The sequence below is a fragment of the Micromonospora sp. NPDC005087 genome, assembly GCF_042872965.1.
Classification (GTDB): Bacteria; Actinomycetota; Actinomycetes; order Mycobacteriales; family Micromonosporaceae; genus Micromonospora.
Window position 1 is genome coordinate 324,399 of record NZ_JBIALB010000003.1, and the last position, 113,622, is coordinate 438,020.

Annotated in this window: 101 protein-coding genes (1 of these 101 cut by a window edge); 46 read left to right on the forward strand and 55 right to left on the reverse strand. The window is 73.3% G+C overall.

The annotated features are described in order from the left end of the window. Positions 1–114: 114 nt before the first annotated feature. Complete coding sequence (gene glnA, locus ACFYPS_RS09730) at positions 115–1,539, reverse strand: type I glutamate--ammonia ligase (RefSeq protein WP_387323813.1); 1,425 nt, start codon at positions 1,537–1,539, stop codon at positions 115–117. A 257-nt stretch (positions 1,540–1,796) separates the two neighbouring features. Between glnA and ACFYPS_RS09735 the strand changes: the two genes are divergently transcribed. Continuing rightward, positions 1,797–2,195 (forward strand): RDD family protein, encoded by a 399-nt coding sequence (locus ACFYPS_RS09735; protein WP_354965113.1) that lies wholly within the window; start codon positions 1,797–1,799, stop codon positions 2,193–2,195. Between the two features lie 66 nt (positions 2,196–2,261). On the opposite strand, the gene ACFYPS_RS09740 is transcribed toward ACFYPS_RS09735, so the two are convergent. Then, positions 2,262–2,948 (reverse strand): DUF4191 domain-containing protein, encoded by a 687-nt coding sequence (locus ACFYPS_RS09740; RefSeq protein WP_089019642.1) that lies wholly within the window; start codon positions 2,946–2,948, stop codon positions 2,262–2,264. 207 nt (positions 2,949–3,155) lie between these two features. Between ACFYPS_RS09740 and ACFYPS_RS09745 the strand changes: the two genes are divergently transcribed. Both ACFYPS_RS09745 and ACFYPS_RS09750 read left to right on the forward strand, forming a co-directional pair. After that, positions 3,156–3,326: a hypothetical protein gene (locus tag ACFYPS_RS09745; RefSeq protein ID WP_354965112.1), complete on the forward strand. Its 171-nt coding sequence runs from the start codon at positions 3,156–3,158 to the stop codon at positions 3,324–3,326. Beyond that, complete coding sequence (locus ACFYPS_RS09750) at positions 3,323–6,331, forward strand: AAA family ATPase (protein ID WP_354965111.1); 3,009 nt, start codon at positions 3,323–3,325, stop codon at positions 6,329–6,331. The genes ACFYPS_RS09745 and ACFYPS_RS09750 overlap by 4 nt, the downstream gene beginning before the upstream one ends. 27 nt (positions 6,332–6,358) lie before the next feature. Here the strand turns inward: ACFYPS_RS09750 and ACFYPS_RS09755 are convergent, their stop codons facing one another. Together ACFYPS_RS09755 and lipA are read right to left on the reverse strand one after the other, a co-directional pair. Beyond that, the gene (locus tag ACFYPS_RS09755) at positions 6,359–7,936 is read right to left on the reverse strand and encodes a hypothetical protein (protein WP_387323818.1); all 1,578 of its coding nucleotides are present in this window, start codon (positions 7,934–7,936) and stop codon (positions 6,359–6,361) included. 165 nt (positions 7,937–8,101) lie between these two features. Then, positions 8,102–9,127 (reverse strand): lipoyl synthase, encoded by a 1,026-nt coding sequence (gene lipA / locus ACFYPS_RS09760; RefSeq protein ID WP_354965109.1) that lies wholly within the window; start codon positions 9,125–9,127, stop codon positions 8,102–8,104. Positions 9,128–9,550: 423 nt separating this feature from the next. Between lipA and aspS the strand changes: the two genes are divergently transcribed. Beyond that, on the forward strand, positions 9,551–10,837 hold the full coding sequence (gene aspS, locus ACFYPS_RS09765) for an aspartate--tRNA(Asn) ligase (protein WP_354965108.1): 1,287 nt from the start codon (positions 9,551–9,553) through the stop codon (positions 10,835–10,837). A gap of 39 nt (positions 10,838–10,876) precedes the next feature. Here aspS and lipB read toward each other — a convergent pair whose 3' ends face one another. Together lipB and ACFYPS_RS09775 are read right to left on the reverse strand one after the other, a co-directional pair. Beyond that, on the reverse strand, positions 10,877–11,518 hold the full coding sequence (gene lipB, locus ACFYPS_RS09770; protein ID WP_354965107.1) for a lipoyl(octanoyl) transferase LipB: 642 nt from the start codon (positions 11,516–11,518) through the stop codon (positions 10,877–10,879). An 85-nt stretch (positions 11,519–11,603) separates the two neighbouring features. After that, positions 11,604–13,430 carry a DUF2079 domain-containing protein gene (locus tag ACFYPS_RS09775; protein ID WP_354965106.1) on the reverse strand — a complete coding sequence of 609 codons (1,827 nt, stop codon included), beginning with the start codon at positions 13,428–13,430 and terminating at the stop codon, positions 11,604–11,606. A 234-nt stretch (positions 13,431–13,664) separates the two neighbouring features. On the opposite strand from ACFYPS_RS09775, the gene ACFYPS_RS09780 reads away from it, so the two are divergent. Continuing rightward, the gene (locus ACFYPS_RS09780; RefSeq protein ID WP_354965105.1) at positions 13,665–14,882 is read left to right on the forward strand and encodes a PHB depolymerase family esterase; all 1,218 of its coding nucleotides are present in this window, start codon (positions 13,665–13,667) and stop codon (positions 14,880–14,882) included. A 97-nt stretch (positions 14,883–14,979) separates the two neighbouring features. On the opposite strand, the gene ACFYPS_RS09785 is transcribed toward ACFYPS_RS09780, so the two are convergent. After that, on the reverse strand, positions 14,980–15,879 hold the full coding sequence (locus ACFYPS_RS09785; protein WP_354965104.1) for a TIGR01777 family oxidoreductase: 900 nt from the start codon (positions 15,877–15,879) through the stop codon (positions 14,980–14,982). A 320-nt stretch (positions 15,880–16,199) separates the two neighbouring features. Between ACFYPS_RS09785 and ACFYPS_RS09790 the strand changes: the two genes are divergently transcribed. Continuing rightward, positions 16,200–17,042 (forward strand): NAD(P)H-binding protein, encoded by an 843-nt coding sequence (locus tag ACFYPS_RS09790; RefSeq protein ID WP_354965103.1) that lies wholly within the window; start codon positions 16,200–16,202, stop codon positions 17,040–17,042. Positions 17,043–17,072: 30 nt separating this feature from the next. Here ACFYPS_RS09790 and ACFYPS_RS09795 read toward each other — a convergent pair whose 3' ends face one another. Beyond that, positions 17,073–18,071 carry an aldo/keto reductase gene (locus tag ACFYPS_RS09795; protein WP_354965102.1) on the reverse strand — a complete coding sequence of 333 codons (999 nt, stop codon included), beginning with the start codon at positions 18,069–18,071 and terminating at the stop codon, positions 17,073–17,075. 55 nt (positions 18,072–18,126) lie between these two features. On the opposite strand from ACFYPS_RS09795, the gene ACFYPS_RS09800 reads away from it, so the two are divergent. Then, on the forward strand, positions 18,127–18,507 hold the full coding sequence (locus ACFYPS_RS09800; protein ID WP_354965101.1) for a MerR family transcriptional regulator: 381 nt from the start codon (positions 18,127–18,129) through the stop codon (positions 18,505–18,507). Positions 18,508–18,534: 27 nt separating this feature from the next. On the opposite strand, the gene ACFYPS_RS09805 is transcribed toward ACFYPS_RS09800, so the two are convergent. The 4 genes from ACFYPS_RS09805 to ACFYPS_RS09820 all read right to left on the reverse strand — a co-directional run bounded on the left by ACFYPS_RS09805 (position 18,535) and on the right by ACFYPS_RS09820 (position 22,081). Next, the gene (locus ACFYPS_RS09805; protein WP_354965100.1) at positions 18,535–19,458 is read right to left on the reverse strand and encodes an LLM class flavin-dependent oxidoreductase; all 924 of its coding nucleotides are present in this window, start codon (positions 19,456–19,458) and stop codon (positions 18,535–18,537) included. Between the two features lie 73 nt (positions 19,459–19,531). Continuing rightward, positions 19,532–20,035, reverse strand: a complete 504-nt coding sequence (locus ACFYPS_RS09810) for a hemerythrin domain-containing protein (protein ID WP_354965099.1) — start codon at positions 20,033–20,035, stop codon at positions 19,532–19,534. Positions 20,036–20,128: 93 nt separating this feature from the next. Next, positions 20,129–21,466: a low temperature requirement protein A gene (locus tag ACFYPS_RS09815; protein WP_354965098.1), complete on the reverse strand. Its 1,338-nt coding sequence runs from the start codon at positions 21,464–21,466 to the stop codon at positions 20,129–20,131. A gap of 45 nt (positions 21,467–21,511) precedes the next feature. Next, entirely contained in the window at positions 21,512–22,081 is a 570-nt protein-coding gene (locus ACFYPS_RS09820) for a TetR/AcrR family transcriptional regulator (protein WP_354965097.1), read from the reverse strand. A gap of 134 nt (positions 22,082–22,215) precedes the next feature. On the opposite strand from ACFYPS_RS09820, the gene ACFYPS_RS09825 reads away from it, so the two are divergent. Then, positions 22,216–23,151: an SDR family NAD(P)-dependent oxidoreductase gene (locus ACFYPS_RS09825; protein WP_354965096.1), complete on the forward strand. Its 936-nt coding sequence runs from the start codon at positions 22,216–22,218 to the stop codon at positions 23,149–23,151. 106 nt (positions 23,152–23,257) lie between these two features. Here ACFYPS_RS09825 and sucB read toward each other — a convergent pair whose 3' ends face one another. Beyond that, on the reverse strand, positions 23,258–25,099 hold the full coding sequence (gene sucB, locus ACFYPS_RS09830; protein ID WP_354965095.1) for a 2-oxoglutarate dehydrogenase, E2 component, dihydrolipoamide succinyltransferase: 1,842 nt from the start codon (positions 25,097–25,099) through the stop codon (positions 23,258–23,260). A gap of 67 nt (positions 25,100–25,166) precedes the next feature. Further along, a complete protein-coding gene (lpdA, locus tag ACFYPS_RS09835) occupies positions 25,167–26,558 on the reverse strand; it encodes a dihydrolipoyl dehydrogenase (protein ID WP_354965094.1) in 1,392 nt (463 codons plus the stop codon). Between the two features lie 179 nt (positions 26,559–26,737). Between lpdA and ACFYPS_RS09840 the strand changes: the two genes are divergently transcribed. Further along, the gene (locus ACFYPS_RS09840; protein ID WP_109819350.1) at positions 26,738–27,067 is read left to right on the forward strand and encodes a hypothetical protein; all 330 of its coding nucleotides are present in this window, start codon (positions 26,738–26,740) and stop codon (positions 27,065–27,067) included. Between the two features lie 61 nt (positions 27,068–27,128). On the opposite strand, the gene ACFYPS_RS09845 is transcribed toward ACFYPS_RS09840, so the two are convergent. After that, positions 27,129–28,703 carry a leucyl aminopeptidase gene (locus tag ACFYPS_RS09845; protein ID WP_354965093.1) on the reverse strand — a complete coding sequence of 525 codons (1,575 nt, stop codon included), beginning with the start codon at positions 28,701–28,703 and terminating at the stop codon, positions 27,129–27,131. A gap of 161 nt (positions 28,704–28,864) precedes the next feature. Between ACFYPS_RS09845 and gcvT the strand changes: the two genes are divergently transcribed. After that, positions 28,865–29,995, forward strand: coding sequence for a glycine cleavage system aminomethyltransferase GcvT (gene gcvT, locus ACFYPS_RS09850; protein ID WP_354965092.1), 1,131 nt, complete (start codon positions 28,865–28,867; stop codon positions 29,993–29,995). A 14-nt stretch (positions 29,996–30,009) separates the two neighbouring features. Here the strand turns inward: gcvT and ACFYPS_RS09855 are convergent, their stop codons facing one another. From ACFYPS_RS09855 to ACFYPS_RS09870, 4 genes are all read right to left on the reverse strand, one after another. Continuing rightward, the gene (locus ACFYPS_RS09855) at positions 30,010–31,308 is read right to left on the reverse strand and encodes a DUF2314 domain-containing protein (RefSeq protein ID WP_354965091.1); all 1,299 of its coding nucleotides are present in this window, start codon (positions 31,306–31,308) and stop codon (positions 30,010–30,012) included. Positions 31,309–31,373: 65 nt separating this feature from the next. Beyond that, positions 31,374–32,147, reverse strand: a complete 774-nt coding sequence (locus tag ACFYPS_RS09860) for an adenosylcobinamide-GDP ribazoletransferase (protein WP_354965090.1) — start codon at positions 32,145–32,147, stop codon at positions 31,374–31,376. Next, positions 32,137–34,062 carry a bifunctional adenosylcobinamide kinase/adenosylcobinamide-phosphate guanylyltransferase gene (locus tag ACFYPS_RS09865; protein WP_354965089.1) on the reverse strand — a complete coding sequence of 642 codons (1,926 nt, stop codon included), beginning with the start codon at positions 34,060–34,062 and terminating at the stop codon, positions 32,137–32,139. The genes ACFYPS_RS09860 and ACFYPS_RS09865 overlap by 11 nt, the downstream gene beginning before the upstream one ends. 60 nt (positions 34,063–34,122) lie before the next feature. Further along, positions 34,123–35,967 carry a protein kinase gene (locus ACFYPS_RS09870; RefSeq protein ID WP_354965088.1) on the reverse strand — a complete coding sequence of 615 codons (1,845 nt, stop codon included), beginning with the start codon at positions 35,965–35,967 and terminating at the stop codon, positions 34,123–34,125. Positions 35,968–36,110: 143 nt separating this feature from the next. Here ACFYPS_RS09870 and ACFYPS_RS09875 point away from each other — a divergent pair, with 143 nt between their 5' ends. Beyond that, positions 36,111–36,311: a hypothetical protein gene (locus ACFYPS_RS09875; protein WP_354965087.1), complete on the forward strand. Its 201-nt coding sequence runs from the start codon at positions 36,111–36,113 to the stop codon at positions 36,309–36,311. After that, positions 36,311–37,108 (forward strand): site-2 protease family protein, encoded by a 798-nt coding sequence (locus ACFYPS_RS09880; protein ID WP_354965086.1) that lies wholly within the window; start codon positions 36,311–36,313, stop codon positions 37,106–37,108. The genes ACFYPS_RS09875 and ACFYPS_RS09880 overlap by 1 nt, the downstream gene beginning before the upstream one ends. A gap of 74 nt (positions 37,109–37,182) precedes the next feature. On the opposite strand, the gene ACFYPS_RS09885 is transcribed toward ACFYPS_RS09880, so the two are convergent. The 6 genes from ACFYPS_RS09885 to nadA all read right to left on the reverse strand — a co-directional run bounded on the left by ACFYPS_RS09885 (position 37,183) and on the right by nadA (position 47,458). Then, entirely contained in the window at positions 37,183–38,181 is a 999-nt protein-coding gene (locus ACFYPS_RS09885; protein ID WP_354965085.1) for an aldo/keto reductase family protein, read from the reverse strand. Between the two features lie 44 nt (positions 38,182–38,225). Beyond that, positions 38,226–42,848 carry a WG repeat-containing protein gene (locus ACFYPS_RS09890; RefSeq protein WP_354965084.1) on the reverse strand — a complete coding sequence of 1,541 codons (4,623 nt, stop codon included), beginning with the start codon at positions 42,846–42,848 and terminating at the stop codon, positions 38,226–38,228. A gap of 382 nt (positions 42,849–43,230) precedes the next feature. Further along, a complete protein-coding gene (locus ACFYPS_RS09895; protein ID WP_354965083.1) occupies positions 43,231–43,791 on the reverse strand; it encodes an XRE family transcriptional regulator in 561 nt (186 codons plus the stop codon). Positions 43,792–43,968: 177 nt separating this feature from the next. After that, positions 43,969–44,562, reverse strand: coding sequence for a DUF3043 domain-containing protein (locus ACFYPS_RS09900; RefSeq protein WP_354965082.1), 594 nt, complete (start codon positions 44,560–44,562; stop codon positions 43,969–43,971). A 128-nt stretch (positions 44,563–44,690) separates the two neighbouring features. Beyond that, positions 44,691–46,046 carry a UDP-N-acetylglucosamine 1-carboxyvinyltransferase gene (gene murA, locus ACFYPS_RS09905; RefSeq protein ID WP_354965081.1) on the reverse strand — a complete coding sequence of 452 codons (1,356 nt, stop codon included), beginning with the start codon at positions 46,044–46,046 and terminating at the stop codon, positions 44,691–44,693. Between the two features lie 212 nt (positions 46,047–46,258). Beyond that, positions 46,259–47,458: a quinolinate synthase NadA gene (nadA, locus tag ACFYPS_RS09910; protein WP_354965080.1), complete on the reverse strand. Its 1,200-nt coding sequence runs from the start codon at positions 47,456–47,458 to the stop codon at positions 46,259–46,261. Positions 47,459–47,526: 68 nt separating this feature from the next. Between nadA and ACFYPS_RS09915 the strand changes: the two genes are divergently transcribed. The 3 genes from ACFYPS_RS09915 (at position 47,527) to ACFYPS_RS09925 (ending at position 50,382) form a co-directional block, all read left to right on the forward strand. Continuing rightward, positions 47,527–48,666, forward strand: coding sequence for a glycerate kinase (locus ACFYPS_RS09915; RefSeq protein WP_354965079.1), 1,140 nt, complete (start codon positions 47,527–47,529; stop codon positions 48,664–48,666). Positions 48,667–48,846: 180 nt separating this feature from the next. Then, the gene (gene erpA, locus ACFYPS_RS09920) at positions 48,847–49,215 is read left to right on the forward strand and encodes an iron-sulfur cluster insertion protein ErpA (RefSeq protein ID WP_074313193.1); all 369 of its coding nucleotides are present in this window, start codon (positions 48,847–48,849) and stop codon (positions 49,213–49,215) included. A 189-nt stretch (positions 49,216–49,404) separates the two neighbouring features. Beyond that, positions 49,405–50,382 carry a carbohydrate kinase family protein gene (locus ACFYPS_RS09925; protein WP_354965078.1) on the forward strand — a complete coding sequence of 326 codons (978 nt, stop codon included), beginning with the start codon at positions 49,405–49,407 and terminating at the stop codon, positions 50,380–50,382. 87 nt (positions 50,383–50,469) lie between these two features. Here the strand turns inward: ACFYPS_RS09925 and ACFYPS_RS09930 are convergent, their stop codons facing one another. Together ACFYPS_RS09930 and ACFYPS_RS09935 are read right to left on the reverse strand one after the other, a co-directional pair. Beyond that, the gene (locus ACFYPS_RS09930; protein ID WP_354965077.1) at positions 50,470–50,703 is read right to left on the reverse strand and encodes a sulfurtransferase TusA family protein; all 234 of its coding nucleotides are present in this window, start codon (positions 50,701–50,703) and stop codon (positions 50,470–50,472) included. Beyond that, the gene (locus ACFYPS_RS09935) at positions 50,700–51,851 is read right to left on the reverse strand and encodes an aminotransferase class V-fold PLP-dependent enzyme (protein ID WP_354965076.1); all 1,152 of its coding nucleotides are present in this window, start codon (positions 51,849–51,851) and stop codon (positions 50,700–50,702) included. The genes ACFYPS_RS09930 and ACFYPS_RS09935 overlap by 4 nt, the downstream gene beginning before the upstream one ends. A gap of 170 nt (positions 51,852–52,021) precedes the next feature. Here ACFYPS_RS09935 and coxB point away from each other — a divergent pair, with 170 nt between their 5' ends. Both coxB and ACFYPS_RS09945 read left to right on the forward strand, forming a co-directional pair. Continuing rightward, the gene (gene coxB / locus ACFYPS_RS09940; protein WP_354965075.1) at positions 52,022–52,993 is read left to right on the forward strand and encodes a cytochrome c oxidase subunit II; all 972 of its coding nucleotides are present in this window, start codon (positions 52,022–52,024) and stop codon (positions 52,991–52,993) included. Positions 52,994–53,002: 9 nt separating this feature from the next. After that, positions 53,003–53,428, forward strand: coding sequence for a cytochrome c oxidase subunit 4 (locus tag ACFYPS_RS09945; protein ID WP_354965074.1), 426 nt, complete (start codon positions 53,003–53,005; stop codon positions 53,426–53,428). Positions 53,429–53,659: 231 nt separating this feature from the next. On the opposite strand, the gene ACFYPS_RS09950 is transcribed toward ACFYPS_RS09945, so the two are convergent. From ACFYPS_RS09950 to ACFYPS_RS09965, 4 genes are all read right to left on the reverse strand, one after another. Then, on the reverse strand, positions 53,660–53,863 hold the full coding sequence (locus ACFYPS_RS09950) for a hypothetical protein (protein WP_354965073.1): 204 nt from the start codon (positions 53,861–53,863) through the stop codon (positions 53,660–53,662). A gap of 148 nt (positions 53,864–54,011) precedes the next feature. After that, the gene (gene trpD, locus ACFYPS_RS09955; protein WP_354965072.1) at positions 54,012–55,058 is read right to left on the reverse strand and encodes an anthranilate phosphoribosyltransferase; all 1,047 of its coding nucleotides are present in this window, start codon (positions 55,056–55,058) and stop codon (positions 54,012–54,014) included. Between the two features lie 88 nt (positions 55,059–55,146). Next, positions 55,147–55,542, reverse strand: a complete 396-nt coding sequence (locus ACFYPS_RS09960; RefSeq protein WP_210911527.1) for a hypothetical protein — start codon at positions 55,540–55,542, stop codon at positions 55,147–55,149. A gap of 106 nt (positions 55,543–55,648) precedes the next feature. Continuing rightward, positions 55,649–56,623: a cytochrome c oxidase assembly protein gene (locus ACFYPS_RS09965; protein ID WP_354965071.1), complete on the reverse strand. Its 975-nt coding sequence runs from the start codon at positions 56,621–56,623 to the stop codon at positions 55,649–55,651. A 108-nt stretch (positions 56,624–56,731) separates the two neighbouring features. Between ACFYPS_RS09965 and ACFYPS_RS09970 the strand changes: the two genes are divergently transcribed. The 5 genes from ACFYPS_RS09970 (at position 56,732) to ACFYPS_RS09990 (ending at position 61,908) form a co-directional block, all read left to right on the forward strand. Beyond that, complete coding sequence (locus tag ACFYPS_RS09970) at positions 56,732–57,331, forward strand: heme-copper oxidase subunit III (RefSeq protein ID WP_354965070.1); 600 nt, start codon at positions 56,732–56,734, stop codon at positions 57,329–57,331. A gap of 70 nt (positions 57,332–57,401) precedes the next feature. Then, positions 57,402–58,238, forward strand: coding sequence for a cytochrome c (locus tag ACFYPS_RS09975; RefSeq protein ID WP_354965069.1), 837 nt, complete (start codon positions 57,402–57,404; stop codon positions 58,236–58,238). Positions 58,239–58,302: 64 nt separating this feature from the next. Beyond that, the gene (locus ACFYPS_RS09980) at positions 58,303–59,397 is read left to right on the forward strand and encodes a Rieske 2Fe-2S domain-containing protein (RefSeq protein ID WP_354965068.1); all 1,095 of its coding nucleotides are present in this window, start codon (positions 58,303–58,305) and stop codon (positions 59,395–59,397) included. Further along, on the forward strand, positions 59,394–61,025 hold the full coding sequence (locus tag ACFYPS_RS09985) for a cytochrome b N-terminal domain-containing protein (RefSeq protein ID WP_354965067.1): 1,632 nt from the start codon (positions 59,394–59,396) through the stop codon (positions 61,023–61,025). The genes ACFYPS_RS09980 and ACFYPS_RS09985 overlap by 4 nt, the downstream gene beginning before the upstream one ends. 193 nt (positions 61,026–61,218) lie before the next feature. Beyond that, positions 61,219–61,908, forward strand: a complete 690-nt coding sequence (locus tag ACFYPS_RS09990) for a DUF4142 domain-containing protein (protein WP_354965066.1) — start codon at positions 61,219–61,221, stop codon at positions 61,906–61,908. 82 nt (positions 61,909–61,990) lie between these two features. Here ACFYPS_RS09990 and ACFYPS_RS09995 read toward each other — a convergent pair whose 3' ends face one another. The 5 genes from ACFYPS_RS09995 to ACFYPS_RS10015 all read right to left on the reverse strand — a co-directional run bounded on the left by ACFYPS_RS09995 (position 61,991) and on the right by ACFYPS_RS10015 (position 67,526). Then, the gene (locus tag ACFYPS_RS09995) at positions 61,991–62,278 is read right to left on the reverse strand and encodes an Lrp/AsnC ligand binding domain-containing protein (RefSeq protein ID WP_354965065.1); all 288 of its coding nucleotides are present in this window, start codon (positions 62,276–62,278) and stop codon (positions 61,991–61,993) included. 78 nt (positions 62,279–62,356) lie between these two features. Continuing rightward, positions 62,357–63,256, reverse strand: a complete 900-nt coding sequence (locus tag ACFYPS_RS10000) for an NDP-sugar synthase (RefSeq protein ID WP_387323845.1) — start codon at positions 63,254–63,256, stop codon at positions 62,357–62,359. Next, positions 63,253–63,795, reverse strand: coding sequence for an NUDIX domain-containing protein (locus tag ACFYPS_RS10005; RefSeq protein WP_354965064.1), 543 nt, complete (start codon positions 63,793–63,795; stop codon positions 63,253–63,255). Before ACFYPS_RS10005 ends, ACFYPS_RS10000 begins: the two co-directional genes overlap by 4 nt. A gap of 53 nt (positions 63,796–63,848) precedes the next feature. Continuing rightward, positions 63,849–65,642 carry a RelA/SpoT family protein gene (locus tag ACFYPS_RS10010; protein ID WP_354965131.1) on the reverse strand — a complete coding sequence of 598 codons (1,794 nt, stop codon included), beginning with the start codon at positions 65,640–65,642 and terminating at the stop codon, positions 63,849–63,851. 129 nt (positions 65,643–65,771) lie between these two features. Beyond that, positions 65,772–67,526, reverse strand: coding sequence for a DEDD exonuclease domain-containing protein (locus ACFYPS_RS10015; RefSeq protein ID WP_354965063.1), 1,755 nt, complete (start codon positions 67,524–67,526; stop codon positions 65,772–65,774). 127 nt (positions 67,527–67,653) lie between these two features. Between ACFYPS_RS10015 and ACFYPS_RS10020 the strand changes: the two genes are divergently transcribed. The 4 genes from ACFYPS_RS10020 (at position 67,654) to ACFYPS_RS10035 (ending at position 72,222) form a co-directional block, all read left to right on the forward strand. Next, positions 67,654–69,108 carry an NYN domain-containing protein gene (locus ACFYPS_RS10020; RefSeq protein ID WP_354965062.1) on the forward strand — a complete coding sequence of 485 codons (1,455 nt, stop codon included), beginning with the start codon at positions 67,654–67,656 and terminating at the stop codon, positions 69,106–69,108. Positions 69,109–69,476: 368 nt separating this feature from the next. Then, positions 69,477–69,686, forward strand: coding sequence for a hypothetical protein (locus tag ACFYPS_RS10025; protein WP_354965130.1), 210 nt, complete (start codon positions 69,477–69,479; stop codon positions 69,684–69,686). A gap of 155 nt (positions 69,687–69,841) precedes the next feature. After that, positions 69,842–71,101, forward strand: a complete 1,260-nt coding sequence (locus ACFYPS_RS10030; RefSeq protein ID WP_354965061.1) for a M48 family metalloprotease — start codon at positions 69,842–69,844, stop codon at positions 71,099–71,101. Beyond that, positions 71,098–72,222: a glycosyltransferase family 4 protein gene (locus ACFYPS_RS10035; RefSeq protein ID WP_354965060.1), complete on the forward strand. Its 1,125-nt coding sequence runs from the start codon at positions 71,098–71,100 to the stop codon at positions 72,220–72,222. Before ACFYPS_RS10030 ends, ACFYPS_RS10035 begins: the two co-directional genes overlap by 4 nt. A 14-nt stretch (positions 72,223–72,236) precedes the next feature. Here ACFYPS_RS10035 and ACFYPS_RS10040 read toward each other — a convergent pair whose 3' ends face one another. The 7 genes from ACFYPS_RS10040 to ACFYPS_RS10070 all read right to left on the reverse strand — a co-directional run bounded on the left by ACFYPS_RS10040 (position 72,237) and on the right by ACFYPS_RS10070 (position 80,570). Further along, the gene (locus ACFYPS_RS10040) at positions 72,237–72,905 is read right to left on the reverse strand and encodes a lysophospholipid acyltransferase family protein (protein ID WP_354965059.1); all 669 of its coding nucleotides are present in this window, start codon (positions 72,903–72,905) and stop codon (positions 72,237–72,239) included. Between the two features lie 28 nt (positions 72,906–72,933). Next, a complete protein-coding gene (locus tag ACFYPS_RS10045; protein WP_354965058.1) occupies positions 72,934–73,515 on the reverse strand; it encodes a TetR/AcrR family transcriptional regulator in 582 nt (193 codons plus the stop codon). A gap of 122 nt (positions 73,516–73,637) precedes the next feature. Then, positions 73,638–75,296: a bifunctional diguanylate cyclase/phosphodiesterase gene (locus tag ACFYPS_RS10050; protein WP_354965129.1), complete on the reverse strand. Its 1,659-nt coding sequence runs from the start codon at positions 75,294–75,296 to the stop codon at positions 73,638–73,640. A gap of 79 nt (positions 75,297–75,375) precedes the next feature. Continuing rightward, entirely contained in the window at positions 75,376–76,185 is an 810-nt protein-coding gene (locus ACFYPS_RS10055; RefSeq protein ID WP_354965057.1) for an SAM-dependent methyltransferase, read from the reverse strand. A gap of 188 nt (positions 76,186–76,373) precedes the next feature. Further along, positions 76,374–77,042 carry a response regulator transcription factor gene (locus ACFYPS_RS10060; RefSeq protein WP_007072219.1) on the reverse strand — a complete coding sequence of 223 codons (669 nt, stop codon included), beginning with the start codon at positions 77,040–77,042 and terminating at the stop codon, positions 76,374–76,376. A 7-nt stretch (positions 77,043–77,049) separates the two neighbouring features. Continuing rightward, positions 77,050–78,741 carry a GAF domain-containing sensor histidine kinase gene (locus tag ACFYPS_RS10065; RefSeq protein WP_354965056.1) on the reverse strand — a complete coding sequence of 564 codons (1,692 nt, stop codon included), beginning with the start codon at positions 78,739–78,741 and terminating at the stop codon, positions 77,050–77,052. A gap of 14 nt (positions 78,742–78,755) precedes the next feature. After that, positions 78,756–80,570 carry an AMP-binding protein gene (locus tag ACFYPS_RS10070; RefSeq protein ID WP_354965055.1) on the reverse strand — a complete coding sequence of 605 codons (1,815 nt, stop codon included), beginning with the start codon at positions 80,568–80,570 and terminating at the stop codon, positions 78,756–78,758. 218 nt (positions 80,571–80,788) lie between these two features. Here ACFYPS_RS10070 and ACFYPS_RS10075 point away from each other — a divergent pair, with 218 nt between their 5' ends. From ACFYPS_RS10075 to ACFYPS_RS10100, 6 genes are all read left to right on the forward strand, one after another. Next, a complete protein-coding gene (locus ACFYPS_RS10075; RefSeq protein ID WP_354965054.1) occupies positions 80,789–81,244 on the forward strand; it encodes an SRPBCC family protein in 456 nt (151 codons plus the stop codon). A 31-nt stretch (positions 81,245–81,275) separates the two neighbouring features. After that, positions 81,276–81,956, forward strand: coding sequence for a hypothetical protein (locus tag ACFYPS_RS10080; protein ID WP_354965053.1), 681 nt, complete (start codon positions 81,276–81,278; stop codon positions 81,954–81,956). 76 nt (positions 81,957–82,032) lie between these two features. Next, positions 82,033–82,980 carry an ROK family glucokinase gene (locus ACFYPS_RS10085; protein WP_354965052.1) on the forward strand — a complete coding sequence of 316 codons (948 nt, stop codon included), beginning with the start codon at positions 82,033–82,035 and terminating at the stop codon, positions 82,978–82,980. Positions 82,981–82,991: 11 nt separating this feature from the next. Next, complete coding sequence (locus ACFYPS_RS10090) at positions 82,992–83,696, forward strand: endonuclease/exonuclease/phosphatase family protein (RefSeq protein WP_354965051.1); 705 nt, start codon at positions 82,992–82,994, stop codon at positions 83,694–83,696. 113 nt (positions 83,697–83,809) lie between these two features. Further along, positions 83,810–85,216, forward strand: coding sequence for an NAD(P)-binding domain-containing protein (locus ACFYPS_RS10095; RefSeq protein WP_354965050.1), 1,407 nt, complete (start codon positions 83,810–83,812; stop codon positions 85,214–85,216). Between the two features lie 79 nt (positions 85,217–85,295). After that, entirely contained in the window at positions 85,296–86,090 is a 795-nt protein-coding gene (locus ACFYPS_RS10100) for an alpha/beta fold hydrolase (protein ID WP_354965128.1), read from the forward strand. Between the two features lie 29 nt (positions 86,091–86,119). Here the strand turns inward: ACFYPS_RS10100 and ACFYPS_RS10105 are convergent, their stop codons facing one another. Both ACFYPS_RS10105 and ACFYPS_RS10110 read right to left on the reverse strand, forming a co-directional pair. After that, positions 86,120–87,613 carry a trehalose-6-phosphate synthase gene (locus tag ACFYPS_RS10105; RefSeq protein ID WP_354965049.1) on the reverse strand — a complete coding sequence of 498 codons (1,494 nt, stop codon included), beginning with the start codon at positions 87,611–87,613 and terminating at the stop codon, positions 86,120–86,122. Between the two features lie 157 nt (positions 87,614–87,770). Beyond that, positions 87,771–88,622: a DUF308 domain-containing protein gene (locus ACFYPS_RS10110; RefSeq protein WP_354965048.1), complete on the reverse strand. Its 852-nt coding sequence runs from the start codon at positions 88,620–88,622 to the stop codon at positions 87,771–87,773. Positions 88,623–88,994: 372 nt separating this feature from the next. Here ACFYPS_RS10110 and ACFYPS_RS10115 point away from each other — a divergent pair, with 372 nt between their 5' ends. After that, positions 88,995–89,693: a lysophospholipid acyltransferase family protein gene (locus tag ACFYPS_RS10115; RefSeq protein WP_354965047.1), complete on the forward strand. Its 699-nt coding sequence runs from the start codon at positions 88,995–88,997 to the stop codon at positions 89,691–89,693. Between the two features lie 7 nt (positions 89,694–89,700). Here the strand turns inward: ACFYPS_RS10115 and ACFYPS_RS10120 are convergent, their stop codons facing one another. Further along, the gene (locus ACFYPS_RS10120) at positions 89,701–93,225 is read right to left on the reverse strand and encodes an adenylate/guanylate cyclase domain-containing protein (RefSeq protein WP_354965046.1); all 3,525 of its coding nucleotides are present in this window, start codon (positions 93,223–93,225) and stop codon (positions 89,701–89,703) included. A gap of 160 nt (positions 93,226–93,385) precedes the next feature. Here ACFYPS_RS10120 and ACFYPS_RS10125 point away from each other — a divergent pair, with 160 nt between their 5' ends. Continuing rightward, positions 93,386–93,583, forward strand: a complete 198-nt coding sequence (locus tag ACFYPS_RS10125) for a hypothetical protein (protein ID WP_354965045.1) — start codon at positions 93,386–93,388, stop codon at positions 93,581–93,583. Positions 93,584–93,669: 86 nt separating this feature from the next. Here the strand turns inward: ACFYPS_RS10125 and ACFYPS_RS10130 are convergent, their stop codons facing one another. After that, the gene (locus tag ACFYPS_RS10130; RefSeq protein WP_030337710.1) at positions 93,670–94,362 is read right to left on the reverse strand and encodes a Crp/Fnr family transcriptional regulator; all 693 of its coding nucleotides are present in this window, start codon (positions 94,360–94,362) and stop codon (positions 93,670–93,672) included. Positions 94,363–94,656: 294 nt separating this feature from the next. Here ACFYPS_RS10130 and ACFYPS_RS10135 point away from each other — a divergent pair, with 294 nt between their 5' ends. The 5 genes from ACFYPS_RS10135 to ACFYPS_RS10155 all read left to right on the forward strand — a co-directional run bounded on the left by ACFYPS_RS10135 (position 94,657) and on the right by ACFYPS_RS10155 (position 98,226). After that, complete coding sequence (locus tag ACFYPS_RS10135; RefSeq protein ID WP_354965127.1) at positions 94,657–95,154, forward strand: polyadenylate-specific 3'-exoribonuclease AS; 498 nt, start codon at positions 94,657–94,659, stop codon at positions 95,152–95,154. A gap of 79 nt (positions 95,155–95,233) precedes the next feature. Next, complete coding sequence (locus ACFYPS_RS10140; protein WP_354965044.1) at positions 95,234–95,737, forward strand: pyridoxamine 5'-phosphate oxidase family protein; 504 nt, start codon at positions 95,234–95,236, stop codon at positions 95,735–95,737. A gap of 175 nt (positions 95,738–95,912) precedes the next feature. Beyond that, a complete protein-coding gene (locus ACFYPS_RS10145) occupies positions 95,913–96,941 on the forward strand; it encodes a 6-phosphofructokinase (RefSeq protein WP_354965126.1) in 1,029 nt (342 codons plus the stop codon). Between the two features lie 71 nt (positions 96,942–97,012). After that, positions 97,013–97,831: a pyrroline-5-carboxylate reductase gene (proC, locus tag ACFYPS_RS10150; RefSeq protein WP_354965043.1), complete on the forward strand. Its 819-nt coding sequence runs from the start codon at positions 97,013–97,015 to the stop codon at positions 97,829–97,831. A 44-nt stretch (positions 97,832–97,875) separates the two neighbouring features. Beyond that, positions 97,876–98,226, forward strand: coding sequence for a DUF2203 domain-containing protein (locus ACFYPS_RS10155; RefSeq protein ID WP_354965042.1), 351 nt, complete (start codon positions 97,876–97,878; stop codon positions 98,224–98,226). 101 nt (positions 98,227–98,327) lie between these two features. Here the strand turns inward: ACFYPS_RS10155 and ACFYPS_RS10160 are convergent, their stop codons facing one another. Then, the gene (locus tag ACFYPS_RS10160; protein ID WP_354965041.1) at positions 98,328–99,032 is read right to left on the reverse strand and encodes a class F sortase; all 705 of its coding nucleotides are present in this window, start codon (positions 99,030–99,032) and stop codon (positions 98,328–98,330) included. Then, a complete protein-coding gene (locus ACFYPS_RS10165; protein ID WP_354965040.1) occupies positions 99,002–99,862 on the reverse strand; it encodes a DUF4397 domain-containing protein in 861 nt (286 codons plus the stop codon). Before ACFYPS_RS10165 ends, ACFYPS_RS10160 begins: the two co-directional genes overlap by 31 nt. A 169-nt stretch (positions 99,863–100,031) precedes the next feature. Here ACFYPS_RS10165 and ACFYPS_RS10170 point away from each other — a divergent pair, with 169 nt between their 5' ends. After that, on the forward strand, positions 100,032–101,636 hold the full coding sequence (locus ACFYPS_RS10170; protein WP_354965039.1) for a glycosyltransferase 87 family protein: 1,605 nt from the start codon (positions 100,032–100,034) through the stop codon (positions 101,634–101,636). Between the two features lie 28 nt (positions 101,637–101,664). On the opposite strand, the gene ACFYPS_RS10175 is transcribed toward ACFYPS_RS10170, so the two are convergent. Next, positions 101,665–102,339, reverse strand: a complete 675-nt coding sequence (locus ACFYPS_RS10175) for an NADPH-dependent F420 reductase (RefSeq protein WP_354965038.1) — start codon at positions 102,337–102,339, stop codon at positions 101,665–101,667. 97 nt (positions 102,340–102,436) lie between these two features. Here ACFYPS_RS10175 and ACFYPS_RS10180 point away from each other — a divergent pair, with 97 nt between their 5' ends. Further along, entirely contained in the window at positions 102,437–103,282 is an 846-nt protein-coding gene (locus tag ACFYPS_RS10180; RefSeq protein ID WP_354965037.1) for a GNAT family N-acetyltransferase, read from the forward strand. Between the two features lie 11 nt (positions 103,283–103,293). Here ACFYPS_RS10180 and ACFYPS_RS10185 read toward each other — a convergent pair whose 3' ends face one another. Next, entirely contained in the window at positions 103,294–103,788 is a 495-nt protein-coding gene (locus ACFYPS_RS10185) for a glutathione peroxidase (RefSeq protein ID WP_354965036.1), read from the reverse strand. A gap of 168 nt (positions 103,789–103,956) precedes the next feature. Between ACFYPS_RS10185 and ACFYPS_RS10190 the strand changes: the two genes are divergently transcribed. The 4 genes from ACFYPS_RS10190 to ACFYPS_RS10205 all read left to right on the forward strand — a co-directional run bounded on the left by ACFYPS_RS10190 (position 103,957) and on the right by ACFYPS_RS10205 (position 108,776). Beyond that, positions 103,957–105,582, forward strand: a complete 1,626-nt coding sequence (locus ACFYPS_RS10190; RefSeq protein WP_354965035.1) for a glycosyl hydrolase family 18 protein — start codon at positions 103,957–103,959, stop codon at positions 105,580–105,582. A gap of 180 nt (positions 105,583–105,762) precedes the next feature. Beyond that, positions 105,763–106,257, forward strand: a complete 495-nt coding sequence (locus tag ACFYPS_RS10195; RefSeq protein WP_354965034.1) for a hypothetical protein — start codon at positions 105,763–105,765, stop codon at positions 106,255–106,257. A gap of 88 nt (positions 106,258–106,345) precedes the next feature. Further along, entirely contained in the window at positions 106,346–107,752 is a 1,407-nt protein-coding gene (locus tag ACFYPS_RS10200; protein WP_354965033.1) for a class II 3-deoxy-7-phosphoheptulonate synthase, read from the forward strand. Next, positions 107,745–108,776: a GntG family PLP-dependent aldolase gene (locus ACFYPS_RS10205; protein ID WP_354965032.1), complete on the forward strand. Its 1,032-nt coding sequence runs from the start codon at positions 107,745–107,747 to the stop codon at positions 108,774–108,776. The genes ACFYPS_RS10200 and ACFYPS_RS10205 overlap by 8 nt, the downstream gene beginning before the upstream one ends. Positions 108,777–108,889: 113 nt before the next feature. Here ACFYPS_RS10205 and ACFYPS_RS10210 read toward each other — a convergent pair whose 3' ends face one another. Beyond that, positions 108,890–109,756, reverse strand: a complete 867-nt coding sequence (locus tag ACFYPS_RS10210) for a deoxyribonuclease IV (protein ID WP_354965031.1) — start codon at positions 109,754–109,756, stop codon at positions 108,890–108,892. Between the two features lies 1 nt (position 109,757). Beyond that, positions 109,758–111,743, reverse strand: a complete 1,986-nt coding sequence (pknB, locus tag ACFYPS_RS10215; RefSeq protein ID WP_354965030.1) for a Stk1 family PASTA domain-containing Ser/Thr kinase — start codon at positions 111,741–111,743, stop codon at positions 109,758–109,760. Between the two features lie 201 nt (positions 111,744–111,944). On the opposite strand from pknB, the gene ACFYPS_RS10220 reads away from it, so the two are divergent. Further along, entirely contained in the window at positions 111,945–112,334 is a 390-nt protein-coding gene (locus tag ACFYPS_RS10220; protein ID WP_354965029.1) for an Rv2175c family DNA-binding protein, read from the forward strand. Between the two features lie 129 nt (positions 112,335–112,463). On the opposite strand, the gene ACFYPS_RS10225 is transcribed toward ACFYPS_RS10220, so the two are convergent. After that, positions 112,464–113,546 (reverse strand): polyprenyl synthetase family protein, encoded by a 1,083-nt coding sequence (locus ACFYPS_RS10225; RefSeq protein ID WP_354965028.1) that lies wholly within the window; start codon positions 113,544–113,546, stop codon positions 112,464–112,466. Positions 113,547–113,555: 9 nt separating this feature from the next. Next, a protein-coding gene (locus tag ACFYPS_RS10230) for a helix-turn-helix transcriptional regulator (protein WP_354965027.1) crosses the window boundary here: on the reverse strand, positions 113,556–113,622 show its 3' end. It continues 332 nt past the right edge of the window; the window shows 67 of its 399 coding nt (coding positions 333–399); the start codon falls outside the window, past its right edge; the stop codon is at positions 113,556–113,558.

The window sequence follows — 113,622 nt, forward strand, 5'->3', positions numbered from 1 at the left end:
TCTCCGCGCCTCGGGGTCGGGGGGGGGGGGGGGGGCGGGGGGGGGGGGGGGCCCCGGCCCCCCCCCCCCCCCCCCAGCCGGTGATCGAGCGAATGCTCAGCAGTCGTACGCAGCTCAGCAGTCGTAGTACATGGCGAACTCGTGCGGGGTCGGGCGCAGGCGCACCGGGTCGACCTCGTTGGCCCGCTTCCACTCCACCCAGGTGGAGATCAGGTCGGGGGTGAAGACGCCGCCGTCGAGCAGGTAGTCGTGGTCGGCCTCCAGGGAGTCGAGCACGGCCGGCAGTGAGCCCGGCACCTGCTTGACGTCGCCCCACTCCTCGGGCGGGAGGTCGTAGAGGTCCTTGTCGATCGGCGTGGGCGGCTCGATTTTGCTCTTGATGCCGTCCAGGCCGGCCATCATCATCGCGGAGAAGGCCAGGTAGACGTTGGCCGACGGGTCCGGGACGCGGAACTCAACGCGCTTGGCCTTCGGGTTGCTGCCGGTCACCGGGATGCGGGTGCAGGCGGAGCGGTTGCGCTGGGAGTAGACCAGGTTGACCGGCGCTTCGAAGCCCGGCACCAGGCGGCGGTACGAGTTGACCGTCGGGTTGGTGAAGGCGAGCAGCGACGGCGCGTGGTGTAGCAGGCCGCCGATGTACCAGCGGGCCATGTCGGACAGGCCGGCGTAGCCGGTCTCGTCGTAGAACAGTGGTTCGCCGTTGAGCCAGAGGCTCTGGTGGGTGTGCATGCCCGAGCCGTTGTCGCCGAACAGGGGCTTGGGCATGAAGGTGGCGGTTTTGCCGTTGGCCCAGGCTTCGTTCTTGACGATGTACTTGAACAGTTGGAGTTGGTCGGCGGCGTGCAGCAGCGTCGAGAACCGGTAGTTGATCTCAGACTGGCCGGCGGTGCCGACTTCGTGGTGCGAACGCTCCACGGTGAAGCCGCCGTCGACGAGGCGGCGCACGATGGAGTCGCGTAGGTCGGCGTAGTGGTCGACCGGGGGGACGGGGAAGTAGCCGCCCTTGTAGGCGGTCTTGTAGCCGCGGTTACCGCCCGGCTCCTCACGCCCGGTGTTCCAGGCGCCTTCGACGGAGTCGATGTAGTAGAACGACTGGTGCGCGGAGGTTTCGTGGCGGATGGAGTCGAAGATGTAGAACTCGGCTTCGGCGCCGAAGTAGGCGGTGTCGGCGATGCCGCTGGCGGCGAGGTACGCCTCGGCTTTCTTGGCGACGTTGCGGGGGTCGCGGCTGTAGGCCTCGCGGGTGAACGGGTCGTGGATGAAGAAGTTCAACGCGAGGGTTTTCTGCGCCCGGAACGGGTCGATGAACGCGGTGGCGACGTCCGGGAGCAGGAGCATGTCCGACTCGTGGATCGCCTGGAAACCGCGGATCGATGAGCCGTCGAACGCGAGGCCGTCGGTGAACAGGTCGTCGTTGACGGACTCCACCGGCAGGTTGAAGTGCTGCATCACACCGGGCAGGTCACAGAAACGAACGTCGACGAACTTCACGTCCTCGTTCTTGAGGTACCGCAGCAGTTCCTCGGAATTGGCGAACACACGTCCTCCTGGCACGTCCACGGGGTGGCTAGGCTCCTTGCGACGCTATGGCCAGGCGGTTGCCCGGCCGTGTCCCCGGTGTTTCTGCCGTGTTACGTCCCTCGCGGAGCGTCAGCGACGCTCCTATATCGCTCCCGGTCGGCCGCGAACGGTGTACCGGCGAGACCATTGTAATGACGTTTGATGTCATTGGCCCGATTTGGCGCGCGCGGTGGCACCCGGAAGCCCCGATCCCGACACGGATACCCTTGACCGCTGTGACCAACCCGCAGGCCCCGGCAGCGCCGGCCACCGACCCCACCTTCACCCCGCCGAGCCTTGGTCGACGGTTCGGGGCGCTGATCATCGACTGGGTGCTGTGCCTGCTGGTGGCCAACATCTTCGCCGACCCGGTGCACGACGGCTGGGCCCCCGTGCTGGTGCTGATCCTGCTGTACGCCTTCTTCCTCGGCCTGTTCGCCCAGACGCCAGGCATGTACATCACGAAGGTCCGCTGCGTGAACTGGCACGACGGCGGCCGGATCGGGCTGCTCCGTGGGCTGGCCCGGGGTCTGCTGCTGGCCCTCGTCGTCCCCGCGCTGATCATGGACGAGCACCGTCGCGGCCTGCACGACCGGCTCACCGACGCGGTCATCGTCGACGCCCCCCGCCGCTGACCGCCCACCCCAACGCGAAAGAGCCGGGCCCGCAGGGGTCCGGCTCTTCGGGGCGTACGCCAGGGGTCAGCGCCGCGACTGGCGGAAGGAGCCGCCCGGCGGTCGCATGTTCTTCGGGATCGCGCCCTTGGGCATCTGCGGCCGGGCCGTCAGCGCCTTGAGCCGCTTGTCCAGCGAGTTGACGTCCTTGCCGCTGAGCGCCCGGGGCAGCCGCAGCAGCGTCGTCCGCAGCTTGCGGATCGGCAGCTCGCCCTCCTCCTGCCCGATCACGTAGTCGTGCAGCGGGGCGGAGCCGATCACCTTGGCCAGCCGCCGCTTCTCCTGCCCGAGCAGGCCGCGCACCCGCTGCGGGTTGCCCTCGGCCAGCAGGATCACGCCGGGCCGGCCGATCACCAGGTGGACCATGTCCATCTGGGTGGTGGAGCTGACGGCCGGGGTCACCCGCCAGTCGCCGCGCATGTTCTCCATGATCTGCGCCGCCGCGCCGGGCTGCCCCTCGGCGGCGTTCATCATCGCCTTGTTGGACCGCAGATTCAGCACGATCAGCACCGCGAGCAGGGCGAACAGGATGCCCAGCGGCAGCCAGATCCAGCTCCAGAGGATGACCGCGACCACGGTGAGGGCGAGCGGGAGGAGCACCGCGGCGGCGACCAGCGGCGCGAACCACCGGTCCTGCTTGGCGGTGAACTGGAACACCATCCCGATCTGCTTCAGCCGCTGGCCGAACGAGACCTTCTCCTGGGGCTTTGCCATGCCGCAGAGTCTAGTGGGCGCCGCCCGCCCCGTTGATCCGCGTCCGGGTGCCGGTCGGCTGAGTACCTTACGTCGCCGTACGCCTCCGCGGCGGGCGCGTAAGGAGGCTGGCCCCGGAGAAGATCCGGCAGTGTGCCCATGCCCGGGTGGGGCCTTCGCGCGAAGAGTCATCAACAGCAAGATGACGACGCCACGAAGGAGCCCGAGATGTTCGGCAACGACGCAGATTTCCTGCTCGCCCTGCACCACAGCCACGCCGCCGAGCTGCGCGCCGAGGCGGCGACGGAACGACTCGCCCGGTCGATGTCCCGCCCCGGCAGGCGCAACTGGCTGGGCCGGCGCCAGCAGATCCGGCGTACCGGCGACGACCGCCGGTGAGCGCCACCGCCTTACCCGCCGCCGCGGCCACCCCGCCGCCGTCCCCGCCGCTCGGTCACCAGCCGGTCGGCGTGGCCGGCGGCGGGGCCCGTCATGGCATGCTCAACCCCGTGACCGTACGTGCCGCCAGCTCCGTCCTCGTCGGCCGCCAGCGCGAGATCGCCGCGCTGCGGGCCGCGCTGGCTCGGGCCCGGGCCGGGGAACCCAGCACCGTCCTGGTCGGTGGCGAGGCGGGCGTCGGCAAGACCCGGCTGCTGGAGGAGTTCGCGGGCTCGGCCACCGACGCCGGCGCGCGGGTGCTCGTCGGCCAGTGCCTGGAGCTGGGCGAGGCCGGCCTGCCGTTCGCACCGTTCGCCGCCGCGCTGCGCGCGGTGCTGCGCGCCGACGGCGCCGAGGTCTTCGCCGGATACGAGGCGGAGTTCGCCCGGCTCCTGCCGGAGCTGGGCCGGGTGTCCGCCGCGCTGGCCGCGCCGGCCGCCGCGCCGCTCACCGACGCGCCGCGCGGCTACCTGTTCGACCTGGTCGCTGAGCTGTTCCAACGACTCGCCGACGTCCGGCCGCTGGTGCTGGTGATCGAGGACCTGCACTGGGCGGACCGTTCCACCCGGGACCTGATCGGTTTTCTGGTCCGGGCCGCCCGGCCGGGCCGACTGCTGCTGGTCAGCACCTACCGCACCGACGAGCTGCAGCGCGGGCATCCGCTGCGCCCGTTCCTGGCCGAGCTGGACCGGGCCCGCGGCGTCGAGCGGGTCGAGCTGGGCCGGCTGGACCGCGACGGCACCGCCGCGATCCTCGCCGACCTCCTCGGCGCCGACCCGCCTCCCCGCGCCATCGACGACGTCCACGAGCGCACGCAGGGCAATCCGTTCTTCATCGAGGAGCTGACCGTCGCGGGCGACCCGATCGGCTGCGCCGCGCTACCCGAGACGCTGCGCGACCTGCTGCTGGCCCGGGTGGACCGACTTCCCGAGCCCGCCCAGCGGGTGCTGCGGATCGCCGCGGCCGGCGGCACCCGCTTCGCCCACCACCTGCTCGCCGAGGTCGCCGGGCTGCCCGAGGCCGAGCTGGAGGACGCGCTGCGCGCAGCTGTCGCCGCCCAGCTGGTGGTGGCTCGTGACGGCGACTACGAGTTCCGGCATGCGCTGGTCCGCGAGGCCGTGCACGACGAACTGCTGCCCGGTGAGCACGCCCGGCTGCACGCCCGGTTCGCCGCCGCGATCGAGGCCCAGCCGCACCTGGTCGCCGAGGGTCGGGCCCCGGCCGAGATCGCCCATCACTGGTACGCCGCGAACGACCACCCCCGGGCCCTGGTCACCGCACGGGCCGCCGCCTGCGCCGCCGCCGACCGGTACGCCTACGCCGAGCAGCGCCGGCTGCTGGAACGGGTGCTGGAGCTGTGGGAACTGGTGCCCGACGCCGCCGACCGGCTCGGCATGGACCACCTGGCACTGCTGGAGCAGACGTTGAACGCCGCGGTCACGGCGGGCGACTTCAGCCGCGCGATCACCCTGACCCGGGCCGGCCTGGACGAGGTGGACGCCGAAGCCGCGCCCCTGCGCGCCGCCCGCCTGCTGGACCAGCGGGGCCGACTGCTGGCCCTGCTCGGCAAGAGCGACGGCAGCAGCGAGCTGGGTGAGGCCTACCGGCTGGCGGCGGGCGGCCCGGCCGGCGTGGAGCGGGTCCAGCTGCTCGCCGACATCGCCGCCCACCTGATCAAGATCGACCCGCAGCAGGCGGCCCGGGTGGCCGCCGAGGCCGTCAGGGACGCCGAGGCCCTCGGCGAGTACGTGGCCCTGCTGCCCACGCGGATCGCCCTGCTCTGCCACGGCGACCGGGACCTGGAGCAGGGGCTTGCGGAGCTGCACGAGGCCGAGTCGGTCGCCCGCGCCGCCGGGGACGCGCCGGCCCTGGTGATCGCCATGGTGTACCGATCGGACGTGCTCTGCGAGCTGGGCCGCTACGCCGAGTCCGCGCAGGCGGCCGAGGCCGGCGTGGCCGAGGCGCGGCGGGTGGGGATCAGCCGTTCCACCGGGGCGTACCTGCTGAGCAACCGGGCCGAGGCGTTGATCGCGCTGGGCCGGTGGGACGAAGCGGAGGCGGTGTGCGCGGAGGCCGCCCGGATCGATCTGTCCGGCGTCACCGGGGTGCACTGGCTCCAACTGGGCGCCGGGCTGCGGCTGGCCCGCGCCCATCCGGGCGCCTACGAACTGGTCGACCGGGCGCTGGCCTTCCTCGGCCGGCCCTACCTGTGGCCGAGCCACCGGCTGCCCCTGCACGAGCTGGGGATCGAGTCGGCGTTGGCCGCCGACGACAAGGTCGAGGCGGTCCGGGCGGCCCGCGTCGCGCTGGCCGACCAGAGCCTGGCGCAGCTGCCCCGCGAGGGCTGGCCGGTGCTCAGCGCCGTCGCGCGTACCGCCGCCCGGGTCGAGGACCGGGAGTTGGCGGCCGCCGTCGCGGCGCTCGCCGCCGACCTGCCCGCTCGGCACCCGGCCGCGCGGGCGCACGCCGCCCAGGTCACCGCCCTGCTCGCGACCGCCGGGCGGGCGCTGCAGGCCTGGCGTACGGCGGTGGACGCGTGGCGGGCCGACGGGCAGCCGTACCCGCTGGGCCGGGCGTTGCTGGCGCTGGCCGAGGCGGCCGCCGCAGCCGGAGAGCGGGACGAGGTGGCGGCGGCGGTCACCGAGGCCACCGAGATCGCCCGGCGGCTGGGCGCGTCGCCGCTGACCGAGGCGGCCGCCACCCTGGCCCGCCGGGTCGGCCTGCGCGGGGCGGGCCAGGCGGGGCCCGGCGTCGACCTGCTGACCTCGCGGGAACGGGAGGTGCTGCGGCTGGTCGCCGAGGGGCACAGCAACAGCCGGATCGCCGAGCGGCTGTTCATCTCGCCGAAGACGGCCAGCGTCCACGTGTCCCGGATCATCGCCAAGCTGGGCGTGACCAACCGGGGGGAGGCCGCCGCTGTGGCCCACCGCCTCGGTCTACTCGCCGAGCCCGCCGCACCCCGCTGACGAGCGAGCCGGCGGTCGGCTCACCCCTCAGGTGCGCGGCAGGTAGACCCGCCAGCCGTCGAGCGTGACCAGGTCCAGGCTGTCCGGGGCGGCGCGCAGCCGGTCGTCGAGCCGGGCCGCCATCGGCGACCCGGTCGGCGCGACCCAGGCCGGCGCCGTCGCGCCCTCCACCTCCCGCCGGTACGCGGGGTAGCGGTCGAGGCCGGGGCGCAGCCTGTCGTCGACGACTGCGCAGACCACCTCCTCCGCGCTGGCGAAGGTGAGCCGGTTGCAGGTCCAGTAGCCGGCCCGCACCTGCCGTACGCCGAGATGGCGCAGGGTGGTCACCAGCTCGGCGTGCCGGGCCTCGGCGGCCCGGGTCGCCGGGGCGGTCTGCACCGACCGCCAGGTGGCGTGGGCGGCGGTGCCTACCGTGGCGGCGAGAACGACCAGCGCGACCGGCCGGGCGGCCGTCCACCGCCCCCCGCTCCGGGCCACGGTCCACACCGGCCAGAGCAGCGCCGGCAGGGAGATGAGCAGGCAGGACAGGTAGCGGGAACTCTCCACCGGGGTGAGCCCGGCTGCGCTGCTCACGGTGTACGCGCCGAGCGTGGCCACCGCGGCCAGCACCAGAGCCAGCCGCATGGCCGCCGCGGCCCGGGGCGACGGACCAGCGGTGGGCGGCCGACGCAGCACCCGCCAGGCGGTACCGGCGGCGACCGCCAGCAGCACCGGCAGGGCGAGCGCCCACCACAGCTGCCAGGTGGCGCACCGCCCCGGCGCGCAGAAGCCCATGCCCAGCGGTGGGCCGAGCAGCAGCCCGCCGTGCAGCCGCTCCACCCAGCCCGTGGTGGCGTCCGCGCTGCTGGCGGCGATCATCGCGCGCAGGGGGATCCGCCCGGTCAGCAGGCTGTGCGCCAGCAGCGGGGCCGCGCCCAGCACGGTGGCGGCCCCGAGCAGCACGCCGGCCGCTCCACGCAGTTCCCGGCGGCAGAACACGACAAGCACCCCGCCGGTGGCGAGGACGTACGCCAGCACCAGCGGGTCGACCCAGAGCATCAGGCCGGCCAGGAACCCCCACGCCGCCCAGCGCCGCAGCCGCCGACCCGGCCGTCCGGTGGCCAGATCCAGGGCGAGCAGGGCGAGCGCCACCCCGGCCGCGTTCATCTCGGGGTAGCCGCCGCCGGCGATCAACTGGTTCTTGACCACCCGATCGGAGCCGAGGGCGAGCATCGCCACCACCAGCAGCCCGAACCAGCGGTCCCCGGTCAGCCGCAGTGTCAGTCGCCAGGCCAGCAGCAGGAACACCGCGTACAGCGCCAGCGTGGGCAGCCGCAGGGCGAGCAGCGATGGCCCGCCGGTCAGGGCGAACACGGGTGCGGCCAGGTACGCCTCCAGCGTGCCCATGTACTGCTGGCCGTAGAACCAGACCGGGAAGCCCTCACCCCGGGCGATGTGCAGCGCGGCCAACCCCATGGTGGCCTCGTCGCTGTTCGTCGGCGGCGCGGCGTGGCCCAGCAGAGCGAGGCGATATCCGACACCCGCGACGACGGCGGGCACGGTCAGGATTTCAGGCAGCCACGAACGCCGGACGGGCTGCGACACCCGTTGCACAGACACCAACACCTGTACATAACGGGCTAATGTGGCAATTGGCGCGCAACCGCCAGTGTTCGGCGGTAGCCGTCAGCCGATCAGGGCATTCGAGTGCCGGCGCTCTCCGGCACGGCGTGGGCTGGCGGGTCGCCGCAGCTCAGCCCGGCGGCGGCGGCCCCGGGCGTCGGGTGCGGGTCAGCCGGCGGTGCCGACCGGGGCGGCGGCGCGGGCGTCGAGAGCCTGCCGGTAGAGCCGGCCGGCGCGGTACGACGAGCGCACCAGCGGCCCGCTCATTACCCCGGCGAAGCCGATCTCCTCGGCCTCCTCGCGCAGCTCCACGAACTCCTCCGGCTTGACCCAGCGGGTCACCGGGTGGTGCCGGGGCGAGGGGCGCAGGTACTGCGTGATGGTGATCAGCTCGCAGCCGGCCTCGTGCAGGTCGCGCAGCGCCTGCGAGACCTCGGCCCGCTCCTCGCCCATACCCAGGATCAGGTTGCTCTTGGTGACCAGGCCGTCGGCGCGGGCCTGCCGGATCACGTCCAGCGAGCGGTCGTAGCGGAACGCGGGGCGGATCCGCTTGAAGATGCGCGGCACCGTCTCCACGTTGTGCGCCAGCACCTCCGGGCGGGAGCCGAAGACCTCGGCCAGCTGCTCGGGGACGGCGTTGAAGTCCGGGATCAGCAGCTCGACGCCGCAGCCCGGCTGAAGGGCGTGGATCTGCCGGACGGTCTCGGCGTACAGCCAGGCGCCGCCGTCGGGCAGGTCGTCGCGGGCGACGCCGGTGATGGTGGCGTAGCGCAGCCCCATGGACACCACCGACTCGGCGACCCGGCGGGGCTCGTCGGCGTCGAACTCGGCTGGCTTGCCGGTGTCGATCTGGCAGAAGTCGCAGCGCCGGGTGCACTGGTCGCCACCGATCAGGAAGGTGGCCTCGCGGTCTTCCCAACACTCGTAGATGTTGGGGCAGCCGGCCTCCTGGCAGACGGTGTGCAGCCCCTCGCGTGAGACGAGCCCGCGCAGCTGGGTGTACTCCGGCCCCATCTTGGCCTTGACCTTGATCCATGGCGGTTTGCGCTCGATCGGGGTCTCGGCGTTGCGCGCCTCGATCCGCAGCAGACGCCGCCCCTCGGGGGCGGCCGTTGCGGTGCGCGCTGCCTGGCCGGTCGTCGGCGCGGAGTGCTCGATCGTCACGAAAACGAGCCTACGCCCGACGGCCGCCATCTATGTGCGTCGGGCGACCGGCGTCACGCCGTGGATGTTGTGACGCCGGACACCGACGGCTCGAAATCGGCGTCACAGCCGCAGGGATCGGGTGTTACCGTCACCGCCAACAGCGATGACGGAGCCGAGTAGCGCCCGACCCGCCAGTGCAGAGAGCCGCCGGTGCTGAGAGGCGGTCTGGCGCCGGTGCGCGAAGACCCTCCCGAGCTGCGGGAAGAACGGTTGCGGGTCACCCCGTGCCCAGTAGAGCCCGCCCGGCTGGCCCCGGTCATCAGGCGACGAACGAGGCCCCCGCTCCGGCGGGGGCGAAGGTGTGGTGGCACCGCGAGGTTCCCGCTCGCCCACACCTCCCTGGGGCTGATGCGACGCTTTCGCCACCCCAGGGCGGCGACGGCGTGGCGATCGACCGAGGAGCAGCCCGCCATGCAACGAACCCTGTCCCACCAACTGCCCGCCCAGGTCGGCGCGACCGTGCGGATCGCCGGCTGGGTGCACCGCCGCCGAATGCTCAAGTCGGTGGCCTTCCTGATCGTGCGCGACGCCACCGGCCTGGCGCAGGTCGTCGTCACCGACCCGGCCGTCCGCGCCGAGCTGGAGAAACTCACCGAGGAGACGATCGTCGAGGTCACCGCGACGGCCACCGCGAACGACACCGCGCCCGCCGGGGTCGAGCTGACCGACCCGACGGTACGTCCGCTCGGCCCGCCCGCAGTGCCGCCGCCGTTCGACCTGTACCGGCCGGCGCTCACCGCGAGCCTGCCCACCCAGCTCGACAACGCGCCGACCGCGCTGCGCCACCCCACCCGATCCGCGGCACTGCGGATCTCGGCGGCGTCGGTGGCCGGGTTCCGTGCCGCGCTCGACGGCCGGGACTTCGTGGAGGTCCACACGCCGAAGGTGGTCAGCTCCTCCACGGAGAGCGGGGCGAACGTGTTCGCGCTGGACTGGTTCGGCCGGCCCGCGTACCTGGCCCAGTCGCCGCAGTTCTACAAGCAGCTGATGGTCGGCGTCTTCGAACGGGTCTACGAGGTGGGGCCGGTCTTCCGGGCGGAACCGCACGACACCGTCCGGCACCTGGCGCAGTACACGTCGCTCGACGTGGAGCTGGGCTTCGTCGCCGACCACCGTGACGTGATGGTCGTGCTGCGGGACACCCTGGCCGGGATGCTGGGCACGGTGTGCGAGCGGGCCGCAGGCGCACTGGCCACGCTCGGCGTCGAGGTGCCGGCCGTGCCGGCGCAGATCCCGGCGGTGCACTTCACCGAGGCGCTGGCGATCGCCGGCGCGCCCGCCGACGAGCCGGACCTCGCGCCCGCCCACGAGCGGGCGTTGGGGGAGTGGGCCCGCCGCGAGCACGGGTCGGACTTCCTCTTCGTCACCGGCTACCCGATGGCGAAGCGGCCGTTCTACACCCACCCCGACCCCGCGCGGCCGGCGTACTCGAACGGCTTCGACCTGCTCTTCCGGGGCCTGGAGCTGGTCACCGGCGGGCAGCGGCTACACCGGCACGCCGACTACCTGGCGGCGCTGGCGGCGCGGGGGGAGCCGGTCGAGCCGTACGCCGGCTACCTGGACGCGTTCCGGCACGGCATGCCACCACACGGCGGGTTCGCCATCGGCCTGGAGCGCTTCGTGGCCCGCCTGGTCCGCGCGGCGAACATCCGGGAGGTCACCGCGTTCCCACGCGACCTGCACCGCCTGACGCCGTGAGCGCAGCGGCCCCCGGCGCCACCGCCGGGGGCCCGCTGCTCAGACCTCGACCAGGGTGGACAGCCGGCGCTCGACGACCGGGAGCACGTCGGCGACGGTGATCGGGCGGCCCAGCTCGGCGGTGAGCGAGGTGACGCCGGCGTCAGGGATGCCGCACGGCACGATCCGGTCGAAGTACGTCAGGTCGCAGTCGCAGTTGATCGAGAAGCCGTGCAGGGTGACGCCCCGGGCGACCCGGATGCCGATGGCGGCCACCTTGCGGGCCGGCCCCCGGTCGTCCTCGGGCACCCAGACCCCGCTGCGCCCCTCGACCCGACCGGCGGTCAGCCCGAACTCGGCGCACACGTCGATCAGCAGTTCCTCGGTGCGGCGTACGTAGGCGACCACGTCCACCGGGTCGGGCAGCCGGAGAATCGGGTAGCCGACGAGCTGCCCCGGCCCGTGCCAGGTGATCTTGCCGCCGCGATCCACGTCGACGACCGGGGTGCCGTCCACCGGCCGGTCCCACGGCTCGGTGCGCTTGCCCGCGGTGTAGACGCTCGGGTGCTCCAGCAGCAGCACGGTGTCGCCGCGCTCGCCGGCCACCACCGCCTCGTGCAGGCGGCGCTGCTCGTCCCAGGCGGCCTGGTACTCGAGCAGGCCGGCGCGGACGGCCGTCAGGCCGGAGGTCGTCGTCGTCACGCCCCTCAGCCTAGTCCCGTGACCGGCGATGATCGCTGGTGAGCCGCCTCACCAGGACGGCGGCGGCGGAGGAGGGCGACGGCGGTCAGGCCGGTCGGATGCGCCAGACCCAGACGTCGTCGACCCGTTGCGGTTCGCCGAACAGGGCGTTGGCGGTGCGCCGGACCGCCTCCTCGTCGACGTCGAACTTCGCGCCGTGTACCCGGTCGGGAAGGACGACCGTCTCGATCCGCCAGTGCTGCAGGTCGGCGCGGACATCCCGCAGGGTGCCGTCGGTGATGATCGGCACCAGCCCGGTCCGCCCGGCCTGGTCCATCAGGGCGCTCAGGGTGCGGGGCACCGGTCCGATCCGGCCGCGACCGTCCGGGCCACCGGGGCCGAGGAAGAAGCCGCCCGGAATGGCGAACTCACCCTGCCGATGGGACAGCGCGTACGCCTGCCAGCGCTGCCCGTCGGGGTAGATGTCCACGGTCAGTGGCACCGGCGTGAGCACTCCGCCGGGCGAGACGTACTCCCGCCAGGTGCCGGTCGTGATGAACTGCGGGACGGGCTCCCGCTCGTGGGTCAGCAGCGGGGTGGGCAGCAGCGGCAGCAAAGCCGCGGCGAAGCCGATCGACCAGGCCAGCTCCGCGTAGCGGTGCCGGGGCGGATCGTGCCGCAGTTGGTCGATGGCGTACGCCAACAGCACCCCGATCACCGGCGCGACCACCAGGGCCAGCCGGGCGGGCAGTGCGGCGTTCACCACCGGCAGTTGCCCGAACAGGTCGAACGGCATCGGCAGGTCGGTGCGCCGGCCATCGACCTTCGCCACCGGCCCGAAGGAGAGCACGGTGAAGAGCACCGCGGTGGCGCCCAGCGCCCAGAGGGTGGCCCGGCGGGCGGAATCGGCGCGTCGCCAGAGCGCGACGAAGCAGACCACGGTGAGCACCAGCAGGGGGATGCCGAAGAACGAGTTCTCCTCGGTCGGGTTCGGCGCCAGCGCGGTGCCCAGCCCGGCCTCACCGGCCAGCGAGCGGCGCGGGAACGCGGCGAACGCGGCGATGTCCTCGGAGTGGATCAGCGGGTCGAAGCCGGTGCCGTGGAACCGCTGCGGCCCGGCGAAGTGCAGCCACAGCGGGTACGACAGCAGCACGCCCGCCACCACCGCGGTTACCCCGAGCCCGCGCAGGAAGGTGGGCAGCACGGCTCGGGCTTCGGCGCGGTGGGCCGGGTGCAGCGCCCAGACGGCGACGAACACGCCGAGCGCGAGCGCTGCGAAGAACAGCCCCTCGGCGGCGATCGAGAAGGCCACCGCGACCAGGACGCCGAGGATCACCCCGTCCCGGAGCCAGCGCCCCGGGCGGCGCAGCGCGAACAGCCGCCAGACCAGCAGTGGCACCAGCCAGCCGGCGCTCCAGTTCAGGTGGGCGTTGGCGTGCGAGACCATGCCGGGGGAGTAGGCGATGAACAGGGCGCCGACCCCGGCGGCCAGCCGGCTGCGGACCAGGTGCCGGGAGAGCAGCCAGTACCAGGCCAGCGCGGTGGCGAGCAGGTTGAGGGTGAGGATCACCAGGAAGGTCGCCGGCGGCCCGATCAGGTACGTGAGCGGGGCGAAGACGACGGCGTACACCGTGATCGAGGTGTTGACCGCGAGGTTGACCCCGTCCGGGACGTTGATCAGGTACGTGAAGAACGGGTTCTCCCCGTGCGTCACCGCGTGCCCGCCGAAGGCGAGCAGCCACTCGAAGAGCGCCTGGTCGCTGGAGTTGACGGTGATGGTGCGCACGTTCGGGTCCCGCCACAGCCCACTGGTCACCCAGACGGCGAGCGCGAGCGCCACCAGCACGACGATCAGGTCGGCCCGGCGGTCGCGGGCGGCGCGAGGTGGTGACGCGGGTGCGGGCCCGGTGGCCAGCGACGGGGAGGACGGCACGCAGCGGACGTTACCAACCGGACCTGGACGGGCCGGTCATACATGCAAGGAGGGGACCCTTGTTATCGCCTGAGGTAGAGGAGGGGGCCCTTCCTAGCGGCTGGATCGTCCGGCGTACACAGTGGCCCCCGTGAATGTGTGACTGTGGCCCATGTCATAGCGGCGACACGCCGACGTAACGTTCCGGCAATTCGACCGTGACCCAGTTCACAGTCCGCCCGTCAGGAGGCCGCTGTGCGCCGCTCCTCGTCCACCCTCACCCGGCTGATCGGTGCGGTCGCCGGGCTCGTCCTCGCCGTCGCCGGTGCGGTCGCCCTCGCCACGCCCGCCCAGGCGGCCAGCCTGACCCAGGTCACCGGCTTCGGGTCCAACCCCGGCAACCTCGCCATGTACGCCTACCGTCCGGACAACCTGCCGGCCAACTCCCCGGCCGTGGTGCTGCTGCACGGCTGCACCCAGAACGCCTCCGGCTACTTCTCCAACTCCGGCTGGCAGAAGTACGCCGACCAGTGGAAGTTCGCCCTGATCGTTCCCCAGCAACCGTCGGGCAACAACGCCAACAGCTGCTTCAACTGGTTCGAGCCGGGGGACACCGCCCGAGGTCAGGGCGAGGCGCTGTCGATCAAGCAGATGGTCGACCACGCCAAGGCGAACTTCGGGGTGGACGGGGCCCGGGTCTTCGTCAGCGGCCTTTCCGCGGGCGCGGCGATGAGCTCGGTCATGCTCGCCACCTACCCGGACGTCTTCGCCGCCGGGTCAATCATCGCCGGCATCCCGTACCGCTGCGCCACCAGCATGGTCAACGCGTTCAGCTGCATGAACCCGGGCGCGGACAAGACCCCGGCCGCCTGGGGCGACCTCGTCCGCGGCGCGTACCCCGGCTACAGCGGCCGGCGGCCCCGGGTGGCCATCTGGCACGGCACCTCGGACACGACGGTCGCGCCGCTCAACGGCGCGGAGTCCCGTGACCAGTGGACGAACGTGCGGGGGGTTTCGCAGACCCCGAGCAGCACGTCGTCGCTGCCCGGCGGCACCAGCCTGGAGGTGTACGGCAACGACGACGTGCGGCTCTACCGGGTCTCCGGGATGGGCCACGGCACTCCGGTCGACCCGGGCTCCGGCGCCGAGCAGTGCGGCAGCACCGCCGCGTACTTCCTGGACACCATCTGCTCGACGTACCGCGACGCGGTCTTCTTCGGGCTCGGCGGTGGCGGCACCACCCCGACCCCGACCCCGACGGCCACCCCGACGCCGACGCCGACCCCCACCCCGACCACGCCGCCGACCTGCGTGACCGCCAGCAACTACGCGCACGTCAGCGCCGGTCGGGCGTACCAGTCCGGCGGCTACGCCTACGCGAACGGCTCCAACCAGCGGATGGGCCTCTACAACACCTTCTACACCAGCGCCCTCAAGCAGACCGCCCCCAACTACTGGGTGATCGGCTGTTGACCCCGCCCCCCACCCGCTGACCCCGTCGATCATGAAGTTATTGCCACGACACGCCGAGGCGGCTGGCAATAACTTCATGATCGACGCGCGGTGGGGGTTACTCGGTGAGCGCGGCGCGCAGGGCGCTGGGCAGGTCGGGGTGGTGGTAGGTGAAGCCGGCACGGGTCAGCACGGCCGGCAGGACGCGGGTGCTGGTGAGGGCCTCGTGGGCGAAGCCGCCGAGCACCACCTTCAGCGCCAGCGCCGGGATGGGCATGATCGCTGGGCGGTGCAGCTGCCGGGCGAGCTCCCGGGTGAACTCCGCGTTGGTCGCGGGGGCCGGGCCGACCATGTTGACCGGTCCGGCGATGTCATCGGAGTCGAGCAGGAAGAGGGCCGCCCGCAGCCAGTCGGCCATCGAGATCCAGGGCCACCACTGCCGGCCGCCGCCCAGTGGGCCGGAGACACCCAGCCGCATCGGCAGCAGCTGCGGTTTCAGCATCCCGCCGTCGCGGTGCAGCGGCAGGCCGACGCGCAGCCGTACCACGCGTACCCCGGCATCCTCCGCCGGCCGGGTCGCGGCCTCCCAGACCCGGCAGACGTCGGCCAGGAAGCCGTCGCCGGCCGGCGCGTCCTCCTCGACCACGCGGTCGCCGGTGTTGCCGTACCAACCCACGGCCGAGGAGTTGAGCAACACCCGGGGCCGATCGGCGGCGGGCAGGTCGGCGAGGGTGGTCGCCAGCGTGGTGGTGCTGTCCACCCTGCTGGTGCGGATCAACCGCCGGTAGTCGTCGTTCCAACGCTTGTCCCCGACGCCCGCGCCGGCCAGGTTGACCACGGCGTCCGACCCGGCGACCGCGGCCGGGTCGAGCTGCCCGGCGGCGGGGTCCCACCGTCGCTCCTGCGGATCGCGCGGCGGCCGACGGACCAGCCGGGTGACCTGGTGCCCGTCGGCCGCGAGTCGGGCAACCAGCCGGGTGCCGAGGAAGCCGGACGCGCCGGCCAGAAGGATCCGCATGCCCACATCTTCGCCCAGAATGCCGCCGGCGGATGCGTGGGGCGGCCGACGTCACCGGCTGCGGAGCGCCCCCGGCGAAGAAATCTGCGCGGTTCCCGCCGCCGGTAGGGAAAACTCAGGTCAGCGGGCGTTTCAGGCGTCGAAAAAAGCTGCGGCGCACATTCTGCGCCGGACACGTCTCCGCAGGTCAGAGCGAACGTGAATGCGGTGTTCATGATTGCTCTCGGGCGCGTACTCGGTCGACCATGAGTCATCCGAATGCGCCCCCGATAGGGGGTCGTCGCACCATGCCCGCCGTCGGGCGACCGTGAGGAGGAACCATGCCGATCCTGGTGACCGGAGCGACCGGGACCGTCGGAGGCAGCCTGGTCCGGCAACTGGTGGCCGCCGGCCACGACGTACGCGCGCTGACCCGCAACCCGGCGACCGCCGCACTGCCCCCCGGCGTGGAGGTGGTGGCGGGTGACTTCGCGCGGCCGCACACGCTGGCCCCGGCGCTGCGCGGCGTGACGCGCATGCACCTGGTCGCGATGGACGGGTACGGGCCGCTGACCACCGGTGCGGAGATCCTGGAGCTGGCCCGGCAGGCCGGCGTCCGCCGGGTCACCCACCTCGGCCACAACGATCCGAGCCGGGCGGACGACGACCCGATCGAGGCGCCCCACCGTCCCCTGCACCGGGCCATCGAGAACTCGGGCCTGGAGTGGACGCACGTCTTCCCCGGCGAGTTCATGGCGAACACCCGGGACTGGGCAGCCGGCATCCGGGCCGAGGGGGTGGTGCGGGCGCCGTTCGGGGACTGGAACAGCGCGCTGGTCCACGAGGCGGACATCGCCGCGGTCATCCTGGTGGCACTCACCGAGGACGGCCACTCCGGGCGGGTGTACCAGCCGACCGGGCCGGAGCCGGTCCGCCGCCGGGACGCGGTTCGGATGATCAGTGACGCGATCGGCCGTCCGGTGCGGCTCGACGAGCTGACCCCGGCGCAGGCCCGCGAGCACTGGAAGGACCACTACCCCGCCGAGGTGATCGAGTGGTTCCTGGAGATGGGGCGGTATCCCGACGGCAACGGCTGGGTCGCCCCGGACGTCGAGCAGGTGACCGGACGCCCCGGGCGCACGTTCCGGCAGTGGGCCGCCGAGCACGCGGACGACTTCCGCTGACGGCGCCCGGGGCGGGGACCGACCCGATGGTCAGGCCGCGTGGGCCGGACGCAGGTCTGCCAGCAGCCGCTCCACCTCGGTGTACGCCTCGACGCTCAGCGGGCCGAGCGCCAGGGTGGCCAGGTTCTCCTCGGCCTGCGCCACCGTGCGCAGACCGGGGATGGGCACCGTACGCGGGCTGCGGGCCAGCAGCCAGCCGAGCGCTCCCTGGGCCAGGGTGCGCCCGTCGGCGGTGAGCGCCGCGCGGACCTGGTCGACCCGGGCCGCCCAGCGCGGCGTCGGCCGTCCGTCGGTGAACCACTGCAGCCACTCGGGCGCCCGGCCACGTACGTCGTCCGCGCCGACCGCCCGCGTCGATCCGGTGAGCAGGCCCATCGCCAGCGGGCCGCGGTTGAGGCTGGCCAGGTCGTGGCTGTCGCAGACCGCCAGGACGGCCGCGTTGTCCCGCAGCACCGACTCGTCGTGCTGGATGGCGGCGCAGTGCACGCCCGCCGCCGCGAACGCCTCCGCCGAGGCCGGGTCGTCGGTGCTCCAGCCGTACGCCCGGATCTTGCCCTGGGCGACCAGGTCCTCCAGGGTGTCGATCAGGTCGAGCGCGGCGGGCACCGGCAGCTCGTTGATGTGCAGCTGGTAGAGGTCGACGTGGTCGGTGCCGAGCCGGCGCAGCGAATCCTCCAGGCTGCGCACCGCGAAGGCCGGGCTGGCGTCGGTGCCGAGCGCCCGGCGGGTGGCCTCCTCGCTGACGTTGCCGAACTTCGTGGCGATCACCGCGCCGTCCCGGCGACCGGCCAGGGCCCGGCCGAGGATCCGCTCGCTGTGCCCGGCGCCGTAGTTGCTGGCCGTGTCGAACAGGGTCACCCCGAGGTCGAGCGCGCGGTGGATGGTGCGGATCGACTCGTCGTCGTCCACCTCGCCCCAGCCGAACGGCTGCCCACCGTCGCCCCAGAGCGGGCCGCCGATCGCCCAGCACCCCATCCCGATCGCGCTCACCTCGATGCCGCTGCGTCCGAGCTTCCGTGTCGTCGTCATGCGCCCCAGCCTCCAACCTGGAGTGCGCTCCAGGTCAACCACTACCATCTCGGGCATGACCGGTTACGCCCCCTCGGAGGCCGCCCGGCGCAGCGGCTTCAGCCTGGACACCCTGCGGTACTACGAGAAGATCGGCCTGCTCGCCGACGTGAGTCGGACGTCGGGCGGCCAGCGCGTCTTCACCGACGACGACCTCGGCTGGCTGGTGTTGTTCCGTTGCCTGCGCGACACCGGGATGCCGATCGCCCAGATGTGCCGCTACGCGCAGCTGGCCCGGGAGGGCGAGCACACCGCCGACGACCGGCGGGAGCTGCTGCAACGGCACGCCACGCAGGTCGAGGAGCAGATGCGCCTGCTCCAGCGCCAGTACGACCACCTCCGGGAGAAGATTCGCTTCTACGAGCAACTGCCCGGCTCGGGGTCGGAGGGCGGGTAGGCCACCCCGGCCGGTGCGCGTGGGCGCTCAGGTGATGGCGGCCAGCCGGGGCAGCAGCGGGGCCAGCGGATCGAGCGCGTCGGCCCGGACCACGTAGCGGGTCACGCCCCAGCGCCGCCGGTGCGCGGCCACCGCCGCGACGATCTCGTCGGCGGTGCCGATCAGCACGAACGGGGTGGCGAGAAGCTCGTCGACGGTCAGGCCGGTCTCCCCGGCGGTCTGCGCGGCGGCGGCCGCCGCACCGTCGCCCACCACGACCCGCTGCACCAGCGCCTCCAGCGCGGGCGGGGCGTCCCGCCCGGCCGCGCCGGTAGCGATCGCGGCCAGTTGCGCGTCGATCTCCGCGGCGCGCCAGCGCACGTCGTGGCCGTGGCCGTCGGCGAGAGTACGACCGAAGCCGCTGAGCCCGACCACGTCGGCGTGTGCCCCGGCCCAGCGCAGCAGGTCGGTGTTGGCCGTGCCCACCGTCAACGGGATCCGCGGCTGCACCGGTCGGGGCCGGTCCAGTCGCGCGGCGTGCACCGCCAGGTCGGCGGAGTCGACCGTGACCTCCTCGCCGGCCAGTAGGGCCCGGACCGCCTCGGCCACCGCGATGCAGCGGCGTACCCGGCCGGCGACGTCCGGGCGCTTCCGCCCCACCGCCCGCCACTCGACCGGGGTGTGGCCGGCGCCGATGCCGAGCCGGGCCCGCCCGCCGGAGACCAGGTCGAGGGTCGCCACGTCGGTGGCGAGCAGCGCCGGCTCCCGGACGCCGGCGTTGGTGACGTACGAGCCGAGCCCGAGCGTCGAGGTGACCGACGCGGCGGCGGCCAGCGCGACGAACGGCGCGGCGACCACGCCCGGGTGGTCGCCGACCAGCAGCGCGTCGTAGCCGGCCGACTCGGCCCGGCGGGCCAGCTCGCACCAGCTGGCGGCGTCGGACGGGCTCGCCTGGATCGAGAAGGTGACCATGGCCCCAGCCTGCCGTCCAGCGGGGCCTCGTGGCCAGTGCGGAAGGGCCGGTTCTGCCGAGGGGAGAAAGGCGTCAGCCGACGGGCGGCGCGGTCAGGCCGAGGAGTTCCTCGACCGTCCCCGGCCGGCCGGTGAGCGCGTTCAGCGCGGTGACCAGCCTCTTCTCCTCGTACCGGAAGTGCGACTCCAGCAACGCGGCAAGCCCGTCCAGCTCGGCACGCAGGTGGGCCACCGGGACGGGCGCGGGATCGCCCAGCAGCTCCTCGACCCGGCCCAGGATCCCCGCGACCACCTCGTGGTCGGTGATCAGGTTGGCCAGGACCGGGCGCAGCTCGGGGACCTCGTCGGCCAGCAGCCGGAACGCGCCGGCGTCCTCACCGGTGTGGTGCCGGCCGAGCGCAGCGCAGAAGGTCAGGCAGTGGGCCCGCAGGTCCCGCGAGGGGCAGGCCTCGCCGGGGCCGTCGGCGTCGAGGCTCGCCCGGAGGCGGGCCAGCTCCGCGCCGAGCCAGAGGTGGATTTCGATCATCTGATTGCCGACGGCGGCGAGCCGGTCGGCCGATGAAGTGGTCGGGTGCACGTTCGTCCCATGCTGTCCCCGCGTCTCCATGCCCACGGCGGCCTTCGTGCCGGGTGCACCGCGACGCTGAGCCGTAGCCTATCCCGGGCGGGGTCACGGCGTGGTCGGCTCGTCGGGCTCCTTGAGGTGCCAGCTGGCCCGGAAGTCGGCCTCGTGGGCCTCGTGGACGGTCTTTTCCTCAAAGACGGCGGCCCGCAGCGCGTGCCGCGACTCCGACATCACCAGCACCTCGACGGCCACCAGCGCGACGCAGATCGCGGTGAGGAGGGTGAGCGCGCCCAGCGCCGGAAGGTGCTGCCCGACCGGCAGGGCCGCCGTCAGCACCACCAGCACGCCGATCCGGGTCCAGGTGATGGTGTGCAGGGTGCGCAGCTGGAACAGCAGATTGGCGGCGAAATAGCAGATCACCCCGCCGAAGAGCAACGGCACGGCGGGCCCGTCGATTCGTTGCGCTGGTCCGCCGGCCGGGTCGGTGATCTGGTGCAGGATCTCCTCGCTGCCGATGGAGAAGAGGATCACCGCAGCGATCATCGGCAGGTAGAGGTAGGCGTACGCGTCGCGGGCCATCGCCACCCGGGGGCCGCCCTCGGCCGCGTGCAGGGCGATCCGGGCGGCCGGGCCGATGAAGTCGAAGTGCGCCCACCACAGGGCGGCGGTGAAGAAGATCCCGAGCGAGGCGGCGGCCACCGCCGGCCAGGTGACCGGCTTGCCGACGAGCAGGTTGCCGCCGACGCCCACGGAGATCACCGACTCGCCCAGCGCGATGATCAGGATGAGGTCGTAGCGTTCCGTCCAGTGCTCGGCGCTGGTGACCCCCCAGCCCCAGGTGCCGACGATGAAGCCGGTGGCGTACTGGACCAGCACCACGGTGATCCACAGGGCGTCGCGGACCATCGCGGCCTGAGCGGGATCGGCGATCAGTGGCGGCACCAGCGCGGCGGCCAGCAACAGGACGATGCTCGCCGCCAGCTCCGGGGCGAACCGGCGTAGCTGTCGGCGCTCCTGCGGGCTGTCCCGCACCACATGTTGATACAAGATCATGTGGATGCCCCGGACCACGACGTAGCTGATGGCCACCAGCATCGGGCCGGCGGCCCCGCGTTTCGGGTCGCTGAACGCCTGCGGCAGCGCCAGCGCGAACGCGAACAGGGCGGCCATCGCGATCACCATGAGCACCGGCACGTAGCCCTCGCCGAGCCGGACCCGGGTGGCGACCAGGCTGTGCACCACCCAGATCCACCAGAGCACGGCGAGCACCAGACCGGCGTGCAGGAGCTGCCGGCCGGAGATGTTCGCGGCGGTCGCCCGGGTGATGATGAAGAACGAGAAGACGAAGACCAGATCGAAGAAGACCTCGAACTTGTCCACCCGGGCGCCGGGGGCGATCGGGACGGCGGGCCCCAGTCGCCCACGCCGTCGGTAGCCGCCCACGATCCCACTCTGGCAGCGTCCAGCCCGGCCCGAGGCCGGAACGGGTCAGCCCGGCCGGTGGTGCCGCAGACCGTCCATCAACAGGTCGAGCAGCCGCTCGGCCTGGGCGCGTTCGGCGGCCGCCAGCGAGATCCCGCTGAGGCTGGCCAGCACGTCTGGGGTGTCGACATCGGCCCGTACGGTGCCGGCCGCGGCGCCCGCGCTCAGCAGTCGGTCGAGCGCCTCCAGCAGCCGGTCCCGGCTCTGCGCGTACGGGTTGGCGCCGGCGGCGATCACCAGGCGCAGGGCGTCGGCCATTCCGCGCTTGGTGGCGAGGTAGTCGATGAACCGGGACATCCAACCCCGTAGCGCCCGGTCCGGCGGTAGGTGGTCGAGCAGGTCCGGCGCGGCGTCGCAGAGTTTGCCCAGTTCGTTGCGGTACGCCGCCTCGATCAGCGCCTCGCGGGTGGGGAAGTGGCGATAGAGGGTGCCGATGCCCACCCCGGCCTCCCGGGCGATGCCGTCGAGCGTTACCTCCGGCCCGGGGCGGGAAAACGCCTGGATCGCGGCGTCCAGCAGTCGCTCGCGGTTGCGCAGGGCATCCGCCCGCAGCGGGCGGGGGCTGGTCTCCGGCACACGTCCTCCCTCGCTGGTACGGGCCAGTGGTATCCGGAGGAAGCTCCGGTTAGTCTCGGACGTAGCGGAGGATCCTCCGCTTCCATCGTAGCGGCGGGCCGGGTCGGCCCGCCCTACCCGAACAAGGATGGATCATGACGACGAGCACCCCGATCACCACCGCGTTCACCCATGACTCCACCGCCATGGACGTGATCCAGGGCGTGGACCTCGGCGGCCGGCGGGCGATCGTCACCGGCGGGTCGTCCGGCATCGGCACCGAGACCGCCCGCGCCCTGGCCAGCGCCGGCGCGCAGGTCACCCTGGCCGTACGCAACACCGACGCCGGGCAGCGCGCCGCCGACGACATCACCGCCAGCACCGGCAACGACCAGATCCTGGTCGCCCCGCTCGACCTCGCCGACCAGGGCTCGGTCGCCGACTTCGTGGCCAACTGGGACGGCCCGCTGCACATGCTGGTGAACAACGCCGGCATCATGGCCGCGCCCGAGATGCGGACCCCGCGGGGCTGGGAGATGCAGTTCGCCACCAACCACCTGGGGCACTTCGCGCTCGCCACCGGGCTGCGCCCCGCGCTGTCCGCCGCCGACGGCGCCCGCATCGCGTCGGTCAGCTCCGCCGCCCACCTGCGCTCGCCGGTGGTCTTCGAGGACATCCAGTACGAGCGCCGGCCGTACGAGCCGTGGCAGGCGTACGGACAGTCGAAGACGGCGAACGTGCTCTTCGCCGTGGAGGCGACCCGGCTCTGGGCCGACGACGGCATCGTCGCCAACTCGCTGATGCCCGGCGCGATCCAGACCAACCTCCAGCGCTACGTCAGCGAGGACGAACTGAACCGGATTCGCTCGGGCAACGCGGCGGCCTGGAAGACCGTCGAGCAGGGCGCCGCCACCTCGGTGCTGGTCGCCGCCTCACCGCTGATCGACGGGGCCGGCGGGCGGTACTTCGAGGACTGCCAGGAGGCTGGCCCGGTGGTGCCCGGAGAGCGGCGCGGCGTCGCCCCGTACGCGCTGGACCCGGAGGCCGCTGAACGGCTCTGGCAGGTCTCGACCGCGCTGCTCAAGGGCTGAGCGCGCAGCGTCGGCCGGGGTCCGCCCCGACCGGCGCTCCGCCCTCGAACGACGAAAAGGGCGCCCCGGTCGATGACCGGGGCGCCCTTTCCGACTGGCTCGGTGATCAGGCCAGGCCCAGCTCCGACTCGAAGTTGCCGGCCTCCAGCCGCTCCTTGACCGCGGCCAGGAAGCGGGCGGCGTCGGCGCCGTCGATCAGCCGGTGGTCGTAGGACAGGGCCAGGTAGACCATCGACCGGACCGCGACGACCTCGCCGAGCTCCGGGTCGTTGACCACGACCGGCCGCTTGACCACGGCACCCGTGCCGAGCATCGCCGACTGCGGCGACGGCACGATCGGGGTGTCGAAGAGCGCGCCCCGGCTGCCCGTGTTGGTCAGCGTGAAGGTCGCCCCGGCGATCTCATCCGGGCTGATCTTGTTGGTCCGGGTCCGCTCGGCGAGGTCCGCGACCCGCTTGGCGATGCCGCCCAGGTTGAGGTCGCCGGCGTTGTGGATGACCGGCACCAGCAGACCGCGCTCGGTGTCCACGGCGATGCCCAGGTGCTCCGCGTCCGGGTACGTGATCGTCCCGCCGTCCAGGTCCATCCGGGCGTTGACGATCGGGTACGTCTGCAGAGCCTCGACGGCCGCGAGGGCGAAGAACGGCAGGAAGGACAGCTTCACACCGTGTCGCTGCTGGAAGGAGTCCTTCGCCTGCGTCCGCAGCTTCGCGATCCTGGTGACGTCCACCTCGATCACCGTGGTGAGCTGCGCCATCTCGTGCAGCGACTCCTGCATCCGCGTGGCGATGGCCTTGCGGATCCGGGTGAGCTTCTCGGTGGTCCCCCGCTTGCCGCTCGGCTGCGGCTTCGCGGCCGGCTTCGCCGGGGCCGCCGACGGGGCGGCGGCCGGCTGCGCCGTCGGAGCCGGGGCGGCCTTCGCCGCTTTGGCCTTCTCGGCGGCCTCCAGCACGTCCTGCTTGCGGATCCGGCCACCCACGCCGGTGCCGTTGAGCGAGGACAGCTCGACGCCGTGCTCGCTGGCCAGCTTGCGCACCAGCGGCGTGACGTACCCGGCGGCCTCCTCGCCGCCACCCGGGGCGGGGGCGGACGGGCGCTGCGGCGTCGGGGTCGGCGCGGCCGGCTGTGCGGCCTGCTCGGCCTTCACCGGCTGCGCCGAGGTCTCGGCCTCCGCGGACGGCTCGTTGTACGACACGCCCGGGGTGGGCTCCTCGACCTTCGGCTCCGGCTTCGGCTCGGCCTTGGGCGCCGGCTTGGCCTCCGCCTTCGGTTCGGGCTTCGGCTCGGGCTTCGGCTCGGGCTTCGCCTGCGCCGGGGCGGCACCGGCAACGCCGATGATCGCCAGGTCGGCGCCGACCGCGGCGGTCTCGTCCTCGGCGACCTTGATCTCCAGCACCGTGCCGGCGACCGGCGACGGGATCTCGGTGTCCACCTTGTCGGTGGAGACCTCCAGCAGCGGCTCGTCGACCTCGATGGTCTCGCCGACCTGCTTGAGCCAGCGGGTGACCGTACCCTCGGTGACGCTCTCGCCCAGGGCCGGCATCTTCACCGCGGTGCCCTCGCCCGCACCGGCGGCGGCCGGGGCCGGCGCCTCGTCCTGGGCCACCTGGTCGGCGGTGCCCTCAGCGGCGGCCGTCGGCTCGGTGGCCGACTCGGCCGGAGCCTGCTGCTGCTCCTGCGGGGCGGCCTCGCCGCCACCGGCCGACTCGCCCTCACCCGCGATGACGGCCAGCTCGCTGCCGACCTCCGCGGTCTCGTCCTCGCCGACCACGATCCGGCTCAGCACGCCCGCCGCGGGCGACGGGATCTCGGTGTCGACCTTGTCGGTCGAGACCTCAAGCAGTGGCTCGTCGACCTCGACGGTGTCGCCCTCCTGCTTGAGCCAGCGAGTGACGGTGCCCTCGGTGACGCTCTCGCCGAGCCGGGGCATGGTGACCGATACCGGCATGTTCTGAGACTCCTTCATTCCCCTGGTGGGATCTTCGCCCGTCGCCGGACGCCGCGGGTTGTGGTGATCAGGCGTGCGCGTGCAGCGACTTGCCGGCGAGGGCCATGTGCGCCTCGCCCAGGGCCTCGCTCTGGGTCGGGTGGGCGTGCACGAGCTGGGCGACCTCGGCCGGGTAGGCCTCCCAGTTGTAGATGAGCTGCGCCTCACCGACCAGCTCACCCATCCGGGCACCGACCATGTGCACGCCGACCACCGGGCCGTCGGCGACCCGGACCAGCTTCACGAAGCCGGTGGTCTTGAGGATCTGGCTCTTGCCGTTGCCACCCAGGTTGTAGTTGTACGTCTTGACCTTGTCGGCGCCGTACTGCTCCTTGGCCTTCGCCTCGGTCAGACCCACCGACGCCAGCTCCGGGTCGGAGTAGGTGACCCGCGGGATGCCGGCCTCGTCGATCACGGCCGGGTTCTGGCCGGCGATCTCCTCGGCGACGAAGATGCCTTGCTGGAAGCCGCGGTGCGCGAGCTGGAGGCCGGGCACGATGTCGCCGACCGCGTAGACGTTCGGCACGCTGGTGCGCAGCCGCTCGTCGGTCAGCACGTAGCCGCGATCCATCTTCACGCCCTGCTCCTCGTACCCGAGGTTGGCGGTGTTCGGGCCGCGACCCACGGCGACGAGCAGCAGCTCGGCCTCGACGGTCTCGCCGCCCTGGATGGTCAGCTTGACGCCCTTCTCGGTCTTCTCGACCTTCTCGAACGGCTTGCCGACCTTGAAGTTGATCTTCCGCTTGCGGAACGCCCGCTCCAGCGCCTTCGACGACTCCTCGTCCTCGGCGGCCACCAGCCGGGGGAGCGCCTCGACGATCGTCACGTCCCCCCCGAAGGACTTCCACACGCTGGCGAACTCGACGCCGATCACGCCGCCACCCAGCACGATCACCGACGACGGAACCCGGTCCATGGACAGCGCGTGGTCGCTGGTGATGATCCGCTCGCCGTCGACCTCCAGGCCCGGCAGGCTCTTGGCGTACGAGCCGGAGGCCAGCACGAGGTTGCGGCCGGTGTAGCGCTTGCCGTCCACCTCGACCACGTTCTTGCCGACCAGCTTGCCGGCGCCGGCCACGAGGGTGATGTTCTTCGAGCCACCCACCAGGCCCTGCAGGCCCTTGTACAGGCGGGAGACCACGCCGTCCTTGTACGAGTTGACCGCGGCCATGTCGATCCCGACCAGCTCGGCCTTCACACCGAACTGCTCCGACTCGCGGGTCTGGTCGGCGATCTCCGCGGCGTGCAGCAGGGCCTTCGTCGGGATGCAGCCGTTGTGCAGGCAGGTGCCGCCCAGCTTGCCCTTCTCGATCAGCGCGACGGACAGGTCCAGTTGGGCGGCGCGCAGCGCCGCCGCGTAGCCGCCGCTGCCACCTCCGAGGATGACAATGTCGAAGGTTGCGTCGTTCGGCTCGCTCACGTCCAACTCCCAGGTCGCGTCACTGCATCGGGGGTCACGGCGGGGCAACTACAGACACACCCCACCTCGGTCATCTTGTCACCACTGGGCACAGGGTGCGTACTGAGGTGCCCAACGACACGTCGGTGACACGTACCCTTGGCACCGTTGTCGATGACGGAGCGTGGGGGAGAGGTCCGGTGGGGTTGTTCCGGCGCCGCAAACAGGCGCGTGTGCCCAGCCACGACCGCGCGGCGGATCGCGGTGATCTGGATCATCTCGAGAACTTCATCCGGAGCCGTCGCGGCGTCGAGGCGTACATCGAACCGCGGACGACGGTGACGGAGACCACGGTCATCCTGATCGCCGACGACGGGGAGTGGACCCGCCGGCGCATCGACGGCCCGGACGGCGCGCGGCGCTTCGCGTACCGGATGGGCATCCCGGTGTACGACGTCCGGCTGATGGGCTACCCGCAGCGCATGCGCGACTTCAACGAGCGCCGCAAGCGGCGCCCCGAGCGGTACTGAGATGCAAGGAGGGGCCCCTTATTAACGCCAGGCGTTAATAAGGGGCCCCTCCTTGCATCGGTCAGCCGTTGACGGCGACGTCCTCGACCAGCTGCACCAGGGTGCGGACCGGCACACCGGTGCCGCCCTTGGTCAGGTAGCCGGTCGGCTCGCCGGAGTGGTAGCCCGGCCCGGCGATGTCGATGTGCGCCCAGGCCACGTCGTCGGTCACGAACTCGCGCAGGAACACACCGCCCTGCAACATGTGCCCGGCCCGGTCCATCCCGGCGTTGACCTGCGAGATGTCCGCCACGTCGGAGTCCATGCCCTTGCGCACGTCGTCCGGCAGCGGCATCGGCCAGGCCGGCTCGCCGACCGCGTCGCCGACCGTCCGGACCCGCTCGCACAGCTCCGGACTGCCCATGACGCCGGCCATCCGCTTGCCCAGCGCGATCACCTGGCCGCCGGTCAGGGTGGAGGTCTCGAACAGGTAGTCGGTGCCGTCCGCGCAGGCGCGGGCGATCGCGTCGGCCAGGATCATCCGGCCCTCGGCGTCGGTGTTGAGCACCTCCACCTTCTTGCCGCTGTACATGCTGATGACGTCACCCGGCCGGTAGCTGGTGCCCGACGGCATGTTCTCCGCCATCGGCAGGTAGGCGCTGACCGCCACCGCCGGCTTGAGCGCGGCGATCGCCAGCATGGCCGCACCCACCGCGGCGGCACCCGCCATGTCGGACTTCATCTCCCACATGCCCTGTGCCGGCTTGATCGAGATGCCGCCGGTGTCGAAGGTGATTCCCTTGCCGACCAGCGCGACCCGCTTACCGCTGCCGCCGCCCTCCGGGGTGTAGGTGAGCTTCACCAGGCGCGGCGGGGCCTCCGAGCCCTGCCCGACCGCGATGATGCCGCCATACCCACCGGCGGCCAGCGCCGCCTCGTCCAGGACCTCGACGCCGAGGCCCGCCGCCCGGGCGGCGTCGGCCACCGCGTCGGCGAACACCGGCGGCCGCAGCTCGTTCGGCGCCGTGTTCACCCAGTCCCGGCTCAGCCGGACCGCGCCGGCCACCACCTGCGCCCGGCTGATCTCCGCCAGAGCGCCCGCGTCGCCGGCATCCGGCACCGAAACCAGCACCTCGGCCACCGGCTCCCGCCGGGTCGGCTGCGGCCGGGTCTTGTAGCCCGCGAACCGGTACCCGCCGAGCAGCGCGCCCTCCGCGACCGCGCGCAGTGCGGCCGGCGCGTCGGCGTCGTCCGGCAGCGGCATGGCCAGCGCCACCTTCTGCGCGCCCGCCAGGGCCCGGATCGCGGCGCCGGCCGCCCGGCGCAGCGTCTCCGGGGCCGGGGCGGCGCCCGACGGCTCCGGGCCGAGCCCGACCGCGGTGACCAGCGGCGCGGTGACGGTGCCCAGCGTGGCCAGCTTGATCACCTCGCCCGGGCCACCGGTCGCGCCGAGCAGCGCCAGCGTCTCGGTCAGCTTGCCGTCGAACGCGGCGGCAATGCTCTCCGCGCCGCTGGCGAGCAGCAGGGTGCCGGCGAGGCCGCTGGTGGCGCCCTGCTCTCCGGTCTGGCTGTGCACGCCGATCACGATCGCGTCGACGGCGAGCTCCGCCGGGTCGGTGTCGACCAGGCTCAGGGTTGTGGTGCGGGGCGATGTCACTGAAGTTACTCCGGGCGGGCCGGGCCGGCCGCGTCGTCGCGTACCGGCGATGAAGGTCTCCGGCGGAACGTACCCGCCGGACGTCAGGGCTGTCCCGCCGATGATGCCGACGGGTCCCGCCGATGCTAACCAGCGGCGCTGCCCCCGGTAAGTTGCCACCCATGACCGAAGTGACCTCCGACGCCGCCGCGACCCGGCTGCGCCGTTCCCCGCTGCACGAGCGGCACACCGCCGCCGGCGCCAAGTTCGCCCCCTTCGGGGGCTGGGAGATGCCGCTGGAGTACGCCGGCGGCGGGGTGCTCAAGGAGCACACCGCGGTGCGGAGCGCGGTGGGGGTCTTCGACGTGTCGCACCTGGGCAAGGCCCGGGTGAGCGGCCCCGGCGCCGCCGATTTCGTCAACGCCTGCCTCAGCAACGACCTGGGCCGGATCGGGCCGGGCCGGGCGCAGTACACGCTCTGCTGCGACGACGCCACCGGCGGCGTGGTGGACGACATCATCGCCTACCTGTACGCCGACGACCACGTCTTCCTCATCCCGAACGCGGCGAACACCGCCGAGGTGGTCCGCCGGTTGCGGACCGCCGCGCCGGAGCAGGTCACCGTCACCGACGAGCACGAAGCGTACGCCGTGCTGGCCGTGCAGGGCCCGCGCTCGGCCGAGCTGCTGGGCGCCCTCGGCCTGCCCACCGACCACGGCTACATGAGCTTCTCCGCCGCCAGCCTGGCCGGGGTCGAGCTGACGGTCTGCCGCACCGGCTACACCGGCGAGCTGGGCTACGAGCTGGTCGTGCCGTCGGAGCACGCGGTCACGGTCTGGGACGCGCTCTTCGCCGCCGGCGAGAGCTTCGGGCTGCGCGCCTGCGGCCTGGCCGCCCGGGACACGCTGCGCACCGAGATGGGCTACCCGCTGCACGGGCAGGACCTGTCGCTGGACATCACCCCGGTGCAGGCACGGTCCGGCTGGGCGGTGGGCTGGGACAAGCCGGCCTTCTGGGGCCGCGACGCGCTGCGCACCGAGAAGGCCGACGGCCCCCGGCGTACGCTGCGCGGCCTGGTGGCCGTCGACCGGGCCATTCCGCGGCCCGGGATGACCCTGCACGTCGGTGACGTGCAGGTCGGCACGGTCACCAGCGGCACCTTCTCGCCGACCCGCAAGCAGGGCATCGCGCTGGCCCTGCTGGACACCGACGCCAAGCTCGCCGATGGCGACCTCGTCGAGGTCGAGATCCGCGGCCGCCGAGCCCCCATGCAGATAACCCGCCCCCCCTTCGTCAACCCCTCAGTCAAGTAACCCCCCAACCGGAGTCAGGGGATTTTGGGGGTGGGGGGTTCGCCGGAGTCCAGGACTGCCTGGGTCCAGCCGCCCTCGATCACGCCGGTGGCGTCGAGCACCGCCCAGTCGACCACGTCGGTCGACTCCACCACGACCGGGGCGCCGATCCGCACCGAGGAGTCGGTGGCGGCGTCGCTGGCGCTCACCCCGACGATCCGCTCCGGGGCCTCCCACGAGGTGACGCCGGCCCAGACGTACTCCGGGCCGTCGTCGCCGGGCAGGCCGTACTTGACCACCAGCTGCGCCTCGGGCGGCAGTTGGCCGGCGACGAACCGGGTCCGGGCGTCGTCCAGCGCGGCCCGGGCGGTGGCGACCGCCCGGCTCATCGCGTCACCGGAGCGGGCGTAGCGCACGTCCGGCTGGATCCCGGAGAACAGCGTCGCGCAGGCGGCGGCGTAGTAGCGCCCGTCCGGACCGGGATGCCCGGCCGGCGGGCGCAGGCTGAGGAACGAGTCGGCCTCCGGGTCGGTCGCCGGGTCCAGCTCCAGGCGCAGCAGCACCGGGGCCGTCGCACCGTGCTGCTCCGGGTTGCCGTACGCCACCGCGATGTCGTGTCCGGTGACCGTGGCCAGCACCGGCAACTGTACGAACGCCGGCACCTCCTCGCCGGAGAGCCCGTCGGTCCAGTCCCGCAGCAGCCGTCGTGCCGCCCCGGTCATCACCGCACCCCAGGCCCGGGTGAGGTGGTCGGGCACCCCCTGGGTCTGCAACTCCAGCAGCCCGAAGCGGCGCAGCCCCTTGGTGGTGAACCACAACCCCTCCACGTCGGAGGAGTACGGCACCAGCACCCAGTCCACCAGCCGGATCCGGCCCTGCTCGTCCGGGAGTGAGCGCAGCGCGGTCGCCGGGTCGAGGAACTGCAGGCCGAAGACGTCCACCACGTCGCTGTCGACGGACTCCGCCACCGCCGCCGCCACCGCCCGGGCCGCCCACTCGTGCGCCGGCGGCCAGCCGGGCCGGTACTCGGCCTGCACCACCACCAGGTGGGTCGACGCCGCCAGCCGGGCCAACTGCTCCTCGGTGGCGCCGAACGCGGTGAGCAGATCCGGTGGCAGCTCGGGGAACTCGGCGATCGGCCGGGTGTCCACGCTCATCAGTGGGCTGTCCAGCATCTGCCGGGCCAGCCCGTGCACCGGCTCGGCCAGCCGGCCGGTCAGCGCCGCCACCGCGGTCTTCGCGCTGACCTTCGGCAGCCCCGCCATCGGCACCAGGTAGGTCGCGCTAAGCGACTCCGGGACCGGTACGGGCAGGAAGTCGTCCGTGATGAGCATTCTCGTTCCCCCGGTGGCCGTCCGGTGCTGTCGAGCCGAACGCTACCCGGCTCGCCTCGCCGGCTTCAGCCGGACAGCACCAGACCCAGGTAGACCAGCGTGGTGACCACCTCGACGGTCGCGCCGAGCACGTCGCCGGTGATCCCGCCGAGCCGGCGTACCACGTGGGCCAGCAGCGGCACCGCGACGGCGAACGCGGCGGCGACGGCCAGCGGCCCCTGCCACGGGCGGCCCGGCACCGCGGGCACCGCCAGCAGCACGACGGCGACCGCGCCGGCGGCCAGTGCCACCGGGCCCACCGTGCCGGCCACCAACGCGCCCAGCCCGTCCGCGCGGGCCGCCGGCACGCCCCGCCGGCAGGCCACCGTCACACCCAGCCGCCCGGCGGCGGTCGCCGCGACCACCGCCGCGAGGCACGCGGGCCAGGACCGACCGGCAAGTTCGGCGAGCGCCGCCGCCTGCACCAGCAGGACGACCACCAGGGCGACCACCCCGAACGGGCCGACGTCCGGCTTCTTCATGATCTCCAGAGCGGCGGCGCCCCGCCGGTACGAGCCGAGCGCGTCCACGGTGTCGGCCAGCCCGTCCAGGTGCAGCCCCCGGGTGAGCAGGGCGGCGGCACCCACCGTCACGCCGGCGGTCACCAGCGGGGGAGCGAACGCGCCGGCCAGCAGCAGCACGCCGGCCAGCAGCGCGCCGAGCAGGGCGCCGACCGCCGGGGCGAGCGCCATCGCGGTGCCGGCCACCGGGCGGTCGATCCGGCCGGCCCGGACCGGCAACGTGCTGAACGTGGTGACCGCCAGCCGGGCCCCCGCGGCGAGCCGCGACTCAGCCGGCACGCCAGCCCGACGCCGCCTGCTCGTCCGCCCCAGTGGTGGTGGCCGGACCCGGCCCGGCTGGCTCCGGCTCGGCGTAGTCCGGTTCGGCGTCCTCCGGTTCGGCGTCCTCCGGCTCCTCGGTGCCCTGGTCCGGCTCCCCTTCGCCGGCCAGCGACGGGTGGACCGGCAGCGCGGCGGCCAGGGACAGCACCGAGCGCAGCAGCGGGAGCGCGACCAGCGCGTTGGCCCCCTCGCCGAGGTCCAGCCGCAGGTCGAGCAGCGGGGTGAGGCCGAGCACGTCGGCGGCCAGCCGCACCGCCGGGTGACCGCCGTGGTCGGCGAGCAGGCACCAGTGCCGCGCCTGCCCGGCCAGGTCGCGGCTGACCATGCCGGCGGCCAGCCCGACCGGCCCGTCCAACAGCACCGGAATCCGGCGGGCGGTGGCGCCGAGCAGCACGCCGGTGGCCACCGCCACGTCGCCGCCGCCCAGCTCGGCCAGCACGTCCTTGGCACCCCGAGGCGAGCGGCGGGTGCGGTGCAGCGCGTCGCGTACCGCCGCGCAGCGGATCATCCAGGCCGCGTCGTCGATCTCGCCGGAGTTTGTGATCACCCGGCCGAGCACGGCCGGCGGCTCCGCGCCCGCGGTGGCCGCCAGCACCGCCGCGGCGGCGGCCTCGGTGCCGGCGCCGCACGCGGCCAGCACCAGCAGCTGTACGCCGGCGTCGGCGGCCTGCTCGGCCAACCGCCAGCCGTAGCGCAGCGCCGAGTCCACCTGCTCGGGCGTGAGCGCCGGCTCGTCCTCCATCGGCGCGGCGGCCGGAGTGTCCACCACCTGGAGGCTGGCCCCACTCTCGGCGGCCAGCCGGGCCAACGCGCCCTGGCCGGCGCGGGCCTGCCCGGCCCGGCGCGCCGACTCGCCGGCGACCGTGCCGGCCGACGCGCCACCGGCGTGGTCACCGTGCAGCAGCAGCACCCGCACGGAATTCCAGGCGACCGGGGTCGAGGTGCCCTGGGTGGCGGCGGCGAAGCCGACGACGCGGTCCAGCACGCCCAGCCCGGCACCGGGTACGTCCAACGTGGCCAGTCGGTCCACCGCCTGGGGGCCGGTGTACTCGTCGGGCATCGGCAGCTCCATTCCCGGCTGGATGACCAGCCCGGTGGCCACCATGGGCAGCGCCATGGTCGGCGCGGCCCAGGGGTTGCCCGGCTCCTGGTTCGGGGCCGCCGGCGGCGCGTGGGTCAGCACGTCCGGCAGCTGCACCTCGGGGGCGGTCTCGACGTCGGCCGAATCCGCTCCGACCGGCCCGGGCCCGACCGGCGCGGTCCCGGTGGCGGGTGCCGGCGGCACGGCGGCGGTCGCGGGCGGCACGGCGGCGGTCCTGGGCGGCACGGTCGGCTTCAGCCAGGCCGGCTGGCCGGCGACCACCAGCACCACCGCGTCGCAGGCGTCGGCGACGGCCCGGTTGGCCGCGCCGAGCGCGTCGGTGAACGCCCGGCCCAGCGGCGTGGTCGGCACCAGGGACAACCCGACCTCGGGGCTGACCAGCACCACCCGCGCCGAGCAGGCGCGGATCGCCTCGGCCAGCTCAGCGATGGTCGCCACGTCGTCGGCGGGCTGGTGCTCCGGGTCGAGCAGCACCGTCACCCAGCCGCCCAGGTCGTCCACGAGCAGCGTCTCGTTCGGCTGGGCGGACGCGAGCACGTCGGCCAGCCGCCGCGGGTCGGCCGCGGTCTCCTCGGTGCTCCAGCTGCCCGGCCGCCGGGCGCGGTGCGCCGCCAGGCGGGTCGCCCACTCGGTGTCCTCCGGGTCGCCCTCCCCTGCGGTGGCGATGTAGCGGACCACCGGCGCGTCGGCGACCAGGGACTCAGCGAACTCGGACTTGCCGGACCGGATACCGCCGAGAACCAGGACCGTGTTCCACCCGTCAACGGACATGCCCGTACCTTAAGGCCGCCCGGGGTGCCGTTGCCTGCCGGCCCGGTGGTCGCGGTCCGGTCAGTCGCAGTGCTCGAATCCGCTGCCGTAGCTGACCCCGCCGGTGGCGCCACCCCACCTCACGCACGTGCCGGCTGCGCTGGCCCGCACCGGCCCGGCGTAGTAGTCGAACGACCCGCTGTCGGTGCCGCGGGCACGCTCCTGCACCTCCAGGTACGCCGACGCCGCCGATTTGGTGCCGACCGCGGTGTCCTTCAGGGTAACCACGCAGTTGTTGCCGGTGCCCGAGTGGTACAGCAGGTAGACGCGGCCCCGCCGGCGCCCGTCGCCGCCGGTCAGCGTCGCCGAGTCGATCACCTGGTAGCCGCTGCCGCACACCTGGGTCGCGGTGTACGGGTTGGGCCGGCCCGCCGTGCTGCCGCTGGACGGCGGCTTGCCGGTGACGGCCCCGGTCGGCGGGCTTCCCGGTGCCGTGGTGCGTGGGGCCGGGGCGCCGCTGGCCGGCGCGCTGGGCTGATCGGCGACGCCGGTCGACGCGGTGGTCGCGGTGCGGCTGGCACCCGGCGTGCCGCTGGGCCGGGGGCCCGGGGTGGCCGCGTCCCCGCTCGGCAGCGGGACGTTCGCGGCCGACGCCGATTCGCCGGCCAGTGCGGCCGGAAGGTCCGTTCCACGCGGCTCCGGGTCGGGCCGCAGCGCCGCCACGGTCCCGGCGACCAGCGCGACGAGGACGACCGCACCGACCCCGACCAGCAGTGGCCCGCGCCGCCGGCCCGACCCGGTCCGGAACGGGTCCTCCCGGGTCCCCGCCGGTTCGGTTCCGAAGACCGCCGGGGGGCGCAGATCCGTGGGCGGAGCCGGTGGCGTCGGCGCGGTGGTCGCGTGGGCCGGCGGGGTGGGGCTCGGGACGGGCCGCGCGGGTGCCGGCGGGGTGGGGCTCGGGACGGGCGGCGTGACGGACGGCGGGGTGGGGCTCGGGACGGGCGCCGCGACGGACGGCGGGGTCGGACCCGGGCCGGACGGGCCGGGGGCGGCCAGCGCCCAGGGTGGGCGGGCGGCCGGCGGGATGCTGGCCAGGGTCGCGTCGCGGGCGTCAGCGGCGGCGCGGGCCAACTCGGCGGCGCTGGCGAACCGGTCCGCCGGCCGCTTGGCCAACGCCCGCGCGACGACCGCCACCACCGCGGGTGGGGTGTCCGACGGCAGCGGCGCAGGCTCGTCCTGAGCGTGCCGCAACGCCACCGCGAGCGGGTTGTCACCGTCGAACGGCGGCTGCCCGGCAAGGCAGAAGTACGCCACCGCGCCCAGCGCGTACACGTCGGTGGCGGGGGAGACCGGCTGCCCGGTGGCCTGCTCGGGGGACATGTACGAGGCGGTGCCGAGCACCATGTTCGCGGCGGTGAGCCCGGCCATGCTGCGCGACCGGGCGATGCCGAAGTCGACCAGCACCACCCTGCCGTCCGCCTTGACCAGCAGGTTTCCCGGCTTCACGTCCCGGTGCACGATGCCGGCCAGGTGGGCGGTGTGCAGCGCGTCCGCGGCCTGCGCCAGCACCGACATGGTGGTGGCCGGGTCCAGCCGACCCGCCTGGCGCACCCGGGCGGACAACGGCTCACCCTCGACGTACTCCATCACCAGGTAGTCGACCCGGCTGCCGTCGGCGAGCGTGGCCTGCCCGACGTCGTGCACCGCGACCACGCCGGGGTGCCGCAGCGCTGCCAGCATCTGCGCCTCGGCGCGGAACCGGGCGGTGAACTCTGGGTCGGCGACCAGCGACGGCAGCAGAACCTTCACGGCCACCTCGCGTTCCAGCAGCACGTCGGTGCCGCGCCAGACCGCGCCCATCCCGCCCGTCGCCACCCGCTCGCCCAGCCGGTACCGGTCATCGAGCAGCACTCCCCGTGTCAGCACCGGGCCACCGTACCGGCCGCCGCCGATGCGTTGATCAGCCCATGGGTCGCGGCCGGGGCGAGCGAGCGGCCGTTCCGGGTCGGGCCGACTACGCTGGCGAGGGTTCGTCCCACGGGGACTTCAGCGGCGAGGGGAGACGCGGCATGGCGTGGAGCTGGCGGTACGAGGGCACGGACGGCCAGACGGTCGAGGGACCGGCGGAGTCGTTCGGCAGCCAGGCCGACGCCGAATCCTGGATCGGTCAGACCTGGCGGGAGCTCGCGGCGGCCGGCGTCACCTCGGTCGCGCTCGTGGAGGACGACCGCTTGGAGTACCGGATGAGCCTGCTGCCCACGGCCGAGTGATGGGCTACGACCGGCCGGGCGGGGAGCGGCTGGTGCTCGGTGTGCCCAGGGCGGCGTTCCGGCCCAGCCCGGTCTTCCTCGGCCTGGTCGCCCTCTTCGCGGTCAGCGGGGCGCTGGCCTGGAACGGGTACGGCAGCGTCCGGTTCGACGTGTTCCTCTTCGTGGTCTCCGGGTGGCTGGTCTCGCTCTGCCTGCACGAGTACGCGCACGCGGTGGTGGCCTTCCGGGCCGGCGACCGGGACATCGCCCATCGGGGCTACCTGACGCTCAACCCCCTGAAGTACACCCACCCGCTGCTGTCGATCGTGCTGCCGGTGGTGGTGGTGCTGCTCGGCGGCATCGGCCTGCCCGGCGGCGCGGTGTGGGTGGACCGGCACGCCATTCCGGGCCGTTTGCGGCACACCCTGGTCAGCCTCGCCGGGCCGGCGACCAACGTGCTGTTCACGCTGGTGCTGGTGGCGGCGTTGCGGATCGGCATCCAGGCGGGCGGCCCGGTCGAGTTCTGGGCCGGGGTGGCGCTGCTGGCCTTCCTCCAGCTCACCGCGAGCGTGCTGAACCTGCTACCGGTTCCCGGCCTGGACGGCGGCAACATGATCCAGCCGTGGCTCAACCCGCAGTGGCGCCGGATGTACGACCTGTTCGCCCCGTACGGCTTCCTGCTGCTCTTCGCGTTGCTGTGGAATCCGCGTATCGGCGGCTGGTTCTTCGACGTCGTCTTCGCGATCGGGGACCTGCTGGGCCTGCCCTCGTGGCTCTACGCCACCGGCCTCGACCTGATCCGCTTCTGGCAGGGCTGACCGGCCCCGGCTGAGCGTCCGGGCTGACCCGGTCCGGTCGGCGCGAACCCGCGCTGACCGGACCGGGGCTGGCGTCAGGGCCGCTGTGCGGGGGACTCGGTCTTCGCCGGGTCGCGCTCGGTCACCGGCTCGACGATCTCGTCGATCGCCTTGAGCAGCTCGGCGTCGAGCTTCACGCCGGCCGCCTTGACGTTGTCGTGCACCTGCTCGGGGCGGGACGCGCCGATGATCGCCGACGACACGTTCGGGTTCTGCAGCACCCAGGCCACGGCGAGTTGGGCCATGCTCAGCCCGGCCTGCTCAGCGAGGGGCTTGAGCTGCTGAACCCGGGTCAGCACCTCGTCGGTCATGAACCGGGAGATGAAGCCCGCACCGGACTTCTCGTCGGTGGCGCGGGAACCGGCCGGCGGCGGCTGCCCCGGGAGGTACTTGCCGGAGAGCACGCCCTGCGCCATCGGCGACCAGACGATCTGGCCGATGCCCAGCTCCTCGCTGGCCGGGACGACCTCGGTCTCGATGACCCGCCAGAGCATCGAATACTGCGGCTGGTTGGAGACCAGCGGGACATGCAGCTCCCGGGCGAGCGGGTGAGCGGCACGCAGCTGCGCCGCCGACCACTCGGAGACGCCGATGTAGTGCGCCTTGCCGGAGTGCACGACGTCGGCGAACGCCTCCATCGTCTCCTCCAGCGGCGTGCTGTGGTCGTACCGGTGGGCCTGGTAGAGGTCCACGTAGTCGGTGCGCAGCCGGCGCAGCGAGCCGTTGATCGACTCCATGATGTGCTTGCGGGACAGGCCGCGGTCGTTGCGACCGGGACCGGTGGGCCAGTAGACCTTGGTGAAGATCTCCAGGCCCTCGCGGCGCTCGTTCTGCAGCGCCCGGCCGAGCACGTCCTCGGCCCGGGTGCCGGCGTACACGTCGGCGGTGTCGAAGGTGGTGATCCCCGCGTCGAGAGCGGCCCGGACACAGGCGAACGCGGCGTCCTCCTCGACCTGCGAACCGTGGGTGATCCAGTTGCCGTACGAGATCTCGCTGACCATCAGGCCGGAACGGCCCAGGTGTCGGAATTCCATGACCCGACCCTAGCCCCGCCGCTTCAGGGTCGCCGAACCGCCGGTCAGAGCACCGGGTTGGCGTCGGTGAGCAGCCGGTCGATCTCCGCCAGCACGGCGGCACGGTCACGGTGCACAGCGTCGATGAGTGGCTCGCCGCGCCGGTCCAGGGCGCCCCAGCGCCCGGTGCCGTTGCCGACCAGGAACGCCACCGGGTGGATGACCAGAATCGGGTGCGCCGGCGGCACCAGCAGCGTGCCGCCGCGGTCCACCACGCCACGTCGGCCGCCCACGTCGACCACGGCGAGGCCCTCGTCGGTGAACCCGTCGACCTGCTGGCCGTCGGCCAGCTCGGTGGCGAAGCCGTGGTAGCGGGTGGGCACCACGATCCGGCCGGTCCGGTCGACCGCCCCCCAACCCTCGCGCCGGACCGCGGCCACCCCCCGACGGAACGGGCGTACCTCGGCGAAGTTGGGCGGGACCTGCACCTCGCCGGTCGCGTCGATCGCCGTCCAGCCGCCGTCCGCGACCACCCAGGCCAGGCCGTCGCTGAACGGGCGGGCCGCGCGGTAGGACGGCGGGATCACCGTCGTACCGAGCAGGTTGATCAGCGACCACCGGCCGGTGGTCGGTCGGCGGACCCAGGCCAACCCGTCGTGGAACGGCTGCGCCTCGGCGTAGCGGGCGGGGATGACCAGGTCACCGTCCGGGTCGGTGTACCCCCACAGCGGTCCGTCCTGGCCGGGCGTTGGGGGTCGGTCGCGGTCGAGCACCTCGTCCCGGCTCCGGGGGTACGGCCCGAAGCCGTCCGCCGTGGCCCGGGTGGCGACCGCGTCGAGGGCCACCCGGATCCGGTCCAGCAGTTCGGCGTCGCCGGCGCCGCGCAGGTCGAGGGCCTGTTCGAAGTGGTGGCAGGCCTCCATGAGTCGGCCCTGGTCGTAGCAGGCGCGCCCGGCGTGCTCATGCAGGGCGGCCCGCAGCCGGTCGGGCAGTTCGATCGAGTTGGCCTTGGCGAAGAGCTGGTCGGCCTCGGTGAAGTCGCCACGCCAGCGCAGCACATGGGCCAGCCGGGCCTGGGCCAGCGCCGTCCGTCGCAGCTCGCCGGTGGCCTCGGCGTAGGTGAGGGCGAGGCGGCCGTCGGCCAGAGCGTCGTCCAGTTCGCCGAGGATCCGGGAGGTCACCGCCCGCAGGCTGAGCAGCCGGGCCCGGGCCCGGTTGTCGATGGCCGAGCCCAGCTTCTCGGTCAGCCGCCGCCGGATCGCCCGCATGTCGTCCGGCTCCGTCAGGTCCTCGCGCAGGGTGACCGGGTCGAGCCGCCACCGGTACGCCGCAAGGACCTGCTCCGGGTCGCCCTGCTCGGCCAGCGGCCGGCGGGTCACCGGCGGTGTCGTGCCAGGTGGCCCGGACACCGGCACGCTCTCCCCGGCTGACCCGCTCCGCGGGCCGGGAACGGCCGTGGCCGGCGGCGCGGACACGGGCGGTGCGGAGATGGGCGGTGCGGACACGGGCGGTGCGGAGACCGGCGGTGCGGACACGGGTGCCGCGGACATGGGCGCTACGGGCGGGGCCGAGACTGGCGGGCCTGAGACGGGCGGGGCCGAGACGGGCGCGGTCGAGTCCGGCCGTGCGGGCTCGGTGGAGACGGGCTCGTCCGGATCGTGGTCGGACGGCGCGGGCCGGGCCGGGTGCTCTCCGACGGCGGACGGGTCGTCGGTCTGCGAATCGGCCACCGGTGTGGGGACGCTCCGATCGGCCGGCTCGTCCGGCGTCGAGCGCACCTCGTCCACCGGGGCGCGCTCGGCGGGACCACTGTCCCGTGCGGGCGGCGCGGAGACCGGCCGGTCCAGAGACTCCTGGATCGGCTGGTGGGCGTCGATCGATGCCGGCGGTGCGGATGCCGGCCGGTCCAGCGGCTCCGGCTCGGCGAGGCGCTCGGCCGCCCAGCCGTCAGACCCGTCGTAGGACGGAGCGCCCAGGGATCCGGAGACGTCGGGGTGGGTCTCGGCGGCCGCCGGGTCGGTGCGCTGAAGCGGTGTTCCGGCGGTGCTCGGCGGGCCGGAGACCGGCAGGTTGCCCTCCGCCGGTGTCGGCTCGGCTGTGGGCTGTGCCTCGTCGAGCAGATCATCCGCCCAGCTGCGAGGGGCACCGGATACCGGGCGCCCCGGCGGTCCGGACACCGGGTAGGCCGGTGGCGCCGACACCGGGTAGGCCGGTGGCGCCGACACCGACCCGAGGGCGTCAATCGGTGTCGACCCGCCTGCGGGGTCACGATCGGTGACCACGTCGTTGGCCCAGGGGTCGGGGGCGCCGGAGACCGGTTCGGCCGGTGGTGCGGAGATCGGTGGCGCGGGCGGTGCGGACACCGGCCGGGCCTGGGGCGCGGGGGCCGGCGTCCCGGCGGTCGGCTCGACCGCGGAGTCCGGGTGCGGGTCGGGCGCCCGATCATCGACGGCCGGGTCGGCGGCGGGCGTTGACGGGTCGGGCGCCGCTCTCGTGGCCGCGGCGGAGCCGGCCGGGCCATCGGTTGCCGAGAGGTCGTCGGTCGCCTCGGCTGGCCGGCGGTCCGTCTCCGGCTGGTCGGACTCCACCTCCTGAGCGGGGCTGAACCAGGCGGCCGGCCCTCCGGTGACCGGAGCCTCGACCGGATCCGGAGCGGGCGCCGCCGGCGGCTCCGACGGCGCCGGGGGTACGTAGCGGCGCGGCATGCCGGGTGCCACCGGAAGCGCCGGCTCGGCATCCGCCGTGGGTGTTCGAGCCGTGGGGGTCTGAGCCGTGGGGGACGCGACCGGCCGCGCGGACGGGGAATCCGAGGCCTGCCAGGCCGGCGGCGGTGCGACCGGCGGGCGCGCGTCCGCCGCCGGGGCGGACTGCTCCGGCTCGGCCGGCGTCCGGGGCTCGGGGGACATCGCCGGGTCCGGGTGCTCGTCGGACAGCGGCGGGTCCACCGGTGCGGGCAGGAACTCCAGCCGGAGTCGGGCGGCCGGCGGACCCGAGACGGGTACGTCCGCCGCTGGGGAGACCGGGGCCGCCGACACCGGCCGGTCTCGATCCGGGCGGCCGGGTGGGACGTGGTCGGCCGGTCGGCGCTCGTGGCCCGCCGGCGCGGGGGAGGCCGGGGCCGCCGAGATCGGCCGGTCCCAGCCCGGTGCGGCGGGGGAGACGGGTGCCGGCGGGACCGGGGTGGCCCGGCCGGAGGTGGCCGGCGCCCGTGGAGCCGTCGCGGCGGGACGTACCGGGCGCTCGTCGTATCGGGGTTGCGCGGCCGGCGGCCTTTCGGGCCGGGTGGCCGGCCGCGACGGGACACCTGGCTCGGCGGTGCGTTGCCCAGCGCCCTGGTGGCCCGGTTCCCGCGTGCGGTCCGGACGCACTGGACCCGGCGGTGGCCAGGGCAGGCTGCCGTCCGGGCGGTGGCCGGGCTGCGGCCGTGCCTCGCGGTACGTCTCGTCGCGGTACGCCTCCGGCCGGGCGTCCTCGCGGGGGCGCCGGTCCGGGTACGCCTCGGCGCGGGCCGCCGCCTCGCGGGGCTGCTGTCGGTGCGGGTCGGCTGGCCGGCGCCGCTCGTCGTCCCGGCGCGGCTGTCCCGGCATCTCCGGTTCGGGCCGGTGCCGTCGTCCGCCGTCCGGTGTCTGCGGTGCGCCGACCGCCTCGTCCGGGCGGTACCGCCGTTCGCTGGGCGTATCGACGCCAGCGTCCGCACGGGCCCGCGCCGCCGGCCGCGCATCGTCGGCGACCCGCTCCGGGCGGCGGGCGTCGGTCACCCGCTCCGGGCGACGGGTGTCGTCGGAGACGCGCTCCGGACGCCGCGTGTCGGCCACACGGTCGGGGCGGCGGGTGTCGTCGGCGGCCCGATCGGGGTACCGGGAGCGGCCCTCCACGGGTGCCCACTGGCCGGCCCCGCCGGCGGCCCAGCCCTCGGCCGGGCGGTCCTCGTGGCCCCGGGTGGGCCGGGCGGCGTACCCGTCGCCGGGGTGCCGGTCGTATCCGGCGGCCGGGCGCTCCTGCGCGCCGCGCCGGCGCGGCGCCTCGTCCGGCTCCTGCACCCAGCCGGGCTCGGGCCGGGGTGCGGGGGACACCGGTGGCGTGCTCGGGTACCCCCGCTCCCGATCGGCCGGGTCGTGTCGCGGTCGGCGGCTGTCGTACCGCTCGGCGGGCTGGTCCCGGTGCCAGGCTGCCTCGCGGGCTGGTGCCCGCTCGTCGCTCGGGCGCCGGTCGGACCAGGCGGTCCGCCGGTCCGACTCGGGGGAGCGGCGCTCGTCGCGCCGGGGCGGCTCGGGCAGCGGCCGGCGGTACGGCTCATGATCGTAGTGGCGGTTGTCGGCCCCGGTCGGCCGGCCGTGGGCGGACGTCTCGACCGGGTGTTCGTCGCCCCGCGACGTGCCGTGGGCCGGCGTGCCGGCCGGCTCCTCATCGGACCAGGACCGGCCGTAGGGGTCCGCCTCGGCGGGTTCCTCGTCAGCCCAGGACCGGCCGAGGTAGGTGCCGTCCGGACGGGTTGGCGCGAGCGGCGGTACCTCGGTGCGGCCGACGACGGACGCCCGGCCGCGCGGCGGCGGGGGCGGCTGGTGCGACATTCCAATGTCGCCGGCATAGCGCTGGCCGGGGAACTGGGGATGCCACTCGGTGGTCGGTTCGACCACCCAGGACGGCTCGTTCGGGTCCCGCCACCGGTCGGTGTACCGGCCGTTCATCCGCCGAGCCCGTCGCCACACCCGGCCAGGTGGCCGATCAACGTGAGAGGTGGGCGGTCCGCGTTCGCGCCCCGGTGCCCGCCGGGCGTCCGGTCGCCGCCTGCCACGCCCCGGTGGCCGGCTCGCGTCCGCTCGCTCACGGCGTTTGTCACCTCGTTGCAGATTGTCGCGCTGGGCCTCGCGTGCCGGTCAAGTCGCCCGTTTCGGCAGGGCGTGGCTGCGGATGGAGGGTAACGGCGTGGGCTCGCTCACCGCCACTGTGGCGCCGCCCACGGACGCAAACGTTATCCTATGGTTTCGGACATTTGGGTTGATAACCGAATCTGGGTTCCGACGATACCTCACCTGCCGCCGGCTCGGCTCGGACGGGATCCCGCACCGGTCAGGGGTGTTCCATGACGAGCACGGCGAAGGTGCCGGCGACCAGGGCCTCGTAACGGTGCGGAGCGTCACCGGGGAACGTCGCGTAGTCGCCGGGGCCGAGGTCGACCGGGCCGGACTCGGGGCCCACCCGCAGTCGGCCGGCGGCGACCACCACGTGCTCGACGCTGCGAGGGGTGTGCCCGTCCGCGGCCCGGACCGCGCCCGGCTCCAACTCGATCAGGTAGATGTCCCGACGCAGGTGCGCCGCCCCGGCGCTGAGCAGCGTCCCGGTGAAGTCGGCCTGCTCGGAGCGGACCTGGGGGCCGTCACCGGCGCGGATCACCCGTACGCCGTCGTCGGCGGGCTCCACCAGCCGGCTGAACGGCACACCGAGCGCCACGCCGAGCGCCCACAGCGTCTCCACGCTCGGGTTGCCGGTCCCCGACTCCAGTTGGGAGAGGGTGGACTTGGCGACGCCCGCCCGCCGGGCGAGCTCTGTCAGCGAGATGCCGACCCGGTCCCGCTCGCGGCGCAGGGCGGCGGCGATGGTGGCGAGCGGGGCGGCCGGTTCCGGAGGCATGCGTTCGCTCCATTGGATCAACGTTCGGTACGACGAACACCGGTGCTGCGTTCAGCAGGGTGAACCATTCGTACGGTACAACGAACGTCGGATGCCCGGATGCTTTAGCGACTTACCGCCCTCGGTGCGGTCGGCACTACCGGGGTGCCGCGCCTGCTCGGCGTGCCGCGAGTCGGGTCAGACCTTGTCGCCGAGCTTGACCTGGGGAGCCGGGGCGCGCATCCGCCGGAAGGTGATCGACCGCATGACCGCGTACAGGTAGAGCGAGCCCATCCGCTGGCCTGTCTTCGGGAAGCGCTGCCGGACCAGCTTGCCGATCTTGCGGCAGATCAACACCGAGTCGACGACCACACCCAGTGCCAGCGCGCCCCAGAGCACGTTGGAGATCAGCCGGACCACCGGCGGCATCGCCGCGTTCGACCCGATCAGCACGATCAGGGCGCCACCGAAGAACCAGGTGCCGACGGTACGCCGGGAGTCGACCACGTTGCGTGCCAGCAGCCGCTCCGGGCCGCGGTCGCGGGGGCCACCCTCGCGGCGGAACTCCGAGGCGGCCTCGGCGCGTAGCTGGCGGCGGCGCTCCCGCTCCTCCTCCTTGGTGAGGGGGCGGGTGGGGCCAGCCGGGCGGCGGCCGGCGGTCGGCCGCTTGGGCGTCTCCCGACCCTTGGCCGGGGTGTAACCCCGGGGCCGATCGGCGGTCTCCTCGGGAGTCACCGAGGAGACGGCCTCGTCGACGAGGTCGGTGGACTTGCGGCGAAAGAGCGACGGCACGCGGCAAGGGTAGCCAACGGCTCGCGCCCGGTGCGCATCGCGGTGCACCGGGCCGACGGCTCCAGGTCGCAGCGCGGCGTCAGACGCGCCGAACTGGAGTTGTCGCAGCGAACACCAAGTGGTGGAGGTTACGGACGCTCGGCGTGCGCGCCCAGGTCGGCGAGCTTCGCCTCGAAGTCCTCGTAGCCGCGGTTGATCAGGTCGACGCCGTACACCCGGGAGGTGCCCTCGGCCGCGAGCGCCGCGATCAGGTGGCTGAAACCGGCCCGCAGGTCCGGGATGACCAGGTCGGCGGCGTGCAGCTTGCTCGGCCCGGCGATCACCGCGGAGTGCTTGAAGTTGCGCCGGCCGAAGCGGCACGGGGTGCCGCCGAGGCAGTCCCGGTAGACCTGGATGTTGGCGCCCATCGAGTTGAGCGCCTCGGTGTAGCCCAGCCGCTGCTCGTAGACCGTCTCGTGGACGATCGACAGCCCGCGGGCCTGGGTCAGCGCCACGACCAGCGGCTGCTGCCAGTCGGTCATGAAGCCGGGGTGCACGTCGGTCTCCAGCGCCACGGCGTTCAGCTCACCGCCCGGGTGCCAGAACCGGATGCCGCCCTCCTGGCCCGGGTCGCCCAGCTTCGGCGGACGGGCGTCGGTGACCTCGTACTCGCCGCCGACCGAGCGGAAGATGTTCAGGAAGGTCATCATGTCGGCCTGCTGCGCGCCGAGCACCTCGACGTGACCGTGGGTGGCCAGCGCAGCCGCGGCCCAGCTCGCCGCCTCGATCCGGTCCGGGATCGGCCGGTGGGTGTAGCCGTGCAGCTTCGGTACGCCCTGGATCTCGATCACCCGGTCGGTGTGCACCTTGATGATCGCGCCCATCTTCTGCAGGATGCAGATGAGGTCGATGATCTCCGGCTCCACCGCGGCGTTGCGCAGCTCGGTGACGCCCTCGGCCATCACACCGGTCAGCAGCACCTGCTCGGTGGCGCCGACGCTCGGGTACGGCAGGGCGAACTTGGTGCCGTGCAGACCGTTCGGCGCGGACAGGTGCAGACCCTCGGGCCGCTTGTCGACCGTGGCGCCGAACTCCCGCAGCGCCTGAAGGTGGAAGTCGATCGGGCGCGGGCCGATGTGACAGCCGCCCAGGTCCGGGATGAACGCGTGCCCGAGCCGGTGCAGCAGCGGGCCGCAGAAGAGGATCGGGATCCGGCTGGAGCCGGCGTGCACGTTGATCTGGTCGGTGCTGGCGCTCTCCACGTTGGCCGGGTCGAAGACGAGCTCGCCGTCCTCGGTGCCGTCGGTGACCTTGACGCCGTGCAGACCGAGCAGACCCCGGACCACCTCGACGTCGCGGATCTTCGGCACGTCGAACAGCCGGCTAGGGCTGTCGCCGAGCAGCGCGGCGACCATCGCCTTCGAAACCAGGTTCTTCGCGCCGCGCACGCGGATCCGCCCTTCGAGCGGAGTGCCTCCGTGCACGACCAGGACGTCGTCGGTCAACGCAACCTCCAGCGCGTCGGTGCTGCCGTGTTGATGGTGGGGAGCTCCAGCTCTTTCGCTACCCCGGATGCGGCCATATCGAAACGGCCCGCTTGCGTCGTCGCTCCGGCAGCATAGCCCTCGGTGACAAAAAGGGACTCGGTCACATCGGCGTGTGTGGCATTAATCGGTGGTCCGGCACTTTTGCGTACCAAGGGCGCTACGGATCGTGATCAGACCGTGGCCGGCGGCGGGGTGTCCGCGCCGGGCAGGGCGAGCATCTGATCCAGCGCCACCCGGGCGTGGTACGCGGTGTCGGCGTCCACCGTGATCTGGTTGACCACCCGGCCGGCGACCAGCTCCTCCAGTGCCCACACCAGGTGCGGCAGGTCGATCCGGTTCATCGTCGAGCAGTAGCAGACCGCCTTGTCCAGGAACATGATCTGCTTGTCCGGATGCGCCAGCGCCAGCCGGCGGACCAGGTTCAGCTCGGTGCCGAGCGCCCACGCCGACCCGGCCGGGGCCGCCTCGATGGTCTTGATGATGTACTCGGTGGAGCCGACATGGTCGGCGGCCGTGACCACGTCGTGTCGGCACTCCGGGTGGACCAGCACGTTGACCCCGGGCACCCGCTCCCGCACGTCGTTGACGCTCTCCAGGGTGAACCGGCCGTGCACCGAGCAGTGCCCCCGCCAGAGAATCATCTTGGCGTCGCGCAGCTGCTCGGGGGTGAGCCCGCCGCCCGGCTTGTGCGGGTCGTAGAGCACGCAGTCGTCCAGGGACAGGCCCATCTCCAGCACCGCCGTGTTGCGGCCCAGGTGCTGGTCGGGCAGGAAGAGCACCTTCGACCCCTGCTCGAACGCCCAGTCCAGGGCGCGCTTGGCGTTGGAGGAGGTGCAGACCACGCCACCGTTGCGGCCGACGAAGCCCTTGATGTCGGCCGAGGAGTTCATGTACGTCACCGGCACGGTCTCGCCGGCGATGCCCAGCTCGGTCAGCGTGTCCCAGGCGGCCTCGACCTGGCCCAGCACGGCCATGTCCGCCATTGAGCACCCGGCCGCCAGGTCGGGCAGGATCACCCGCTGGGCGTCGGTGGTGAGGATGTCGGCGCTCTCGGCCATGAAGTGCACGCCGCAGAAGAGGATGTACTCCGCGTCCGGGCGGGCCGCGGCCTCCCGGGCGAGCTTGAACGAGTCGCCGGTCACGTCCGCGAACTGGATCACCTCGTCGCGCTGGTAGTGGTGCCCCAGCACGAAGACCTTGCTGCCCAGCTTCGCCTTCGCCGCCGCGGCGCGGGCCACCAGATCCGGATCGCTGGGCGCCGGAAGGTCGCCCGGACACTCGACGCCGCGCTCGGTGTCGGGGTCGCTGCCCCGGCCGAGCAGCAGCAGAGCCGTCGCCGTGTTGGAGGGTTCAACCCAGGTCGAAGTCACGTGACCCATGGTCCCACAGCGCGGGCGCGGCGCGGCTTCCGTCGGTGTGGGCTGCCACACTGCTCGGCATGCGTGTGCTGCTCTGTCCGGACAAGTTCGCCGGCACCCTGCCCGCACCGGAGGTGGCCGCCGCGGTGGCCGCCGGTTGGCGCACCGTCGCCGAGGGTGACGACCTGCTGATCCGGCCACTGGCTGACGGTGGGCCGGGCTTCGTGGAGGTGCTCGCCGAGGCCCTCGGCGGCCGGCGGGTGGCGGTGCGGACGGTCGATCCGCTGGGTCGGCCGGCGGCCGGTGAGATCCTGCTCACCGCCGACGGCGCGACCGCCTACCTGGAGAGCGCCCAGGCGTGCGGGCTGCACCTGCTCGCCACCGCCGAACGTGACCCGAAGACCACCACCTCCTACGGGCTGGGCCTGCTGGTCGCCGCCGCGGTGGAGAGCGGGGCCCGAACGGTGGTGATCGGGCTGGGTGGCTCCGGCACCAATGACGCCGGCGCCGGGATGCTGGCCGCGCTGGGCGTGACCCCGCTCGACGCCGCCGGCGCCGCGCTTCCGTACGGCGGGGCGGCGCTGGCCGGGGCCGTCACGCTGGACGGCGCGCCCCGGCTGCGCGGGGTTCGGCTGGTCGCCGCCACCGACGTGGACAACCCGCTGCTCGGCCTGCACGGCGCGAGCAACGTGTTCGGCCCGCAGAAGGGCGCCGACCGGGCCGACGTGCTGTTGCTCGACGCCGCACTGGAGCACTTCGCGGCGGTGTTGGAGCGGGACCTGCCCGGCTGCCCGGCGGGGCTCGGCACGCTGCCCGGTGGCGGGGCCGCCGGCGGCATCGGCGCGGCAATCCTCGCCCTGGGTGGCGGCTGCGAGTCGGGCATCGGCCTGGTGACCCGGGCCAGCGGGCTGGACGCCGAGCTGGATACCGCCGACCTGGTGATCACTGGTGAGGGGTCCTTCGACCACCAGTCGCTGCGCGGCAAGGTCGTCGCGGGGGTGGCCGGTGCCGCCCGGGACCGGGGGGTGCCGTGCGTGGTGGTGGCCGGCCAGGTCAGCACCGGCCGGCGGGAGGCCGCCGCGGCGGGGGTGACCGACGCGTACAGCCTGGTCGAGCACTTCGGCGGGGAGGAGGGCGGCGGGCTCGCCGCCGCGCTGAGCCGGCCGGCGGACGGGCTGCGCGAGCTGGGCGCCCGACTGGCCCGGCAGTGGAGCCGCTGAGCGCTCCGGCCGGTCGGCGTGCCCGGCCACGACCGGGCCGACCTGCGGCGGGGGTCACGCCACGCGGGTGAGCCCGGCCGAGGCGGCGTACGATCGGAAAAGGACCACACCGGGAATCACTGGACGGCGCGCGGCGTTGGCCAGTGCGTCCGGACCCATACCGCGCAGGGAGACTTCCACGTGACCACGCCAGCGCAGACCGAGTCGACCGAGGCCAAGGCCCCTACTTCCGTCGTCCTCACCGACGTCGCGGCGCAGAAGGTCAAGGCTCTGATCGAGCAGGAGGGCCGCGACGACCTGCGGCTCCGTGTCGCGGTGCAGCCGGGTGGCTGCTCCGGCCTGCGGTACCAGCTCTTCTTCGACGAGCGTTCGCTCGACGGTGACGTCGTCACCGATTTCGGTGGTGTCGAGGTCGTCGTCGACCGGATGAGCGCCCCGTACCTTTCCGGCGCGACGATCGACTTCGCCGACCGGATCGACGCGCAGGGCTTCACCATCGACAACCCCAACGCGGGCAACTCCTGCGCCTGCGGCGACTCGTTCAACTGAGTCGTACGCACCACAAAGCACCACACGCACACCATCACGACGGGGCCGTCCTACGGGGCGGCCCCGTCGTCGTGTGCGGGTGGGAGTGGTCCCCGCGCCGGCCGGTTGCCGTTGAGCGACCGACCGGACACCGCCGGGTGGCCGGGCCGGTAGTCTGACCGCGCCCTGCTCCCGACCCCGAGGGTTGACATGAAGATCGCCGTGACCGGCTCGATCGCCACTGATCACCTGATGAGCTTCCCCGGTCGCTTCGCCGACCAGCTCATCGCCGATCAGCTGCACAAGGTTTCCCTCTCCTTCCTGGTGGACGACCTGGTGCTCCGCCGGGGCGGGGTGGCGGCGAACATTTCGTTCGGCATGGGCCAGCTCGGGCTGCGCCCGGTGCTGCTCGGCGCGGTGGGCGCCGACTTCGCCGACTACCGCTCGTGGCTGGAGCGACACGGGGTGGACTGCGGCTCGGTGCACATCAGCGAGGTGGCGCACACCGCCCGCTTCGTCTGCACCACCGATACCGACATGTGCCAGATCGCGTCGTTCTACGCCGGCGCGATGAGTGAGGCGCGCAACATCGAGCTCGCCCCGGTCGCCGACCGGCTCGGCGGGCTGGACCTGGTGCTGGTCAGCGCCAACGACCCGGAGGCCATGCTGCGCCACTCCGCCGAGTGCCGCACCCGCGGGTACGCGTTCGCCGCCGACCCCTCGCAGCAGCTCGCCCGCATGCCGGGTGAGGACGTGGTGGCGCTGATCGAGGGCGCCGAGTACCTGATGACCAACGACTACGAGAAGTCCCTGCTGCAGAGCAAGGCGGGGCTGAGCGACGACCAGCTGCTGGAGCTGGTCAAGGTGCGGGTCACCACGTTGGGCAAGCACGGCGTGGAGATCGCCGGGCGCGGCATGGACCCGATCCACGTGCCGATCGCGCGGGAAATCCGGGCGGTCGATCCGACCGGTGTGGGCGACGGCTTCCGGGCCGGGTTCTTCACCGCGCTCTCCTGGGGCCTCGGCCTGGAGCGGGCCGCCCAGGTCGGCTCGCTGCTGGCCACGCTGGTCCTGGAGACCGTCGGCACCCAGGAGTACGACGTCCGCCGCGACCTGTTCGTCAAGCGCCTCGCCGAGTCCTACGGCGACACCGCCGCGGACGAGATCCGCCCGCACCTCCTGCCGTAACCAATCGCCGTTCCCTGATCGTTGGCTGCCGAGCAGCGGCCGGGCTGGCGTGTTGTGCCGCTCAGCAGCCAACGATCGAGGGGACCCTCAGTGGGTGCGGCGGATGTCGTAGGCCGGGCCTTCCAGGCCGGTGATGGCGGCGACGAACTCCTGGCCGCGCATCCTGCACCAGGCGGGGAGGTCCACGGCCGCGGCCGGGTCGTCGGCGAGCACCCGCACCACCGTGCCGACCGGCACCTGGGGCATCCGTCGGGCCGCCGCGATCACCGGCAGTGGGCAGCGCTGGCCACGGCAGTCGAGCACCTCGTCCGGCATCGTCACAGCCCCACCACCCCGGCCTCGGCGCGCAGCCCGGCGACGATCCCGGGCAGCTCGGCGAGGAACCGCTCGACGTCCGCCTCGGTCGTCTCCCGGTGCAGGCTGACGCGGACGTTGCCGTGGGAGAGCACCCCCATCGCCTCCAGCACGTGCGACGGGCGCAGCGTGGACGAGGTGCAGGACGAGCCGGACGACACCGCGAAGCCCCGCCGGTCCAGCGCGTGCAGCAGCGCCTCGCCGTCCAGGTACAGGCAGGAGAACGTGACCAGGTGGGGGAGCCGGAGCACCGGATCGCCGACCACCTCCACGTCCGGCACCTCGGCCGGGACCCGCGTCCGGATCCGGTCCACCAGCGGCGCCAGCCGGGTTTCCTCGGCCGCGGCGTCGGCCGCCGCCGCGCGCAGGCTCGCCGCCGCCGCCACCAGCGCGGGCAGGTTCACCGAGCCGGGGGTACGCCCGCCCTCCCGCTCGTCGGCCGGCCAGGGTGACTCCCAGCGGGTGCCCTTGCGGACCGCCAGCAGGCCCACCCCGGGCGGGCCACCCCACTTGTGCGCGCTGGCGGTGAGCACCGACCAGCCCGCCGGCAGGGGCACCCGGCCGACCGACTGGGCGGCGTCGACGTACAGCGGCACCCCGGGGTCGGCGCAGGCGGCGGCCGCCTCCGCGACCGGTTGCACGGTGCCCACCTCATGGCTGGCGGTGATCAGCGCGGCCAGCGCGACCCCGGGAGCCCGGACCGCGTCCGACCAGGCGTCCAGGTCCAGCCGGCCCAGCCGGTCGACCGGAACGGGGTCGGCGACGCCGCCCGCCGCGACGTGCCGCTCCGCGGCGTGCAGCACCGCGGAGTGCTCGATCGCCGAATGCACCAGCGTCGCCCCGACCCGGCGCCGCCCGGCCAGGCCACCGAGCACCGCGCCGTGCGCGGCCGTCGTACCGCTGGAGGTGAAGGACAGCTCGTCGGCGCGGACGCCGAGCGTCTGCGCGGTGGCCTCGCGGGCGGCGTCGAGCAGTTGCCGTGCCCGGCGGGCCTGGGTGTAGAGCTTGCCCGGGTCAGCCCAGCCGTCGTCGAGGGCGGCCAGCAGCGCCTGCCGGGCGACCGGATGCATCGGCGCGGCGGTCGCCGCGTCCAGGTAGACCGGGGATGCGCTCACGGATCCCAACGCTATCGCGGCGTAATGCCCAGGATCCCCCCGATGGGGGCGGACAGTGACCCCACCACGGCCGAGTCCGTCATGGTCGAGTAATCTGCGACCGTCGGTGACGCCTTTGCCGCCGGTGCTGAGGAAAGACGCACCGCGGCGCGCTAGGGAGGCAGGACCAGGTGGTCGCAAGGAGTTCGGAGGTACGGCCGTCGGCCGTACGGCACAGCGCTTCCCGAGGGGTCGGTGGACGCCGGGGGCGCGGTGCTGGTCGGCTGGCCGGGCTCGGTCTCGGTGGCGTGGCGCTGCTGGTCCTGCTCACAGGCTGTGACGTCGGTCAGACGTTCGGCGGCTTCGGCTGGCCGCAGGGCGGCATCTCGGCCGAGTCCCGGCGGATGTACGACCTGTGGATCGCCTCCTGCATCGCCGCCCTCGCGGTCGGCGTCTTCGTGTGGGGTCTGATCTTCTGGTGCGTCGTGCGCTACCGCAAGCGTGGCAACGCGCTGCCGGTGCAGACTCGCTACAACCTGCCGATGGAGTTCCTCTACACCATCGCGCCGATCCTGATCGTCTCCGTGCTCTTCTACTACACGGCGATCGTGCAGACCGGCGTGGACAAGTTGTCGAAGAACCCCGACGTCACCGTCGAGGTCGTCGCCTTCAAGTGGAACTGGCAGTTCAACTACCGCGACGGGCAGGGCCCCGACGCCCGCACCACCGCGTCGACGCTCGGCACCAGCGAGGTCATCCCGGTGTTGGTGCTGCCGACCAACCGGTCCATCCGGTTCGAGGAGACCAGCCGCGACGTCATCCACTCCTTCTGGGTGCCGGAGCTGCTGTTCAAGCGGGACGTCATGCCGGGCAAGATCCGCAACGTGTTCGAGGTCTCCAGCCTGGTGGCCGAGGGCGCCTACGTCGGCCGCTGCGCCGAGCTGTGCGGCAGCTACCACGCGTTCATGAACTTCGAGCTGCGGGTGGTCTCGCCGGAGAAGTACGACCAGTTCCTGGCTGCCAAGCAGAGCGGCAAGTCCACCCAGGACGCGCTGACCGCCATCGGTGAGAAGCCGTACGCGGAGACCACGCAGCCGTTCGATACCAGGCGGACGAAGAGCAACTTCAACCCGGACAGCGCTCCGGCCGGTACGGGAAGCTGAGGCAGCGGGATGAAGACCGAATGGCGCATCTTCCTGATCATCGCCACGTTCCTGTTGGGTGCCACGATCCTCTACGGCGCCTGGACGGCCGGTGAGTCCGGCCGCGTCGAGTGGGTGGGCACGATCGCCCTGCTGCTCTCCTTCCTGCTCTGCACGATGTGCGGCGGCTTCTTCTGGTTCGTCTCGCGCCGTATCGACCTGCGCCCCGAGGACCGGTCGGACGCCGAGATCTCCGACGGCGCCGGTGAGGTCGGCTTCTTCAGCCCCGGCAGCTACTGGCCGTTCGGGCTGGCGCTGGCCGCCGCGACGGCCGGCATGGGCCTGGTGTTCTGGCAGTACTGGCTGATCGGCCTGGGTCTGCTGGCGGTCATCTTCGCCGCCTGCGGGCTGCTGTTCGAGTACTACAGCGGCACCCGGCGCACCGCCGAGCACTGACCCACCCGGTCGCCGTCGCGGCCGGCCCATGGCAACACGAAGGCCCGTTCCCCGGTGGGGGAGCGGGCCTTCGTCGTGCCGGGACCCGTTCGGCCACGACCTGCCCGGGTGATCAGGCCGCGCGGCGCAGGCAGGCCAGGGACCACGGGGGCCGCGCAGACCGGTGATCAGGCCGCGCGGCGCAGGCGGGTGAGGGGTGGTGTCACAGGCCAGGCGGGCTGGGTGGCCGGGTCAGGCGGCGTGGCGGGCGGGTTGACGGCGTGGGCGGTCGGCCAGCCGCGTGGAGCGCAAGGCGAAGTTGGCGATCACCACGGCGGCGCCGCAGCCGGTGCAGATCAGCTCGGGACAGTCGGTGCCGTGGCCGTCGACGCAGGGCGGCACCTCGAACGGCGTCACGCCCTCGCAGACGTCGCAGTAGAGCTCGCGGCCTGACACGAGCGTCTCCTCTCACTCCGGGCGGCCCGCCCCCGAAGCGATACCGACGCACAACGGAAGCGGAGAACTACTCGGCTGTAGTTTCCCACGCGGGTCCGACAGTTCCCGCGCACCGCCGCCGCTCACGGGTACGGGCGCCCGGCGTCGGTCAGGCGGTGGTGGCGGTCTCGATCCAGCGGTCGAGGGTGCCGGCCGCCGCGCCGGAGTCGATCGACTCGGCGGCGCGGTCCAGGCCGGCGCGCAGCGCCTCGGTCAGGTCGCCGTCCAGCGGGCCCTGGGTGGCCAGCGCCGCCGCCGCGTTGACCAGCACCGCGTCCCGGACCGGGCCGGTCTCGCCGGCCAGCAGGCGACGGGCCACGCCGGCGTTGTAGGCGGCGTCACCGCCGCGCAGGTCCGCGAGGGTGGCCCGGGGTACCCCCAGGTCCGTCGCGTCCAGCACGGCCTCGCGTACGGTGCCGTCCTGCGCCACCCAGACCCGGGTCGGCGCGGCGGTGGTGAACTCGTCCAGCCCGTCCTCGCCGCGCATCACGATCGCCGAGTCGCCGCGGGCGGCGAACACGCTGGCCATCACCGGGGCCATCCGGGAGTCGAAACAGCCGACCGCGCCGGCCCGGGGACGGGCCGGGTTGGTCAGCGGGCCGAGGAAGTTGAAGAAGGTGGGCACGCCCACCTCACGGCGGACCGGACCGGCGTGTCGCATCCCGGGGTGGAACCGGGCCGCGAAGCAGAACCCGATGCCGGCCTCCTCGACACAGCGGACGACCTGCTCAGGGCCGAGGTCCAGCGGGATGCCGAGGAACTCCAGCAGGTCGGCGGTGCCGCACAGGGAGGAGGCCGCCCGGTTGCCGTGCTTGACGACGCGCACGCCAGCGCCGGCCACCACCAGCGCCGTCATCGTGGAGATGTTGACCGTGTGGGCGAGGTCACCGCCGGTGCCGACCACGTCGAGCGCGGTGCGGCGCAGATTCTCCGGGAGCACCACCGGGACCGAGCGACCCAGCATGGCCTCCACCAGGCCGGCCAGCTCGGCCGGGGTCTCACCCTTGGCTCGCAGCGCCACGGCGAAGGCGGCGATCTGCGCCGCGCTCGCCGAGCCGGTCATGATCTCGTCCATCGCCCAGGCGGTGTCGGCGGTGGGCAGCTCGTCGCCGCGCAGCAGCGCGTTGAGCAGGTGCGGCCAGGTCCGATCGCCCATGGCGGGCCTCCCGAGCGTGCGAAGTGCGGGTGGGCTGGAACCGGCGCCGACTCATCCGGCGCCGAGGCGGTGCCGGGAAGTGGGGACGTCAGGCGGGTGCGTGCGTCCGCAGCAGCTCGGCCACCGTGCTGCCGGTGGTCACCGGGTCGAGCGGGTGCACCAGCGTCGCGTCGACCTCGGCGTACGCGGCGAGCCATCGGTCGGCGGCGCGAGCGATCACCAGGCAGGTCGGGGGAGCGTCGTCCCGGTCGTCCTTGATCTGCCGGGCGATGCCGATGCCGCCGCCCGGGCTGGCCTCGCCGTCGAGCAGCAGCAGGTCGATCTCGTAGTCGTCGACCAGCCGGATGGTCTCGGCGTAGGTCGACGCGTCGACGAACTCGATCTGCAGCCCTGGCGCGGGCCGGGTGCCGACGGCCAGCCGCATCCGGTCACGGACCTGCGGGTCGTCGCTGTAGAGCAGGACGGTGCACTGACGATCGCTCATGGCTGGACTGGCTCCCACCTCGTAGCTGCCCGCCGATCGTACCGGTCCACGTGACGTAGTCGACATCCCGCCCGTCGTCGGCGGTCCGGCGTACCGTCGGCGCAGCTCAGGCCGGGGTGCCGGCGGCGCGTTCGCGGGCCTCCTGGCGGTCCAGCTCGCGGTCGACCCGGCGGGCCTCCCGCTCGGACTGCTTGATCCACTGCACCACCAGCACCGCGAGCATGGTCACGCTGACGAACTCGCCGCCGGCCCACAGGATGCCGCCGGCGACGACCTGGTCGTCCCAGGGGTCGGACCAGCTCAGGTTGAGCGACGGGTACCAGTCGCCGCCGAAGAGCGTGATGCTCTGCATGATGGTGAGCCCGAGCACGGTGTGGAACGGCACGGAGAGCAGCATCAGCAGCGCCCGCGCCGGGTACGGCCAGCGGCCCGGCAGCGGGTCGAGGCCGAGCAGCGGCCAGAAGAAGACACAGCCGGTCATGATGAAGTGCGCGTGCACCAGCTCGTGCGCCCAGGCGTGTTCCAGGGTGAAGCGGTACAGGTCACTGAAGTACAGCGCGAACGGGTTGACCACGAAGATGGCGAACGCCACCAGCGGGAAGCTGTAGACCCGGGCGACGCGGCTGTGCACGAGCGCCAGCAGGCGCTTGCGCGCCCGGACCGGCAGGGTGCGCAGGGCCAGCGTCATGGGTGCGCCGAGCGCCAGGAAGATCGGCGCCACCATCGACAGCACCATGTGCTGGACCATGTGCACCGACAGCAGCGCGGTGTCGTACGCGTGCAGCCCGCTGACCGTGACCAGCGCGATGCCGCCCAGGCCCGGGCCGAGGAAGAACACGGTACGGGAGATGGGCCAGCGGTCGCCGCGGATGCGCAGCCGGTGCACCCCGTAGAGGTAGAGGCCCGCGGCGAGCACCAGGCCGACGGCCAGCCAGCTGTCCAGCCGGGTCTCGGTCAGCACCGCGCCGACGGTGAACGGGGGCGGGGTCGCCTCGCCCCCGGCGGCCAGCGCTGGTGGGGCCGCGAGCAACGCGGCCGGGACCGCCGAGGTGGCGGCGAAGATCGGATCGACGTGTAGCACGCTTTTCAGGCTAGGCCAGGCGAACCGGACCCGGACGCGCGGGCCACGGAAGGCGCAGGTTTGCCACCCCGCTGATCGCCGGCCCCGGTCAGGGGCAATAATGACGGCGTGACTGCGGCCCCAGCCATTGACAAGAGCCGGATCCACTCTCTGACCCGACCGAACATGGTCAGCGTCGGGACGATCGTGTGGCTCTCCAGCGAACTCATGTTCTTCGCGGCGCTGTTCGCGATGTACTTCTCCATCCGCGCGGCTGCGCCGGAGCAGTGGGAGAAGCACACCGAGCACCTGAACATCCCGTACGCGACCACGTTCACGGTGATCCTGGTGCTCTCCTCCGTGACGTGCCAGCTCGGCGTCTTCGCGGCGGAGAAGGGTGACGTCCACGCGCTACGGCGCTGGTTCACCATCACCTTCGTGATGGGCCTGATCTTCGTGCTCGGCCAGGTGAACGAGTACCGCACGCTGGTGCACGAGGGCGTCAAGATCAACGAAGACGGCTACGGCTCGATGTTCTACCTGACCACCGGTTTCCACGGCCTGCACGTGACCGGCGGCCTGATCGCCTTCATCATCTTCATGATCCGTACCACCATGGGCCGGTTCACCCCGGCGCAGGCGACCTCGGCGATCGTCGTGTCGTACTACTGGCACTTCGTCGACGTTGTGTGGATCGCGCTGTACGCCATGATCTACTGGCTTCAGTGATCTTGCGCGTCACATTCCGCGCTGCTGCTCCGTCCCCTGAGACAGGTCCAACCGGTTAAGGACACCGCTCATGACTTCTGACAACGACCGCCGACGCGGTCTGCTCGCGCGGCTGCGCGAGCGGCCCGCCGCGCGCAGCAGGGGCCGCCGCCGGCTGGGCGCCGCGGTCCGGCTGTTCGCCGCGCTGATGCTCGCCGGCGGCGCATACACCGTCTTCGCCCCCGGTGCGCAGGCGCAGGACAACCCGCCGCTGACCGGCGCCGCCGCTGAGGGCAAGGCGCTGTTCGACGTGAGCTGTGTGACCTGCCACGGACGCAACGCCCAGGGCGTCGAGGGCCGCGGGCCGAGCCTGATCGGCGTCGGAGCGGCCTCGGTCGAGTTCCAGGTCAGCAGCGGCCGCATGCCGCTTGCCCGCCAGGAGGCCCAGGCGCACCGCAAGCCCACGCTCTTCACCGACGAGCAGACCCGCCAGCTGGCCCAGTACATCCAGGAGCTCGGCGGCGGCCCGATCGTGCCGGAGGGCGACGACCTCCGCGAGGACGGCAACGTCGCTGCCGGCGGTGAGCTGTTCCGGATCAACTGCTCGCAGTGCCACGCCTTCGGTGGCGGTGGCGGCGCGCTCTCCTCGGGCAAGTTCGCCCCGAGTCTGCACCCGGCGACCGACCGGCAGATCTACGCGGCGATGTTGAGCGGCCCGCAGAACATGCCGGTGTTCGGTGACAACCAGCTCCGGCCGGAGCAGAAGGCCGACATCATCGCGTACATCCAGGAGACCCTGAAGCACGACCAGGACCCGGGCGGGTTCAACCTCGGCCGGTACGGGCCGTCCACCGAGGGCCTGGCGATCTTCCTGGTTGGCATCGTGGCGCTCGTCTTCGCTAGCCTGTGGATTGCGGGTAAGTCGTGACCGAGCGGATCATCCGATTCAGTGCCGTGGTGCCGCTCGGCGCCACCCGTAGCGAGGTGACGGCATGAGCACGCACACCGAGCACCAGGCCCCGCAGGGCCGGGAGCCGCTCGACGTGAACACCCCGGGGCTGACCCGGTTCGACATCGTTCGTGAAGGCGCGCGCCGGGACGACATCGAGATCGTCCACTACGAGCCGCAGGTGCAGCCCGGCACCAAGGCCGAGCGCCGCCTGACCCGGGTGGTGGCCGGGTTCTTCCTGATCACCGGCCTGGCGGCGACTGCCTTCCTGGCCATCTACATCTGGTGGCCCTGGCAGTACGAGCCGGGCCGGGGCGGCGACAAGTTCTACACCCCGCTGCTCGGCGCCACCCTGGGCGTGGCCTTGCTCGCCGTCGGATTCGGCATCCTGACCTGGGGCAAGAAGCTGCTGCCCAAGGAGGTCTCGATCCAGGACCGGCACGAGGGGGCGGTGGACGCGGACGGCCGCACCATCACCGGTCAGACCATGCTCTACATGGCCGACGAGCTGGGTGTGAAGCGTCGCCCACTGCTCGGCATCTCGCTGCTGGCCGGTCTCGCGCCAGTCGGGGCGGTGGTCGCGGCGCCGCTGGTCGGCGGCCTGATCTCCCAACCGCACAAGAACAACCAGATGTTCACCACCGGGTTCGCTCAGACCGAGGGCGGGCAGAAGATCCGCCTCGTCCGCGAGGACGGCCGACCGGTGCGCCCGGCGGACATCAGCAGCGGTGGTCAGCTGACGGTCTTTCCGGGCATCGAGCACGGCGTGAGCAACCGGCACGCCGACTCGCCGACGCTGCTGATCCACCTGCGCGATGCGGACGCCCAGAAGTCGCGGGAAGCCAACTCGCGGCCCGAGGTCGGCCACGGCGACTACATGTGGGGCAACTTCGCGGCGTTCTCCAAGATCTGCACGCACGCCGGTTGCCCGGCAAGCCTGTTCGAGCAGCAGACCAACCGTCTGCTCTGCCCGTGCCACCAGTCCCAGTTCCTCATCACCAACAACGCGACGCCCGTCTTCGGCCCTGCCAGCCGCCGGCTGCCGCAGCTGCCGATCGAGGTGGACTCTGAGGGCTTCTTCGTGGCGAAGTCCGACTACACCGAGACCATCGGGCCTGATTTCTGGGAGCGGCCATGAAGCGTCGAAAGCTTGACCTTGCGGCGACGCCGGGCAAGGCCGCGGTGGGGGTGGACGACCGCTTCCAGGTGGCCACCCCGCTGCGCAGGCTGCTGAACAAGGTCTTCCCGGACCACTGGTCCTTCCTGCTCGGCGAGATCGCGCTGTTCTCGTTCATCGTGCTGCTGCTGACCGGTGTGTTCCTCACCTTCTTCTTCGAGCCGGCGATGACCGAGGTGGTCTACGACGGCAGCTACGCGCCGTTGCAGGGCACGCCCATGTCCGCCGCGTACGCCTCCAGCCTGGACATCTCGTTCGACGTCCGTGGCGGTCTGGTGATGCGGCAGATGCACCACTGGTCGGCGCTGCTGTTCATGGCCGCGATCGTCGTGCACATGCTGCGGGTCTTCTTCACCGGTGCCTTCCGCAAGCCGCGGGAGACCAACTGGATCATCGGCTCGCTGCTGTTCTGGGTAGGCTTCCTGGCCGGCTTCACCGGCTACTCGCTGCCGGACGACGGCCTGTCCGGCACCGGCCTGCGGATCGCCTCGGCGATCATGCTGTCCATCCCGGTGATCGGCTCCTGGGTAACCTCGTCGATCTTCGGCGGTGAGTTCCCCGGCACGATCATCATCAGCCGGTTCTTCATCGCCCACGTGCTGCTCATCCCGGCTCTGCTGGTCGCGCTGATCAGCGTCCACCTGGGCCTGGTCTTCAAGCAGAAGCACACGCAGTGGCCCGGCCCCGGCCGGACCAACGGCAACGTGGTCGGCGAGCGGATGTTCCCGCGGTACGCGCTCAAGCAGGGCGGCTTCTTCATGGTCGTCTTCGGCGTCATCGCGCTGATGGGCGGTCTGTTCCAGATCAACCCGATCTGGCTGTTCGGCCCGTACGAGGCGTGGGTGGTCTCGGCCGCCAGCCAGCCGGACTGGTACGTCATGTTCCTCGACGGCTCGACCCGCCTCATGCCCGCCTGGGAGATCAACATCCCGCTCGGCGACGGGTACGTGATCCCGCCGCTGTTCTGGCCGACGGTCGTGCTGCCCGGCATCCTGGTGGGCCTGTCGACGATGTACCCGTTCCTGGAGGCCCGGCACCTCAAGGACCGCAAGAGCCACAACCTGCTCCAGCGGCCCCGGGACGTTCCGGCCCGGACCGCGGTCGGCGCCATGGCGGTGTCCTTCTACATCGTGCTGACGCTCTCCGGCGCCAACGACGTGATCGCCGACAAGTTCCAGATCAGCCTGAACGCGATGACCTGGGCCGGCCGAATCGGCCTGCTGGTGATTCCGCCGGTGGCGTACTACATCACCCACCGGCTCTGCCTCGGTCTGCAGCAGCACGACCGCGAGGTGCTCGCGCACGGCGTGGAGACCGGCATCATCCGGCGCCTGCCGGACGGCCGGTTCATCGAGGTGCACCAGCCGCTCAGCGCGGCGAACGGGCACGCGGACGGCCACGGCGAGCTGGAGTACGTCGGCTGGGTGGTGCCCAAGAAGATGAACCGGCTCGGGGCTCTCGGCCCGGCCATCCGGGGCTTCTTCTACCCGATCGAGAAGCCGGCCGAGGCGCCGGTCTCGCCGGGTCACCCGCCGGTCGAGGCCCGGCCCGAGCGCGAGGAGATCAGCAGCGGCGAGAGCCGCCGCTGACCCCCCGACCGCACCGTCACGTGGCGCCCGCCGGAATTCCGGCGGGCGCCACGTCGTATCCGTGTCCACCGCCCATCCGGCCAGGAGTGGGACGGTCACGGCGCGACCGGTAGACCCCGCGCGACGGGCGATCGCAGGAATAACCCCGGTGAGCCGGGTATCCGTGCGGTCCAACGTCTCAAGGGGGGGAAGCATGTTGGGTATCAAACGCCTCGGCCTGTTGGCCGCGCTGGTACTGGTCGGCGTCGCGCCGGCCGCGGCCGCGCAGGCCGCGGCACAGCCGTCAACGCAGGACACCCAGTATCTGCAGGCGGTGCACCAGGTCAACCTGTTCGAAATCACCGCCGGTGACCTGGCCCAGCAGAAGGGCCAGGACCAGGGGGTCAAGGACCTGGGCGCGATGTTGAAGACCGATCACACCCAGCTGGACCAGACGGTGCAGCAGACCGCGTCCCAGCTCGGGGTGGACCTGCCAAACGAGCCCAGCGCCGATCAGCAGGCCGTCATCGACCAGCTGAACAACGCCAGCGGCAAGGAGTTCGACCGGCTGTGGGTGACCAGCGAGCTGGCCGGTCACGTCCAGGCCATCCAGGCCACCCAGACGGAGATCTCACAGGGCTCCGAGCAGTCGGTGGTCCAGTTGGCCCAGACCGCCCTGCCGATTCTGCAGACGCACTACGACGAGCTGGTTCAGCTCGCCAACCAGCTCGGCATTCCGGTCCCGCAGACCAGCGCCAGCGGTACGCCCAGCCCGGGTGGCACTGGCACCGAGTCGCCGGCTCCGGGTGGCACAGGCACCGAGTCCCCGGCTCCGGGCGGCGGCACCGAGTCGCCGGCTCCGGGCGGCGGCACCACCGAGTCGCCGGCTCCCAGCGAGAGCTGACGTAGCGGCAGCAGACGGCCGGCCCACCCACGCGGTGGGCCGGCCGCCGTGCGTCCCGGCACCCGTCGGCGCCGCCGGTGTGTCAGTCCGCGCTCGCCAGGCCGATCGCGAACGCCTCCTCCAGGTCGTGCTGCGAGTACGCCCGGAACGCGATGTGCGACTCGGTGTTCAGCACACCCGGCACCTTGGAGATGCCGCCCGCGATGACCTGGGCGATCTGGTCGAACTCGCGGACCCGGACGATGGCGATGAGGTCGACGTGCCCGGCCACCGAGTAGACCTCGCTGACGCCGGGAAGGTTGGCCAGGTTCTCCGCCACCTCGGGGATCGCATCGGTGGCGCAGTCGATCAGCACGATCGCGGTGATCACGGGACATTTCTCCGTTCGTCGGCGTCGTCGCCCATGCTAGATGTTTCCGTCGGGCCCGGAGGCGGGAGGCGTCGGGGCTCAACCGTGCGCGCTGGCCGGCACGGTGCAGCCGTCCCCGGCGCGGATCGTGTCGCGCAGCCGTTCGCCGTCGCGGACCGTCGCGCCCGGCCAGACCACGGTGCGCCGCACGTCGCCGTACACCCGCGCGCCGGCGCCGACCACCGACTCGACGCAGCGACCGGCCACCGTGGCGGACGGGTCGATCAGGGTGCCGCCGGCGGCGGCGTGCAGGTTGGCTGCCAGGTAGTCGGCCGGGGTGCCGGTGTCGTAGAAGGTGCCCGGGTAGGCGATCACCTCCAGGGCCCCGGCCGCCTCGGCCGGTCGCCAGACCGCGCGCACCAGGTCGGAGAAGACCAACGGCAGGTCGCGGACCAGCCGCCAGGGCAGCAGTGAGAAGCCGGTGAAGCAGTGCCCGGCGAAGGTGCCCGGCGCCGCCGGGTCCGCGGCGGGCTGACCGAGCAGGCGTACGGAGTGCCCGTCCCAGCCGTCCAGCAGCGCGGCCACGTCCGGGCCCGGCGGAGTCGCCGCGTCGGCGAGGTACGCGTCGGCGTTGCCGACCAGCACCGGCCGGCCGTCGATCCAGTCCCGCAGGTTGGCCACGCCGCCCGCGGTGCCGAGCGGGTCGCCCGGCTCCACCGACAGGTGGGCGCGGTCACCGACGTGCGTGACCACCTGGTCGGCGAGGTAGCAGGCGTTCACCGCGACCCGTCCGGGACCGGTCAGGCCGAGCCCGGCCAGCCGGGCCAGCGCCCGGTCGAGCAGCGGCACGTTGCCCACCGGGCAGAGCGCTTTGGGCACCCGTTCGGTGAGCGGACGCAGTCGGGTGCCCTCGCCCGCGGCGAGCACCACCGCACAGACCTCCGCGCGCCGGTCGCCCGCCCGCCCCCCGGTCGCCGGCACACCCGCCGCCCCGGTCACGGCGTGATGTCGGGCACCGGTGGCGGAAACTGCCCGGCCAGCGGCCCAATGCCGTAGTAGGCGAGCAGCCGGGCGGTCGGCCAGGTCAGCTTCGGCAGGTCGTCCAGGGGGTGCCAGGCGGCCTCGAAGACCTCCGCGCCGTCGACCGCCAGTTCGGTGTCGGAGGCCGGCACCTCCGCCTCGAAGACCATGTCCACCCAACCCTTGGCGTGCACGATCGCGTTCGGCACCGCGGGACGCAGCCGGGACGGGGGGAGCCGGATGCCGGACTCCTCGAACAGCTCGCGAGCCGCGCCCACCACCGGGGCCTCGCCCCGATCCAGCAGACCGGCGGGGAGCGACCACCCCTTGCCGGGCGGCTGGCGCAGCAGCAGCAACCGGCCCGCACCCGTCGCCTCGGCGTCGCGGACCAGGGTTACCGCGCCGACGATGTACTTGGGCACGGCCAACCGGACCAGTCGACGGCGCACCGGCAGCGGCAACCGGTAGAAGGCCTGGTAGAAAATGGCCCGACCGGTGGCGCGGGAGCGGGGGATCATGACCCCAGGCTAGTGGTCACGAAAGTCCTTCGGACGTGCTGGGGCCTGGACGGTCACTGTCGATGGTCGACCAGGTCGATCAGCTGGCGTACCACCGTGTCCGGTTCGATCACCCGGTCGAAAACGGCGACCAGCAGGGTCTCCAGGTCGGGATAGCCCAGCTCCTCGGAGAGACGCAGCAGTGGCAGGTCACTGGCGAGGCCGCGGTTGTGCTGGCGCAGGGCGAGCCCGATGGTGGCCCGGCCGAGGCGGACCTTGTCGCTGATCGTGATGCCCGGCTCGGTGTGCCCGGCGAACCACCGGTTGATCTGCATCTGCGCGTGCGGCGACTTGACGAAGTCCAGCCACTCCCGGCGCGGGCCGCGCGGCGCCTCACCGGCCTCGAAGCCGTTGTCCCCGTCGTCTTCGGTGAAGATCTCCACCACGTCGCCCTCGTCCAGCTCCGAGCTCAGCGGCGCCAGCCGGCCGTTGATCCGGGCGGCGAGGCAGTGGTCGCCCCGCTCGCCGCCCAGCTCGTAGGCGAGGTCGACCGGCGTGGCGCCGGCCGGTAGCACGACCTGCCGTCCGTCGGAGAAGACCTGGATCTGCCCCTCGGCGAGGTCGCAGCGCAGCGACTCGAGGAACTGCGCCGGGTCGGCGGCGTCCGGCTCCCAGTCGAGGACCCGGCGCAGCCAGTCCAGTTGCTCGGCGCGCGCCGCCGCGCTGCTGCCTCCCGAACGCGGGAAGCGGAAGTCGGCGGCGATGCCGTACTCGGCCGAGCGGTGCATCTCCTCGGTGCGGATCAGCACCTCGACGGTGCGGTCCTGCGGGCCGCAGACGCTGGTGTGCAGCGAGCGGTAGAGGTTGTTCTTCGGCGATGCGATGAAGTCCTTGAACCGGCCGGGAATTGGGCGCCAGGTGCCGTGGATCGCACCCAGTGCGGCGTAGCAGTCGGTGGCCGGACCATCGACCACCACCGCGATACGCGGCAGGTCGTACGGCGCGGCGTGGTCGCCGGCGGTGGTGTCCTTCCAGATCGAGTAGAGATGCCGCGGGCGGGGGCTCACCTCGGCGTCCACCCGGCTGCGGCGCAGCGCCACCCGGGCCCGGCTGACCACCGCGTCGAGGTACGCGTCCCAGCCCGGCCGGTCGTGCACGTGCCGGGCCAGCCGGGCGTGCTCGTCGGGCTCCAGGTGCAGCAGCACCACGTCGTCCAGCTCGCGCTTGAGGGTCTGGATGCCGAGCCGGTCGCAGAGCGGGACCAGCACCTCCTGGGTCTTGCGGGCGATCCGCTCCCGCGAGGCGGCGGAGCGCACACCGAGGGTGCGCATGTTGTGCAGCCGGTCGGCCAGCTTGATGATCAGGACCCGGACGTCCTTGGCGGCCGCGACGATCATCTTGCGGATCGTCTCCGCCTCGGCGGCCTTGCCGTAGAACGCCTTGTCGAACTTGGTCACCCCGTCAACCAGGTGGGCCACCTCGCCGCCGAAGTCCTCCGAGAGCGCCTGGAGCGTGTATCGGGTGTCCTCCACCGTGTCGTGCAGCAGCGCCGCCACCAGGGTGGTGGTGTCCATCCCGAGCTCGGCGCAGATCTGCGCCACCGCGAGGGGGTGGGTGATGTACGGCTCCCCGCTCTTGCGGAACTGCCCGCGGTGCATGTTCTCCGCGATGGTGTAGGCCCGGCGCAGCACCGCCGGGTCGGTGCCGGCGTGGATGCCCCGGTGGGTCCGGACCAGCTGGGTGACCGGGTCGGAGTCGGCGGTCGGCCAGGTGAGCAACGACCGCAGCCGGCGGGCCAGCGGCAGCTCACCCGACTGGGTCGGCAGGGCGCCCCCCAGGGCGGCGCCGTGCCCGGCGTCGACGTCCACGAGGGACACCTCCTCACCCCGGCCCCGCGACCGCCGAAACCCGGCGACCGGGAGCAGGCCCACGAATCGGGCAGGACTGCACTTCTCTAACAGCCTAAGCGAGTCGACGTAGTCCGATCGGTCACTTGGTCATGAGCGTTCGGTCGAGAGTTGGTGGGACGCCCCGCTCTCGGCCTTCGCCAGCAGGTCCCGGAAACGCCCCGCGCCACCCACCGGGGAGGACCAACCGGAGGACATCTCCACCAGCCGGGTCTCCGGTCGCTCCAACCAGGACAAGATGCGCTCGGACTCCTCCGCCGTGGCCGCCGGCACCGGGCCGTGCCCACCCGACACCGTCTCGGCGGTGGCCCGGATGGCGTTCAGCGTGGGTCGCGGGTGGACGCCGGGCGGGGACACCCCCGCGCCCGCCAGCCGCCCGTGCCGGACCAGGGCCAGCTCCCAGCCGCCCCGGGCGGCCGGCCGGGCCGCGGCCAGCTCGACGATCCCGGTCAGCGCGGCCAGCCGCTGCATCCGCACGGTGGCGCGCAGCACCGCCGCCAGCCGGGACCGCACCACCGCGGCCTCCTCGTAGCGCTGGTCGCGGGAGAGCACGTCGATCCGGGCCAGCAGCGCGTCCACCACCGGCTGTGGGTCGCTCACGGTGGCGGTGCGGAACGGCGCCGCGGCGCGGTGGTCGTACTCCTCGGGGGTGATCTTGTGCTCGCAGGGAGCCGGGCAGCGACCCAGCTCGGCCAGCGCGCAGGCCGGCGTGATGGTCCGCAGCGAGAGCCGGTGCGTGCACTGGCGCAGCGGCACGGCGTCGTGGAAGCCCGCGGCGGCCAGCTCCGCGGACCGCCGGGAGGTGAACGGGCCGAGGTAGGCGGTGTCGGTGGGGGAGAGGTCGCGGACCACCGACAGCCGGGGATACGGCCCGTCGGTCAGCTTGAGCCAGACCATCCGCTCCGGGTATTTCGACCGCCGGTTGTACGGCGGGGCGTGCGCGGCGATCAACCGCAGCTCGCGGACCTCCGCCTCCAGCGAGTGCGCGCACTCCACCGCCTCGACCCGCTCGGCCGCGGCCAGCATCTCGGAGATCCGGGCCCGCTTCTCGCCAGCGGTGAAGTAGCTGCGCACCCGGGTGGCGATGTCGCCGGAGGTGCCGACGTAGAGCGGACGGTCGTCGGCGGCCCGGAAGATGTAGACCCCCGGCACCTTGGGCAGGCCCTCGGCCAGGTGTCGCTTGCGGCGCTGGGTCGGGGTGACCGCCCGGGCGAACTCGATGGCGTCGCCGACCGTGTCGACCCGGTGCCCGCCCAGTCGGGCGATCAGCCCGTGCAGCACGTCGACGGTGGCCTTCGCGTCGTCCAGCGCCCGGTGGGTGGGCTGGGTGGCGGTGCGGAAGTAGGCCGCCAGGGTGCCCAGCTTGCGGTTGGGCACCTCGTCGCGGGTCAGCACCCGGCGGGCCAGCGCCGCCGTGTCCAACACTCGGGGGTTGGGCCAGCGGTAGCCGTGCTTCGCGCAGGCGGCCTTGAGGAAGCCCACGTCGTAGGGCGCGTTGTGGGCGACCAGGACCGCGTCGGCGATGAACTCCAGGAAGCTCGGCAGCACCTGCTCGATCGGCGGCGCCGGCATCAGCATGGCCTGGGTGATCCCGGTCAGCACGGTGATGAACGGCGGGATCGGCTGCCCCGGGTTGACCAGGGTGGCCAGCACGCCCAGCTGCTCACCACCGCGCACCTTGACGGCGCCGATCTCGGTGATGCCGCCGCCGTCCGGCGCGCCGCCGGTGGTCTCCAGGTCGACCACCACGAAGGTGGCCGCGTAGAGCGGCAGCGCCGGGTCCACCCCGCCCACCGCCGGGTCGAGACCGGCCAGCGACTCCTGGACGTACTCCGCCTGTGCCATCGGCGGCACGCTAGCGCGCCGGTCCGACACTCCCGTCACAGCGGCCCCACCGGTGGGCATGGGGCTAGGATGAGAGATCGGCTCACTCACCGGGCGGTGGGCCCGGTCGCGGTGGGAGACTTGCCACATGCCCCTCACCGAGCCGCACGACGACCACCTCCAGCAGGAGGATCCGGTCGCGCGCGACGGTGCCGTGGGCGACCCGGACAGCGGCGACGAGACCGCCGTCGACGAGTCATCCGGCCCGGTGGGCCCGGGCGGCGAGCCGACGATCGAGCCGGAGCCCGTCCTGCCCGAGCCGGTCCGGCAGCGGATCGTGGCGCTGACCGCCGCGGTGCTGCCCACCCTCCCGGCCGACGAGGTCCCGGTGCCGTTGCGCCGGGTGGCCAAGTTCGCCCCGAACCGGCGGGCCCGGCTCGGCGCGCCAGCCATCGCCGCCCAGCTCACCGGCGACCCGCTGTTCCGGCAGCGGGTCACCGCCCGGGTGCTGGCCGACGCCGGTGACCTCGGCGCGGCCGTGGTCGAGGGCACCGCGCCGGCCGCCGCCGACCCGGTCGAGGTGGCCGCGCTGGCCTACCTGGCCCGGCCGCGCGGTTGGCGGGAGCTGATCGACGCCAGCGGCGCGGCGGTCCGCGCCGAGGCGGACAGCGCGGTCGTCGCCGAGCTGGTCCGCGAGGCTGAGCAGCGAGCCACCCGGGCCGAGCACGACCGCGCGGTGGCCCGGGTGGAGGCGGAGAAGCTCCGTGACGAGCTGGCCCGGGTCCGGGAGGAGCTGGGCCAGCTCCGCGAGGAGTCCCGCCAACTGGCCCGCACCCTGCGGGAGACCCAGGCCCGCGAGCGCAAGGCCACCGAACTGCTGGCCACCGAGCGCGGCCGGGCCGCGCGCGCCAGCGCCGACGTGGACGCCGAGCTGCGCCGGGCCCGCGCCCGGCTGGCCGAGGCGGAGGCGGCCGCCGGTGTGGCCCGGGCCAGCGCCAAGGAGGCCCGCTCGGTCGACGACGCCCGGCTCTGGCTGCTGTTGGAGACCATCGGCCAGGCCGCCGTCGGGCTGCGCCGGGAGCTGGCACTCGACCCGGTGGACAAGCTCCCCGCCGACTTCGTCGCCGACGCGTTCGCCGACCAGACGGGCACCGCCCCGGCCGGCCCGTCCGCGCGCGCCCGGGACACCGACGACCCGGCCCGGCTGGACCAGCTGCTCGCGCTGCCCCGGGCGCACCTCGTGGTGGACGGCTACAACGTCACCAAGCGCGGCTTCGGTGAGATGTCGCTGGAGCAGCAGCGCAAGCGCCTGGTCACCGGCCTGGGCGGGATCGCCGCGCAGACCGGCGACGAGGTCACCGTGGTCTTCGACGGCGCCGAGCGGATGCACGGGCTGCCGCCGGCGCCGCGGGGCGTACGGGTGCTCTTCTCCCGCAAGGGCGAGACCGCGGACGAGCTGATCCGGCGGCTGGTCCGGGCCGAGCCGGCGGGCCGTCCGGTGGTGGTGGTCTCCTCCGACCGCGAGGTCGCCGACGGGGTCCGTCGGCACGGCGCCTACCCGCTGGGCGCCGACTCGCTGCTGCGCCGACTCGCCCGCTCCTGACCGTGTCTGGCCGTCCCGCGCCGGGCGCTAAAGCATGATCGACTCCAGATCGCTGACACCGGGCCATCCTCGGCCCCGGGACACCGCGACATCGCCGAAACGGTGTCGATCAGGGGTGGGGCCCGCCGCATTGGATCGTGAAGACGTTCCCCGATCCAGATCAGCTGACTCGGACACTTGAACGGCTCGGCTGGTCGGCGCGGGTGTGGCCCGCTGGGACGCGGTTGATCGCTGGCTCGGCCGCGCCAAAGCGCGGGTCTGGCCGGTAGCCAGGTGAGCAGCGCTCTCCTTCGTGTGATCGACACGAGGTCGGCGATGTCGCTGTGTCCGGCCGGTCGGGATACCCCGATATCGCTGACCTGGAGTCGATCTCGGCCGGTCGGGGCGGTTGTCTGGGTTTCTGTTCCGGCTGCCTGGTGGCCGGCCTGTTCGACGAGGCGTCCCCGGCGGCCGGCCTGGACGCCGCCGAGGTCCAGGCGATCGAGGTGTTCGCCCGGGCCGGTTACGACGTGGAGGTGCTGGCCGCGCCCGCGCGTCCCGGCGCCGCCCGTCGCCACGCCGCACGCCGGGTCGCCTGAGCGCGACACCGCGCCCGAAGCGGGCTTTTCGCGGGCCATAGGATGGGCGGTCACGGCGGGAGGAGCGGCGGGATGAGCGGGGTACGACGCGACGACGGCGGGCCCGCCGTCGGCGGCGGGAAGGCCCGTCGCGTGGCGAGCACGGCGGTGTCCCGGTGACCCCGCGTGCCTGGGCGCTGCTGACCCTGGCCGGGTTGACCGTCGCGCTGCTGGTGATCGCCGCGCTGCTGATCCCGTGGCACCGGCCGCCGGCGCCCCGGGCCGACCAGCTCGCCGCGCTGCGTGACCTGCCCGCCGAGCAGGTGGCCCGGGGGCGGGAGTTCCGCACCGCACTGCGCCCCGGCGGTTACGCCGCGCTCGCCGTCGGGCTGCTGGTCGCCCTCGCGCTGGGGCTGACCCCGCTGGGCAGCCGCCTGATCGAGCTGGTGGGCCGGCCGTTCGGTGGGCACTGGGCCGCACAGGCCGTGCTCGGCGGGCTGGCCGTGGTGCTCGTCGCCGACCTGCTCACCCTCCCGTTCGCCGCCTGGCGGCAGAGCGTGCTCACCCGCTACGGGCTGAGCACCAACGGCTGGAGCGGCTGGACGGCCGACCTGCTCAAGTCGTACGCGGTCAGCGCGGTGATCGGCGCGGTGGCGCTGTTCGGGTTCTACGCGGTCATCCGCCTCGCGCCGCGCTGGTGGTGGGCGTTCGGCGCGGCCGGCGCGGCGGTGCTGGTGGTGCTGCTGTCGTTCGTGTTGCCGGTGCTGGTGGAGCCGGTGTTCAACCGCTTCACGCCGATGGAGCAGGGCCCGCTGCGCACCGAGCTGATGAGCATGGCCGCCCGCGACGGGGTGCCGGTGCGCGACGTGCTGGTCGCCGACGCCTCCCGGCGCACCAGGGCGGTCAACGCGTACGTCTCCGGTCTCGGGCCGACCCGACGGGTGGTGGTCTACGACACGCTGCTGCGCGAGGCCACCCCGGCCGAGGTGACCGCCGTGGTGGCGCACGAGCTGGGGCACGCGAAGGACCGGGACGTCGCGGCCGGCACGCTGACCGGGGCGCTCGGCGCCGCGGCCGCGGTGGTGGCGCTCTACCTGCTTGGCTCGTGGGGGCCGCTGCTGCGGATGGCCGGTGTCGATTCGGTCGCCCACCCACGCGCGTTTCCGTTGCTGGTCGCCCTGGTCACGGTGGCCGGGCTGGTCGCCGCGCCGGTGCAGGCGCTGATGTCCCGGCGGGTGGAGGCACGGGCCGACGCGCACGCGCTCGCGCTCACCCGTGACCCGGTCGCCTTCGAGTCGATGCAGCGCCGACTCGGCACGGTCAACCTCGGCGACCCTGACCCGCCGCGCTGGGAATATCTCTACTCGGCCTCACACCCGTCCACCGTGGAGCGGATGGCCGCCGCCCGCGCGTACGCCCGGGAGGCCGGCCGATGAACCGCACGCTGCTGATCACCAACGACTTCCCGCCCCGCCCGGGCGGGATCCAGTCCTTCGTGCACAACCTTGCGGTGCGTCAGCCGGCCGGCTCGGTGGTGGTGTACGCGTCGAGCTGGCGCGGGGCGGCGAAGTTCGACGCCGACCAGCCGTTCGAGGTGATCCGGGAACGCACCAGGGTGCTGCTGCCCACCCCGCTGATCGCCCGCCGGGCGGCGCGGCTGGCCCGCGCGTACGACTGCGACACGGTGTGGTTCGGCGCGGCGGCCCCGCTCGGGCTGCTCGCCGCCGGCCTGCGGCGGCGGGCCGGGGTGCGCCGGGTGGTGGCGCAGACCCACGGCCACGAGGTCGGTTGGGCGGCGCTGCCCGCCGCCCGGCCGGCGCTGCGCCGGATCGGTCGGGGCGTCGACGTCACCACCTATCTCGGCGAGTACACGCGCAGCCGGCTGGCCCGCGTGCTGGACGGGCTGACCGAGCTGCGCCGGCTGGCGCCCGGGGTCGATGTGGACACCTACCACCCGACCGTGGACGGCGAGCCCGTCCGGGCCCGGTTGGGGCTGACCGACCGTCCGGTGGTGGTCTGTGTGTCCCGCCTGGTGCCGCGCAAGGGGCAGGACATGCTGATCCGGGCGCTGCCGGAGATCCGCCGCCGGGTGCCCGACGCGGCGCTGCTGATCGTCGGCGGCGGGCCGTACCGGGCGACCCTGGAAAAGCTGGCCCGGCAGGCGGGGGTGGAACGGGACGTGGTCTTCACCGGCTCGGTGCCTACGGCCGAGCTGCCGGCGCACTACGCGGCCGGCGACGTCTACGCGATGCCCTGCCGCACCCGCAACCGTGGGCTGGACGTGGAGGGGCTGGGCATCGTCTACCTGGAGGCGTCCGCGACGGGCCTGCCGGTGGTGGCCGGTGACTCCGGCGGCGCGCCGGACGCGGTGCGCGAGGGGGAGACCGGCTACGTGGTCCGCGGCCGGGACGTCGCCCAGCTCGCCGACCGGGTGGCCCGGCTGCTCGCCGATCGGGACCTGGCCCGCCAACTGGGCGCGGCAGGTCGGGCGTGGGTGGAGCGGGAGTGGCGCTGGGAGGCGCAGGCGGAGCGGATGGCCGCCCTGCTCGCCGGCTGACCGCCGCCCGCGCCTCAGGTGGGGGTCGATCGGGGCGGGGCGTAGCGGGGCACGTACTCCTGGCCGGTGAGCCGCTGGATCGCCGCCATCACCTCGTCGGTGACCGTCCGGATGTCGCGTGGCCCGTTGATCCGGCCGGCGACCGGGATCGGCGGGCCGAATCGCAGGCTGACCGGGTGCCGGCGCGGCAGCCGCGCGTCGACGGGCAGCACCTCGGCGGTGCCGAGCACGCCGACCGGGATGATCGGCACCCCGGCGTCGCGGGCCAGCCGGGTCATGCCGACGCGGCCTCGGTAGAGCCGCCCGTCCGGGGAGCGGGTGCCCTCCGGGTAGACGGCGACCAGGCCGCCGGCGCGGAGCACCGGCACGGCGGCGTCGAGGGCGCTGAGGGCGGCTCGGCCGCCGGCCCGCTCGACGCGGATCGCGCCCATGCCGGCGACGATCCGCCGGTTGAGCCAGCCGCCCGGGCCGCGACCACTGAAGTACTCGGACTTGGCCCAGAAGGTGACGTGCCGGGGCGTCACGCTGACGAGGAAGAGTTCGTCAGCGACGGAGAGGTGGTTGCCGGCGAGGATCGCGCCGCCGTGCCGGGGCAGGTGTTCGAGTCCCTCCACGCGTGGCCGCCAGCCCAGCCGCAGCATGGTGCCGACGGTCAGCTTGGTGAGGTCGTACAGCAGGGGCACGTGTCCTCCGGGGTGGGGGTGGATGGGTTCAGGCGAAGGTCGGGCCGAGGTGGGCGTCCAGCACGGCTCGCAGCAGGGCGTCGTCGTCGGTGGCGTCCGTGGCCAGCGGCAGGCTGCCCCACGCCCAGAGCTGGGCTGTGCCGTGCAGGTTGGCCCAGAGCGCGCCGGCCAGCACCGGGGCCGGCGCGTCGGTCGGCCGGCGTACCTGAGCCACCAGGTCGGCCAGGACGGCGAACAGCGGCAGGCTCGTCTCGCGCAGCTGTAGCCGGCCGCTGTCCAGCAGGTCGTGCCGGAACATCAGCTCGAACATCCCGCGGTGCGCCGCCGCGAAGTCCAGGTACATCCGGCCGAGTGCGGTCAGTTGGGCGCGCGGGTCGGGGCCGGCGGCGCGCATCGTCTGCTCGACGCGGGCGGTGAGGTCGGCGAAGCCCTCCCGGGCGATGGCGGAGAGCAGGTCGACGTGGGTGGGGAAGTAGCGGCGCGGTGCGCCGTGCGAGACCCCGGCCCGGCGGGCGATCTCCCGCAGTGACACCGCCGACTGGCCCTCGCGCAGCACCAGGTCCACCCCGGCGGCCACCAGTCGGGCCCGGACACTCGCCTCCGCACTCATAGACACTGTCTACCAGGGCGCGTAGACGCTGTCTACCCCTGCTCTGGCCCCCCGACCGCAGCGACGCGTCGACGCCAGGAGGCAGAGGCAGCGGCACGGAGCGGCCCGGCGGGCGGGGTGGGTCAGCGGATGCGGGCCAGGATCCGGTCGGCGGGGGCCGGCCGGCCGAAGTGCCAGCCCTGCGCGGCGTCGCAGCCGATCGCCCGCAGCCGCTCGGCCTGCCCGGCGGTCTCCACGCCCTCGGCGGTCACCGTCAAATCCAGTGCGTGCGCCAGCGACACCAGCGAGGCGAGGATCCGCTCATCGGTGCGCCCCACCGACGGCGACCGCAGCCCGGCCACGAACTCCCCGGCGACCTTCAGCTCGGTCACCGGCAGGTCCCGCAGGTACGCCAGGTTGCTGTAGCCCGTGCCGAAGTCGTCGATGGCGATCCGCACGCCGAGATCGGCCAGCACCCGCAGGGCGCGTACCGGCTCCTTGGCCGTGCTCATCATCGTGCTCTCGGTGATCTCCAACTGCAGTCGCTCCGGCGGCAGCCCGGTCTGCCGCAGCAGGCCGCGTACCTCCTGCACCAGCCCGGGCCGGTGCACCTGCCGGACCGCCAGGTTGACGCTCACGAACGGTGCGGCCGTGCCGCCGGCCGACCAGGCCTCCGCCTCCCGGCACGCCTCGGCCAGCACCCACCCGCCCAGTTGCACGATCAGCCCGGTCTCCTCGGCCAGGCCGATGAAGCTGTCCGGCCGCAGCACACCCAGCTCCGGGTGGCGCCAGCGGACCAGCGCCTCCACGCCGATCAGCCGGCCGTCGCGAAGCGAGGTCAGCGGCTGGTAGTCGAGGTAGAACTCGCCTCGCTCCAGGGCGGCCGGGATGGCCGCGGAGAGCGCGTACCGGGCCAGCTCCCGTCGGTTGCGCTCGGCGTCGTAGAGCGCCCAGCGCGCCCCGCCGGCCGCCTTCGCCCAGTGCAGGGTGCTGTCGGCGGCCCGCATGAGGTCACCGGGGTTCGCGCCGGCCACCTGGCGCTCGACGATGCCGATGCTCGCCGAGACCTGGAGCTCGTGCCCGTCCACCAGCGCCGGTGTCCGGACGGCGGCCAGCGCCGCCTCGGCCACCGCCACCATGTCCTCGGTGCCGCCGCTGCGCTCCACCAGGATGACGAACTCGTCCCCACCGAGTCGGGCCACCAGGTGCTCGCCCACGGTCTGGCACAGCCGCTCGGCCACTGTGGTCAACAGCCGGTCGCCGACCCGGTGCCCCAGCGTGTCGTTCACGACCTTGAACCGGTCCAGGTCGAGGAAGCACACGCCGACCCGCTGCGCGCCCCGGCCCGGCTCGTTGAGCGCGGCGGTGAGCCGCTCGGTGAACAACGTCCGGTTGGGCAGGCCGGTGAGCGGGTCGTGGGTGGCCTGGTGCCGGAACCGAGCCTCGCTGGCCCGCAGCGCCCGCTCCGCCTGCGTCCGGGCCACCATGGCGGCCCGGCGGATCGACTCCTGCTCGTCGAGCGTCCGGTCCCGCAGCGCGCGGGCGTAGCCGGTCGCAACGGCGGCCAGCAGCCGCGCCATCCGGTCCTCGACGTCCTCCGCCACCAGCCCCAGATCGCGTATCAGCCGGAGCTGGATGACCTCGACGGTACGGCCCAGCCCCTCCGCGGAGGCGATGTGCGCGGCGACCAGTTCGGCGCCCACCCGGTAACCGGCGCGGAGGTCGAACGGCTCGGCGAGCAACGCGCCGGCCAACTGCCCGGTGAGCCGGTGCAGCAGGGTCTCGAGCTGGGCCTGGGTCATCGGCAGATAGCTGGTGCCGGAGACGGCCTTGGCCCAGGCCTTGGCGAACGTGCCCGGGCAGGAGGTCGCCCCGGGCGACTCAGCCACCGAGGCGCCCGACGCCGCCCATGAAGACCGCACGCTCGGCGTCCTCCGCGCTCTCCGGGGTGTCCGGCCGCCACTGCGGCACCCAGACCACGCCCGGGTCGAGAAGCTCGAACCCGTCGAAGAGCGCGGTCAGCTCGGCCCGGTTGCGGACCCAGAGCGGGTTGTCGGTACGCCGGTAGACCCGCTCCGCCTCGGCCCGCTCGTCCTGGCTGCGCCCGTCGTCGCTGGCCTGCGACAGCACCAGGTAGCTGCCCGGGGCCAGCGCGTCGCGCAGGGTCCGCAGCAGATCCGCCGGACGGTCCTCGTCGGACACGAAGTGCAGCACGGCCACGATCATCACGGCCACCGGCTGGTCCAGGTCGAGCAGTTTGCGGATGTCCGGGTGGGTCAGGATCTTCTCCGGGCGCCGCAGGTCCTCCTGCACCACCACCGCCCGGTCGTTGCCGGCCAGGATCTCACGGCTGTGCGCCACGGCCACCGGGTCGACGTCGACATAGACCACCCGTGACTCCGGGTCGAGCCGCTGGGCGATCTCGTGCACGTTGCCGACCGTGGGGATGCCCGAGCCGATGTCCAGGAACTGCCGGATCCCGGACTCGGCGAGGTGGTGCACCGCCCGGCGCAGGAACGCCCGGTTGGCCTGGGCCATCAGCGGCGCCTCCGGCACCGCGGCCACCATCGCCTGCGCCGCCGCCCGGTCGGCAGCGAAGTTGTGCGAGCCGCCGAGGTAGTAGTCGTACATCCGCGCGACGCTCGGGCGCTCGATGTCGATGGTGTCGGGTGCCCAGTCCGGCCGCTGCATGCGCTCACCCCTCGAGTCCGCGACGCGGGCGTCGTCGCCCGCGCGGGTATTGTGCCCCCCCACGTTCCCGCCAGACCATAGCGTGCCGCCAGGTTCCCGCCGACGTCGGTCGATACGCGAAGGTCCACGCCGGCCGGAGCCGGCGCGGACCTTCGGTCGCGGCGTCCCGCTCGACGAGCGGGGTCAGGTCAGAACTTCGGGGCGTCTGGCGCCTCGAGCAGTCCGAGCCGGAGCGCGGTCATCAGCGCCTGCGCCCGGTTGGCCGCACCCAGCTTCTCGTACAGCTTGGAGATGTGCGTCTTGGCCGTGGACTCGCTGACGAACAACTGCTTGGCGATGCCGGCCACGCTCATCCCGTCGGCGAGCAGCCGCAGGACCTGCCCCTCACGGGGGGAGAGCTGCGGACCGGACGGGGCGAGCCGGCGCTTCATCGCCTCGGCCAGGTCGGCCGCCGTGAACGCGCTCGGCGAGGAGGCGGCGTGCCGCGCGGCGGCCACCACCTCGTCGGCCGGGGCGGTCTTCGGCACGAAGGCGCTCGCGCCGGCCTCCAGGGCACCGAAGAGCTGGTCGTCGCCGGCGTACATGGTCAGCACCACGATGCCCATCGAGGCGCTGGACTTGCGCAGCGCCCGGGTGGCCTCGAGGCCGCTGCCGTCGGGCAGCCGGAGATCCATGATCACCACGTCCGGCTGAAGCGCACCGGCCTGGCGTACCCCCTCTGCCGCCGTCGCGGCCTCACCGACGACCTCGAACTGACGGTCGCGCTCAAAGGCGTGCCGCAGGCCCTTGCGAATAAGGTCGTGGTCGTCGACAAGGAGGACCTTGGTGCGGGTGGCCGGTGTCGGACTGGTGGTCATCCTCGGGTTACTCCCCTTCTGCTGCTGCGCTACCGCGCAGGTTACCGCGCCGGGGCGAGGTGCCGAGAACCACCGCCACGGTCGTGCCGCTCGGTTGCCGGGGCCTGATCTCCAGCCGGCCCCGGATACGTTCCGCTCTCTCGGCCATGATCGCAAGACCGTACCGCCCGTCGGGCCGCTGGTCAGCCATCCCCTGACCGTCATCCGACACTTCAATCTGCGCGTACGGGGGGTCGACCTCACAGGTGACCCAGAGATTGGAGGCCCCGGCGTGCTTGCGCGCGTTGGTGACCGCCTCCTGCGCGATGCGCAGCAACTCGGCCTCGGTGGCCGCCGGCAGCCGCGCGGTGGACTCGTCCAGCGACAGGTGCACCCGCAGCCCGCCGGAGGCGCCCACGGTGCGCGCGTACTCGGCGATCGCCGCGGCCAGCCCGCCCTGCCGGTCCACCTCGCTGCGCAGCTCGAACAGGCTCAGCCGCAGCTCGGTGATCACCCGGGTCACCTCGCCGCGCAGCGTACGCAGCGCCTCGGCGGTCTCGTCGGCGTCGTCGAAGACGGTGGCCAGGGCGTTGTCGATGCCGTAGCCGACCATCACCAGCTCCTGCGCCACCCCGTCGTGGATCTCCCGCGCCAGCCGCTGCCGCTCCTCGTTGGTGGCCAGGGAGCGGACCTCGTCGAAGAGCAGCGCCGCCTCCAGCCGCAGCGCGGCCGGCCGGGTCAGCGCGGTCACCCGGGACACCACCGGCGCCGGGTACGCGTGTGCGGCGTCCGCCTCCAGCACCACCAGCCCCACCGTGCGCACCCCGGCGACCAGCGGAACGATCAACGCGGAGACGTCGCCACCGCGGTGCGAGCGGGACTGCGACCGGGCGGCGGTCTGCGCCTGCTGACTGGCCCAGGCGTCGGCGATCGCCGAGTCCGCGTCCAGCGTTGTCTCCCAGTCCACCCGGTCCACCCCGGCCTGGGCGAGCACCACGAGCCGGCCGCCGCCGCTGGCCGACAGCACCGCGCCCCGGTCCGCCCGGGCCACCGTGCGCAGCTCCTCGAGCAGGTGCTCGGAGATGCCGCCCGGGTCCAGGGTCGCCCCGGGCAGCTGCCGGGCCACCGTGCGCAGCTGGGTCAGCAGCCGGGTCGCCTCGGCGTACGGCTGGGGCTTGCCCTCACCGCGCACCGCCATCACCCGGTGCAGCGTGCCGGCGGCGTAGAGCCCCAGCGCGGCGAGGATCAGCCACTGCGCGCAGACCGCGAGATAACCGAGCTGGCCGAGCTGACGCTCCCCACCGACCTCGGTGAGCGCCCCGGTGACCAGCAGGGTCGCGGCGGTGACCGCGAGCAGCGCGGCGCCCTCGGAGAAGCGGCGGCGCAGCGCGGTGACGGTCACCGGCACCGCCAGGTAGGGCAGCACCGCCGAGGCGCCGAGCCCGTCGACCGTGCCGCCGATCGACGCGACCGCGGCAACCTGGCTCGCGGCCAGCCCCAGCACCACCACCTCGGCCACGCGGCTCAGCGGCCCGATCAGCCGGTGCTGAGGGGCCAGCAGCGAGGGCAACCCGGCGAACGCCAGCAGCGCGATCCACCACAGCTGGGTGACGTCGCGGGTGGCGAACAGGGTCAGGATGGCGACCAGCGCCAGCATCACCAGGCGGGCGGCCGCGGCGAGGGGATGCGGGTGTGGTGCGGCGGATGTCGATGCGGGCACGTGACGGATGGTAGTCAGCCGCGATAGATATCGGCGATCTCCGCCGCGTACGTCTTGTGGACAACCTGCCGCTTGACCTTGAGCGACGGGGTCAGCTCGCCGGTCGCCTCGGTGAAGTCGCGGGGCAGGACCCGGAACACCTTGATCGCCTCGGCCTTGGAGACGGCGTGGTTCGCGCTCTTGATCGCGGACTGGATCTCCGAGCGCAGGCCCTCGTGTTCGCGCAGGTCCTCGACCCGGGTGTCGGCGGGTAGCCCGGCCGACTCCAGCCAGGCGGGCAACGCCTCCTCGTCGATGGTGACCAGCGCCGCGATGAACGGCTGCCGGTCGCCGACCACGACGCACTGGCTGATCAGGGGATGGGCCCGGACCTGGTCCTCCAGCACCGCCGGGGCGACGTTCTTGCCGCCGGCGGTCACGATCAGCTCCTTCTTCCGGCCGGTGATGCTGAGGTAGCCGTCGTTGTCGAGCTGGCCCAGGTCGCCGGTGCGGAACCAGCCGTCGGCGGTGAGCGCCTCGGCGGTCGCCGCCTCGTTGTGCCAGTAGCCCTGGAAGATCAGATCGCCGGAGATCAGGATCTCGCCGTCGTCGTCGATCCGGATGGTCACGCCGGGCAGCGGGCGGCCGACGGTGCCGATCCGGGTGCCGGTGGGCAGGTTCGCCGCCGCGGCGGGCGAGGTCTCGGTCAGCCCGTAGCCCTCCAGGACCGTCACGCCGATGCCGCGGAAGAAGTGGCCGAGCCGGGCGCCGAGCGGTGCGCCGCCGGAGATGGCGTCCCGGCACCGGCCGCCGAGCGCGGCACGCAGCTTGCCGTAGACCAGCCGGTCGAAGACCGCGTGCTGGGCGCGCAGGGCCATGCCGGGCCCGCGTGAGGTCTCCAGCGCCTCGCTGTACGCGATGGCGACCTGCTCGGCGCGGGCGAAGATGCCGCCCTTGCCGTCGGCCTCGGCCTTCTGCTTGGCCGCGTTGTAGACCTTCTCGAACACCCGGGGGACGGAGAGCACGAAGGTCGGCCGGAACTCCTGCAGCTCGGCGACCAGGTTCTTGGTGTCGGCGCAGTGCGCCATGGTGGCCCGGGCATGCACCACGCCGATCTGGATCAGCCGCGCGAAGGCGTGTGCCAGGGGCAGGAAGAGCAGGGTGGCCGCACCGGCGTTGAACAGGTTCGGCAGCACCGGCACCGCGTTGGCGATGTCGGCGTACATGTTGCGGTGGGTGAGCACGCAGCCCTTGGGCCGGCCGGTGGTGCCGCTGGTGTAGATGATCGTGGCCAGGTCGTCGGCGCGGACCGCCTTGCGGCGCTGTTCCACCTCGGCCGGCTCGACCGCGCCGCCGGTCGTGACCAGCTCGTCGACCCCGCCCCGGTCGATCTGCCAGACGTGCTTCAGCTCGGGCAGCCGGTCCCGGACGCCGGTGACCAGGCTGGCGTGCGCGTCGGTCTCCACCACGACGGCGACCGCGCCGGAGTCGGCGAGGATCCAGGCGGCCTGCTCGGAACTGGAGGTCTCGTAGATCGGCACGGTGACCGCACCGGCCGTCCAGATGGCGTAGTCCAGCAGCGTCCACTCGTAGCGGGTGCGGCTCATCAGCGCGACCCGGGCGCCCGGCTGGATGCCGGCGGCGATCAGCCCGGCGGCCACCGTCACCACCTCGTCACGGAACTGCCGGCAGGTCACCTCCGCCCAGGCGGTGCCCGTGCCGTCTGCGGCCGGGGTGCGGCGGGCGAACTGCACGGCATCCGGCGCGACCTCGGCGTTGTCCCAGACCGGATCGGTGAGGTTGGCCGCGTCGCCAACGGTGACGATCGGCGGAACGGAGAACTCGCGCACCTGCACTCCTTCGTGCTCGCACTGGCCGGGCCGGCCGCCACCGCGGGCGTCGGCTCTGTCGAAACCTACCCGGCTGTCGGGTCGGGTGGGACAAGCAGGAGGGTCGGTCGGGCCTCGTGGTGGTTGGCCTACCGCGTGCGGCGGGGGTCGAGCCCCGCCGCCGGGCGCGGCGGGGGCGGCGCGGCACGTGGACGGTGCCCGCCGGGTAGCCTCCCCCCATGGCGGACTCCTCCACCCAGTCGATCATCATCGGCGCGTCACCGGATCGGGTGACGGCGGTCATCTGCGACTTCGCGCGCTACCCGGAGTGGACCGAGGCGGTGCGTCGCGCCGAGGTCATCGAGGAGTACGAGGACGGCTACGCCAGCCAGGTGCGCTTCACCATCGACGCCAGGGTGATGGCCGACGAGTACGTGCTCGCCTACGAGTACGCCGAGGACCTGTCGCGGATCGAGTGGCACCTGGTCGCGCCCTCGAAGATGCAGAAGAGCCAGCGCGGTTCGTACGACCTGGTGGGCAACCCGGACGGCGGCACCACGGTGACCTACACGCTGGAGGTCGAGCTTTCCGTGGGAATGCTCGGCATGTTCCGGCGCAAAGCCGAGAAAATGATCATGGATACCGCGTTGAAGCAGCTCAAGCACCGGGTAGAAGCATCCGGTGCGGCGCAGTGACGCGTACGGCGGCACGGTAGAGGAGCCGACCATGGGCGCAACGGATCCGGGCTCGGCCCGGGAAGAGGCGGAGCGGCTGGTCGCCACCCTGCTCGCGGGGGCGCGGCTGGCCTCCGCCGGCTCGGCGGGCGGCGCGTGGGGCCCGCTGGGCGGGATGCTGGCCGGTGTCCTCGGTCACAGTGCCGCCCCCGGTGGTCCTTTCGGCGCCGGTGGCGGTTTCGCCACCGGTTCCGCCGAATGCTGCGTCTGCCCGGTTTGTCGGGGCATCGCCGCGTTGCGCGACCCGAGTCCGGAATTCGCCGAGCGGCTGGCCACCGGCGCCGGTGACCTCGCGGCCGGCGTGGCCAGCCTGCTCCGCGCGTTCGCCCCGGCGGAGCCGCCCGAGGCCAGTCCGTCGGCACCCGCCACCGCGCCCGCCCCGGCCGCCGGCGCCGACGTCCCGGAGCCCACGCCGGCTGAACGGTTCACCGGGGCCGACGAGGATCACGTGTGGCGCGATGCCACCCGTAGCGGGCATGATTCTCAGCCGGCGCAGGAGCGGGACGTCTGGGCGGTCGCCACCCGGACGGCGGACCCACTCGCCCCGGACACCGCACCACCCGTCGACGAGGCCGGGGCGGTGGCCGCACCCGTGCCGACCGACCGACCTGTGGTGCCCGCGTCGCGGGTACCCGACGACACCGGCGCGGCCGCACCGGGCGACGTCGCCTGAGCGCGGGACATCTCGACCCGGACCGGCGTGTCGCCGGCGCACGGGCCGGACAGCACAGCAGAGGGGAGCGGCAGCGGTGACGCTGACCATCGGAGTCGACGTCGGTGGCACGAAGGTGGCCGGCGGTGTCGTGGACGACACCGGCACGGTCCTCGTGCAGACCCGACGGGACACTCCCGCCGATGACGTCGGCAAGACCCGCGACGTCATCATCGACCTGGTCGGCGAGCTGGCTGCCGGACGGACGATCGAGGGCGTCGGCATCGGCGCGGCCGGCTGGATCGACGCCAACCGTTCGACCGTGCTCTTCGCCCCCAACCTGGCCTGGCGGGACGAGCCACTGCGCGAGTACGTCGGCAAGGCGGTCGGCCTGCCGGTGATCGTGGAGAACGACGCCAACGTGGCCGCCTGGGCCGAGTTCCGCTACGGCGCGGCCCGGGACGCCGACGACTCCATGGTCATGTTCACCATCGGCACCGGCGTCGGCGGTGGCATCGTGCTGAGCGGCGAGCTGCTGCGTGGCGCGCACGGCGTCGCCGCGGAACTGGGCCACATGCTGGCCGTGCCGGACGGGCACCAGTGCGGCTGCGGGCGGCTGGGCTGCATCGAGCAGTACGCCAGCGGCAGTGCCCTGGTCCGCTTCGCCCGGGCCGGCGCCCGGCAGGAGCCACAGCGGGCCACCGCGCTGCTGGAGCTGGCCGGCGGGGAGACCGAGGCGATCACCGGCCACATGGTGACCACCGCCGCTCAGGGCGGCGACCCGGTCTCCACCGAGGCGTTCGCGCAGATCGGCCGGTGGCTGGGCACCAGCCTCGCCGACATGGCGCAGATCCTCGACCCGCAGACCCTGGTCGTCGGGGGCGGCGTGGTCGAGGCCGGTGACCTGCTGCTCGGCCCGGCGCGCCGCTCGTACCTCGACGCGCTCGCCCAGCGCGGGCGCCTGCCGGTGGCCGAGGTGCTCCCCGCCGAACTGGGCAACAGCGCCGGGGTGATCGGCGCCGCCGACCTGGCCCGACGGATCTGAGGCGAGCCGGAATGGGCGAGGCCGGCGGCGTACCACTGCGCGTGGTGTCGTACAACATCCACAGCCAGCGCGACGACACCGCCGCGCTGGCGGCGGTGGTCCGCGCCGTGACGCCGGACGTGGTGATCGTGCAGGAGGGGCCGCGCCGGTTCCGGTGGCGGCAGAAGTCCGCCTCGCTGGCCGAGTCGTTCGGCCTGGTGGTGGCCGCCGGCGGGCTGCCCGCGCTGGGCAACCTGTTGCTGACCAGCCTGCGGGTCCAGGTGCGGGACACCCGCTGCCAGCGCTTCCCGCTCACCCCCGGCCGGCACCTGCGCGGCGCCGCGTACGCCGACTGCCGTGTCGGCGACGCCCGGTTCACCCTCGCCGGGTCACACCTGTCCACCGATCCGACCGAGCGTCCCGCGCAGGCCGCCGAGTTCAGGCGCGGCCTGGACGCGGCGGGCAGCCCGGTGGTGGCCGGGGCGGACCTCAACGAGGGCCCGGACGGGCCGGCCTGGGCGACCGTGGCGCGCGGGCTGACCGACGCCGCGGTGGCGGCCGACCGGGCCGACCGGCTCACCTACTCCTGCGCCGACCCCCGCCGGCGTATCGACGCGCTCTTCGTCGACCCGCGGATCACCGTGGTCGACTACGACGTGGTGGACACCCCGCAGACCCGGCGGGCCAGCGACCACTTCCCGGTCCTGGTCGACCTGCTGCTGCCCACCACCGGCTGACCCCCGACCGGCGCGACCGCCGATCCGTCCGCGCCGGGGCTGGACATCCGGCTCCGATGTGGAGAGGATTTCGCGGCGACCGGCACGCGTGCCGCACAAAAGGAGATGTCCCGGTGTCCACCTCCACCGACCACGGCCGGCCCGACCCGGAGGCGACCCCGTCCGCGCTGAGCCGCGACGGCCGCCCGGTCTCCGACCGCGGCGACACGGTCTGCGTCATCGGGGCCGGGGCCAGCGGCCTGACGGCCATCAAGAACCTGCGCGAGCACGGGTTCGGCGTGGACTGCTACGAGCGGGAGACAGGCGTCGGCGGCGCCTGGAACTGGCGGCACGACCGCAGCCCGGTGTACGCCAGCACCCACCTGCTCTCGTCGAAGCCGTTCACCCAGTTCCCCGACTTCCCGATGCCGGACTCCTGGCCGGACTACCCGCACCACAGCCACCTGCTCTCGTACTTCGAGCGGTACGCCGACCACTTCGACCTGCGCTCGCACATCTGGTTCGGCACCGAGGTGATCCGGGTCGAGCCGGCCGCGGGGGAGCGCTGGGACGTGACCACCCGCTCCACCGGCGGGTACGGGCCGGAGCGCACCTCCCAGTACGCCGCCGTGGTGGTCGCCAACGGCCACAACTGGTCGCCCAAGCTTCCCCGCTACGAGGGGCTCGAGGAGTTCCGCGGCGAGATCATGCACGCGTCGTCCTACAAGGACCCGGCGCAGCTGCGGGGCAAGCGGGTGCTGGTGGTGGGCGCCGGCAACACCGGCTGCGACATCGCCGTCGAGGCCGCCCAGCAGGCGTCGCGGTGCTGGCACTCCACCCGACGCGGCTACTGGTACGCGCCGAAGTACGTGCTCGGCCGCCCCGCCGACCAGGTCAACGACTCTCTGCTGGCACTGCGCGTGCCGCTGCGGGTGCGCCAGTGGCTCTACCACTGGACGCTGCGGCTGACCGTCGGCGACCTGACCCGCTTCGGCCTGCCCAAGCCCGACCACCGGGTGTACGAGACGCACCCGATCGCGAACAGCCAGCTCGTCTACTACGTGGGCCACGGCGCGATCGGCCCGGTGCCCGACGTCGCCCGCTTTCACCCGTACGCGGTGGAGCTGACCGACGGCCGCGAGATCGATCCCGAGCTGGTCATCTTCGCCACCGGTTACCTGCCGCGTTTCGAGTTCCTCGACGCCTCGGTGTTCGGCGACAGCGCCGGCGTCGGCCGGCCCACGTTGTGGCTCAACGCCTTCACCCCGGGGCATCCGACGCTGGCGGTCGCGGGCCTGGTGCAGCCGGACTCCGGTCTGTTCACCCTGTCGCACTGGCAGACGGTGCTCTTCGCCCGGCTGCTGCAGGCCCGCCGGGACCGTCCGGAGCGTGCGGCGGCGTTCGCGCAGCGGGTGCGCGACCGGGCCGGGGAGCGCTACTCCGCGCAGGTCAAGGAGAGCAGCCGGCACTGGTTCGAGGTCGGTCACGCCGACTACCTGCGCGCCGTCCAGCGCGCCCTAACCGACCTGGAGGGCAAGTGAGCGCGAGGAGTGAGCTTGCGAGCCCCGCAGTCGCGAACGAAAGGCTGGCACCGTGAGCGCGAGCAGTGAGCTGCGGATCATGCGCGGCCGGGAGTGGTCCCGCCCGGTCCGGCCGGCCCGGCGTGAGGTGCTCAGCGCCAGCCCCGAGCTGGAGGAGGGGCGCCCGCCGCTGCTCTTCGTGCCCGGGTTCGGGCACGGCGCGTGGGCGTTCGCGGAGCACTGGTTGGGGCACGCGGCGTCGCGGGGGTTCCCGTCGTACGCGGTGAGCCTGCGCGGGCACGGCGGCAGCGAGCCGGCGCCGGAGGCGACGCTGCGGGCGTACGCCCACGATGTGGTCCAGGTGGCCGCGGGCCTGCCGCGCCAGGCGGTGCTGGTGGGGCACGGCGCCGGGGCGCTGGTGGTGGCGCACGCGTTGGCCCGCTACCCGGCGCGCAGTGCCGTGCTGGTGGCGCCGGTCTTCGGCGGTTGGGGTGTGCTCGGCGCGGCGTTGCGCCGCAACCCGTCCGGCACGGTGCCGGCGGTGTTCGGTGGGCCGCTGCGGCTCAGCCGCGGCCAGTTGTTCAGCCGCGAGCTGCCTGAGGCGGAGGCCCGGCGTCACGTCGCCCGGCTCGGTCGGGCCAGCCGGCGGGCGCAGTGGGCGCTGCTGGGCGAGCCGGAGGCCGAGCCGGCCGTGGGTGCGCCCCCGGTGCTGGTGCTGGGCAGCCCGGACGACCGGGTGGTGCCGACGTCGACGTTGAACCGGGTGGCCCGCCGGTACGGCTCGGCCCCGCTGCTCTTTCCCGGGATGGGCCACGACCTGATGCTGGACGCGCGGTGGGCGGAGCCGATCGACGCGATCCTGGACTGGTTGGAGAAGGAGCCGGCGGCGCACTGAGCGGTCCGCGTCCGGCCGGCGCGCGCCGGTCAGCCGCCCGCGTGGCGGGTGGCCGCGCTGCCGGCCGGGGCGGCCCGGGGCGCCGGGGCCGGCATCCGGGTGGTGCCGTCGGTGCCGGTCAGGCGGCTGACCAGGGCGCCGCTCTCGTCCAGCGCGCTCAGGTAGGAGCCGGCCCAGGCCCGGATGTCGTGCTGGTGCAGGTAGGCGCGCATGGCCCGCATCCGTTCCGCGACGTCGGCCGGGCTGGCCCGCAGCGCCGCGCGCAGCCCCTGCTTGAGCCCCTCCAGGTCGTGCGGGTTGACCAGGTACGCCTGGGACAGTTCGGCGGCGGTGCCGGCGAACTCGCTGAGCAGCAACGCCCCCGCGTCGTCCACCCGGGCGGCGACGTACTCCTTGGCGACCAGGTTCATCCCGTCCCGCAGCGGGGTCACCGCCATCACGTCGGCGACCCGGTAGAGCGCGGCCAGCTCGGCCCGGTCGAAGGGTTGGGTGAGGTAGTGGATGGCCGGCTCGCCGACCCGGCCGAACTCGCCGTTGATCCGGCCGACCTCGCGCTCGATCCGCTCGCGCAGGATCTGGTACTGGCCGACGCGTTCCCGGCTCGGCATCGCGACCTGCACCAGCACCGTGTCGCGGACCTTGACGTCGCCGCTGGCGAGCAGTTCGCTGTACGCCTTGAGCCGCTGTTCGATGCCCTTGGTGTAGTCCATCCGGTCCACGCTGAGGATGACCCGCCGGGGGTCGCCGAGGTCCTGGCGCAGCCGGCGGGCCCGGGCGGCCACCTCGGGGCGGGCGGCGAGCGCGGCCATCTCGGCGGTGTCGATGGAGACCGGGAACGCGCCGATGCGCACCACCCGGTCGTCGATCCCGATCCGCCGGTCGGTGGCCGGCAGCTCCAGCACCTTGGTCACCAGCTGGGCGAAGTTGTGCGCCGCCTGGGCTCGCTGGAAGCCGACCAGGTCGGCGCCGAGCATGCCGCGTAGCAGCTCGGCCCGACGGGGCAGCTGCATGAACAGCTCCGGCGGCGGGAACGGCACGTGCAGGAAGAACCCGATGCGCAGGTCCGGTCGGAGCGCGCGGAGCAGACCGGGGACCAGGTGCAGGTGGTAGTCCTGCACCCAGACCACCCCGCCCGGCTCGGCCACCTCTGCGGTCGCCTCGGCGAAGCGCTGGTTGACCCGCTGGTACGCCTCCCACCACCGGCGGTGGTGCTGCGGCTGCTCGACGGCGTCGTGGTAGAGCGGCCACAGGGTGGCGTTGGCGAATCCTTCGTAGTGGTCGCGCAGGTCCTCGTGGCTGAGCGGAACGCTGTGCATGCGGACGCCGTCCACGTCCGGCAGTGCGGGGGCGGGCCCGGTGCCGCCCGCCCAGCCGACCCAGGTCGCCGGGGTGTGCCGCAGCAGCGGGTGCAGCGCGCTGACCAGCCCACCAGGGCTGCGCCGCCATTCGCAGGCCCCGTCGGGCACCACACTGTCGTCGATGGGGAGGCGGTTGGCCACCACCACGAGGGAACTCTGTCGCATCTCGGGCATTCCGATCAGCAGAGGACCGACTGCCGCGAGCAAGGGAAAACCGGTCAGTCAGTCGGGGAAGTGACGTACGGCGGTATTCCTACTGACAGTAAGTTACACCACTGTTACGTCACGGGCGGGGCGGTGGCGTCCCGCGATGCGGGCCGGCTCAGACGACGGCGCCGTTGTCCGGGTCGTCCTCGTCCTCGTCGCCGGGGCGCAGCCGCCAGATCAGCGTGACGAAACCGGCCAGGATGCCGGTGAACCCGAACAGGGTGACCGCCGAACGGTCGATCGGGAGCAGCGACGGGAAGAGGAAGAGCACGAACCCGACGACCACGGCGAGCGTGCCGACCACCGCGTACTTGGAGAACCGGGGCAGCGGCGGCGGCGGAGGCGGGTGGTAGCCCTCCTCATCCTCGTCGTCGGGCAGGTCCGCGCCGAAGGTGTCCAGCCCGTCCAGCAGCGACGGCTCATCCGGCCGGACGCCGCGCCCGATCGAGATCCCGGAGATGTCGGTGGCGGACGGTAGCCGGCGGACGTCGGTGGCGGTCGGCCCGGCCTCGTCCGCGCCGGAGCGGGCCAGCGGACCGGCGGCCGGCTCGTCCCGGTCCGCCCGGTCGTCCACGTCCTCCGCGGCCGGCCACGGGTGCTCGCCCGCCGCCGAGGTGGTGTGGAAGCCGGCGACGATCCGTGCCCACTCGGCGTCGATGTCCGGCTCGTCAGGGGCCGGTGGCTGCTCCGGGGCGGTCTCGTCGGCGAGCTGGGTGAGGTAGTCCCGTGCGGTGGTCAGGTGCGAGCGGTCGACGTACAGCCGGTCGACCGGGCGGGCCGGGACGGTGGTGGTGCGGGTGACCGGATTGAGGTCGGCGGAGGGTTGCAGGTAGGCCGCGATCCCTCCGGCGGCCAGCACGTCGAGCAGGTGCTCACCCACGCGCGGATCGACGTCGCCGGCGACGGCGTACTCGTTCGCGTCGAGCCCGTTGTCCCGCCGTCCCCGGCGGGCCCCACCCGCTGACACCCGGACATCCTCCTCAACGCGCCTTCCGGCGCGGCCGCCCAGCCCCCTCGACGCCCGTCCGCACGCCGTGCTCTGAATCGTGACACGTCCGGACCCGGTTCCGGGAGTGCGTTGTGTCGCGTCTTCCAAAGTCAGCGTTCCCGCTGCTGGTGGTGGCCGTGCCCCTTTGTCGGTTCTTGCGAGGGGCGCGGCAGGGGACGGGTCGACCCGAGGTCAGTCGATCTTTAGCCCGGCGCGACCGGAAGCCGCCCAGGCGTCCGTTGTGGTGGGCGGCCCGCGCTTCGTAGGCTCGACGACGACGGCGGCACCGCCCGGCCGAGCGCTGCCCGGGTGCGCGGGCGCCGTCCTGACCACGCCACGGGAAGGACGCCGGTGCTGTACTGGCTGTTGAAGTACGTCATCCTCGGTCCGCTGCTCAAGCTGATCTTCCGCCCGCAGGTGGAGGGCCTGCACAACGTGCCGGCGACCGGCCCGGTGATCCTGGCCAGCAATCACCTCTCCTTCTCCGACTCGATCTTCACACCGCTGATCACCTCGCGAAAGGTCACGTTCGTGGCCAAGGCCGAGTACTTCACCGGCAAGGGGATCAAGGGCTGGCTGACCAGGATGTTCTTCGTCGGCACCGGCACCATCCCGGTCGATCGCTCCGGTGGCCGGGCGGCCCGCGCCGCGCTGGACACCCAGTTGCAGGTGCTGCGTGCCGGGGGAGTGGCCGGCATCTACCCGGAGGGGACCCGCTCCCCGGACGGGCGGCTCTACCGGGGCAAGACCGGGGTGGCTCGACTCGCGCTGGAAAGCGGGGCGTCGGTGGTGCCGGTGGTGATGCTCAACGCCGACGAGATCCAACCCCCGGGCAAGCTCATCCCCAAGATCGCCCGGGTGAAGATCCGCTTCGGTGCCCCGCTGGACTTCTCCCGCTACGCCGGGCTGGCCGGTGACCGGTTCGTGGAGCGCGCGGTCACCGACGAGATCATGTACGAGTTGATGGAGCTCTCCGGTCGCGAGTACGTCGACATCTACGCGCAGAAGCTCAAGGAACCCCAACCCGTCCCCACCCCGATCGCCGTCTGAACCCCGCTCAGCAGGCGACCGCCGGCCCCGCCGGGGCGACCGGGCGGCCGGCCAGCGCGAGCAGCCCGGGGGCGTCGTTGCGCAACGCGAAGGTGCGTACCTCGGCGCGCGGCACCCGGGCGGCCGCCGGGTCACCGGCGCGGGTCAGCTCCGCCGCCGCGAGCGCCAGCGCCAGCAGCCGGTCGCTGACGTCCGGAATCCGGCCGTAGGTCTCGGCGGCGGCCAGGTGCAGCTCGGCCGAGCGCCGGTGGTCGCCGTCGGCCGCGGCCAGGGCCGCCGTCACGGTCCGCAACGCCGCCTCCGACCAGGGCGTCCGGTGGCCGACCCGGTCCAGCATCGCCCGGACCCGCACCGCGGCGTCCCGGCCGGCCAGTGCGGCGGCGTACGCGGCGGCGGCGATCCACTCCCCGCTGGCCAGCGCCGGCACCGCCGACCAGGACCCGCCCAGCTCGTCGATCAACGCCGCCGCCTCGGCGTCGCGGCCCTGCAGCGCCCGGCACAGCGCGGCCATGCTCAGCATCGTCCAGTGCAGCCGGTGGAACCCGCTGCGCCGCGCGGTGTCCAACGCGTCGGCCACGTCGTCCGGGTCCTCGTCGTCGCGCAGCACCAGCAGGCAGCAGCGCAGCCCTCGCACCTGCATGTCCCAACTGCCGGTCGGGGTGTCGACGAACGCCTCCGCCGCGGTGAGCAGCCGGCCGAAGTCGCCGTCGAACCAGGCGCGCATCGCCTCCGCCGAGTAGCCGGTGGTCAACGTCTGGCCGCTGGCGGTGCGGGCCGGCGCCGCCGAGAGCAGGGCGTTGGAACGCAGCCAGTCGCCCTCCTCCCGGATCGCCCACGCGAGGTTCTGGGTGGCCCGGGGCAGCGCGAGCAGCTGACCGGCCCGGCTGAACTCGACGATCGCGTGCAGCTCGTCCAGGCCGACCCGGTCGCCGGACTGGTAGCGGGCGGTGGCCGCGGTGATCCGGGCGTTGGTGCGGGTCTCGGTCAGGCCCAGCCGCTCGGCGATCTCCGCGGCGGTGTCCGCCGCCGCCACCGCCGGATCCCGCTCGTAGTTGAGCATGTGCAACCGACCCAGCTCGGCGTACGCGTCCGCCTTCTGGGCAGTGTCCGGCAGCGGCTCGAACAGCTGCACCGCGCGGTCCAGGCAGGCCAGCGCGTCGCCGCGGTCGGCGCGCAGCCAGGCGGCCTGACCGAGCAGGGTCCACGCCCGGGCCGAGCAGGCGTCGTCGCCGTGGGCCAGCAGCCGGTCGGCGAGGGTGTGCACCTGATCCGGCCCACCGCCGGAGAGGAACGCGTTGCCGTCCCGGTAGAACGAGATCTCGGTGCTCAGCAGCTCCAGCTGGAGCCGGCCCACCGGGTCGCTGTCGTCGGCCAGGCCGAGCGCCCGGCCCGCGTGGCTGGCCGCCGCGTCCAACCCGTGCAGCGCGTACGCCCGGCGGGCCGCGCGGTGCAGCGCCTGCCGCGCCGGCCCGGCGTACCGCCGGACCTCCATGCCGAGCGAACGGGCGATCTCGTGGGCCGCCCAGCGGTGGTGGGCGAGCACCTCGGCCAGATCCGTGTCGCGGCTGTGGGACAGCGCGTCGAGCCAGTCCGCGGCCCGCTCGTGCCGGGCCACCCGTTCGGTGCGGGGCAGCCGCTGGTAGCAGACGTCGCGCACCAGGACGTGCCGGAACCGGAACTCCGCCTGCCCGGCCATCGTCGACGCCGCCTGCTCGTGCACGAAGTCGCGCTGCTCCAGCCGGCGCAGCGAACGCTCGACCGACTCGACCTGCTGTCCCAGCGCGGCGGCCACCGCGCCGGGCCAGAACTGCACCCCGACCACCGAGGCGGCCAGCAGCACCGCGCGGTCCTTGGCGTCCAGCAGGTCCACCCGGTTGGCGATCACCGCGTGCACGCTCTCCGGCATGGTCAGCTCGAGCTGCTTGTCCAGCGACCAGCCCCGCCCGGACTGGCGCAGCGCGCCCTGCTCGATCAGCATCCGGACGTACTCGTGGGCGTAGAGCGGGTTGCCGCCGGCCACCTCGATCAGCGGGCTCAGCATGTCGGCGGAGAACGCCGCCTGGCCGAACAGGTGCGCGTACAGCGCGGCGATCCCGGTGTCGCGCAGCGGCGGCAGGGTGATCGTCACCGAGCCGGTGATGGTGCCGGCCCAGCTCGGGTCCCGGTCGACCAGCTCCGGGCGGGCGGTGCAGAGCAGCAGCAGCGGCACCTCACGGGCCGCCGCGCCGAGCAGCTCCACGAAGCGCAGCATCGCGTCGTCGGCCCAGTGCAGGTCCTCGAAGACCAGCACGGTGGGGCGGCGGGCGGCCAGCGCCAGCAGGAAACGCCGCCACGCGGACTCCGCCTCCTCGGCCGGCAGCGGCGTGCCGGGCAACCCGACCAGCGGGCGCAGCGCGTCCACCACCCGATCACGTTCGCCCGGGCCGATCAGCTCGCCGACCGCGGCGGCCAACCGCTGCGCCGCGCTGCCGGCCGGGTCGGTGTCCAGGATGCCCGCCTCGGATTTGACGATGTCGGCGAGCGCGGCGAACGTGACGTTCTCCCCGAACGGCGGGCAGCGCCCGGTGCGCCAGGTCAGCGGCTCGTCCACCAGCCGACCCGTGTGCCGGTACAGCTCCCGCAGCAGCCGGCTCTTGCCGATGCCGGCCCGGCCGAAGATCGTCACCACCTGCGGCAGGCGGTCACGCAGCGACCGGTGCAGCGCGTTGACCAGCATGCCCAGCTCGTGTTCCCGGTCGACCAGCGGCGTGGTGTCCGGCTCCCGGTCGGTGGGCTGGCGGCGCAGCGGCGACAGGGCGAGCCACACCTCGGTCGGCGACGACCGGCCGCGCAGGGTGACCGGGGGCTGCTCCTCGTAGCGGATCGCGTCCTTGGTCAGCGCGTGTGTGGTGCCGCAGACCAGCACCCCGCCCGGCGGCGCGACCGACTGCATCCGGGAGGCGGTGTTCACCACGTCGCCAGCCACGATCGCCTGCCCGCCGTCGCGGGCGGCGGCCACGTCGACAAGTGCCTCACCGGTGGCCACACCGACCCGGAACCGCAGCTCGGTGCTGCCGGTGGGTGCGAACCGGGTGAGCACCCGTTGCAGCTCCAGCCCGGCCCGTACGCACCGCAACGCGTCGGTCTCGGTGGCGATCGGGGCGCCGAACAGCGCCATCACCGCGTCACCGATGTACTTCTCCACCACGCCGCCGTACTGGCCCACCACCCGTCGGGCTGCCGAGAAGAAGCCCGTCTGCATCCCGCGGACCTGCTCCGGGTCGGCCCGCTCCACGTACGGGGTGAAGTCGATCAGGTCGACGAAGAGCACGCTCACCCGACGGCGGTCCTCCTGCGGGGTGACCGTGCCCGGCCGGTCCGCGCCCGGCCGGGGCGACCCGCACGAGGTGCAGAACGCGACGTCCGAGGCGAGCGGACGCAGGCAGTGCGGGCAGACCGCACCCAGCTCGGCGCCGCAGCCACCGCAGAAGCGGTCCCCGTCGGCGGCCGTACGTCCACAGCGCCCACACTGCGCGGCGATGACACCCTCCACTCGCGAACCGACGCCCCCCACGGCGTCGCGTCAGAGGAAGTATCACCGCCGACGCCGCTGTCGGGTACCGGCCTGTTGGCTTGTGGACAGTCCACACACGGCTTCACGGACTAGATTCAGGCGGCCACATGTCGATCAGCGACCAGAGGGGGACAGGTCAATGGTGTACGTCAAGCTGGAGAGCGACTGGACCGACGGCAACGGGGTCAGCCACTCCGCGGGTGACTCGGTGGACGTCGACGCCGCCACGCTCGCCACCCTCCAGGCCGAGGGCATCGTCATCGAGCAGTCCCACGGCCCGGACGGTGACGGCAAGGGCCCGGACAAGTGGGCCGGGCCGGGCAGCTCCGGGGTCTGACTCAGCGCCGGTGAGGCGACGACGCGGCCGGGTCGCCCACGGGTGACCCGGCCGCGTCGTGTCCGCTTCGGTGCGCTGCCCGCGGGTCAGCGGTCGTTCATGCCGGCGCGCCGGCGCAGCGCGGCGACGTCGGTCACCACGATCCGTCGCCCCTCGGTACGCAGCCAGCCCCGACTGGCGAACGAGCCGATCGCCTGGTTGACGCTCTGCCGGGAGCCGCCGGCCATCTCGGCCAGTTGGCTCTGGTTGAGCTCGATTGTGATCATCGGGGCCTGACTCTCGCCGGCGAGCCGGACCAGCGTCTTGGCCACCCGGCCGGGCAGGTCGAGGAAGACGTGGTCGGCGTTCTGCTCGGTGAGCCGGCGGATCAGCCCACCCAGCGAGCGCATCACCGCGTCCAGGATGCGCGGGTTGGAGTGCACCAGCTCCATGAACGCCCCCCGGGAGAGCGCGAGCGCCGCGCAGTCCTCGATGGCCTCGGCGGAGGCGGACCGGGTGGAGGCATCGAGCAGGGAAACCTCGCCGAGCACGTCCGGCGGACGGATCACCGACAGCACGGCCCGCTCGCCGGTGGGTGCGGTGCGGAAGACGGCCACCGCGCCGCGGCGCAGCACGATCAGCGACTCGCCCGGGTCGTTCTCCACGAAGAGCAGCTGACCCTTGCGATAGGTGCGCGGGACGGCGGCGGCGATGACACGCTGCCGTACCTCGGGCTCCAACCCGGCGAACATCTCGACACCCGTGAGCGCATCACCCGGCTCCGGCAGGCGAACCTCCACGGCCCAACCCCTCCCCGGTCAAGGACCACAACTCGCTCACCGGTGAACCTGCTGGGCCCGACAAGGTGAACTGACACCGCTTCGGCGTCCGGTAGCGATACACATCAGATCATGACGGTCCGGTCGCTTGCTGTACACCCCTCGAAGCACTTCCGTGACCGTCGCGAGCTGCGGCGTACCGCTTGTCGAGCTGCCGATCCGGGCCGGTGGCGCTGGTCACCGCCCGGCGGGGCCACGACGGTCGGCGGGGCCCCGCCGCCCACCGCCGGCCGGCGGTGGGCGAGGATGGCCGGAATGGTCTACCGCTACTTCTACGACTGCGAGTTCATCGAGGACGGCCGGATCGTCGACCTCGTCTCGATCGGTGTCGTCGACGAGTACGGCCGCGAGTTCTACGCGGTCTCCACCGAGTTCGACGACTCCCGTGCCGTGCCCTGGGTCCGGCGCAACGTGCTGGACAAGCTGCCCTCGCCGGCCGACCGGGCCTGGCGCTCGCGGGAGCGCATCCGCGACGACCTGTACGACTTCCTCATGGAGCCCATCCGGGACCGGCCGGGGGAGCAGTTGGAGCTGTGGGCCTGGTACGCGGCGTACGACCACGTGGTGCTCGCGCAGCTCTGGGGGGCGATGCCGGCGCTGCCCCGGGAGATCCCCCGATTCACCAAGGAGCTGCGGCAGCTGTGGGACGACCGGGGCCGGCCGACCCTGCCGGACGCTGACGCGGCGCGGCACGACGCCCTGGTCGACGCCCGGCACAACCTGGCCCGCTGGCGGGCGATGACGGCCCGCTGAGCGGCGGTCGTGGGCACCGGAGGTTTGACCGGTTCTGTCCCGGGCACCGGTTCGACGAGTCGAGCCGAGGGAGAGTGCCATGAGCAACGAGCCGACCAGCGCGGCCGAGGCCCGTGTCCGGGTCACCGAGCTGGTTCGGGCCGCGCGGATCTGCATGCTCACCACGATCGCCCTGGACGGGCGGCAGGTGAGCCGGCCGATGGGGCTCCAGGAGGCCGAGTTCGACGGCGACCTGTGGTTCTTCGCCCACGCCGACTCGGCCAAGATCCGCCAGATCCGGGTGAACCCGGAGGTCAACGTCGCCTTCTCCGACCAGGGGCACAACGCCTGGGTGTCGGTCTCCGGCACCGCCACCGAGGGGTTCGATCGGGCCCGCGCCGAACGGCTGTGGAACCCGCTGCTCAAGGTCTGGTTCCCGGACGGGCTGGACACCCCCGGCCTCACGTTGATCAAGGTGCACGCCAGCTCCGCCGAGTACTGGGACTCGCCCAGCAGCACCATGGTCAACCTGCTCGGCTTCGCCAGGGCCGCGGTGACCGGCCGCCCGCCGGAGGCCGGCGAGAACCACGAGGTGACCTACTGACCGCCCGGCCGGTGGCGGGTCGGCCCCCGGGGCGCGCTGTCGGTGTTCGGGCAGGCCGACTACAGTGCGCAGTGACGGCCCGCCCCGGGCCGGCAACGGCGCCGATGGTCTGATCTGACACATATCCTGGGGCTTAATCGGGCTTTACCTGATGCTCCAGGAGGATGAGCGGATCATGCGTATCGGCGTGCTCACCGGCGGCGGCGACTGCCCAGGTCTCAACGCGGTCATCCGGGCGGTGGTCCGCAAGGGCGTCGCCACCTACGGTCACGAGTTCGTGGGCTTCCGGGACGGCTGGAAGGGCCCGCTGGAGGGCCTGTCCCGGCCCCTGGACATCGCCGACGTGCGCGGCATTCTGCCCCGCGGCGGCACCATCCTCGGCTCGTCCCGGACCAACCCGTTCAAGATCGAGAACGGCGTCGAGCGGATCAAGGACAATCTCGCCGCGCAGGGCGTGGACGCGTTGATCGCGATCGGCGGCGAGGACACCCTCGGCGTGGCCACCAAGCTCTTCGAGCTGGGTGTGCACGTGGTCGGCGTGCCGAAGACCATCGACAACGACCTGGGCGCCACCGACTACACGTTCGGCTTCGACACCGCGGTCAACATCGCGATGGAGGCCATCGACCGGCTGCACACCACCGCGGAGAGCCACCACCGCACCCTGGTCGTCGAGGTGATGGGCCGGCACGCCGGCTGGATCGCCCTGCACGCCGGCCTGGCCGGTGGCGCCAACGCCATCCTGCTGCCCGAGCGGCAGTTCGACGTCGACCAGGTGGCCGGTTACGTCGAGAAGCGCTTCCAGCACCAGTACGCCCCGATCGTCGTGGTCGCCGAGGGCGCCCAGCCGCTGGACGGCCAGATGGTGCTGGCCAACCAGGAGCTGGACTCGTTCGGTCACGTCCGCCTCGGCGGCATCGGCCAGTGGCTCGCCGAGCAGCTGGAGGCCAAGACCGGCAAGGAGGCCCGCACCGTGGTGCTGGGCCACATCCAGCGCGGCGGCACCCCGACCGCCTTCGACCGGGTGCTCGCCACCCGCCTGGGCCTGCAGGCCATCGACGCGGTGCACGAGGGCGACTGGGGCAAGATGGTCGCGATGCAGAGCACCGACATCGTCCGGGTGCCGCTCGCCGAGGCGACCCGGGAGCTGAAGACCGTGCCGCTGGAGCGGTACGCCGAGGCCGAGGTCTTCTTCGGCAGCTGATCGACGGTCGGCGGCGCGGCGGGCCTGCGGGTCCGCCGTGCCGCGACCCGACGCGAGGGGGTACGACCGAGATGTCCGCCGGGGTGCACACCGTCGCGGTGATCGGCGCGGGGAAGATCGGGGAGCTGATGCTCTCCGGGTTGCTGCGCTCGGGATGGCCGGTGGATCGGCTGCTGGCCACCGCCCGCCGTCCGGCCCGCGCCGAGGAGTTGACCGCGCGCTACGGCGTCCGGGTGGTCGACAACCTGACGGCGGTGGACGAGGCGGCGGTGCTCGCGGTCTCGGTCAAGCCGCAGGACGCCGCCACGTTGCTGGACGAGATCGGCCCCAAGGTGCCCGCCGACAAGCTGGTCATCTCGCTCTGCGCCGGGCTGCCCACCAGCTTCTTCAACCGCCGGCTGCCCGACGGCACGCCAGTGGTCCGGGTGATGACCAACACACCGGCCCTGGTCGACGAGGCGATGACGGCGATCTCGGCGGGCGCGCACGCCACCGGTGCGCACCTGGCGCTGGCGGAGGAGATGTTCAAGCCCCTCGGCCAGACGATCCGGGTGCCCGAGTCGCAGCAGGACGCGGTCACCGCGCTCTCCGGCTCCGGCCCGGCCTACTTCTACCTGCTGGTCGAGGCCATGATCGATGCCGGGATCCTGCTCGGGCTGCCCCGGCAGGTGGCGCATGAGCTGATCGTGCAGACCGCGATCGGCTCCGCCGTGATGCTGCGCGACTCCGGCGAGCACCCGGTCAAGCTGCGCGAGGCGGTCACCTCGCCGGCCGGCACCACCATTTCCGCCATCCGTGAGCTGGAGAAGCACGGCGTCCGCGCGGCGCTGCTCGCCGCGCTGGAGGCGGCCCGGGACCGCGCCCGCGAACTGGCCGCCCAGGCCGACTGAGGCCGCAGGGGCTGGCCGCCCGGTGTGTGCCGCATACTGGCGCGGTGTTCACACTCGCCCAGGCTCGGCACCTGGTGGCCACCCTGCAGCCGCGCGTCAACGAGTTGATCCGGCTCCGGGCCGACCTGGCCGAGTTGCGCGTCGACCTGGCCGACCACGGCGTCAGCGCGCTCGGCGGGCTGGCCGAGGTGAAGGGGCTGGAGGCCCGGCTGCACGGCGTCGTTGACGAGCTGCACCAGCACGACATCCAGGTCAAGGGCATCGCGCCGGTGCTGCTCGACTTCCCCGGCGAGCGGGCTGGCCGCGCCGTGCTCTGGTGCTGGCTGGAGGGGGACTCCGACGTGCGCTGGTACCACCGGGCCGAGTGCGGCTTCGCCGGCCGTCGCCCGGTCTGACGCCGCGTCGGCGCTCCCACCACCGCACGATCCACTCGACATCCCGGAAACCGGGGCATCCCGGTGAGCCGGAAGCCCCGACATCCGTGAACCGGAGTCGATCAGCCGGCGGCGGAGTCCGGCAGGACCGGGTCGGCGGCGTCGGTCACCGCGAACACCACCACGTTGTCCCGGTAGTGCCCGCGCCGCCGGTCGAAGTCGCCGCCGCAGGTGACCAGGCGCAGCTCCGGGCCGGGCGTGGGACCGTAGACCACGGCGGTGGGAAACCGGTCCTTACGGGTGCGCAGCGACCCGGTCACCCTGAACGACAGGCGCTGCCCGCCGCGCCACACCTCCACCCGATCGCCGGGACGCAGCTCGCCGAGCCGGGCGAAGACCGCCGGGCCGCGCCGCGAGTCCAGGTGCCCGGCCAGCACAGCCGGCCCGGTGTCGCCGGGGGCCGGACCGCCGCCGTACCAGCCGGCCGTGTCGAAGTCGGCCGGCGGGATCAGCGTGCCGGCGCGGTCGAGGCCCAGGACGGTCAGCGCGGAGTCGACGCCGATCCGCGGTACGCGTACCCGGGTGGGTCGACCCTGCGGCGCGGGCGTGGCGGCGGCGGCCGGGCAGTCGTCGGTGCAGCCCGGCTGCCAGCTCGCCACCGGCGGCGGCGGGCCGGTGCTGGCCAGACCGACCCCGGTGCCGGCGACCAGGCAGACCGCCGCGCCGGCCGCGACCAGCGCGGCCAGCGGCACCCGACGGTCGCGGTGCCGTCGGATCGCGGGGCCGAGCCCGGTGTTCACCAGGTGGTGCGGCGCCGCCGACGCCACAGCAGCAGGCTCACCGCGACGGCCGCCGCGGCCAACCCGCCGGCCACCAGGGGGTACCCGCCGCGCCCGGTCCCGGCGACGCCGCCGGCGCCGGTGTCCACCCCACCGGCGGGTACCACGGTGCCGCCCTCGGCGTCGCGCCGCAGCTCGGCGGTGAGACCGCCCTGCTTCGCGTCGAGCACGAGCAGCGAGTAGACGGCGCCGCCGGTGAGCCGCACCTCGGTGTCGGTGCTCGGCCCGCCGGCCCCGGTCAGCCGCAGCCGCCAGCTACCCGGCTCCACCTGCTGGTAGTCCGTGGTGGTGGCGAACTGCACGCCGTTGGCGATCATCGGGCCGTCGGCGGCGGCCACGTCCAGCACCGGGGTCCGCACCGACGCCTGCACGACGCGTACCTTGGCGCGGCCCGGGGTGGGCGCGCTCAGGTCGTCGTTGAGCACCCGCAACCCCAGGTCGGCGTGCCGGCCGACGCCGGCCACCGTGTACGCGTCGCCACTGGTCACCGCGACCTCGGTGGTGAGGACCGGGGGATCGCTGGCGGGGGCGCCGGCCTCGCGCATCGCCACCGCGTACCGGCCGGGTGCCAGCTCCAGGTAGTCGGAGACCACGCCGTAGCCCACCCCGGGGAAGACCCGTGGCTTCGCGGCGTCGGGGGCGGCCAGGTAGACGTCCACGGCCGGGGTGTCGGGGGAGAGATGGGCGAGCCGGACGTATCCGACGGTGTCCGCGCTGGCCGGCGTGGCGACGCCGACGGCGGCGACGGTGGTGCCGAGCAGGAGCGCGCTGGCGCCGGCCAGCAGCCGGCGGGGCCCGATGGTAGGGAGCATGCGCATGTCGCCTCCGAGAGCACGGTCAGTGAGCGGGCGGCAACCCAGGGAACAGAGTCCCGTGTACGGGACCACGGCGCAAGTTGTCAGCGGCATGTCGCAGGATTTTGGAAACGTAGCGATGATCGTCGTCGACGGGTCATCGCCCACCGTCGCGGTCGCCTATTGTCGGGCGATGCGGGATCGCCGGGTGGCGCTGGTGTGGACGGCTTTCGCCGTCGTCGCCCTGGTGTCCTGTGTGCTCGTGTCACGACGCGAGGACCGCCTCTCCGACCTGCACATCTACTACGGAGCGTTGTCCGACCTGCGGGCCGGGCGGCCGCTGTACGGGTACGTGGCGGAGAACGGGGGCCCGTTCACCTATCCGCCTTTCGCCGCCCTCGTGCTGGGTCCGATCACCGCCGTCAGCGAGGGCGTTTTGCAGGTGGCCTGGTTGGTGGCGACGTGCGCGGCGGTCGTCGCCATCGCCGGGTCGGTCGGTGTCGCGCTGACCGCCCGACGGTCCCATCGCCCGCTCGTCGTGGCGGTGGCGGCCACCGTGCTGATGCTCTCCGCGCCGGTGCAGAGCAACCTACGGTTCGGGCAGGTCAGCATCTTCATCGTGCTGATGGCCCTGCTGGACGGGATGGGCCTGGTTCCACCCCGGGTGCGTGGCGTGCTGGTCGGGGTGGCCGCGGCGATCAAGCTGACCCCGCTGCTGTTCGTGGTCTACTTCCTCGCCACCGGCCGCTACCGCGACGCCGGCCGCGCGGCGGCGACGTTCGTGGCCTGCGCGGGGCTCGCCGCGATCGTGCTGCCCAGCGAGAGCTGGACCTACTGGACCGAGGCGGTGCGGCAGACGTCGCGGATCGGCAACCTGGCCTCGCTGGGCAACCAGTCCGTGCACGGGATGCTGTTGCGCGTCGGGGTCGACGAGGCGGCGCTGCCCCTGCTCTGGGCCTGCCTGGTGGCGCTCATCTGCGCGGCGGCGCTGCTGCGAGCCCGGCAGTTGACCGCGCAGGGCCGCCCCGGTCACGCCGCGGTGCTCGTCGGCTGCGCCACCGTGGCCGCGTCCCCGGTCTCCTGGACCCATCATCAGGTGTGGCCGGTGCTCGCCGCGATGCTGCTGATCGGCGCGTCCGGTGTCACCCAGCGGGCCGCCGGCGCGGCGCTGCTCGCCGCCATGGTCGTCTCGTTGGGTGCGGTCCTCGGTCCGGTGTCGATGCGGCCGGGCGTGCAGTTCCTGTTCGAGAACGCCCGGGCCGTCGGGGTGTGCCTGCTGTGCCTGGCCGGCTTCGGTGGCGTCGCGGTCGCCGCCGTCCGGACGAGCCGGCGACCGGCCGTCGGCGGGCGGGCCTGGTGGCGGGTGGGCATCACGGCCACGGTGGCGGTGGCGTTCTTCGCCGTGCAACCGCTGCCCGCCGGAGCGGACCCCACCTTCAAGGCGTACACCCTCGACGACGTGGTCAACCCACGATACTTCTTCGTCTGCCGTGGCCCGGTCGAGTGCGCCGCCTACGGCACCGACGCGCCGGTCACCTTCGGCACCCGGGCGGAGAAGACCAAGGTGCGGGTCAACGGCGTGGTCTCCGGGCAGGTGGCCCGATTGGAGTACTACTCCGCCCCGGGCGGGGCGCCCCGGACCATCCCCCTGCTCGCCGCCTACCCGGGGACGCGGACGTTCTCGTTCCGGTCGGCGAACATGGCACAGGGTCGGCTCGTCGCGTACGCCTCGGACGGCCAGCCCATCGCCAGCTACGACGAGGAACTCGCCGCCGCTCTCCGCACAACCACCCGGTAGGCGATCGCAGGGAGGGCGGCGGCGTTGCTCAGCGGGTCGCGGCGGCCAGCGCGGTGCGCAGCGTGTCGGCGTCGCCCTGCTTCGGGTGCTCCCAGTCGGTCGGGTCGGCGGAGTAGAGCGTGCCGTAGGCCGGCGTGTCCGGCTGGTAGCGCCACCCCTCGGCCAGCGGACCGACGTCCACCGCGTCGTAGCCGATGCGGTCCAGGAAAGCCGTCACCTCGGCCTTCGCGGCGGCGTCGTCGCCGGCGATCGCGAGGGCACTGCGGTCGGCCGCGCCGGACGGCCGGGCCAGCGAGTCCAGGTGCTTGAAGAAGATGTTGTTGAAGACCTTGACCACCCGGGCGTCCGGCAGGTGCCGCTGGAGCAGTTCGCTGCTGGTGACCTCGCCGGAGTCCAGCTCCGGGAAGTTGCCGTCGCGCTGGGTGTAGTAGTTGTTGGTGTCGATGACGACCTTGCCGGCCAGCGGCTCGACCGGCACCGCACGGTAGGCCTTGAGCGGAACGCTGACCACCACGAGGTCGCCGACCCGCGCCGCGTCCTGTGCCGTGCCGGCGCTGGCGTGCTCGCCCAGCTCGTCGACCAGGTCGGTGAGCGTCTCCGGCCCCCGCGAGTTGCTCAGCACCACGTCGTAGCCGGCGGCCACCGCCAGTCGGGCGATGGTGCCGCCGATGTGGCCGCTGCCGATGAGTCCCACAGTTGTCATGTTGGTTCCCAACTCCGTCCACCCGCGACACATTCCCGACCGCAGTGGTGGGTTATTCCACTTGTCGAGGCGCCCACGGGTGCGCAGAATGCCGTCCGTGCAGTGTCTGACCGAGGATCTCGCGACCTTCGCCGCCGGAGCCGACGCCTGGTTGCGTCGCGAGCCCGTCCTGCACAACGTACTGCTGACGCTCGTCGCGGACCGGCTCTCCGGTGACGTGCCACTCTCCGGGGGCGAGCGGTTCGTCCGGCTGGTCGACGCCGGCACGACGGTGGGTGCGGCGGTGCACACGCCGCCGCGCGGGCCGCTGCTGGGCGCCGTGTCGCCGGCGGCCGCGTGGGCGTTCGCCGAGCACTTCGTGCGGGCGGTGCCGCCGCTGGTCGAGGTGCACGGCCCCGTCCCGGCCGTAACCGAGTTCGCCGAACGGTACGCCGAATGTGCCGGCAGGGTGGCCGTACCCGGCACCGCGCAGCGGATCTTCCGACTGGACGCGGTCCGGCCGCCGGTGGGGGTGGCCGGACGCGCCCGCCCGGCCACCGTCGCGGACCGGGACCTGCTGATCGCCTGGGCCGCCGCGTACGCCGCGGAGACGACGCCCGCCGGTCCGCCGGTCGACGCGGCCGGGCAGATCGACGCCCGGCTGCCGCACGGCGACCTGCTCTGGCTCTGGGAGCGGGCCGGCGCACCGGTTTCGACGGCCTGGCTCAGCCGACCGGTCGCCGGCGTGGTCCGGGTCAGCGGCGTGTACACGCCGCCACAGTGGCGGGGGCGCGGCTTCGCCAGCGGCTGCGTCGCAGACGTCACCCGGTACGCCCTGGACGCCGGCGCCATCGCGTGCACGCTCTACACCGACCTGGCCAACCCCACCAGCAACCGGATCTACCAGACCCTCGGCTACCGCCCGCTGTCCGACGCGGCGCAGTGGCGGTTCGTCGCGCCGTGATGCCGGCCGGGTCAGGCCGTGGCGGGTAGCGCCTTCTCGATGGCGGCGCGCAGTTCGTCGGCGCCGGGCTCCACCGTGGGGGCGAATCGGGCGGCGACCGTGCCGTCCGGGGCCACCAGGAACTTCTCGAAGTTCCACCGGACGTCCCCGGTGTGCCCGTCGGTGTCCGGGGTGTCCACCAGCGCCGCGTAGAGCGGGTGCCGGTCGGGGCCGTTGACGTCGACCTTCTCGGTCAAGGGGAAGGTGACCCCGTAGTTGACCTGGCAGAAGTCGCTGATCTCGGCGGCGCTGCCCGGCTCCTGCCCGGCGAACTGGTTGCAGGGCACGCCGAGCACCACCAGGCCGCGGTCGGCGTAGGAGTCCGCGAGGGTCTGGAGGCCGGCGTACTGCGGGGTGAGGCCGCAGCGGGAGGCGACGTTGACGACCAGCAGCGCCCGGCCGCGGTAGCGGGCGAGGTCGGCGGGGCCACCGGTGAGGGCGTCGATCGGGATGTCGAAGACGGTCATGGCCCGAGGCTACGCGCCGGCTGACGGGGCTCCGGTGACGGGCGGAGCGGGCGCATTCCACGCCACCAGAAGAAATCGAAACATGTACATCTTGACGAAGTGATGACGCCGTGAGTACCGTCTCACCATCTCTTTTGGAAAGTTTCCTAACAGTTCGGGAGACGCCTCATGAAAAGATCGCTCCGCCGGGCCCTCTGGGCCGGTGCCGTGGTCGCCGTGACCGTCGCGGCGGTGCCGATGACCACCGCGTTCGGCGCCGGCACGGTCACCACCACGTTCACCAAGGCACAGGACTGGGGGACCGGTCACGAGACGAAGGTGACCGTCACCAACGGGTCCAGTGCCACGGTCAGCACCTGGCGCATCGAGTTCGACCTGCCGTCGGGCACCACCATCAGCAGCTCCTGGGACGCCGACGTGACCAGCAGCGGCAACCACTACGTCGCGGTCAAGAAGAGCTGGGCCGGTGCGCTCGCCCCGGGCGCCTCGTTCAGCTGGGGCTACAACGGCACCGGCGCCTACAAGGCGCCACTGAACTGCACCGTCAACGGCGCGGCCTGCGGCGGTGGCACCCCTCCGCCGACCACGACCCCGCCGACCACCACCCCGCCGACCACGACCCCGCCCACCACCCCGCCGCCCACCACTCCGCCGCCGACCACCACCCCGCCGAACCCGGGTGGCAAGAAGGTCGTCGGCTACTTCGCCGAGTGGGGCGTCTACGGGCGCAACTACCACGTCAAGAACATCCAGACCAGCGGCTCGGCCGCGAAGCTGACCCACATCCTGTACGCCTTCGGCAACACCACCGGCGGCCGCTGCGCCATCGGGGACAGCTACGCCGACTACGAGAAGGCGTACACCGCGGCGGACAGCGTCGACGGCGTCGCCGACACCTGGGACCAGCCGCTGCGCGGCAGCTTCAACCAGCTGCGCAAGCTCAAGCAGATGAACCCGCACCTCAAGGTGATCTGGTCCTTCGGCGGCTGGACCTGGTCGGGCGGCTTCACCCAGGCCGCGCAGAACCCGGCCGCCTTCGCGGAGAGCTGCTACAACCTTGTCGAGGACCCGCGCTGGGCGGACGTCTTCGACGGCATCGACGTCGACTGGGAGTACCCCAACGCCTGTGGTCTGACCTGCGACACCAGCGGCCCGAACGCGTTCAAGAACGTGATCAGCGCGCTGCGGTCGAGGTTCGGCTCCAACGCCCTGGTCACCGCCGCGATCACCGCGGACGGCAGCAACGGCGGCAAGATCGACGCCACCGACTACGCCGGCGCCATCGGCAACCTCAACTGGCTGATGCCGATGACGTACGACTACTTCGGCGCCTTCGCCGCCCAGGGTCCGACCGCCCCGCACTCCCCGCTCACCTCGTACACCGGCATCCCGCAGCAGGGCTTCAACTCCGACGCGGCGATCCAGAAGCTCAAGAGCAAGGGCATCCCGGCCAACAAGCTGCTGCTCGGCATCGGCTTCTACGGCCGGGGCTGGACCGGCGTCACCCAGGCCGCCCCGGGCGGCAGCGCCACCGGCGCCGCGCCGGGCACCTACGAGGCGGGCATCGAGGACTACAAGGTCCTCAAGAACACCTGCCCGGCCACCGGCACGGTCGGCGGCACGGCGTACGCCAAGTGCGGCAGCAACTGGTGGAGTTACGACACCCCGTCCACCATCAACGGCAAGATGACGTACGCGAAGAACCAGGGCCTCGGTGGCGCGTTCTTCTGGGAGCTCTCCGGTGACACCGGAAACGGCGAGCTCATCGGCGCCATCAAGGGCGGTCTCGGCTGAGCCGAGGGCCGACGCACCACCCACACGGCGGGGAGGGGCACGCACCGTCCCTCCCCGCCCGTGGCGCACCGGCCCGGTCGACGCCCAGCGTCGGCCGGGCCGCCGGCGTTGGGCGGGACCCGCCCGATGTGGCAGACTCGCGGCTCGGCAGTCTCGATGTCCCCGTCGACGGAGGTGGTCATGCGCCCGACCCACCGCAGGCTGGCGGCTACCGCCGCCGGGCTGGCGCTGCTGCCGGTCGCCCTGGTCGGCTGTGGGCTCACCGGCGGCGGCGACGAGCCGTCCGCCAAGCCCGAGCGGGCGCCCGCCGAGGAGGCCTCCACCCGGTCCCGTGAGCGCGTGCAGGCGTACCTCGACGCGATGACCGCCAAGGACGTGGCCGCCGGCCGAAGCCAGCTCTGCGCGCTGCTGCACGAGGGCTTCGACCTGGGCGCGACCGGCCCCAACGGCGACTTCGCGGACCACTTCGAGGTGCCCACGGCGGCGATCATCGACGTCCGGTCCGGCCCGCGCGGCCAGGAGGTTAGCGTCTCGGTGTCGGTCACCGCCGGCAAGCGCAAGACCACCCGGCCGCTGGTGTTCACCGTCACCCGCGACGGCGGTGACTGGTGCATCGCCGGGGAAACACCGGGCGGCGCCCCGCCGGCCGGCGTCGTCCCCTCGCCCGCTTCCTGACCTGCGCACACTGGGACTGATCTCCCATCTGCCGGAACCGTCCCCCTCGCCGCCCGGGCACCCCGGCGGTCGCCGTACGCTTTCTGTCATGCGCCATGAGTGGCATCAGCTGAGCCATCCCGCGGTGGGCAGCCCGGGCCTGCAGACCAGCCGACCGACCGTCGACTCCGCGGAGGACGCCGCCCTCGGTCTCGACCGCTGGCGGGACCTGCCCCGCGAGCAGACCCCGCCGTGGTCCGATCCGGCCACCGTCGCCCAGGTCTGCAAGGTGCTCGACACCGTGCCGTCGGTCGTCGCGCCCTACGAGGTGGACCAGCTCCGGCAGAAGCTCGCCCTGGTCTGCGAGGGCAAGGCGTTCCTGCTCCAGGGCGGTGACTGCGCCGAGACCTTCGCCGACAACACCGAGAGTCACCTGCTGGCCAACGCCCGCACCCTGCTCCAGATGGCGATCGTGCTCACCTACGGCGCGTCGCTGCCGGTGGTGAAGGTCGCCCGGGTCGCCGGGCAATACACCAAGCCCCGCTCGCTACCCACCGACGCGCGCGGTCTGCCCGCCTACCGCGGCGACATGATCAACTCGCTGGAGGCGGACCCCGCCGCCCGGGTCGCCGACCCGCAGCGCATGATCCGGGCGTACGCCAACTCGGCGGCGGCGATGAACATGCTCCGGGCGTACCTCGCCGGCGGGCTCGCCGACCTGCACGCCGTGCACGACTGGAACAAGGGCTTCGTGAAGAACTCCCCGGCCGGGGAGCGCTACGAGGCGATCGCCCGGGAGATCGACCGGGCGCTGGCCTTCATCCGGGCCTGCGGGATGACCGACGACGAGGCGCTGCGCACCGTCACCCTCTACTGCTCCCACGAGGCCCTCGCCCTGGAGTACGACCGGGCGCTCACCCGGGTCTCCGACCGCCGGGCGTACGGGCTCTCCGGGCACTTCCTCTGGATCGGCGAGCGCACCCGGCAGATCAACGGCGCACACATCGACTTCATCTCCCGGATCGCCAACCCCATCGGGGTCAAGCTCGGCCCGTCCACCTCGCCGGACGAGGCGATCGAGCTGTGCGAGAAGCTCAACCCCGACAACATCCCCGGCCGACTCACCCTGATCAGCCGGATGGGCAACCACCGGGTGCGGGACGCCCTGCCGCCGATCGTGGCCAAGGTCACCGCGGCCGGCGCCAAGGTGGTCTGGCAGTGCGACCCGATGCACGGCAACACGCACGAGTCGTCCAACGGCTACAAGACCCGGCACTTCGACCGCATCGTCGACGAGGTGCTCGGCTACTTCGAGGTCCACCGAGGGCTGGACACCCACCCCGGTGGCCTGCACGTCGAACTGACCGGCGAGGACGTCACCGAGTGCCTCGGTGGCGCCCAGGGCATCGAGGACCTCGACCTGCCCGACCGGTACGAAACCGCCTGCGACCCGCGACTGAACACCCAGCAGTCGTTGGAGCTGGCCTTCCTGGTAGCGGAGATGTTGCGTGGCTGACGCATTCGTGGACCTGCGGTCCGACACGGTGACCCGACCGACCTCCGGCATGCGGGAGGCGATGGCCACCGCCGAGGTCGGTGACGACGTCTACGGCGAGGACCCGACCGTCAACGCGCTGGAGGCCGAGGTCGCCGCGCTGTTCGGGCACGAGGCGGCGCTGTTCGCGCCGAGCGGGTCGATGGCCAACCAGATCGCCCTGCAACTGCTGGTGTCGCCCGGCAACGAGCTGCTCTGCGACGCCGACGCGCACGTGGTCACGTACGAGATCGGCGCCGCGGCCGCGTACGGCGGGATCTCCTCCCGGACCTGGCCGGCGGTCGGCGCGGACATCGACCCGGAGGCGGTCGCCGGGATGATCCGGCCGGACGGCTACTTCGCCGTCCCCACCCGGGCGATCGCGGTCGAGCAGACCCACAACCGGGGCGGCGGGGGAGTGATCCCGCTGGCCACCCTGCGGGAGCTGCGCCGGGTCGCCGACGAGGCGGGGGTGGCCCTGCACTGCGACGGCGCCCGGATCTGGCACGCACATGTCGCCGACGGTGTGCCGCTGGTCGACTACGGCCAGCTCTTCGACACGCTGTCGGTCTGCCTGTCCAAGGGCCTCGGCGCACCGGTCGGCTCGTTGGTGGTGGGCAGCGCGGAGAAGATCGAACGGGCCCGGTTGATCCGCAAGCGGATGGGTGGCGGCATGCGGCAGGCCGGCATCCTCGCCGCCGCCGGCCGGTACGCGCTGGCGCACCACGTCGACCGGCTGGCCGAGGACCACGCCAGGGCGGCACGGCTCGCCGAGGCGGTCGCGCCGTTCGGCGTGCTCGCCGCCGCGGTCCGCACCAACCTGGTCCCGTTGGACCTGACAAAGCACGCGCTGGACGCACGCGCCCTGGCGGCCGCCGCGCGGGCCGAGGGCGTGCTGATCTCGGTGCTCGGCCCGCGTACCGCCCGCCTGGTCACCCACCTGGACCTCGACGACGCCGGCGTCACCCGCGCCGCCACCGTCCTGGCCCGCCTCCTGGCCGCCTGACCCCGCCTCCCGCCCCCCTGCGGTTCCCTTAGTGATCAAGAGGTTTGCGTCAGATCCCGGCTCCAGGATGACGCAAATCTCTTGATCAACAGCTTGGGGCGGGTGGGGCGTGGTCAGGGGTGGAGGCGGGTGAGGGTGGCGATGTCGGCGGCGTGGCCGACCTGCTTCTCGCTGGGCGTCTCCACGACGATGGGGACGCCGGCGGTGGCCGGGTGGGCCATCAGCTCGGCGAAGGCGGGCTCACCGATGGTGCCCTTGCCGATGTTCTCGTGCCGGTCCCGGGTGGAGCCGCACAGATCCTTCGAGTCGTTGGCGTGCACCAGCCGCAGCCGGTCCGTACCCACGGTGGCCACCAGCGTGTCCAGGGTCGCCGTCATGCCGCCCTCGGCCGCCAGGTCGTGCCCGGCCGCCCAGGCGTGGCAGGTGTCGAAGCAGACCCCGAGCATGGGGTGCCGGTCCACCGCGTCCAGGTAGGGCCCGAGCTGCTCCACGCGAGAGGCGAGCGACCGGCCGCCGCCCGCGCTCGGCTCGACCAGCAGCATTGGCCCGCCGACCTCGGCGGTCCAGTCGAGCAGCGGCCGCAGCTCCTGGCGGACCTGCCGCATCGCCTCCTCGGCGTACCCCTCGTCCACCGAACTGCCCGCGTGGAACACCACCGCCCGGGCGCCGATCGCGATGCCCCGGCGTAGCGCGTGCGCCAGCGTCTGGGCGGAGCGCTCGACCGTGGCCGGGGTGGGTGAGCCCAGGTTGACCAGCAGCGAGGCGTGGATGAAGGCCGGGATGCCCCGCTCGGCGCAACCGTCGCGGAACAGCGCGTCCTGCGCCGGGTCACCCGGAGGTAGCGCCCAGCCTCGCGAGTTGGAGACGTAGACCTGCACCACCTCGGCGCCGGTCGCGTCGGCATACGGCAGGGCGGCCCTGGCCAGCCCCCCGGAGGTGGGGGTGTGCGCGCCGGCCGGTCGGGAGCGGGTCACCGGCATCTCAGAAACACCCGATGGTGACCTGGGTGCCCGGCGGCACCTGCGAGTTCTCGCCCGGGTTCTGGAAACGGACCACGGCGTTCGGGTTGAGCTGGACGGCCACCGGGAAGCCCTGGCTCTCCAGCGCCTGCTTGGCCTCCGGGCAGGGCAGGTCGACCACCCGGGGTACGACCACCAGCGGCGGGCCCTTGCTGACCTCCAGCTTGACCTGGGCGCCCTTTTCCACGCCCGTGCCGTCGGCCGGGCTCTGGCCCAGGATCTCGTCCTTGGGCTTGTCGGAGTCCTTGTAGGTCTCCACCAGCACGAGGTTGAGCTGGGCCAGGGTGGTTTGAGCCTCGGTCAGGCTCTTGCCGACCAGGTTCGGCACCGACACCGGCGCCCGCCCCCGGCTCAGGATGAGGGTGATCTTCGCGCCCGGTTTGACCTCGGCGCCCACCTTGGGGGAGCTGTCCACCACGACTCCGGCCGGCAGGTTGTCGTCGTAGCGGGCGGTGCCCTTGGCCACCACCAGGTTCGCGTTGACCAGGTCCGCCTCGGCCAGCTCGAACTCCTTGCCGATCACGTCCGGCACCGGGAAGCGCTCCGGGCCCAGGGAGAGGGTCAGGGTGATCGTGCCGCCCTTGACGACCTTGGTAGCCGAAGCCGGGCTCTGCCCCAGCACGCTGTCCTTCGGCGCCTTCTCGTCGTAGCGCGGCTCGCCGTAGGCCAGGGTAAGCCCGGCGCGTTCGGCCCGCGCCTGCGCGTCGGCGTTGCTCAGGCTGACCAGCTGCGGGGCTGCCGTGTAGCGGCCGACGCCGAACCACCAGCCGCCGAGCGCGGCCACCAGGACCAGCATCACCACCACGGCCCCGACGGCCAGCGGGCCCTGCGGGTGGGCCAGCACCCTGCCGCGCAGCGCGGCGAGGCGGGACCCCAGGCCATCCGCCGGCTCCGGGGCGGCCCGCCGTCGGCCCGGCCCCTGCCCACCGCCCTCGGGCAGCCGGGCCCAGGCCGGCCGCTCGGCCGGGCGGACGGTGGCGACCATCATGGTCGGCTGTGACATCGGCGGCTCGTCGGTCACCCGGCGCAGCACGGCGGTACGGCTGTTGACGTCGCCCAGGTCGTCCCGGGCCGTCTGCACCTCGGCCAGCAGCGCCCCGGCGTCGGCGGGCCGGGCGCCGGGGTCGCGCCGGGTGGCCCGCTGAACCAGATCGTCGAGGATCGGCGGCAGGCCGGGCACCAGCGTCGACGGTGCCGGCACGTCCCGGTCGACGTGCTGCCACGCCACGTCCACCGGGCGGTCACCGTCGTAGGGCACCCGACCGGTGAGCATCTCGAACAGCACGATGCCCGCCGAGTAGACGTCGGTGCGCGGGTCGGCCCGGCCCTCGGTGACCAGCTCCGGGGCGACGTACGCCACGGTGGCCATCAGCTGGTTGCCCTGCTCATCGTCGGCGCTCGCCTCGACCGCCCGGGCCAACCCGAAGTCGGCCACCTTGACCACGCTGTCCACCAGGTTGGCGACACCACCGGTGGGCGCCTCGGCGACCAGCACGTTCTCCGGCTTGACGTCCCGGTGCACCAGGCCGGCGCGGTGCGCGGCGGCGATCGCGGCGAGCATCTGCTCGGCGATGGCCAGCGCCTCGTCCGGGTTGACCCGGCGCCGCTCGGCCAGCACGTCGCGCAGCGTGCGGCCGCGGACGTACTCCATCACCAGGTACGGCAGCCCACCGTGGGTGCCCTGGTCGTAGACCGCCACCACGTTCGGGTGGGTCAGCCGGGCGATGGTCTTCGCCTCGTCGGTGAACCGGGCCACGAAGTTGGCGATCCGGGCCCGGGCCTCGGGCGCCTGCGTCGGGTGAATGATTTTGACAGCGACGGTGCGCTCGAGGCGCTCGTCGGTGGCGGTGTACACGGTCGCCATGCCGCCACGAGCCACGCGACCGCGAATGCGGTAGCGCCCGTCGATCAGCGAGCCCAGCAACGTGTCGGCGACCTGTGTGTCCATCGGCAGGGAGTCTATGTGTCCAGGGGGCAAAGGTTGAACAGGATGCTACAGCCGATGGCCAACCTGGTCCGTCCCGCTGCGCCCGCCGAGCTGTCCCGACCCCCTCATCCGCTGGTCGCCGGGCGTCTACCCGGGTGTTCGGACCGGTCGTCCCGGGGTGCCCGGTGGCCCGTCCGGGCAGTGGCGTGGCAGGGTGATCGGGTGACCGAACCCGTACCCGACCAGGCCGTGCCCGGCCCCGAGCTCGCCGGCCCCGCAGACCCGGCCGGCTGGCTCACCCTGCCTGACGTCGCCGAGCGCCTCGACGTGTCGATCAGCAAGGTGCACCAGATGATCCGCGACCGGGAGCTGCTGGCGGTCCGCCGCGACGGCATCCGCCGGGTGCCGGCGGACCTGGTGGCCAACCAGACCGCGCTCAAGCACCTGCCTGGCGTGCTCAACCTGCTCTCCGACAACGGCTACGACGACGAGGCCGCGCTGCGCTGGCTCTACGAGCCGGACGACACCCTCCCCGGCGCCACCCCGGCCGCCGCCCTCTCCGGCGACCAGGCCCGCGAAGTCAAACGCCGAGCCCAAGCCCTCGGCTTCTAACCCCCGCGCCCCCGCGCTTCCCGCGCCCTTCCGTGCGTTGATCATGAGGTTGGCGGCGTCCGTATCGGCGTGTCGCGCCGCTAACTTCATGATCAACGGCGGGGGCGCGGGGCCGGGCCGGGGGAGGGGTCAGTCGGCGCGGCGGGTGGCGGCTATCGCCAGGTCGACCAGGGCCTGGCGGGCCTCGGTGTCCAGGTCGACGGCGGTCAGCGCCGCCAGCGCCGCGTCGGTGAGCGTGACGATCCGCTGCTCGGTACGGGCCAGCGCCCCGCTCGCGGAGATCAGCTCGCGCAGCTGGGTCACCCCCTGCTCGTCGAGCTCCGGATCGCCGAGCCGGCTGAGCAGGAGCTCCCGGCCGGCGTCGTCGGTGGCCTCCACGGCCGCCGCCACCAGGTACGTGCGCTTGCCCTCGCGCAGGTCGTCCCCGGCCGGCTTGCCGGTCTGCGCCGGGTCGCCGAAGACCCCCAGCACGTCGTCGCGGAGCTGGAACGCCTCGCCCAGCGGCAGCCCGTACGCCGAGTAGGCCGTCCGCACGTCCGCCGTCGCGTCGGCCAGCGCGGCGCCGAGCAGCAGCGGACGTTCGACCGTGTACTTCGCCGACTTGTACCGGGCGACCTTGCTGGCCCGTTCCACCGAGGTGTCCCCGGTGACCTGGGTCAGCACGTCGAGGTACTGCCCGACGGTGACCTCGGTGCGCATCTCGTCGAAGACCGGCCGGGCCCGGGCCACCGCCCGTAGGTCCAGTCCCGCGGAGTGCAGCAACTCGTCGGACCAGACCAGGCAGAGATCGCCGAGCAGGATCGCCGCCGCGTCACCGAACCCGTCCGGGTCGCCGCCCCAGCCGGCCGCCCGGTGCCGGGCGGCGAACCGCCGGTGCACCGCCGGCTCGCCGCGCCGAGTGTCGGAGCGATCCATCAGGTCGTCATGGATCAGGGCGCTGGCCTGCACGAACTCCAGCGCGGCCAGGGCGGTGAGGACCTGGTCGCCGTCCACTCCGCCGGCGCCCCGGAACCCCCAGTACGCGAAGGCCGGCCGCAGCCGCTTGCCGCCGCCGAGCACGAACGCCTCGATCGCCTCCGCCACCGGGGCCAGGGCGTCGTCGACGTCGGCCAAACGGGCCCGCTGGCCGGCCAGGAACTCGGTGAGGGCCTTGTCGACCCGTTGCCGCAGGCCGGCACGGTCGACGGGAGACACGGGAGCAGCGTGGGTCACGCCACGACGCTAGCCGGTCGCCGCGTGCCGCGCTCCCCCGGCACTCGTGGCGCCACCGGCCCGCTCGCCGGTCCGG

What these genes read in the sequence shown, in the direction of transcription:
- ACFYPS_RS09740 (WP_089019642.1), bottom strand. Translation starts at nt 2,948, where the DNA reads ATGGCAAAGCCCCAGGAGAAGGTCTCGTTCGGCCAGCGGCTGAAGCAG.
- ACFYPS_RS09745 (WP_354965112.1), top strand. Translation starts at nt 3,156, where the DNA reads ATGTTCGGCAACGACGCAGATTTCCTGCTCGCCCTGCACCACAGCCAC.
- lipA (WP_354965109.1), bottom strand. Translation starts at nt 9,127, where the DNA reads ATGGCGGCCGTCGGGCGTAGGCTCGTTTTCGTGACGATCGAGCACTCC.
- aspS (WP_354965108.1), top strand. Translation starts at nt 9,551, where the DNA reads ATGCAACGAACCCTGTCCCACCAACTGCCCGCCCAGGTCGGCGCGACC.
- ACFYPS_RS09785 (WP_354965104.1), bottom strand. Translation starts at nt 15,879, where the DNA reads ATGCGGATCCTTCTGGCCGGCGCGTCCGGCTTCCTCGGCACCCGGCTG.
- ACFYPS_RS09790 (WP_354965103.1), top strand. Translation starts at nt 16,200, where the DNA reads ATGCCGATCCTGGTGACCGGAGCGACCGGGACCGTCGGAGGCAGCCTG.
- ACFYPS_RS09795 (WP_354965102.1), bottom strand. Translation starts at nt 18,071, where the DNA reads ATGACGACGACACGGAAGCTCGGACGCAGCGGCATCGAGGTGAGCGCG.
- ACFYPS_RS09800 (WP_354965101.1), top strand. Translation starts at nt 18,127, where the DNA reads ATGACCGGTTACGCCCCCTCGGAGGCCGCCCGGCGCAGCGGCTTCAGC.
- ACFYPS_RS09805 (WP_354965100.1), bottom strand. Translation starts at nt 19,458, where the DNA reads ATGGTCACCTTCTCGATCCAGGCGAGCCCGTCCGACGCCGCCAGCTGG.
- ACFYPS_RS09825 (WP_354965096.1), top strand. Translation starts at nt 22,216, where the DNA reads ATGACGACGAGCACCCCGATCACCACCGCGTTCACCCATGACTCCACC.
- sucB (WP_354965095.1), bottom strand. Translation starts at nt 25,099, where the DNA reads ATGCCGGTATCGGTCACCATGCCCCGGCTCGGCGAGAGCGTCACCGAG.
- gcvT (WP_354965092.1), top strand. Translation starts at nt 28,865, where the DNA reads ATGACCGAAGTGACCTCCGACGCCGCCGCGACCCGGCTGCGCCGTTCC.
- ACFYPS_RS09855 (WP_354965091.1), bottom strand. Translation starts at nt 31,308, where the DNA reads ATGCTCATCACGGACGACTTCCTGCCCGTACCGGTCCCGGAGTCGCTT.
- ACFYPS_RS09865 (WP_354965089.1), bottom strand. Translation starts at nt 34,062, where the DNA reads ATGTCCGTTGACGGGTGGAACACGGTCCTGGTTCTCGGCGGTATCCGG.
- ACFYPS_RS09875 (WP_354965087.1), top strand. Translation starts at nt 36,111, where the DNA reads ATGGCGTGGAGCTGGCGGTACGAGGGCACGGACGGCCAGACGGTCGAG.
- ACFYPS_RS09880 (WP_354965086.1), top strand. Translation starts at nt 36,311, where the DNA reads ATGGGCTACGACCGGCCGGGCGGGGAGCGGCTGGTGCTCGGTGTGCCC.
- ACFYPS_RS09885 (WP_354965085.1), bottom strand. Translation starts at nt 38,181, where the DNA reads ATGGAATTCCGACACCTGGGCCGTTCCGGCCTGATGGTCAGCGAGATC.
- ACFYPS_RS09890 (WP_354965084.1), bottom strand. Translation starts at nt 42,848, where the DNA reads ATGAACGGCCGGTACACCGACCGGTGGCGGGACCCGAACGAGCCGTCC.
- ACFYPS_RS09895 (WP_354965083.1), bottom strand. Translation starts at nt 43,791, where the DNA reads ATGCCTCCGGAACCGGCCGCCCCGCTCGCCACCATCGCCGCCGCCCTG.
- ACFYPS_RS09915 (WP_354965079.1), top strand. Translation starts at nt 47,527, where the DNA reads ATGCGTGTGCTGCTCTGTCCGGACAAGTTCGCCGGCACCCTGCCCGCA.
- ACFYPS_RS09925 (WP_354965078.1), top strand. Translation starts at nt 49,405, where the DNA reads ATGAAGATCGCCGTGACCGGCTCGATCGCCACTGATCACCTGATGAGC.
- ACFYPS_RS09945 (WP_354965074.1), top strand. Translation starts at nt 53,003, where the DNA reads ATGAAGACCGAATGGCGCATCTTCCTGATCATCGCCACGTTCCTGTTG.
- trpD (WP_354965072.1), bottom strand. Translation starts at nt 55,058, where the DNA reads ATGGGCGATCGGACCTGGCCGCACCTGCTCAACGCGCTGCTGCGCGGC.
- ACFYPS_RS09960 (WP_210911527.1), bottom strand. Translation starts at nt 55,542, where the DNA reads ATGAGCGATCGTCAGTGCACCGTCCTGCTCTACAGCGACGACCCGCAG.
- ACFYPS_RS09975 (WP_354965069.1), top strand. Translation starts at nt 57,402, where the DNA reads ATGACTTCTGACAACGACCGCCGACGCGGTCTGCTCGCGCGGCTGCGC.
- ACFYPS_RS09980 (WP_354965068.1), top strand. Translation starts at nt 58,303, where the DNA reads ATGAGCACGCACACCGAGCACCAGGCCCCGCAGGGCCGGGAGCCGCTC.
- ACFYPS_RS09985 (WP_354965067.1), top strand. Translation starts at nt 59,394, where the DNA reads ATGAAGCGTCGAAAGCTTGACCTTGCGGCGACGCCGGGCAAGGCCGCG.
- ACFYPS_RS09990 (WP_354965066.1), top strand. Translation starts at nt 61,219, where the DNA reads ATGTTGGGTATCAAACGCCTCGGCCTGTTGGCCGCGCTGGTACTGGTC.
- ACFYPS_RS10005 (WP_354965064.1), bottom strand. Translation starts at nt 63,795, where the DNA reads ATGATCCCCCGCTCCCGCGCCACCGGTCGGGCCATTTTCTACCAGGCC.
- ACFYPS_RS10015 (WP_354965063.1), bottom strand. Translation starts at nt 67,526, where the DNA reads ATGGCACAGGCGGAGTACGTCCAGGAGTCGCTGGCCGGTCTCGACCCG.
- ACFYPS_RS10020 (WP_354965062.1), top strand. Translation starts at nt 67,654, where the DNA reads ATGCCCCTCACCGAGCCGCACGACGACCACCTCCAGCAGGAGGATCCG.
- ACFYPS_RS10035 (WP_354965060.1), top strand. Translation starts at nt 71,098, where the DNA reads ATGAACCGCACGCTGCTGATCACCAACGACTTCCCGCCCCGCCCGGGC.
- ACFYPS_RS10045 (WP_354965058.1), bottom strand. Translation starts at nt 73,515, where the DNA reads ATGAGTGCGGAGGCGAGTGTCCGGGCCCGACTGGTGGCCGCCGGGGTG.
- ACFYPS_RS10050 (WP_354965129.1), bottom strand. Translation starts at nt 75,296, where the DNA reads ATGACCCAGGCCCAGCTCGAGACCCTGCTGCACCGGCTCACCGGGCAG.
- ACFYPS_RS10055 (WP_354965057.1), bottom strand. Translation starts at nt 76,185, where the DNA reads ATGCAGCGGCCGGACTGGGCACCCGACACCATCGACATCGAGCGCCCG.
- ACFYPS_RS10060 (WP_007072219.1), bottom strand. Translation starts at nt 77,042, where the DNA reads ATGACCACCAGTCCGACACCGGCCACCCGCACCAAGGTCCTCCTTGTC.
- ACFYPS_RS10075 (WP_354965054.1), top strand. Translation starts at nt 80,789, where the DNA reads ATGGCGGACTCCTCCACCCAGTCGATCATCATCGGCGCGTCACCGGAT.
- ACFYPS_RS10080 (WP_354965053.1), top strand. Translation starts at nt 81,276, where the DNA reads ATGGGCGCAACGGATCCGGGCTCGGCCCGGGAAGAGGCGGAGCGGCTG.
- ACFYPS_RS10090 (WP_354965051.1), top strand. Translation starts at nt 82,992, where the DNA reads ATGGGCGAGGCCGGCGGCGTACCACTGCGCGTGGTGTCGTACAACATC.
- ACFYPS_RS10100 (WP_354965128.1), top strand. Translation starts at nt 85,296, where the DNA reads ATGCGCGGCCGGGAGTGGTCCCGCCCGGTCCGGCCGGCCCGGCGTGAG.
- ACFYPS_RS10105 (WP_354965049.1), bottom strand. Translation starts at nt 87,613, where the DNA reads ATGCGACAGAGTTCCCTCGTGGTGGTGGCCAACCGCCTCCCCATCGAC.
- ACFYPS_RS10125 (WP_354965045.1), top strand. Translation starts at nt 93,386, where the DNA reads ATGGTGTACGTCAAGCTGGAGAGCGACTGGACCGACGGCAACGGGGTC.
- ACFYPS_RS10135 (WP_354965127.1), top strand. Translation starts at nt 94,657, where the DNA reads ATGGTCTACCGCTACTTCTACGACTGCGAGTTCATCGAGGACGGCCGG.
- ACFYPS_RS10140 (WP_354965044.1), top strand. Translation starts at nt 95,234, where the DNA reads ATGAGCAACGAGCCGACCAGCGCGGCCGAGGCCCGTGTCCGGGTCACC.
- ACFYPS_RS10145 (WP_354965126.1), top strand. Translation starts at nt 95,913, where the DNA reads ATGCGTATCGGCGTGCTCACCGGCGGCGGCGACTGCCCAGGTCTCAAC.
- proC (WP_354965043.1), top strand. Translation starts at nt 97,013, where the DNA reads ATGTCCGCCGGGGTGCACACCGTCGCGGTGATCGGCGCGGGGAAGATC.
- ACFYPS_RS10165 (WP_354965040.1), bottom strand. Translation starts at nt 99,862, where the DNA reads ATGCGCATGCTCCCTACCATCGGGCCCCGCCGGCTGCTGGCCGGCGCC.
- ACFYPS_RS10170 (WP_354965039.1), top strand. Translation starts at nt 100,032, where the DNA reads ATGCGGGATCGCCGGGTGGCGCTGGTGTGGACGGCTTTCGCCGTCGTC.
- ACFYPS_RS10175 (WP_354965038.1), bottom strand. Translation starts at nt 102,339, where the DNA reads ATGACAACTGTGGGACTCATCGGCAGCGGCCACATCGGCGGCACCATC.
- ACFYPS_RS10185 (WP_354965036.1), bottom strand. Translation starts at nt 103,788, where the DNA reads ATGACCGTCTTCGACATCCCGATCGACGCCCTCACCGGTGGCCCCGCC.
- ACFYPS_RS10190 (WP_354965035.1), top strand. Translation starts at nt 103,957, where the DNA reads ATGAAAAGATCGCTCCGCCGGGCCCTCTGGGCCGGTGCCGTGGTCGCC.
- ACFYPS_RS10195 (WP_354965034.1), top strand. Translation starts at nt 105,763, where the DNA reads ATGCGCCCGACCCACCGCAGGCTGGCGGCTACCGCCGCCGGGCTGGCG.
- ACFYPS_RS10200 (WP_354965033.1), top strand. Translation starts at nt 106,346, where the DNA reads ATGCGCCATGAGTGGCATCAGCTGAGCCATCCCGCGGTGGGCAGCCCG.
- ACFYPS_RS10210 (WP_354965031.1), bottom strand. Translation starts at nt 109,756, where the DNA reads ATGCCGGTGACCCGCTCCCGACCGGCCGGCGCGCACACCCCCACCTCC.
- pknB (WP_354965030.1), bottom strand. Translation starts at nt 111,743, where the DNA reads ATGGACACACAGGTCGCCGACACGTTGCTGGGCTCGCTGATCGACGGG.